The sequence below is a fragment of the Alphaproteobacteria bacterium genome, from assembly GCA_033344895.1.
Lineage (GTDB): Bacteria > Pseudomonadota > Alphaproteobacteria > UBA8366 > Aestuariispiraceae > Pacificispira.
The window spans coordinates 3,044,156-3,157,557 of the sequence record JAWPMN010000001.1 but is presented as its reverse complement, the minus strand read 5'-3'; the positions used below and the strand labels follow the sequence as shown (position 1 = coordinate 3,157,557).

At 61.6% G+C, this 113,402-nt stretch carries 112 protein-coding genes, 1 pseudogene and 1 riboswitch (2 of these 114 running past the window's edge); of the genes and pseudogenes, 51 read left to right on the top strand and 62 right to left on the bottom strand.

What is annotated here, in order from left to right; all coding sequences use genetic code 11:
• Positions 1 to 889, bottom strand: the 5' portion of a protein-coding gene (hmgA, locus tag R8L07_15170) for a homogentisate 1,2-dioxygenase (GenBank protein MDW3206876.1). Its footprint begins 413 nt before the window's first position; the window shows 889 of its 1,302 coding nt (coding positions 1-889); the start codon lies at positions 887 to 889; its stop codon lies beyond the left edge, outside the window.
• A gap of 75 nt (positions 890 to 964) precedes the next feature.
• Between hmgA and R8L07_15165 the strand changes: the two genes are divergently transcribed.
• The 3 genes from R8L07_15165 to R8L07_15155 all read left to right on the top strand — a co-directional run bounded on the left by R8L07_15165 (position 965) and on the right by R8L07_15155 (position 3,898).
• Positions 965 to 1,411, top strand: a complete 447-nt coding sequence (locus tag R8L07_15165; protein ID MDW3206875.1) for a MarR family transcriptional regulator — start codon at positions 965 to 967, stop codon at positions 1,409 to 1,411.
• A gap of 166 nt (positions 1,412 to 1,577) precedes the next feature.
• Entirely contained in the window at positions 1,578 to 2,540 is a 963-nt protein-coding gene (locus R8L07_15160) for a calcium/sodium antiporter (protein ID MDW3206874.1), read from the top strand.
• A 101-nt stretch (positions 2,541 to 2,641) separates the two neighbouring features.
• Positions 2,642 to 3,898 (top strand): MFS transporter, encoded by a 1,257-nt coding sequence (locus R8L07_15155; protein MDW3206873.1) that lies wholly within the window; start codon positions 2,642 to 2,644, stop codon positions 3,896 to 3,898.
• A 12-nt stretch (positions 3,899 to 3,910) separates the two neighbouring features.
• On the opposite strand, the gene R8L07_15150 is transcribed toward R8L07_15155, so the two are convergent.
• The 16 genes and pseudogenes from R8L07_15150 to epsC form a co-directional block, all read right to left on the bottom strand.
• Positions 3,911 to 4,258, bottom strand: a complete 348-nt coding sequence (locus R8L07_15150; GenBank protein ID MDW3206872.1) for an iron-sulfur cluster assembly accessory protein — start codon at positions 4,256 to 4,258, stop codon at positions 3,911 to 3,913.
• Between the two features lie 49 nt (positions 4,259 to 4,307).
• A complete protein-coding gene (locus R8L07_15145; GenBank protein MDW3206871.1) occupies positions 4,308 to 4,652 on the bottom strand; it encodes a DUF59 domain-containing protein in 345 nt (114 codons plus the stop codon).
• 133 nt (positions 4,653 to 4,785) lie between these two features.
• Positions 4,786 to 6,036, bottom strand: coding sequence for a cysteine desulfurase (locus R8L07_15140; protein MDW3206870.1), 1,251 nt, complete (start codon positions 6,034 to 6,036; stop codon positions 4,786 to 4,788).
• The gene (gene sufD / locus R8L07_15135) at positions 6,033 to 7,253 is read right to left on the bottom strand and encodes a Fe-S cluster assembly protein SufD (protein MDW3206869.1); all 1,221 of its coding nucleotides are present in this window, start codon (positions 7,251 to 7,253) and stop codon (positions 6,033 to 6,035) included. Before sufD ends, R8L07_15140 begins: the two co-directional genes overlap by 4 nt.
• Positions 7,250 to 7,999, bottom strand: a complete 750-nt coding sequence (gene sufC, locus R8L07_15130; GenBank protein MDW3206868.1) for a Fe-S cluster assembly ATPase SufC — start codon at positions 7,997 to 7,999, stop codon at positions 7,250 to 7,252. The genes sufD and sufC overlap by 4 nt, the downstream gene beginning before the upstream one ends.
• 20 nt (positions 8,000 to 8,019) lie before the next feature.
• Positions 8,020 to 9,489: a Fe-S cluster assembly protein SufB gene (gene sufB, locus R8L07_15125; protein MDW3206867.1), complete on the bottom strand. Its 1,470-nt coding sequence runs from the start codon at positions 9,487 to 9,489 to the stop codon at positions 8,020 to 8,022.
• 3 nt (positions 9,490 to 9,492) lie between these two features.
• Positions 9,493 to 9,957: an SUF system Fe-S cluster assembly regulator gene (locus R8L07_15120; GenBank protein MDW3206866.1), complete on the bottom strand. Its 465-nt coding sequence runs from the start codon at positions 9,955 to 9,957 to the stop codon at positions 9,493 to 9,495.
• Positions 9,958 to 10,061: 104 nt separating this feature from the next.
• Complete coding sequence (locus tag R8L07_15115) at positions 10,062 to 10,907, bottom strand: phosphodiesterase (protein ID MDW3206865.1); 846 nt, start codon at positions 10,905 to 10,907, stop codon at positions 10,062 to 10,064.
• A gap of 179 nt (positions 10,908 to 11,086) precedes the next feature.
• Entirely contained in the window at positions 11,087 to 11,293 is a 207-nt protein-coding gene (locus tag R8L07_15110; protein ID MDW3206864.1) for a cold-shock protein, read from the bottom strand.
• Between the two features lie 281 nt (positions 11,294 to 11,574).
• A complete protein-coding gene (locus R8L07_15105) occupies positions 11,575 to 11,775 on the bottom strand; it encodes a hypothetical protein (GenBank protein ID MDW3206863.1) in 201 nt (66 codons plus the stop codon).
• A gap of 11 nt (positions 11,776 to 11,786) precedes the next feature.
• Entirely contained in the window at positions 11,787 to 13,142 is a 1,356-nt protein-coding gene (gdhA, locus tag R8L07_15100; protein ID MDW3206862.1) for an NADP-specific glutamate dehydrogenase, read from the bottom strand.
• A gap of 121 nt (positions 13,143 to 13,263) precedes the next feature.
• Positions 13,264 to 13,581, bottom strand: coding sequence for a ferredoxin family 2Fe-2S iron-sulfur cluster binding protein (locus R8L07_15095; GenBank protein ID MDW3206861.1), 318 nt, complete (start codon positions 13,579 to 13,581; stop codon positions 13,264 to 13,266).
• 76 nt (positions 13,582 to 13,657) lie between these two features.
• The gene (locus tag R8L07_15090) at positions 13,658 to 14,821 is read right to left on the bottom strand and encodes an aminotransferase class V-fold PLP-dependent enzyme (GenBank protein MDW3206860.1); all 1,164 of its coding nucleotides are present in this window, start codon (positions 14,819 to 14,821) and stop codon (positions 13,658 to 13,660) included.
• A gap of 14 nt (positions 14,822 to 14,835) precedes the next feature.
• A complete protein-coding gene (locus R8L07_15085; GenBank protein ID MDW3206859.1) occupies positions 14,836 to 15,948 on the bottom strand; it encodes a cysteine desulfurase family protein in 1,113 nt (370 codons plus the stop codon).
• A 46-nt stretch (positions 15,949 to 15,994) separates the two neighbouring features.
• Positions 15,995 to 16,453, bottom strand: coding sequence for an Rrf2 family transcriptional regulator (locus tag R8L07_15080; GenBank protein ID MDW3206858.1), 459 nt, complete (start codon positions 16,451 to 16,453; stop codon positions 15,995 to 15,997).
• A 224-nt stretch (positions 16,454 to 16,677) separates the two neighbouring features.
• Positions 16,678 to 17,436, bottom strand: a pseudogene (gene epsC, locus R8L07_15075) (serine O-acetyltransferase EpsC).
• A gap of 327 nt (positions 17,437 to 17,763) precedes the next feature.
• On the opposite strand from epsC, the gene R8L07_15070 reads away from it, so the two are divergent.
• Positions 17,764 to 18,405, top strand: a complete 642-nt coding sequence (locus R8L07_15070; protein ID MDW3206857.1) for an alpha/beta hydrolase — start codon at positions 17,764 to 17,766, stop codon at positions 18,403 to 18,405.
• 18 nt (positions 18,406 to 18,423) lie between these two features.
• Here R8L07_15070 and R8L07_15065 read toward each other — a convergent pair whose 3' ends face one another.
• Positions 18,424 to 19,509: an anhydro-N-acetylmuramic acid kinase gene (locus R8L07_15065; GenBank protein ID MDW3206856.1), complete on the bottom strand. Its 1,086-nt coding sequence runs from the start codon at positions 19,507 to 19,509 to the stop codon at positions 18,424 to 18,426.
• A gap of 125 nt (positions 19,510 to 19,634) precedes the next feature.
• Here R8L07_15065 and tyrS point away from each other — a divergent pair, with 125 nt between their 5' ends.
• The gene (tyrS, locus tag R8L07_15060) at positions 19,635 to 20,885 is read left to right on the top strand and encodes a tyrosine--tRNA ligase (GenBank protein MDW3206855.1); all 1,251 of its coding nucleotides are present in this window, start codon (positions 19,635 to 19,637) and stop codon (positions 20,883 to 20,885) included.
• Between the two features lie 112 nt (positions 20,886 to 20,997).
• Here tyrS and R8L07_15055 read toward each other — a convergent pair whose 3' ends face one another.
• Positions 20,998 to 21,549 (bottom strand): isochorismatase family protein, encoded by a 552-nt coding sequence (locus R8L07_15055; GenBank protein MDW3206854.1) that lies wholly within the window; start codon positions 21,547 to 21,549, stop codon positions 20,998 to 21,000.
• Positions 21,550 to 21,847: 298 nt separating this feature from the next.
• Here R8L07_15055 and R8L07_15050 point away from each other — a divergent pair, with 298 nt between their 5' ends.
• Both R8L07_15050 and R8L07_15045 read left to right on the top strand, forming a co-directional pair.
• Positions 21,848 to 21,991 (top strand): hypothetical protein, encoded by a 144-nt coding sequence (locus R8L07_15050; GenBank protein MDW3206853.1) that lies wholly within the window; start codon positions 21,848 to 21,850, stop codon positions 21,989 to 21,991.
• A 571-nt stretch (positions 21,992 to 22,562) separates the two neighbouring features.
• A complete protein-coding gene (locus tag R8L07_15045; protein ID MDW3206852.1) occupies positions 22,563 to 23,336 on the top strand; it encodes a hypothetical protein in 774 nt (257 codons plus the stop codon).
• A gap of 125 nt (positions 23,337 to 23,461) precedes the next feature.
• On the opposite strand, the gene R8L07_15040 is transcribed toward R8L07_15045, so the two are convergent.
• A complete protein-coding gene (locus R8L07_15040; protein ID MDW3206851.1) occupies positions 23,462 to 24,334 on the bottom strand; it encodes an IS1595 family transposase in 873 nt (290 codons plus the stop codon).
• A gap of 42 nt (positions 24,335 to 24,376) precedes the next feature.
• Between R8L07_15040 and R8L07_15035 the strand changes: the two genes are divergently transcribed.
• Genes R8L07_15035 through R8L07_15025 form a run of 3 tightly spaced genes read left to right on the top strand, consistent with a single transcriptional unit; the run spans position 24,377 to position 25,882 of the window.
• The gene (locus tag R8L07_15035) at positions 24,377 to 25,012 is read left to right on the top strand and encodes a DUF262 domain-containing protein (protein MDW3206850.1); all 636 of its coding nucleotides are present in this window, start codon (positions 24,377 to 24,379) and stop codon (positions 25,010 to 25,012) included.
• A gap of 25 nt (positions 25,013 to 25,037) precedes the next feature.
• Positions 25,038 to 25,376, top strand: a complete 339-nt coding sequence (locus R8L07_15030; GenBank protein ID MDW3206849.1) for a hypothetical protein — start codon at positions 25,038 to 25,040, stop codon at positions 25,374 to 25,376.
• A complete protein-coding gene (locus tag R8L07_15025; GenBank protein ID MDW3206848.1) occupies positions 25,373 to 25,882 on the top strand; it encodes a HEPN domain-containing protein in 510 nt (169 codons plus the stop codon). Before R8L07_15030 ends, R8L07_15025 begins: the two co-directional genes overlap by 4 nt.
• Positions 25,883 to 25,907: 25 nt before the next feature.
• Here R8L07_15025 and R8L07_15020 read toward each other — a convergent pair whose 3' ends face one another.
• From R8L07_15020 to R8L07_15005, 4 genes are all read right to left on the bottom strand, one after another.
• Complete coding sequence (locus tag R8L07_15020) at positions 25,908 to 26,789, bottom strand: sulfotransferase domain-containing protein (GenBank protein MDW3206847.1); 882 nt, start codon at positions 26,787 to 26,789, stop codon at positions 25,908 to 25,910.
• A gap of 5 nt (positions 26,790 to 26,794) precedes the next feature.
• Entirely contained in the window at positions 26,795 to 27,304 is a 510-nt protein-coding gene (locus R8L07_15015) for a winged helix DNA-binding protein (GenBank protein MDW3206846.1), read from the bottom strand.
• 40 nt (positions 27,305 to 27,344) lie between these two features.
• Positions 27,345 to 30,983: a hydantoinase B/oxoprolinase family protein gene (locus R8L07_15010; protein ID MDW3206845.1), complete on the bottom strand. Its 3,639-nt coding sequence runs from the start codon at positions 30,981 to 30,983 to the stop codon at positions 27,345 to 27,347.
• Between the two features lie 84 nt (positions 30,984 to 31,067).
• Entirely contained in the window at positions 31,068 to 32,225 is a 1,158-nt protein-coding gene (locus tag R8L07_15005) for a Xaa-Pro peptidase family protein (GenBank protein MDW3206844.1), read from the bottom strand.
• A 132-nt stretch (positions 32,226 to 32,357) separates the two neighbouring features.
• On the opposite strand from R8L07_15005, the gene R8L07_15000 reads away from it, so the two are divergent.
• Both R8L07_15000 and R8L07_14995 read left to right on the top strand, forming a co-directional pair.
• Positions 32,358 to 33,098: an arylmalonate decarboxylase gene (locus tag R8L07_15000; protein MDW3206843.1), complete on the top strand. Its 741-nt coding sequence runs from the start codon at positions 32,358 to 32,360 to the stop codon at positions 33,096 to 33,098.
• Between the two features lies 1 nt (position 33,099).
• Positions 33,100 to 33,759 carry a GntR family transcriptional regulator gene (locus tag R8L07_14995; GenBank protein MDW3206842.1) on the top strand — a complete coding sequence of 220 codons (660 nt, stop codon included), beginning with the start codon at positions 33,100 to 33,102 and terminating at the stop codon, positions 33,757 to 33,759.
• A gap of 26 nt (positions 33,760 to 33,785) precedes the next feature.
• Here R8L07_14995 and R8L07_14990 read toward each other — a convergent pair whose 3' ends face one another.
• From R8L07_14990 to R8L07_14970, 5 genes are all read right to left on the bottom strand, one after another.
• Complete coding sequence (locus tag R8L07_14990; protein MDW3206841.1) at positions 33,786 to 35,510, bottom strand: Na/Pi cotransporter family protein; 1,725 nt, start codon at positions 35,508 to 35,510, stop codon at positions 33,786 to 33,788.
• A gap of 174 nt (positions 35,511 to 35,684) precedes the next feature.
• Complete coding sequence (locus R8L07_14985; protein ID MDW3206840.1) at positions 35,685 to 35,987, bottom strand: AzlD domain-containing protein; 303 nt, start codon at positions 35,985 to 35,987, stop codon at positions 35,685 to 35,687.
• Positions 35,984 to 36,706 carry an AzlC family ABC transporter permease gene (locus R8L07_14980; GenBank protein MDW3206839.1) on the bottom strand — a complete coding sequence of 241 codons (723 nt, stop codon included), beginning with the start codon at positions 36,704 to 36,706 and terminating at the stop codon, positions 35,984 to 35,986. The genes R8L07_14985 and R8L07_14980 overlap by 4 nt, the downstream gene beginning before the upstream one ends.
• 111 nt (positions 36,707 to 36,817) lie before the next feature.
• Entirely contained in the window at positions 36,818 to 36,997 is a 180-nt protein-coding gene (locus tag R8L07_14975; protein MDW3206838.1) for a hypothetical protein, read from the bottom strand.
• Between the two features lie 603 nt (positions 36,998 to 37,600).
• The gene (locus R8L07_14970; protein ID MDW3206837.1) at positions 37,601 to 38,272 is read right to left on the bottom strand and encodes a hypothetical protein; all 672 of its coding nucleotides are present in this window, start codon (positions 38,270 to 38,272) and stop codon (positions 37,601 to 37,603) included.
• A 16-nt stretch (positions 38,273 to 38,288) separates the two neighbouring features.
• On the opposite strand from R8L07_14970, the gene R8L07_14965 reads away from it, so the two are divergent.
• Positions 38,289 to 38,558: a hypothetical protein gene (locus R8L07_14965; protein MDW3206836.1), complete on the top strand. Its 270-nt coding sequence runs from the start codon at positions 38,289 to 38,291 to the stop codon at positions 38,556 to 38,558.
• Here the strand turns inward: R8L07_14965 and R8L07_14960 are convergent.
• The 3 genes from R8L07_14960 to R8L07_14950 all read right to left on the bottom strand — a co-directional run bounded on the left by R8L07_14960 (position 38,555) and on the right by R8L07_14950 (position 41,881).
• Entirely contained in the window at positions 38,555 to 38,797 is a 243-nt protein-coding gene (locus tag R8L07_14960; GenBank protein ID MDW3206835.1) for a DUF3892 domain-containing protein, read from the bottom strand. The genes R8L07_14965 and R8L07_14960 overlap by 4 nt on opposite strands.
• Positions 38,798 to 39,085: 288 nt before the next feature.
• A complete protein-coding gene (locus R8L07_14955; GenBank protein ID MDW3206834.1) occupies positions 39,086 to 40,003 on the bottom strand; it encodes an IS1595 family transposase in 918 nt (305 codons plus the stop codon).
• A gap of 1,011 nt (positions 40,004 to 41,014) precedes the next feature.
• Positions 41,015 to 41,881: an AraC family transcriptional regulator gene (locus R8L07_14950; GenBank protein ID MDW3206833.1), complete on the bottom strand. Its 867-nt coding sequence runs from the start codon at positions 41,879 to 41,881 to the stop codon at positions 41,015 to 41,017.
• Positions 41,882 to 42,167: 286 nt separating this feature from the next.
• Here R8L07_14950 and R8L07_14945 point away from each other — a divergent pair, with 286 nt between their 5' ends.
• The 8 genes from R8L07_14945 to R8L07_14910 all read left to right on the top strand — a co-directional run bounded on the left by R8L07_14945 (position 42,168) and on the right by R8L07_14910 (position 50,576).
• Positions 42,168 to 43,160 carry a TRAP transporter substrate-binding protein gene (locus R8L07_14945; GenBank protein MDW3206832.1) on the top strand — a complete coding sequence of 331 codons (993 nt, stop codon included), beginning with the start codon at positions 42,168 to 42,170 and terminating at the stop codon, positions 43,158 to 43,160.
• Positions 43,161 to 43,213: 53 nt separating this feature from the next.
• Positions 43,214 to 43,726: a TRAP transporter small permease gene (locus R8L07_14940; GenBank protein ID MDW3206831.1), complete on the top strand. Its 513-nt coding sequence runs from the start codon at positions 43,214 to 43,216 to the stop codon at positions 43,724 to 43,726.
• Positions 43,726 to 45,033, top strand: a complete 1,308-nt coding sequence (locus R8L07_14935; GenBank protein ID MDW3206830.1) for a TRAP transporter large permease subunit — start codon at positions 43,726 to 43,728, stop codon at positions 45,031 to 45,033. The genes R8L07_14940 and R8L07_14935 overlap by 1 nt, the downstream gene beginning before the upstream one ends.
• Before the next feature lie 223 nt (positions 45,034 to 45,256).
• A complete protein-coding gene (locus tag R8L07_14930) occupies positions 45,257 to 46,216 on the top strand; it encodes a calcium/sodium antiporter (GenBank protein ID MDW3206829.1) in 960 nt (319 codons plus the stop codon).
• Positions 46,217 to 46,311: 95 nt separating this feature from the next.
• A complete protein-coding gene (locus R8L07_14925) occupies positions 46,312 to 47,880 on the top strand; it encodes an alkaline phosphatase family protein (GenBank protein MDW3206828.1) in 1,569 nt (522 codons plus the stop codon).
• Between the two features lie 3 nt (positions 47,881 to 47,883).
• Positions 47,884 to 48,624, top strand: coding sequence for a glycerophosphodiester phosphodiesterase (gene ugpQ, locus R8L07_14920; GenBank protein MDW3206827.1), 741 nt, complete (start codon positions 47,884 to 47,886; stop codon positions 48,622 to 48,624).
• An 87-nt stretch (positions 48,625 to 48,711) separates the two neighbouring features.
• Positions 48,712 to 49,659: a DMT family transporter gene (locus tag R8L07_14915; GenBank protein MDW3206826.1), complete on the top strand. Its 948-nt coding sequence runs from the start codon at positions 48,712 to 48,714 to the stop codon at positions 49,657 to 49,659.
• A gap of 14 nt (positions 49,660 to 49,673) precedes the next feature.
• Complete coding sequence (locus R8L07_14910) at positions 49,674 to 50,576, top strand: alpha/beta hydrolase (GenBank protein ID MDW3206825.1); 903 nt, start codon at positions 49,674 to 49,676, stop codon at positions 50,574 to 50,576.
• 7 nt (positions 50,577 to 50,583) lie between these two features.
• Here the strand turns inward: R8L07_14910 and R8L07_14905 are convergent, their stop codons facing one another.
• Entirely contained in the window at positions 50,584 to 53,529 is a 2,946-nt protein-coding gene (locus R8L07_14905) for a bifunctional [glutamine synthetase] adenylyltransferase/[glutamine synthetase]-adenylyl-L-tyrosine phosphorylase (protein MDW3206824.1), read from the bottom strand.
• A 119-nt stretch (positions 53,530 to 53,648) separates the two neighbouring features.
• Between R8L07_14905 and R8L07_14900 the strand changes: the two genes are divergently transcribed.
• Positions 53,649 to 57,266: an AsmA-like C-terminal domain-containing protein gene (locus R8L07_14900; GenBank protein MDW3206823.1), complete on the top strand. Its 3,618-nt coding sequence runs from the start codon at positions 53,649 to 53,651 to the stop codon at positions 57,264 to 57,266.
• Positions 57,267 to 57,292: 26 nt separating this feature from the next.
• Here R8L07_14900 and R8L07_14895 read toward each other — a convergent pair whose 3' ends face one another.
• A complete protein-coding gene (locus tag R8L07_14895; GenBank protein MDW3206822.1) occupies positions 57,293 to 57,745 on the bottom strand; it encodes a PAS domain-containing protein in 453 nt (150 codons plus the stop codon).
• A 316-nt stretch (positions 57,746 to 58,061) separates the two neighbouring features.
• Between R8L07_14895 and R8L07_14890 the strand changes: the two genes are divergently transcribed.
• The 3 genes from R8L07_14890 (at position 58,062) to R8L07_14880 (ending at position 61,419) form a co-directional block, all read left to right on the top strand.
• Positions 58,062 to 58,712: a dimethylsulfonioproprionate lyase family protein gene (locus R8L07_14890; GenBank protein MDW3206821.1), complete on the top strand. Its 651-nt coding sequence runs from the start codon at positions 58,062 to 58,064 to the stop codon at positions 58,710 to 58,712.
• Between the two features lie 70 nt (positions 58,713 to 58,782).
• The gene (locus R8L07_14885) at positions 58,783 to 59,202 is read left to right on the top strand and encodes a SufE family protein (protein MDW3206820.1); all 420 of its coding nucleotides are present in this window, start codon (positions 58,783 to 58,785) and stop codon (positions 59,200 to 59,202) included.
• A gap of 138 nt (positions 59,203 to 59,340) precedes the next feature.
• A complete protein-coding gene (locus R8L07_14880; GenBank protein ID MDW3206819.1) occupies positions 59,341 to 61,419 on the top strand; it encodes a HAMP domain-containing methyl-accepting chemotaxis protein in 2,079 nt (692 codons plus the stop codon).
• A gap of 45 nt (positions 61,420 to 61,464) precedes the next feature.
• On the opposite strand, the gene R8L07_14875 is transcribed toward R8L07_14880, so the two are convergent.
• Genes R8L07_14875 through ispH form a run of 4 tightly spaced genes read right to left on the bottom strand, consistent with a single transcriptional unit; the run spans position 61,465 to position 64,497 of the window.
• Positions 61,465 to 62,100: a LysE family translocator gene (locus tag R8L07_14875; GenBank protein MDW3206818.1), complete on the bottom strand. Its 636-nt coding sequence runs from the start codon at positions 62,098 to 62,100 to the stop codon at positions 61,465 to 61,467.
• A gap of 22 nt (positions 62,101 to 62,122) precedes the next feature.
• The gene (rnhA, locus tag R8L07_14870) at positions 62,123 to 62,563 is read right to left on the bottom strand and encodes a ribonuclease HI (protein MDW3206817.1); all 441 of its coding nucleotides are present in this window, start codon (positions 62,561 to 62,563) and stop codon (positions 62,123 to 62,125) included.
• A complete protein-coding gene (locus R8L07_14865) occupies positions 62,560 to 63,528 on the bottom strand; it encodes a homoserine kinase (protein MDW3206816.1) in 969 nt (322 codons plus the stop codon). The genes rnhA and R8L07_14865 overlap by 4 nt, the downstream gene beginning before the upstream one ends.
• 18 nt (positions 63,529 to 63,546) lie before the next feature.
• Positions 63,547 to 64,497, bottom strand: coding sequence for a 4-hydroxy-3-methylbut-2-enyl diphosphate reductase (ispH, locus tag R8L07_14860; protein MDW3206815.1), 951 nt, complete (start codon positions 64,495 to 64,497; stop codon positions 63,547 to 63,549).
• 164 nt (positions 64,498 to 64,661) lie between these two features.
• Here ispH and R8L07_14855 point away from each other — a divergent pair, with 164 nt between their 5' ends.
• Together R8L07_14855 and R8L07_14850 are read left to right on the top strand one after the other, a co-directional pair.
• A complete protein-coding gene (locus R8L07_14855) occupies positions 64,662 to 64,901 on the top strand; it encodes a CDGSH iron-sulfur domain-containing protein (protein MDW3206814.1) in 240 nt (79 codons plus the stop codon).
• 13 nt (positions 64,902 to 64,914) lie between these two features.
• Entirely contained in the window at positions 64,915 to 65,448 is a 534-nt protein-coding gene (locus R8L07_14850) for a hypothetical protein (protein ID MDW3206813.1), read from the top strand.
• Here the strand turns inward: R8L07_14850 and R8L07_14845 are convergent.
• Positions 65,445 to 66,008, bottom strand: a complete 564-nt coding sequence (locus tag R8L07_14845) for a hypothetical protein (GenBank protein ID MDW3206812.1) — start codon at positions 66,006 to 66,008, stop codon at positions 65,445 to 65,447. The two genes, R8L07_14850 and R8L07_14845, sit on opposite strands and share 4 nt — an antisense overlap.
• A gap of 119 nt (positions 66,009 to 66,127) precedes the next feature.
• A riboswitch (glycine riboswitch) is annotated at positions 66,128 to 66,221 on the top strand.
• 156 nt (positions 66,222 to 66,377) lie between these two features.
• On the opposite strand from R8L07_14845, the gene gcvT reads away from it, so the two are divergent.
• From gcvT to R8L07_14820, 5 genes are all read left to right on the top strand, one after another.
• Positions 66,378 to 67,511, top strand: a complete 1,134-nt coding sequence (gene gcvT, locus R8L07_14840; GenBank protein ID MDW3206811.1) for a glycine cleavage system aminomethyltransferase GcvT — start codon at positions 66,378 to 66,380, stop codon at positions 67,509 to 67,511.
• A 41-nt stretch (positions 67,512 to 67,552) separates the two neighbouring features.
• Positions 67,553 to 67,924: a glycine cleavage system protein GcvH gene (gene gcvH / locus R8L07_14835; protein ID MDW3206810.1), complete on the top strand. Its 372-nt coding sequence runs from the start codon at positions 67,553 to 67,555 to the stop codon at positions 67,922 to 67,924.
• A 114-nt stretch (positions 67,925 to 68,038) separates the two neighbouring features.
• Positions 68,039 to 70,975 (top strand): aminomethyl-transferring glycine dehydrogenase, encoded by a 2,937-nt coding sequence (gene gcvP / locus R8L07_14830; GenBank protein ID MDW3206809.1) that lies wholly within the window; start codon positions 68,039 to 68,041, stop codon positions 70,973 to 70,975.
• Positions 70,976 to 71,108: 133 nt separating this feature from the next.
• A complete protein-coding gene (locus R8L07_14825; protein MDW3206808.1) occupies positions 71,109 to 71,978 on the top strand; it encodes a homocysteine S-methyltransferase family protein in 870 nt (289 codons plus the stop codon).
• A 66-nt stretch (positions 71,979 to 72,044) separates the two neighbouring features.
• Positions 72,045 to 72,383: a hypothetical protein gene (locus R8L07_14820; protein ID MDW3206807.1), complete on the top strand. Its 339-nt coding sequence runs from the start codon at positions 72,045 to 72,047 to the stop codon at positions 72,381 to 72,383.
• Positions 72,384 to 72,389: 6 nt separating this feature from the next.
• Here the strand turns inward: R8L07_14820 and R8L07_14815 are convergent, their stop codons facing one another.
• Positions 72,390 to 72,845 carry a hypothetical protein gene (locus R8L07_14815; GenBank protein ID MDW3206806.1) on the bottom strand — a complete coding sequence of 152 codons (456 nt, stop codon included), beginning with the start codon at positions 72,843 to 72,845 and terminating at the stop codon, positions 72,390 to 72,392.
• A 70-nt stretch (positions 72,846 to 72,915) separates the two neighbouring features.
• Positions 72,916 to 73,542 carry a LysE family transporter gene (locus tag R8L07_14810; protein ID MDW3206805.1) on the bottom strand — a complete coding sequence of 209 codons (627 nt, stop codon included), beginning with the start codon at positions 73,540 to 73,542 and terminating at the stop codon, positions 72,916 to 72,918.
• Positions 73,543 to 73,812: 270 nt separating this feature from the next.
• Between R8L07_14810 and R8L07_14805 the strand changes: the two genes are divergently transcribed.
• On the top strand, positions 73,813 to 74,115 hold the full coding sequence (locus R8L07_14805) for a hypothetical protein (GenBank protein MDW3206804.1): 303 nt from the start codon (positions 73,813 to 73,815) through the stop codon (positions 74,113 to 74,115).
• A gap of 7 nt (positions 74,116 to 74,122) precedes the next feature.
• Here the strand turns inward: R8L07_14805 and R8L07_14800 are convergent, their stop codons facing one another.
• Positions 74,123 to 74,605 carry a GNAT family N-acetyltransferase gene (locus R8L07_14800; GenBank protein ID MDW3206803.1) on the bottom strand — a complete coding sequence of 161 codons (483 nt, stop codon included), beginning with the start codon at positions 74,603 to 74,605 and terminating at the stop codon, positions 74,123 to 74,125.
• A gap of 3 nt (positions 74,606 to 74,608) precedes the next feature.
• Positions 74,609 to 75,019: a GFA family protein gene (locus tag R8L07_14795; GenBank protein ID MDW3206802.1), complete on the bottom strand. Its 411-nt coding sequence runs from the start codon at positions 75,017 to 75,019 to the stop codon at positions 74,609 to 74,611.
• A 175-nt stretch (positions 75,020 to 75,194) separates the two neighbouring features.
• On the opposite strand from R8L07_14795, the gene leuB reads away from it, so the two are divergent.
• Together leuB and R8L07_14785 are read left to right on the top strand one after the other, a co-directional pair.
• Positions 75,195 to 76,307: a 3-isopropylmalate dehydrogenase gene (gene leuB, locus R8L07_14790; GenBank protein MDW3206801.1), complete on the top strand. Its 1,113-nt coding sequence runs from the start codon at positions 75,195 to 75,197 to the stop codon at positions 76,305 to 76,307.
• On the top strand, positions 76,307 to 76,936 hold the full coding sequence (locus R8L07_14785; protein ID MDW3206800.1) for a DUF2238 domain-containing protein: 630 nt from the start codon (positions 76,307 to 76,309) through the stop codon (positions 76,934 to 76,936). The genes leuB and R8L07_14785 overlap by 1 nt, the downstream gene beginning before the upstream one ends.
• A gap of 3 nt (positions 76,937 to 76,939) precedes the next feature.
• Here the strand turns inward: R8L07_14785 and R8L07_14780 are convergent, their stop codons facing one another.
• Complete coding sequence (locus tag R8L07_14780; GenBank protein MDW3206799.1) at positions 76,940 to 77,569, bottom strand: CatB-related O-acetyltransferase; 630 nt, start codon at positions 77,567 to 77,569, stop codon at positions 76,940 to 76,942.
• Positions 77,570 to 77,598: 29 nt separating this feature from the next.
• A complete protein-coding gene (locus R8L07_14775; protein MDW3206798.1) occupies positions 77,599 to 78,138 on the bottom strand; it encodes a TetR/AcrR family transcriptional regulator in 540 nt (179 codons plus the stop codon).
• Positions 78,139 to 78,303: 165 nt separating this feature from the next.
• On the opposite strand from R8L07_14775, the gene R8L07_14770 reads away from it, so the two are divergent.
• Positions 78,304 to 78,987: a cupin domain-containing protein gene (locus R8L07_14770; GenBank protein MDW3206797.1), complete on the top strand. Its 684-nt coding sequence runs from the start codon at positions 78,304 to 78,306 to the stop codon at positions 78,985 to 78,987.
• On the opposite strand, the gene R8L07_14765 is transcribed toward R8L07_14770, so the two are convergent.
• Positions 78,961 to 79,821 carry an MBL fold metallo-hydrolase gene (locus R8L07_14765; protein ID MDW3206796.1) on the bottom strand — a complete coding sequence of 287 codons (861 nt, stop codon included), beginning with the start codon at positions 79,819 to 79,821 and terminating at the stop codon, positions 78,961 to 78,963. The two genes, R8L07_14770 and R8L07_14765, sit on opposite strands and share 27 nt — an antisense overlap.
• A gap of 329 nt (positions 79,822 to 80,150) precedes the next feature.
• On the opposite strand from R8L07_14765, the gene R8L07_14760 reads away from it, so the two are divergent.
• Complete coding sequence (locus tag R8L07_14760; GenBank protein ID MDW3206795.1) at positions 80,151 to 81,167, top strand: aspartate-semialdehyde dehydrogenase; 1,017 nt, start codon at positions 80,151 to 80,153, stop codon at positions 81,165 to 81,167.
• A 90-nt stretch (positions 81,168 to 81,257) separates the two neighbouring features.
• On the opposite strand, the gene R8L07_14755 is transcribed toward R8L07_14760, so the two are convergent.
• From R8L07_14755 to R8L07_14730, 6 genes are all read right to left on the bottom strand, one after another.
• Positions 81,258 to 81,623: a hypothetical protein gene (locus R8L07_14755; protein ID MDW3206794.1), complete on the bottom strand. Its 366-nt coding sequence runs from the start codon at positions 81,621 to 81,623 to the stop codon at positions 81,258 to 81,260.
• A 50-nt stretch (positions 81,624 to 81,673) separates the two neighbouring features.
• Positions 81,674 to 82,528 carry a hypothetical protein gene (locus R8L07_14750; protein ID MDW3206793.1) on the bottom strand — a complete coding sequence of 285 codons (855 nt, stop codon included), beginning with the start codon at positions 82,526 to 82,528 and terminating at the stop codon, positions 81,674 to 81,676.
• Between the two features lie 285 nt (positions 82,529 to 82,813).
• The gene (gene ilvN / locus R8L07_14745) at positions 82,814 to 83,380 is read right to left on the bottom strand and encodes an acetolactate synthase small subunit (protein MDW3206792.1); all 567 of its coding nucleotides are present in this window, start codon (positions 83,378 to 83,380) and stop codon (positions 82,814 to 82,816) included.
• Between the two features lie 42 nt (positions 83,381 to 83,422).
• A complete protein-coding gene (locus R8L07_14740) occupies positions 83,423 to 85,189 on the bottom strand; it encodes an acetolactate synthase 3 large subunit (protein MDW3206791.1) in 1,767 nt (588 codons plus the stop codon).
• 239 nt (positions 85,190 to 85,428) lie between these two features.
• Complete coding sequence (miaA, locus tag R8L07_14735; protein ID MDW3206790.1) at positions 85,429 to 86,367, bottom strand: tRNA (adenosine(37)-N6)-dimethylallyltransferase MiaA; 939 nt, start codon at positions 86,365 to 86,367, stop codon at positions 85,429 to 85,431.
• Positions 86,364 to 87,020 (bottom strand): SUMF1/EgtB/PvdO family nonheme iron enzyme, encoded by a 657-nt coding sequence (locus R8L07_14730; GenBank protein ID MDW3206789.1) that lies wholly within the window; start codon positions 87,018 to 87,020, stop codon positions 86,364 to 86,366. The genes miaA and R8L07_14730 overlap by 4 nt, the downstream gene beginning before the upstream one ends.
• 251 nt (positions 87,021 to 87,271) lie before the next feature.
• Here R8L07_14730 and R8L07_14725 point away from each other — a divergent pair, with 251 nt between their 5' ends.
• Entirely contained in the window at positions 87,272 to 90,175 is a 2,904-nt protein-coding gene (locus R8L07_14725; GenBank protein ID MDW3206788.1) for a FecR family protein, read from the top strand.
• A gap of 82 nt (positions 90,176 to 90,257) precedes the next feature.
• Positions 90,258 to 91,163, top strand: a complete 906-nt coding sequence (gene serB / locus R8L07_14720; GenBank protein MDW3206787.1) for a phosphoserine phosphatase SerB — start codon at positions 90,258 to 90,260, stop codon at positions 91,161 to 91,163.
• On the opposite strand, the gene R8L07_14715 is transcribed toward serB, so the two are convergent.
• Both R8L07_14715 and R8L07_14710 read right to left on the bottom strand, forming a co-directional pair.
• Positions 91,136 to 91,771, bottom strand: a complete 636-nt coding sequence (locus R8L07_14715; GenBank protein ID MDW3206786.1) for a sortase — start codon at positions 91,769 to 91,771, stop codon at positions 91,136 to 91,138. The genes serB and R8L07_14715 overlap by 28 nt on opposite strands.
• Complete coding sequence (locus R8L07_14710; GenBank protein MDW3206785.1) at positions 91,771 to 93,891, bottom strand: marine proteobacterial sortase target protein; 2,121 nt, start codon at positions 93,889 to 93,891, stop codon at positions 91,771 to 91,773. Before R8L07_14710 ends, R8L07_14715 begins: the two co-directional genes overlap by 1 nt.
• Before the next feature lie 242 nt (positions 93,892 to 94,133).
• Between R8L07_14710 and R8L07_14705 the strand changes: the two genes are divergently transcribed.
• Genes R8L07_14705 through R8L07_14695 form a run of 3 tightly spaced genes read left to right on the top strand, consistent with a single transcriptional unit; the run spans position 94,134 to position 96,878 of the window.
• Positions 94,134 to 95,342, top strand: coding sequence for a pyridoxal phosphate-dependent aminotransferase (locus R8L07_14705; protein ID MDW3206784.1), 1,209 nt, complete (start codon positions 94,134 to 94,136; stop codon positions 95,340 to 95,342).
• Positions 95,343 to 95,352: 10 nt separating this feature from the next.
• Positions 95,353 to 96,099, top strand: coding sequence for a dimethylsulfonioproprionate lyase family protein (locus tag R8L07_14700; GenBank protein ID MDW3206783.1), 747 nt, complete (start codon positions 95,353 to 95,355; stop codon positions 96,097 to 96,099).
• On the top strand, positions 96,096 to 96,878 hold the full coding sequence (locus R8L07_14695) for a hydratase (GenBank protein ID MDW3206782.1): 783 nt from the start codon (positions 96,096 to 96,098) through the stop codon (positions 96,876 to 96,878). Before R8L07_14700 ends, R8L07_14695 begins: the two co-directional genes overlap by 4 nt.
• A 52-nt stretch (positions 96,879 to 96,930) precedes the next feature.
• Here R8L07_14695 and R8L07_14690 read toward each other — a convergent pair whose 3' ends face one another.
• Positions 96,931 to 97,404: a hypothetical protein gene (locus R8L07_14690; protein ID MDW3206781.1), complete on the bottom strand. Its 474-nt coding sequence runs from the start codon at positions 97,402 to 97,404 to the stop codon at positions 96,931 to 96,933.
• A 187-nt stretch (positions 97,405 to 97,591) separates the two neighbouring features.
• Here R8L07_14690 and R8L07_14685 point away from each other — a divergent pair, with 187 nt between their 5' ends.
• The 7 genes from R8L07_14685 to sucD all read left to right on the top strand — a co-directional run bounded on the left by R8L07_14685 (position 97,592) and on the right by sucD (position 103,391).
• On the top strand, positions 97,592 to 97,753 hold the full coding sequence (locus tag R8L07_14685) for a YqaE/Pmp3 family membrane protein (GenBank protein ID MDW3206780.1): 162 nt from the start codon (positions 97,592 to 97,594) through the stop codon (positions 97,751 to 97,753).
• The gene (locus R8L07_14680; protein ID MDW3206779.1) at positions 97,750 to 98,865 is read left to right on the top strand and encodes an alanine racemase; all 1,116 of its coding nucleotides are present in this window, start codon (positions 97,750 to 97,752) and stop codon (positions 98,863 to 98,865) included. Before R8L07_14685 ends, R8L07_14680 begins: the two co-directional genes overlap by 4 nt.
• A 143-nt stretch (positions 98,866 to 99,008) precedes the next feature.
• Positions 99,009 to 99,629, top strand: a complete 621-nt coding sequence (locus R8L07_14675; GenBank protein MDW3206778.1) for a response regulator transcription factor — start codon at positions 99,009 to 99,011, stop codon at positions 99,627 to 99,629.
• Positions 99,630 to 99,884: 255 nt separating this feature from the next.
• Positions 99,885 to 100,052: a hypothetical protein gene (locus tag R8L07_14670; GenBank protein ID MDW3206777.1), complete on the top strand. Its 168-nt coding sequence runs from the start codon at positions 99,885 to 99,887 to the stop codon at positions 100,050 to 100,052.
• Positions 100,053 to 100,087: 35 nt separating this feature from the next.
• A complete protein-coding gene (locus R8L07_14665; protein MDW3206776.1) occupies positions 100,088 to 101,281 on the top strand; it encodes an aminotransferase class V-fold PLP-dependent enzyme in 1,194 nt (397 codons plus the stop codon).
• A gap of 23 nt (positions 101,282 to 101,304) precedes the next feature.
• Positions 101,305 to 102,480 carry a malate--CoA ligase subunit beta gene (locus tag R8L07_14660; GenBank protein MDW3206775.1) on the top strand — a complete coding sequence of 392 codons (1,176 nt, stop codon included), beginning with the start codon at positions 101,305 to 101,307 and terminating at the stop codon, positions 102,478 to 102,480.
• A gap of 11 nt (positions 102,481 to 102,491) precedes the next feature.
• Positions 102,492 to 103,391: a succinate--CoA ligase subunit alpha gene (sucD, locus tag R8L07_14655; GenBank protein ID MDW3206774.1), complete on the top strand. Its 900-nt coding sequence runs from the start codon at positions 102,492 to 102,494 to the stop codon at positions 103,389 to 103,391.
• Between the two features lie 101 nt (positions 103,392 to 103,492).
• Here the strand turns inward: sucD and R8L07_14650 are convergent, their stop codons facing one another.
• Complete coding sequence (locus R8L07_14650) at positions 103,493 to 104,389, bottom strand: DMT family transporter (GenBank protein MDW3206773.1); 897 nt, start codon at positions 104,387 to 104,389, stop codon at positions 103,493 to 103,495.
• A 157-nt stretch (positions 104,390 to 104,546) separates the two neighbouring features.
• Between R8L07_14650 and R8L07_14645 the strand changes: the two genes are divergently transcribed.
• Positions 104,547 to 105,335, top strand: a complete 789-nt coding sequence (locus R8L07_14645; protein ID MDW3206772.1) for a pyridoxine 5'-phosphate synthase — start codon at positions 104,547 to 104,549, stop codon at positions 105,333 to 105,335.
• 51 nt (positions 105,336 to 105,386) lie between these two features.
• Here the strand turns inward: R8L07_14645 and R8L07_14640 are convergent, their stop codons facing one another.
• From R8L07_14640 to R8L07_14615, 6 genes are all read right to left on the bottom strand, one after another.
• Positions 105,387 to 105,938, bottom strand: a complete 552-nt coding sequence (locus R8L07_14640; GenBank protein ID MDW3206771.1) for a TadE/TadG family type IV pilus assembly protein — start codon at positions 105,936 to 105,938, stop codon at positions 105,387 to 105,389.
• Positions 105,938 to 106,483, bottom strand: a complete 546-nt coding sequence (locus tag R8L07_14635) for a pilus assembly protein (GenBank protein MDW3206770.1) — start codon at positions 106,481 to 106,483, stop codon at positions 105,938 to 105,940. The genes R8L07_14640 and R8L07_14635 overlap by 1 nt, the downstream gene beginning before the upstream one ends.
• A complete protein-coding gene (locus tag R8L07_14630) occupies positions 106,480 to 107,913 on the bottom strand; it encodes a pilus assembly protein TadG-related protein (protein MDW3206769.1) in 1,434 nt (477 codons plus the stop codon). Before R8L07_14630 ends, R8L07_14635 begins: the two co-directional genes overlap by 4 nt.
• Before the next feature lie 124 nt (positions 107,914 to 108,037).
• Positions 108,038 to 109,219 carry an MFS transporter gene (locus tag R8L07_14625; protein ID MDW3206768.1) on the bottom strand — a complete coding sequence of 394 codons (1,182 nt, stop codon included), beginning with the start codon at positions 109,217 to 109,219 and terminating at the stop codon, positions 108,038 to 108,040.
• A 106-nt stretch (positions 109,220 to 109,325) separates the two neighbouring features.
• Entirely contained in the window at positions 109,326 to 111,194 is a 1,869-nt protein-coding gene (mutL, locus tag R8L07_14620) for a DNA mismatch repair endonuclease MutL (protein MDW3206767.1), read from the bottom strand.
• Positions 111,191 to 112,546: a glucose-6-phosphate isomerase gene (locus R8L07_14615; GenBank protein MDW3206766.1), complete on the bottom strand. Its 1,356-nt coding sequence runs from the start codon at positions 112,544 to 112,546 to the stop codon at positions 111,191 to 111,193. The genes mutL and R8L07_14615 overlap by 4 nt, the downstream gene beginning before the upstream one ends.
• Before the next feature lie 91 nt (positions 112,547 to 112,637).
• Here R8L07_14615 and R8L07_14610 point away from each other — a divergent pair, with 91 nt between their 5' ends.
• Positions 112,638 to 113,402, top strand: the 5' end (the start) of a protein-coding gene (locus R8L07_14610) for a mechanosensitive ion channel (protein ID MDW3206765.1). It continues 1,761 nt past the right edge of the window; the window shows 765 of its 2,526 coding nt (coding positions 1-765); the start codon lies at positions 112,638 to 112,640; its stop codon lies off the right edge, out of view.

The window sequence follows — 113,402 nt, the reverse complement described above, 5'->3', positions numbered from 1 at the left end:
TGAAGATCGACGGGTCGGGATGGTCGAAGGAAATCGATCCCATCGTGTTGAACCGCCTCAGGTCATATGCCACCGGCACGTAATTGCCGTGCCAGGCGACGACATCGAACGGGCTTTGCGGGATTTCCGCGACGTGCAGCGATCCCCCCCATTTCATGATCAACTCCATCGGCGCTTCCCGATCTTCGAACCAGGCGGTCGGCGACCTGAAGTCACGCGGATTGGCAAGGCCGTTCGCCCCGATCGGACCGCGGTCGGGCAGACGCAAAAGGGCACCATAGTTTTCCAGCACATACCCGCTGGCGGCACCATCGGGCAGACGCACCTGGAACGCCATGCCCCGGGGCAGAATTGCGATTTCCAACGGTGCGATCTCGAACCGCCCCGTCTCGGCCACGATCTCCATACGGCCGTGCCACGGGGCAATCAGCATTTCGGCATCGGCGTTGATCAGACAGCGGTCTTCCATCGACCGGTCCGCCGCAAAGACATGGGCGGCCATGCCGGTGAGAGCCGCAGCATCCCCCGCCGTCGTCATGGTCCGCATTGCATCCACGAAGTCCTGGGGTTCCGAATTTCGCCCGACGGGATTCCAGCGATAAGGGCCCAGCGGCAGGTCATGTTCGGGTCGATGCGGTGCGGATTTCCAGTAAGGCGCATCGTATCGCGAGAAGCGGCCGGAATGCCGGACGCTTGGCCGCAACCGGTACAGCCAGGTTCGCCGGTTCTCTGCATTCGGCGCCGTGAACGCCGTACCGGACAGTTGTTCCGCATAGAGATCGAACGGGCAGCGCTGCGGATTGTTGCGCCCCTGCGGCAAAGCGCCTGCCACCGCCTCGGATTCGAACTCGTTCCCGAAACCGCTCAACATGTCCGTCTTGCCGGCCATTCGAAAACCCCTTCCTTCATGCGGGTTGACCTACCCGACAGGTTCACGGCATAGATTTCATTGCAAATGCAACGAATGTCAATAGATGCGATGCCCCTCGATCTCGACAGGTTTCTGCCCTACCGGCTGTCGGTTCTCGCCGACCGGGTCGGGCGCGACCTGTCGCGGGTTTACGGTCCGAAGGGCATCGGTCAGGCCGAATGGCGGGTCCTCGCGCATCTGGGTGGCAACCGCGACGGCTTGTCGGTCCGCGACATCCATGACCGCGTCAGTCTCGAGAAGTATCGGGTGACCCGTGCGCTGCAGCGCCTGGAGGCGGCCGGCCTGGTCCGAAAATCCTCGTCCGACCGGGACCGCCGCCTGATCGCCGTGGCCCTGACCCAGGAAGGCCGCGCCTTGTATGAGCGGATTGTGCCGGACGCACTGGCCTTCGAGAGCGCATTGCTGGCCGATCTGTCAGCCGAGGACCGCAAGGCCCTGGACAGAATCCTATCGCAGCTATCCTCAAAATCTTCCACGTAAGGAAAGACCCGGCAACAGTTTCCGCGGTCAGGCGCAATCGCAAAATTCCCTGGGGCGGATATATTTGATCCGGGTTAAGGTGACAGGCTTGTAACCGGACGAGGACGACCGATATCCGCGTCGGTCATGCGCGGCACCGGGCCGCGCCGGATGTGAAGGCCCTCCCATGGATTATCTTCTGATCGTTGCCGGTCTGGTCTGCCTCTTCGTAGGCGGAGAGGCTTTGGTGCGCGGTTCCGCCTCCACAGCGCGCCGATTGGGCGTTTCCCCCCTGCTGATCGGACTGACCCTTGTCGGGTTCGGCACCTCCGCACCGGAGTTGGTGACCAGCGTGGCGGCGGCCTTCGCCGGTTCGCCCGGGATCGCGGTCGGGAACGTGGTCGGAAGCAATATCGCCAACATTCTCCTGATCCTGGGACTGACGGCCGTGATCGTCCCCATCGTCACATCGCGCGACGCAATCCTGCGGGATGGCCTCGCCCTATGCATTGCGACCGCGGCCTGTCTCGGCATCGTTCTGGTCGGCTTTGCGGATCGGCCCTACGGGATCGGCCTGATCCTGTTGCTGGGCCTCTATCTGACCTACACGATCTCCCGCGAGCGGCGCGTCCAGGATGCGGCCTATGACCTGCACAGGGCAGAATCCGAAATTGCGGAGCCCGGCCCTGAGCGCCTGTCCGTCGCAATCGGGCTCGCCTTCTTCGGGCTGGTCCTGACGCTTGTCGGCGCCAAGATGCTGGTATCGGGCGCCATCGACCTGGCGGAATCCGCCGGGCTTTCGCAGACGCTGATCGGGTTGACGATCGTCGCGGTCGGCACGTCCCTTCCCGAGTTGTCAGCTTCCATCGTCGCGGCCGTCCGACGTCAGACGGACCTCGCGCTTGGCAACATTCTGGGCAGCAACCTCTTTAACACGCTGGGCATTCTGGGTGTCACCGCCATCGTCCACCCATTGGAAATCCCGGTGGAGATTGCACGGATCGACATCTGGGTCATGATCGCGGCCACCCTTGCGATGCTTGGCTTCGCGCTGACCGGCGGGCGGCTCTGTCGTCTGGAAGGGGGCGCCCTTCTGGTCGGCTATGCGGCCTATCTCGGATGGACCTGCCGCTCGATCTTCACTGCCTAGCGCGATCTTTGCCGAATGATCCGCATAATTGTGACGGGCCGTGCGGCCTCAAGCAGTTGGCGAGACTTTCAACCGGCCCGGCGATGTCGTAACAGCGGTGCATGACCACGGCATCCTCCCCTTCCCTGCGCGCCTGGGCCGCCTTCCTACTGGGATGCGCCTGCTTCGGCTATGCCTTCCTGCAGCGGGTTGCCCCCAGCGTCATGACGGACGACCTGATGCGGGCGTTTCAGGTTCAGGCCGGGGCCCTCGGCGCGATGAGCGCCTTCTACTTCTATGCCTATGCCGGGATGCAGATGCCGATCGGCGTGCTGATGGATCGGTTCGGCCCGCGCCGACTCCTGAGCGGCGCAATGGCCCTGTGTCTCGTCGGCAGCCTTGTCTTCGCGCTCGCCGAGTCAATCACACCTGCCGCCGTCGGCCGGACGATGATCGGCGCGGCGGTCGCCTTCGGCTATGTCGGCACGATGTCGATCGCGGCAACCTGGTTCCCGCCCCAGCGCTTCAGCCTCCTGATCGGGATTCTTCAAAGTGTCGGGATGAGCGGCGCCATCGCCGGACAGGCACCGCTGAGTCTCGTGGTCGAAGCGACCGGCTGGCGCGAGACCGTGATCGGCATCGGGATTGTCGGGGCCGTTCTCGCCGTGCTGATCTTCCTGGTCGTGGAGGAGATCCCGTCCGAACGCAAGGCGGCCGCGAACGGCGCATCCAAAGGGGCTTTCCGGGACGTACTCGCCCGGCGTGACAGTTGGTGCTGCGCGATCATCGGGTTCACCCTGACCGCCCCGATGCTGGCCTTCGCCGGCCTGTGGGCCGTGCCCTGGCTCATTCAGGTGCACGGTTTCTCCCCCGCCGATGCCGCGGGATCCGCCTCGCTGATCTTCGTCGGATGGGCGGTGGTCGGACCGATGATCGGGTTGGCAACGGAAAAGATCGGGCGCCGCAAGCCACTGATCTATGGCGGCTTCGCCCTCAGTGGCACGGCCATGGCGGCGATGATCTTCACGCCGGACCTGTCGCCCTGGGCGATACGGACCCTGTTCGTCCTGAACGGGATCGGCGGCTGCACGATGATCCTGACCTTCACCTGCGTGCGGGAGACCAATCGACCCAGCCGTGCCGGCGCGGGCCTCGGTTTCGTCAACATGTTCGTCGTGGGATCCGGCGCCCTGTTCCAGCCGCTGCTGGGTGTCATTCTGGATCAGAACTGGGACGGCACGATGGTGAACGGCGCGCCGGTCTATGACGCCGCAGGATACCAAGCGGCGTTCAGCGCGCTGCTGGTCGCCTATGGAATAGGTTTGCTGGCAACCATCATCCTGCGCGAGACGCATTGCCGGCAGGCGGTCACCGAATAGGGATTTGCCGGATCAGGAAACCGAGAAGCTTTCGCCGCAGCCGCAACGGGCCGTCTCGTTCGGGTTCTTGAAGGTGAAGCCGGATTGCAGGCGGCTCTCCTCATAATCGATCTCGGCACCGATCAGGAACATGGTTGCGGCCGGATCGATCAGGATACGGGCGCCCTCGACGTCCACTTCCTCTTCGAACTGCTTCTTGTCCTTGGCATATTCAACGACATAGGACAGGCCGGAGCAGCCTTTGGAAGAGACACCGATACGCAGGCCGATCACGCCGTCGCCCGCCTTGCTCATCAGCGAGCGGACGCGATCCGCGGCGGCGTCTGTCAGGCTAACGATGGGTTTGCTCGGATCGAACATCAGGGACCTCTTTCGGCGTTTCCGTCGGCTACTCTATATCGGAATGGTTCTAGAATAAATCCAGAGCCAGCTTGGCATCTTCGGACATCATGTCCGGACGCCAGGGCGGGGACCAGGTCAGCGTCACCGTAACCACGCCGATGCCTTCGACCGCCGCCACCGCATCCGCGACCTGCTGCGGCATCTCGCCCGCGACCGGACAGGCCGGGGCTGTCAGGGTCATCAGGATGTCGCAATCGCCCTTGGCATCGACCTCACAGGAGTAGATCAGACCCAGGTCATAGATATTCACCGGGATTTCCGGATCGTGAACCGTGCGCAAGGCCGCTTCCACCGTCTCCGGCGAGGCCGTTCCAGCACCTTCCGCCAGCGGCTGACCGGCGAGAGCCTGCATGCCTTCCTCAGCGGCGGGGCCGTCGCCGAACATGCCCATATAGGGATGCACCAGATCCGCGCCGCTTTGCGGCTCGTTCTCGGCGGTCAGGTAGTCTCTGTCGTCGCGTCCGTCGTCCATCTCGGTCTCGTCCTTACCCGAAAATCGCATTCACCTTGTCCAGCGCCTCGCCCAGTCGGTCGATTTCGGCGCGGGTGTTGTACAGGCCCATGGAGGCACGGGCGGTGCCGACCACCCCCATGCGGTGCATCAGCGGTTCGGCGCAATGGTGCCCGGCGCGCACGGCGACGCCCTGCTGATCGATAATCGTGGCGATGTCATGGGGATGGGCCTCCCCCATCGCGAAGGAGATCACGGCCGTCTTGTGCGGTGCCGTACCGATGACCCGAAGGTTGTCGACCGCCGCAAGGCGCTGCATGGCATAAGACAGCAGGTCCCGTTCATGCGCGGCGATCCGCTCCAGCCCGATACCGGTGAGATAGTCGATGGCCGCCCCAAGGCCGATCGCCTCGACGATCGGCGGCGTCCCCGCTTCGAACTTCGCCGGCAATTCCGCCCAGGTCGACTTCTCCAGTGTAACGGAGGAAATCATGTCGCCACCGCCAAGGAAGGGCGGCATGGCGTCCAACAGGGCTTCCTTGCCGTACAGAACACCGATCCCGGTCGGGCCATAGATCTTGTGACCGGTGAAGACGTAGAAGTCGCAGTCCATCGCCTGAACGTCGATCGGCATATGCATGACCGACTGGCTGCCGTCGAACAGCACCTTGGCGCCGACCGCATGGGCCATGTCGACGATCTTCTCCGCCGGCGTGATCGTGCCGAGTACGTTGGAGACATGCGTGATCGCAACCAGCTTCACCTTCTCGTCCAAGAGTTCCGCGAAGCGGTCCATCAGGAGTTCGCCCTCGTCGGAAATCGGCGCGAAACGCAGTTCGATCCCCTTCTCATCGCGCAGCATCTGCCAGGGCACGATGTTGGAGTGATGCTCCATCTCCGAAATCACGACGGCGTCACCGGCCTTCAGCAGCCCGCGGCCGAAGGAATGGGCCACCAGATTGATCGCCTCCGTCGTGTTCTTGGCAAAGACAATTTCCCGCTCGCTTTTGGCATTCAGGAAAGCCCGAACCGTTTCACGCGCCCCTTCATAGGCAGCTGTCGTGCGTTCGGAGAAATCGTAGGCGCCGCGATGAACATTGGCGTAGCAATGTTCAAATGCACCGCGCATGGCGTCGATCACCGCCTTCGGCTTCTGCGCCGACGCACCGTTGTCCAGATAGACCAGCGGCTTGCCATGCACCGTTTCCGACAGGATCGGGAAGTCGGCGCGGTAGGCCTCCACATCATAGGGAATATCAGTCGGTTTCAGCACCGTATCGTTCATGCCGTCTCTCCATTCAGGCGCGCGGACAGCAGATCCCGGAAGGTGTCGCGGATCGCCGGACGGGCGATCTTCTCCACCGCTTCGATCAGGAAGGATTCGGTCAGCATGGCACGGGCGCGATCCTCCGGGATGCCCCGGGCACGCATGTAGAACAGCTGATCCGCATCAATGGCGCCGACGGTTGCGCCATGGGCGCATTGCACATCGTCGGCGTAGATTTCCAGCTCGGGCTTGGCATCGACCTCGGCATGGGGCGACAGCAGCAATGCCTTGTGCTGCTGTTGGCCATCCGTACCCTGCGCGCCTTCACGAACCAGGACCTTGCCCTGGAAGACGCCACGCGCATGTCCGTCCAGCACGCCACGGAAGAACTGGCGGCTGGTCGCGTTTTCCGCGCCATGGGTGACATGGGTCGTATTGTCGATCAGCGCGTCCCCGGTTCCGAAATAGGACCCGGACAACGCCGCTTCGCCATACTGGCCAGCCATGGTCAGACGCGTTTCACGGCGCGACAATCCATCGCCGATCGCCAGAACGAAGGAATCCAGCACCGCGCTCTCCGCAACGCCGATGTCACTCAGCGCCAGTTGAGCCGACTGCGCCTTCTCCGACAGCAGCGTGTAGAGCCCCAGCCGCGAATCTCGATCCAGGCTGACGCCCAGGCTGGGGGCGGAGAAACCGCGCCCTTCGGCCGTAACGTGACTTTCAACGATACATGCTTCCGCGTCTGCCCCGACGGTGATCGTCACCCGCGCCGCATGGGCGATGGCCGCATCCTTGTCGGCACCCCAGGTCACATGGCGAATGTGAACCGGGGCCTCTATGGTCCGGCCCGGATCGACGCGGATGGTCAGTTCCTCCTGCGCCAGCGCATCGCTCAGCCGTTCCGTGAACCCTTCCCCCCAGGCGTCGGCGGTCGGGCCAGCCTCGACCGACAGGCCGGCAGGCAGGTCGTCCAGCATCGACAGATCCCGGTCCAGAAAACCGTTCACCAGAACCAGTTCGATCGCGCCGTCGAGCTCCAGTCCGGTTTCCGGCGGACGGACAACGCCATGTTCATCCTCGGCCAGCCAGACCGTCCAGCCGATCTTCTCCAGCCGCTTCAGGTCGGTGTATTTCCACTGCTCCGCCTTGCGGGTCGGCAGCGCATCGCCGGCATCGAACCGGCCCGGCGCGCCCCGCTGACGCAGCAGATCCTGCAGGACGTTGTCGGTCATGCGGCCTCCCCGGTGAATTCGGCATAGCCGGATTTTTCGAGTTCCTGGGCCAGTTCCTTGCCGCCGGTCTTGACGATCTTGCCGCCGGACAGAACGTGCACCTTGTCGGGCACGATATAGTCCAGCAGGCGCTGATAATGGGTAATGACCAGGAAGGCGCGGTCCGGGCTGCGCAGGGCGTTGACCCCTTCCGACACCAGCTTCAGGGCGTCGATGTCCAGACCGCTGTCGGTCTCGTCAAGGATCGCCAGCGTGGGTTCCAGCACGGCCATCTGCAGCGTTTCGTTCCGCTTCTTCTCACCGCCGGAGAAGCCGACATTGACCGGACGCTTCAGCATGTCGTCCGGCATGTTCAGTTCCTTCGCCTTGCCGCGAACGGCTTTGACGAATTCCAGCGCGTCCAGTTCCGCCTCACCGCGATACTTCCTGCGCGCGTTCAAGGCATGCTTCAGGAAGGTCGTGTTGGCGACGCCAGGCAGTTCGACCGGGTACTGGAAGGCCAGAAAGACGCCTTCACAGGCACGTTCCTCCGGCGCCATGGCCAGCAGATCCTTGCCGTCATAGGTGACAGAACCACCGGTGACTTCGTATCCGTCACGCCCGGCCAGCACATAGGACAGGGTCGATTTCCCCGATCCATTCGGCCCCATGATGGCGTGCACTTCGCCGGCGTTCAGCTCCAGGCTGAGGCCCTTCAGGATTTCCTTGCCGTCGACTTCCGCGGTCAGGTTTTCGATCTTCAACAGTGACATGGTTCCGTAAATCCTTATCCGACGCTGCCTTCCAGGGAGATGCCGATCAGCTTCTGAGCCTCGACGGCGAACTCCATGGGCAGGGTCTGCATGACTTCCTTGCAGAAGCCGTTGACGATCAGCGCCACGGCCTCTTCCTCTCCGATCCCGCGTGACAGGCAATAGAACAGCTGATCCTCGCTGATCCGGCTGGTCGTCGCCTCATGTTCGAGCTGTGCGGTCGGGTTGCGGCTTTCGATATAGGGGATGGTATGCGCGCCGCACTGATCGCCGATCAGCAGGCTGTCGCACTGAGTGAAGTTCCGCGCGCCTTCCGCGTTCGGCATGACCCGCACCAGTCCGCGATAGGTCTGATCGGCTCGGCCCGCCGAAATCCCCTTGGAGATGATGCGCGAGCGCGTGTTCTTGCCGATATGGATCATCTTGGTGCCCGTATCGGCTTCCTGGCGGTTGTTGGTGATCGCAACCGAATAGAACTCGCCCTGGGAATTGTCGCCCTGCAGGATGCAGCTCGGATACTTCCAGGTGATTGCGGATCCGGTCTCGACCTGGGTCCAGGAAACCTTGGAGTTCCGCCCGCGGCAGGCCGCGCGCTTGGTCACGAAATTGTAGATGCCGCCCTTGCCGTTCTCGTCGCCCGGATACCAGTTCTGCACCGTCGAATATTTGATCTCCGCATCGTCCAGCGCGACCAGTTCGACCACGGCGGCGTGAAGCTGGTTCTCATCGCGCATCGGCGCGGTGCAACCCTCCAGATAGGACACGTAGGACCCTTCATCGGCGACGATCAGGGTTCGTTCGAACTGGCCTGTGTCCTGCGCGTTGATCCGGAAATAGGTCGACAATTCCATCGGACATTTCACGCCCTTCGGAATGTAGACGAAGCTGCCATCCGTGAAGACCGCGGAGTTCAGGCAGGCATGCTTGTTGTCCGAATAGGGCACGACGGAACCGAGATACTTCTTCACCAGATCCGGGTGCGTCTTCACCGCCTCGGAAATGGAGCAGAAAACGATCCCGTGGGATTCCAGTTCCTTCTTGTAGGTCGTGGCGACGGACACACTGTCGAAAACGGCATCGACCGCGACCTTCGGCGCGCCTTCGACCCCGGCCAGCACTTCCTGCTCCTTCAGCGGGATGCCCAGCTTCTCGTAGGTTTCCAGCAGCTTGGGGTCGACCTCGTCCAGGCTCTTCGGGCCGTCCTTCTTCTTCGGCGCGGCATAATAGTACAGATCCTGATAGTCGATCGGTGGCACGTCCGGCTTCTGCCAGGCGGGTTCCGGCATGTCCTGCCAGATGCGAAACGCCTTCAGACGCCACTCCAGCAGCCACTCCGGCTCTTCCTTCTTCTCGGAAATCAGGCGCACGATGTCTTCGTTCAGACCCTTCGGCGCGAAATCCATTTCGATTTCCGTGGTGAAGCCATAGCGGTACTTTTCCGCCTCAAGCGCACTCACCTTCTGGACTGTTTCCGTCGTCGCCATCTCTTACCGTCCCGCCGGCGCGGTTGCGCGCACCGGTCTTTCCTCGAAACTCGGAACCATCGCGCTGTCCGCGATCAGATCCGCCAGGGTTACGCTGTCCAAGGCCGTCTGGACCGCCGTGTTGATGCGGTTCCAGCCACCGGCCAGGGGGCAAAGATTTTCCACCTTGCAATCGTCCGTCGACCCGTCGACGCAGGCCGTCAGGGCAACCGGTCCGTCCAGGGCGGACACGATCTCCGACACGGTGACTTGCGCCGCCGGCCGTTGCAGGGCATACCCCCCCTGCGCGCCGCGTTGCGCCTTGATGACCTGGGCCTTGGCCAGGGCCTTCAGGATCTTCGCCACGGTCGGTGCCGGCAGGGCCGTTCGTTCCGCCAGTTCCGGCGCGGTCGACAGGGCATCCGGCCGCCGAGCCATGTAGCTCAACAGCACGACGCCGTAATCCGTCATCCTCGAAATCCGAAACACGATCCTGCACCCCGCGGATTGCGCAAAGAGTACCAAATTAGTCCTCTTTGTATTTAGCGTTTATGCCCGGGATGGCAAGTCCTGAATCTGGAAGGGTTCTAAGTCTATTCGGCCGCCGCGTCGGCCCCGGCACCCAGGGCGTCCTGATCGGATCGGGCATTCGCCACGGCGATCTGGTAATCCTCGGTGTGCACGATCATGCCATAGGACGTGGTCAGCAGGATTCCGTAGGCGCCTGGCTCATCCACCGACAGCGAAAGATCATGCGAATCCAGGTTCATCGGCTGCTGATGGCAGGGACTTTTGAACACGGAGAACGCAACGCCTCGATGCGACCCGGAGATGGTCCGGTGCACATGCCCGGCGACGACGTGCCGCACATTTCCGAAACGGCCGATCAGATCGTAGAAGGCGTCCCCATTCTTCAGCTTGATCTCGTCCATGCCGGGGAAGCCCACATCATGCGGCGGATGGTGCATGAAGATCGCCACCTTCCTGTCCGCAGCGGCCGCCAGCTGCGCCTCCAGCCAGGCCATTCGGCTGTTGCACAGATAGCCGCTATAGGCCTCCGGGAACACATAGGGCGGTGCGTTCAGGGTATCGAGATAGATCATCCGCCAGTCGCCCAGATCCTCCGCGCTCTGCACAAAACCTTTCGGGTCGCGGGCGATATCGGGGAAGCACTGCTGAAAGGTCTTGCGCTCATCGTGATTGCCGATCAGCAGGCGCACCGGCACGTGGGATCGGTCCAGGATTTCCTTCAATCGGCCGTAGGATTCCGTATCACCCCGGTTGGTCAGATCGCCGGTCAGGACAATCCGATCGGCATTCGGATGCACGCGCAACGCATGTTCGACACCGGCCAGCAGTCGCTCATACGGGTCCAGACCGATGATGGTCTTCCCCTCGGGGACGATGTGCAGGTCCGTGAAGACGATGATCTTTGCCATGGCACCCTCCGCATATTATCGCGCAACCTGCCCGAGAACGCCGACGAAGGCGAGTGACATATTTTTGTCGGGTGATCGACGATTTTCATCGTCGGATCGACAAGGAAGCGTAGCCACAAAGAGAAAGGGCGGTGCCCGATGGCACCGCCCTTTCCCGAATTCGCCTTGTCGCGGGGCTGTTAGGCCGCGCGCAGGTTCACCGCCTTCGGTCCGCGGCGATCCGGCTCGATGTCGAATTCGACGTTCTGGCCGTCGCTCAGCGTATCCAGCCCAGAGGCCTGAACGGCGGTAATGTGGACGAAAACGTCCTTTTCGCCGCCTTCCGGCGTAATGAAGCCGAAGCCTTTGGTGGTGTTGAAGAATTTAACGGTGCCTTTGGCCATGATCTCGTAGTCCTACTCGTTCTTAGCGTCGTGCCGGGGCCAGTCATTGGTCCTCCGGCACGCATTGGTGCCCGACCTGCACATGCATGGCCGGGGCGCACGTCCCACAAAGCTTAGAGGAAGTCCGTCTCCGGTACGGGTTCCAGGGCCCTTCGGCCGGGATCGCACCATAGTCATTCGTCACTCTTAACGGCTGCGGGGCCGCCACGCGCGGAACATGCGCCGTAAAGTACCGCAATGCAAGGTGAATCTGGTGACGGCTTCCATTGAATCGTTCAGCCAATTTACGATTCGTTGATCCAGCGCCTAAGAACCCGCGCCAGGGCGCCAGGGTCGCGTTCCAGTTCGCGGGTGACTGTCGACAGGGCCTTGTTCAGCCGGCGATTCTGCATCGCGCCTCGGGCCAGGGCGCGGTCGATCTCGCGCGGATCGATCGGTTCCGACGGTCGCGTCGGCGTGTGCTCCCTATCCCGGCCAGCGTTCATTCGGTTCCCTTTTACATGACGCCGAAGGCCAGCATCGCGTCCGCCACCTTGACGAATCCACCGATATTGGCTCCGCGGACATAGTCGATACCGCCATCCTTTCCGTGTCCTTCGCCGAACTGGTGGCAGGTCTGGTGGATATTGGCCATGGTCGACTTCAAAAGGTTGCGCAATTCCTTGTCGGTCCAGCTGATACGGGCCGAGTTCTGCGACATTTCCATGCCCGAAACCGCAACACCGCCGGCATTGGCCGCTTTCGCCGGCCCGAACAGGATGCCCGCCTGCTGAAACGCCTTCTGAGCGGCGTCCATCGTCGGCATGTTGGCCCCTTCCGACACCGCCTTCACGCCATTCTTGATCAGCGCATTTGCATCCTCCTCGCTGATCTCGTTCTGGGTCGCGCAGGGCAGCGCATAATCGCATGGCACATGCCAGGGGCGCTTCCCCTCGTGGAAGGTCGCCCCGGAGAAATTGTCGGCATATTCCGATATCCGACCGCCATTCTTCTTGAGCTCCTTCACCCAGTCGATCTTCTCCTGGGTCATGCCGTCAGGGTCGTGCACGAAACCGCCTGAATCGGACAGCGTGACCACCCGGCCGCCCAGTTGATGCGCCTTCTCCGCCGCGTGGGTGGCGACATTGCCTGCCCCGGAAACGACGACGGTCTTGCCGTCCATGCCCAAACCGGCGACGTCCAGCATGTTCTGCATGAAATACACAGCGCCGTAGCCCGTCGCCTCCGTTCGGATCAGCGATCCGCCATATTCCAGCCCCTTGCCGGTCAACACGCCTTCGAACTTGTTCGTCAGACGTTTGTACTGGCCGAACATATAGCCGATTTCCTTGGCACCGACGCCGATATCGCCGGCCGGCACATCGACATCCGGTCCGATATGCCGGAACAGTTCCGACATGAATGCCTGGCAAAACCGCATGATCTCAGCATGGGAACGGCCCTTCGGATCGAAATCCGAACCGCCCTTTGCCCCGCCCATCGGCAGGCCTGTCAGCGAATTCTTGAATTGCTGTTCGAAGCCCAGGAACTTTAGCACGGACAGATTGACCGACGGGTGAAACCGGCAACCGCCCTTGTACGGGCCGATCGCATTGTTGACCTGGACACGGAAGCCGCGGTTGACATGCACCGTTCCGTCATCCGCCTGCCAACAGACGCGGAACATCACGGTCCTGTCCGGCTCGCACATCCGCTCGAAGATTTTCAGATCCTTGTAGATCGGCTTGGTATCGAGAAACGGAATGATGGTCTGCGCGACCTCGTGCACCGCCTGATGGAACTCGGTTTCCCCCGGGTTCTTGGCCTTCAGGGCCTCCATGAAGGTCTCGATTTCCGCCGCGTGATCGCCCATTTCCGCTCCCCCGGATGCGATATGCCTGTCCCAAAGGATGAAGCCTAGCAACCGGGCCGAGGGGCACAAAGCAAAAAAGCCCCGCAATGCGGGGCTTCGGTAGGCGGCAAAAGGCGGCCGATCAGGTTTCGTCCGGAACCCGGAAGCGGATGCCGTCCAACTCGTCCGTCACGCGAATCTGGCAGGACAGCCGCGACGTCTTGGTCAGACCAAAGGCAAGGTCGAGCATATCTTCCTCGTCTTCGCTGGGCGGATCCAGCTTGTCGAACCAATCCTGGTCCTCCACCACCAGATGGCAGGTCGCGCAGGCCAGCGACCCTTCACAGGCCGCTTCAATTTCGACGTCATTGTCGACAGCCGTTTCCATCACCGACAGACCATTCTTGGCATCGACGACGGTTTCGCTTCCATCGCGGTGAACGAAGGTGATTTTCGGCATGAAACGTCCTCTCGTGGCAGTTCGGCGGCGCGACGACCCGGGCTATTTGGGCCAAGCGCCCAACTAAGTCAATCGATCAGCGACCGGAGATCGCATCACGCAGCATCTCGGCGGCGGCATCGATATCGGAGCGGGTGGTGAATCGCCCCAAACCGATGCGCAGACCCGCAGCGATCTTTGCCGGATCGTGGCCGAGGGCCTGCAGGACATGGCTGGCGGCCTGTGCGCCGGACGAACAGGCCGACCCGGCCGAGACCGACAATCCATCGAGCGCTGCGAGCAATTCGGTGCTCTCCAGCCCCGCGACGGTCAGATTCAGATTGCCCGGTATGCGGTGTTCCAGATCGCCATTGACGGTCAGACCCGGCAGGTCCTGCTGCAACCTCTCCCAAAGGCTGTCCCGCAGCGCCCGCAGACGGTCGCCTTCTTCCGCCATTTCACGCGATGCGATTTCCGCCGCCGCACCAAGGCCGACGCATAGAGGCGTCGGCAGCGTTCCGGACCGCAGTCCCCGCTCCTGGCCGCCGCCGTCCATCAACGCCTCCAGCACAACTTTCGGCTTGCGCGAACGGACATACAGCGCGCCAACCCCCTTGGGCCCGTAGATCTTGTGGCCGGAGACACTCATCATGTCGATCGACAGGGCATCCACATCCAGTGGGATCTTGCCGAAGGCCTGGGCGCAGTCACTGTGGAACCAGGCACCGACCGCCCGCGCCATCTGGCCGATCTCCTCAAGCGGCTGGATCACACCGATCTCGTTGTTCACCGCCATGACGGACACAACGGCGACACGCTCATCCAGGGCCTCTTGCAGAACTGCGAGATCCAGCAACCCGTTCGGCCTCACCGGCAGATAGGTGACATCGAACCCTTCGCGTTCCAACCGCGCCACGCTCTCCAGAACGCATTTGTGCTCGCTGGCGACCGTCACGACACGGGTCCGTCCTTCGGTCGCGCGGCGGTGACGCGCCGCCCCTTTGATCGCCAGATTGTTCGATTCCGTCGCGCCGGACGTAAAGACGATCTCCCGCGGTTTCGCGCCGATCAACTCCGCCACCTGACCGCGTGCCGCCTCTATGGCCGATTCCGCATCCCAGCCATGGCGGTGGTCCGCCGAATGGGGGTTACCGAAAACCTCACTGAAATAGGGCATCATTCGATCCACAACGCGCGGATCGCATGGGGTCGTCGCCTGATAGTCGAGATAGATCGGTCTTTCGGGCCGGTTGCTGGACATGACAGCGCTCCTGTTCAGCCTGCGACGGATGCGGACTGGCCTAGACGCCGCGCCATTGCCCCATAGGCGGCGACGAATGCCTCAATCTCCTCCGCCGTCGTGCGCCAGCCCATACTGACGCGGATGGATGCCCCTGAAATCCGCTCGGGCAGACCCATGGCGTTGAGTACATGGCTGGTCTTGACCTTTCCGGACGAGCAGGCGGATCCGGCACTGACGGCAAATCCGGCGAGATCCAGCGCGATCACCTGCTTCTCGGAAGGAACCCCCGGAAGGGCAGCGCAGACCGTATTTGCCACCCTTTCCGATGATGGAGCGATGAGTATTGCACCGGCTTCCGAAAGCCCGATCTCCAGGCGGTTTCGCAGGTCAGCCAATCGACCTTGCTCCGTTTCGCGCTGAGCCAGAACGCGGTCCGCCGCGGCGCCGAAACCTGCGATACCCGGGGTGTTCTCCGTGCCGCCCCGGCGTCCGCGTTCCTGCCCGCCGCCCGGCATGATGGCTTTCAGGGCGACGCCACGGCCGAGCACAAGGGCACCGACGCCGGGCGGGCCGCCGATCTTGTGGGCGCTGAGGCTGACCGACGTCGCGCCCAAAGCCACCATGTCCAGCGGCAGACGTCCTGCCGCCTGCACCGCGTCGACATGCAGCCGGCCGCCGGCCTGCGCCACGATTTCGGCAATGCGGGTCAGGGGCTGAACAACGCCGGTCTCGTTGTTGACCGCCATAACGGAAACAAGATCCCCTTCAGCGATCACAGCCTGCAGATCGGCGAGGTCGAGCCGTCCATCCGCACAGACCGACAGTCGCTTCGCCTCCGGGATGGCGTTCAACACGCTGTCATGTTCAATATCGGAAACGAGGGCGCGCCCGCCGGCCAACCCGCGCAGCGCCAGCATGTTCGCCTCGCTGGCCCCGGATGTGAAAACCACCTGCGCAGGATCGCCGCTGACCAAGGCAGCCACCTTGCGACGCGCCTCCTCGACGGTTCCGCGCGCGGTCCGCCCGAAGGAATGGACAGAGGACGGGTTGCCCCCGGCGGCCAACGCCGCCAGAACGGCCCGTTCCGCCTCTGGCAGGATCGGGCAGGTCGCATTGTAATCCAGATAGACAGGTGCCTGGCGCATGCCGCTTTGTCTCACGACCGGGACGGCGGGAAAAGGCTCTATACGTTCACGTATCGCCGACGGCCTGGGCTGCAGTCACCAGAGAGTCGACCTCCAGCCTTCCGTCACAGATATCGGCAACGGAAACCCCGTCCAGCACCGCCTCCATGCGCGCCGACAGCATGGCCCAGAGCGAATGGGTGGCGCAGCGCGTGTCGCCCGGACGGCACCGGGACGGCGACGCCGGCACACATCGGCTCAGCCGTGTCTCATCGTCCACGGATCGCAAGATGTCCGAAACGCTGATCGCGTCCCGCGACCGGGCCAGCGAATAGCCGCCGCCGGGCCCGCGCACGCTGCGAACGATTCCGCCCCGCTTCATTTTCGAGAATAATTGTTCCAGATAGGACAGGGAGATGTCCTGCCGTTCCGCGATATCGGCCAGAGGCACCGGTCGATCCGCATTCATGGACGCCAGATCGACGATGGCCATCACCGCATAGCGTCCCTTAGTGCTCAGTCTCACGCATATCCTCCGCCGTTCGCGGCCCGGCCAGCCTGTCGGCATAGCCAGTCCTGCGCCCGACCCGATCGCGTCCCCTCCCATCCCTGAGCGATATCGGTCGGTTATTACCAACAATCAGCAAACGCTGACATTTCCAAATTTAGTGCCTGCAACCACTATGTAAAGACGGCCGAAGTGTTTCCACCTCGGCCGCGCCGTTACGTCGCATTTTTCGAATGTCAGGCTTACTTTTTCGCAGGCTGGCGAGATGTGCCCTCGTCATTGTCGACCGAGAATCCGAAGCTTGGCCGCTTCTCGGCTTCGGCCAGACGTCCTTCCAGGTCGCCGATCTGCGCCTTCAGCGTCTCGACCTGCTGCATCAGGCCCTCGATGGCTCTCGCGGCCGGATCCGGCAGGTCGCCGAGCGGCGTCCCGTAGGGTGAAAACGCCCCCGTGGCACGGGCCGCCTTGCCGGTGACCGGTTTCGCCGGAATACCGACCATTGTTGCATTCTCGGCCACATTCTTGATGACCACGGCGTTGGCACCGACACGCGCGCCCTTGCCGACCGTGATCGGGCCCAGGATCTGCGCGCCGGACCCGACGATCACATCATCGCACAGCGTCGGGTGGCGCTTGGTGCAGCGCTGTCCGTCGGAATCCTCCGCAGGGGAAACACCACCCAGCGTGACGTCGTGATACAGCGTGACGTTATCGCCGATCTCGGCGGTCTCGCCGATCACGACGCCCATGCCGTGATCAATGAAGAAGCCGCGGCCGATCGTGGCGCCGGGATGAATTTCGATGCCCGTCGTCCAACGGGCGAACTGCGATACCATGCGGGCCGACAGGCGCCATCCGCGCCGCCACATCCAGCTGGAGGCGCGGTACAGCATGATGGCATGGAAGGCCGGGTAACAGAGTGCGACTTCAATCCGGGAGCGGGCCGCGGGATCGCGCGAGATCATCGCGTCGATATCGGAACGTATGGTCTGGAACATTCTGGTCCGTGCCTTTCCGGCCGACCGGTCCTAGTGCCGGTGCAGCGTGGTCGCGAAGCTCCGTTTCTCCATGGGTCGGGCACCATCCGGAAAGAATTCGCGATCCCTCCCGAAGGTCGGTTTCCGACCCGACCGGTTCCACCCCCTTACCTGCGGAACCGGCTTTTCCCGCACCGAAGCGCCCCCTACATATACGGTAGGCAAAAACGGCGTCAAGGAGCCCGCCGAACACTTTGCCGCGATAACACTTGTGTCCCAAGGCCTTGACGTCTAAAGCGATGGGCCGGAATTGCAGGGGCAAACCGTCTTTATTCCTACCGGGGTGAACTGATGCCGGAAGTCATTATCAACGGTCCAGAGGGACGTCTCGAAGGCCGCTATACACACGGACAGGACGACAACGCGCCGATCGCGCTGTTCCTGCATCCGCATCCTCAGCATGGCGGCACGATGAACAATCGTGTGGTCTATGAGATGTATCATACCTTCGCGAAGCGGGGCTTCTCCTGCCTTCGGTTCAATTTCCGCGGCGTCGGCCGGTCTCAAGGGGTGTTTTCCCGTGGCGAAGGGGAATTGTCGGATGCGGCAACCGCGCTGGACTGGCTGCAGACCTACAACGAGAATGCCCGCGACTGCTGGATCGCAGGGTTCTCCTTCGGCGCCTGGATCGGCATGCAGCTTTTGATGCGCCGGCCGGAAATCAACGGCTTCATCTCCATCGCGCCGCCGGCGAACCTGTACGATTTCACCTTCCTGGCGCCCTGTCCGTCATCGGGTCTGATCGTGCACGGGGATTCCGACGACATCGTCCCGCCGGAGCAGGTGAACAAGCTGGTCGACAAGCTGCGCGCGCAGAAGGGTATCACCATCGACTACGACCTGATGGCCGACACCAACCATTTCTTCACCAACAAGGTCGACGACCTGAAGGAAACGGTCAGCGGCTATCTGGATCAGCGGCTCCGCGGCTGATTGCGCAGGCCCAGGCCGTCAGCGCCCGGGTGCGAAGCGGCCGCCCGTCATCGGACGGGGCACCCCCGTGGTGCCGGGGAAGCTGATCGGCAGCCCCAGACGGCTGCGCACAGCCATGAAGGCAAAGGCCTGGGCTTCCAGTACGTCGCCGTCCCAGCCCGCCTCCTCCACGGGGGCGGTCGGAACGCCGAGGCGGCGCGCCAGTCCGTTCATGAAACTTGGGTTGTGACGACCGCCCCCCGTCACCAGCAGACGCATCGGCGCGGTCGGCAGCATCTCCACCCCCCGCGCCACGCTTTCCACCGTAAAGGCCGCCAGCGTCGCGGCACCGTCTTCCAATGCAAGTCCCGCGACCGGCGCCGGATCAAAATCGTCCCGGTCCAACGACTTAGGATAGGGGCGGGCGAAATAGGGATTGTCCATCAGGGCCGCCAATGCCGCCCGATCGACCCGCCCCGCCAGCGATATGCGGCCGTCCTCGTCGAATGCGCCGGCGCCGTGGCGGGAAATCCAGTCATCAAGCAAGGCGCTGGCCGGCCCGGTGTCAAAGGCAACGGGGTCCGCGTCGGCACCTTCCAGAAAGGTGATGTTCGCGACACCGCCCAGATTGAGCACGACCAGCGGCATGGTCTGCCGCCCGGCCAGCGCACGATGATAGACGGGCGCAAGCGGTGCGCCCTGCCCCCCGGCCGCCACATCCGCGCTACGCAGGTCGTAGACCACATCGATCCCGACACGCTTGGCGAGGCGCCCGCCCAGCCCCAGTTGCCAGGTCCAGCCGAGGTCGGGCCGATGGTTGATGGTCTGACCGTGGAAACCGACAATGTCGATATCGGCGGCCGACAGGCCCTCTGCAGACAAAAGCGACTGTACGACATCCGCATGCCGATCCGTCAGATCGCGTTCCAGCGTGTCGATGGCGGCGGTCCTGGTTTCCGCCCTCAGCACGGCACGAAGACGCGCCCGGAATGCCTCGTCATAGGGATGCGTCAGACTGGCCCCGGTGGACAGAACCGACTCGCCGTCGGTTTCGATCAGGGCTGCATCGATGCCATCGAAGCTCGTGCCGCTCATCAAGCCCAGCGCCATCATCGTCCTGGCCATAACCATCTCCCCAATCTTCTCTTCCCCACCGCATTCAACGGTCAGTCGGCGTCCCTCGTTGCCGGGTCCGCAGGTTCATGCTATCCCGCGCCGCGTTCAACCGACAAATCAGAGTTTTTACGACCATGGAACAGCTACGTTCGGATTTCCTGAAGGCCGTCCGCGACCGCGGATTCCTGCATCAGTGCACGGATATGCAAGCGCTTGACGCGCGCGCATTGGAAGGTCCGATCCCCGCCTATATCGGCTTCGACGCCACGGCGGATTCGCTGCATGCGGGTTCCCTGGTCCCGATCATGTTGCTGCGCCTGCTGCAGCGGAACGGCCACAAGCCGGTCGTCCTGATGGGCGGCGGGACGACCAAGGTCGGCGATCCCAGCGGCAAGGACGAACAGCGCAAGCTGCTGACCGACGACGACATCCAACGCAATATCGACGGCATCAAGAAGGTGTTCGAGAAGTTCCTGACCTTCGGGGATGGGCCGACCGACGCCATCATGGTCAACAACGACGACTGGCTGTCTAAGCTCGCCTACATCCCCTTCCTGCGCGATTACGGCCGTCATTTCTCGGTCAATCGGATGCTGAAATTCGACAGCGTCGCCCTGCGCCTGGAGCGGGAGCAGCCGCTCAGCTTCCTGGAGTTCAACTACATGATCCTCCAGGCCTACGACTTCGTGGAGTTAAACAAGCGCTACGGTGTCTGCCTGCAGATGGGCGGCTCCGACCAATGGGGCAACATCGTCAACGGAGTCGAACTGGGACGCCGGACCGACGATGCGTCGCTCTATGGTCTGACCGTGCCGCTGCTGACCACCGCGTCGGGCGCGAAGATGGGTAAGACCGCCAGTGGCGCCGTCTGGCTGAATGCCGAACGGCTGAGCCCCTACGATTACTGGCAATACTGGCGCAATACCGAGGACGCCGACGTCGGCCGATTCCTGCGCCTGTTCACCGACCTGCCCCTGGACGAGATCGCGGAACTGGAAAAGGCCGAAGGCGCCGCCATCAATGACGTGAAGATCCGCCTGGCCAATGAAGCGACGAAACTGTGCCACGGCGCGGAAGCGGCCGCAGCCGCCGCCGAGACCGCACGCAAGACCTTCGAACAGGGGGGCCTGGGCGACGATCTGCCGACGGTCGAGGTCTCCGCGGCTGAACTGGCGGACGGAATCGGCATTCTGAATGCCCTGACCCGCGCCGGCCTGACCCAGTCGAACGGCGATGCCCGCCGCCAGATCAAGGGCGGCGCCATCCGCGTGAATGACGAAAAGGTCGAAGACGACAGCCTGACCCTCGGTTCGGACTCGGCTATCGACGGCGTCGTGAAACTGTCCATGGGCAAGAAGAAGCACGCGCTTCTGAAGGTCGTCTGAGTTTGTAAAGCTGTGCTCCTGCGAAAGCAGGAGCCTTCCTTCCCCAGGCACCGTACCGGAACGATGCACGTTCCTGCTTTCGCAGGAACACGGCTTTGGGTTGACTGTCGGGTTATGCGAACCGTGTGAGGACGGCGCCGGATGTCAGAACTTCCGCATATTCACCGTCCAGGATCGCCAGGGTCAGGTCCGAGACGGTTTGCGCGTCCCAGACTGTGCCGTCGGCGCCCCTGACCGGAACAGCCGTGGTCGCATCCGAGGGCAAAAGGATGCGATAGCCCAAGGCCTTCCCCACCCTCACCGTGGCGTCCATGCTGTTGTGGATCACGACCCCGGTCAGCACGAAGCCGTCCGCGCCAAGCCCTTTCAACACCCCGTCCAGATCCGTGCCGATAAAGGCGCAGTTCTGGGTCTTCGCCACCACTGACTCTCCGGATAACGGCGCGACCTCGCGCTTGATCGCATTCCAGGGGCCATGGGTGTGATAGGTCGAAGTCGGGGTCGCCTCGTCATGTTTCACATGGACCACCGGCCAGCCCTTCCCCCGCCAATGCGCCAGCAGGCGCTGAATCACGGCCAGGTAGTCCGGATTGCTCTTGCCGTTCCAAACCGTTTGGTCGATGGCATCCTGGACATCAAGGATAACGAGAGGCGGCACGTGCATAGAAAACCTTTATGAAAATGATGGCAACGAGAACGGTTCTCTTCCGTTAGCAACCTGTTGTTCTAGCTTTGCAAACCTGCATAAACTGACCATCAAGCGCCTAGCCAAACCAAGCTTATGATTTTTATACTTAGTTAGGGCACTCGTCCGGGCTCTTATTAACTCCTAGGTTGCCCCCAACATCCATAGTTTCGTTTCACAAATGACGAAACAAACGATAACCTATGGTCGATTCAGCAAGGCGTCTACACGCCGCATCTAGATGCTACCGTTTCAAATCCCAGTTGGAGAGTAAAAAATGTCAGATGTTCAAGATGACGAAATTGTAATTGATGAAGATGCTGAACGCGAGTCTGATTCTACAGGAAAGCATGTCACATTTGACATAGCAACATATCCATCTGATTTAACTCTAGGGGTTTATCCCCTGAGAGCAAGTTAAGTTGGGAGTCGCATTTCTAGTGCATGTTGTGGTTTTATCCATGCATGTCAGGAGAGACGCCAACAGTTTTCGAAGTTGAGAAAAGCGTGGCGATCCCCCAGCGCTGGAGCGCGACAGGGGATGGCTGCCTTCAGATTGTTTTGTCGCTGGAGACCGGCGAAGGGATGCCGCGCGAAGGGCTCGCGTTTCGTGGAAAGGCCCGGGCGGACTTACCGAACGCCAACGTCTTGTTGCAGCTGGAGTATCCGCAAGACGGACGCACAGACCGTGCTATAGACCGGATAGAGTGGCGCCCGATCCAAGGATACCACAAGAATGTTCCAAAGGGTCCGTGCGGACATCTGCACAAGACGTTCGTGTATGGTAGCCACAGGCACCTGTTTAGTTGTAACTGGCTGACCGACCAGCGGAGACTTCTAACCAACAATTTGCCGATTGCTGAGGCACTTAGCCCTGATCCGGCCACCTTTTCCGACTTGCTTGCGCTAACATCAAAATGCTTTAGAATCAACGGCCTGGCTGAATACGTCCCCAATCCTTGGGCGGAGGGCCCAGAAGGCGACCTATTCTTATGACGGAAGCAAAGACATCGATCTGTGGGGCGGTGGCAGACGAGATTGCGCGACATGTCTCGGTGATTGAGACCGATAGTGGCGCTTGCTTCATTCGTCTGCCTGTCTTTTACCCCAATGGCTCTTGTGTCGCCGTCCGAATCCAGAAGATTCCGCCCCTTACGGAGACAGATAGCTATCTGGTGTCCGACTATGCCCTGGCGTATGACGAGGCGGAGGCAATGGGCGTGGCAACCTCCTTCGTCCGGCAAGCGGGTGAAGTGGCTCAACGGCTAGGCTTGGCGTTTATCAAACATGCATTTTCTGTGACAAATGTGCCGCGAGCCAATCTTGCATGGGCCGCGCTGTCTGTTGCAAATGCGTCGTGCGAGGCCGTTGTTCTGGCAGCGCAGAAGGTCGATGAGGCTAGGAAAGAAAACGACAGCGACCTGCTCTATGCGAAGCTGGTTCGTGTATTTTCGGCCAAGAACGTATCGCGGGACGTTGATATCGTTGGGGCGTCAAATACCCACTGGCCGTTCGACGCGATGGTAAACTCTAGCTACGTTAGGACTGTGTTCGAGGCGGTGGCCAATCATCGAAATTCCATCTACGCGGCGTCGACCAAGTTTCGAGATGTTAAGGCATCAGAGGGGGCGCCGGAGCGAGTGGCAATGGTCCGAGACAAGGCGTCACTTGGTACGATGCATAACATTCTCAGCATGGACTGCAGGGTGATAGACTGGGATGCAGATACTGAGCTTCTGCAGCGTGTTGTGATCCATGAGGGTTGAGAAGATGTTGAGCTTAAGAGCCGCGAGGCGGGCCGGACGATTAAAGGATTTCATCGCTCAGGAAGAGGCGCGCGGCGTCGGTCCTGTCGATGAGTCTGAATTGATGGACGCCTTAGCGTCCACCATCAGACCCGCGAAATCAGAAGATCGAACATCGCGTTCTCCATCTTCCGATGGTTCGACCGGAAAGTGAACTCGTCCAGATACCGGCGCATGTACTTCGAAGACACGTGAATGTGCGTCCCGGCAATGGACTTCTTGAACAGCCGCCAGAAGCTTTCAACGTGGTTCGTGTGGTGTACCGCGTCGTGACGGTAGTCGTAGTGCGCGTATTCCTTCGCACCATGCTTCACCGCGCCGTGCTGGTACCCGTCGTCGTCCAGTAAGCCGTAAGACATCAGTTCGTCGGTAGAGACGGTCGTTCCCGGCTCGACGTTGCGCAGCGTTACATCCCGCAGTGTGGTTTTCTTCACGTTCGGGATGACTTCGGTAACGATCCGGCCATCGCGCTGTTTCAGGCCCATGACGATGGTCTTACCTTCGGCACCGCGACCGCGCTTGCCGGGGCGACGGCCACCGACATACGCCTCGTCCAGTTCGACGTGACCGCGCAGCATTTCGAAGTTGTCGGCATCGCCCATCAGCTTGCGGATCTGCTGGCCCATGCGCCACGCGGTTTTGTACGTGACGCCAAGCGACCGTTGCAGTTCCTTGCCGGAAACGCCGTGGCGCGTCGTCACGAACAGGTAGATGGCATAGAACCAGAGTTGCAGCGACGTGCGGCTGTCTTCGAAGATCGTACCGGCGCACGGATAGATATGATGGCCGCAGGCCGCGCAGGCATAGGCTTTGCGCTTGGCGATACGATGGAAGGTGCTTTCCTTGCCGCAGGCTTCGCACTCATGCCGCGCACCGTAGCGAACTTCCATCACATGATGAAGGCACGCATCGTCGTCCGGGAAGCGGGCGAAGAAATCTCGAACGGTCAGTTTGGTCATCGTGTCCTCCATCGATGACCAATATATAGGAAGTCAACATACTTGCGTCAAGGGGATAAACCCCTAACTCTAAGCGTCATATACGAGATGTGGAATGAAAAAGATGTAACGATACCTAAATTCCAAAGGAATTTCGTATGGACAATCAAGCAATCCTCCCTTTTAGTAGAGTCGTTTCTTCTAGGATTACCAGTTCCTCAGGTCTTTTTCTACATAGATTCTACGAATAAAAACTTGGTAATTGATGGGCAGCAGAGATTGCTATCAATAATATTTTTCTTTGATGGTTATTTTGGCTACGAAAACCTTGGGAAACGGCGCGTTTTTCGTCTTACAGGGCTTCCTGAAGATAGCCCTTACGCAAATTTGAGATTTGAAGATTTAACTCAATCGGACCAACGGCGCCTAAAAAACGCCGTGCTTCGCGCGGTCAATATTCGGCAACTATCTCCAGCCAACAGTTCGGACAGTATGTTTTACATTTTCGAACGGCTTAACACCGGAGGCACCCCTTTACGCCCTCAAGAAATACGGAATTGTGTTTTTCATGGACCGATTGTTGATTCACTTCAAGAGTTAAATCAGAACGCCATCTGGAGGAAAATAATAGGGAAAAAGACAATAGATAAACACAAAACGAGATGTGGAAATGATATTAAGAGTATTCTCTCTATTTGATCGAGGAGATAAATATGAAAAACCAATGAAAGAATTTCTGAATATTTCCATGGAAAACAACAAAAGCGGAAATTCTTCAAAATACTCTCAGTTCTTATCTAGGTTTCCATATGTTTTGGAAATCATAAGTGATAAATTTCCTGAAAAACCCTTCAATGTTAGGGGCCCCATTAATTTGGCAGCCATGGATTCTGTTCTAACAACACTTCTCAATATGGGTGACAATATCCCTGAAGACATTAATGTTCGTTTCAACAACCTTATCAATGATGAAGTTTATAGAGAGTGTATTTTCTTTAACACTAGTGACGCCTCTGTTGTTCGTTCTAGACTTGAAATCGCAAGACGGTATCTCGAAAAATGACACTTTATACTGAAAGATTTAGACTAGTAGAAGAATATTTGGACCACTTAGACTCTGTAATGGTTGGAATTGGCGATCCGTTTATACAAAGCAGATATCTTGGCTTTGTAACCACTGCGGCTGTAACAGTTTATGAACTTGCAATTAAAGATATATTTTTTTCCTTCTCAGACAAAAAACATAAGATATTAGGGAGCTTTTCACGAGGTCACTTTGATCGGATAAACGGAAGAATTAAAATAAAAGATTTGAAGAATGAACACGTCAATATGTTTGGTCGAAAGTATGTTGATAAATTTGAAAAGATGCTAGAAAAGAAAGAGAAACAGTTCCTAAAGGATGGTTTTGGCAGCATAAAGTCAAGCTATGGAAACATAATAACTTGGAGACATACATTTGTTCACGAAGGGGTCGCCCCTGGCACTACAAATTACCCAGAAATAAAAAATAGCTATAAACTCGGAAAAGAAATTATATTTTGTCTGGATCATGCCATGAGGCGATAAATCATTGATTAGATAAAGAAAAAACTCAATTTAACATTGCCCGAATGGCCGCATAATCCTTCAGACCGAACGGTTCGCCCATCCTTCGCCGCCATTCCGCATCAAACGCGGCGCGGGTTTCGTCGGACATGATCGGCTTGGCGGCCCCGGCGACGCCCTTGCTGACCTTCGATGCGGAACCGCCGGGCGGCAGACCGCAGGCGGCGTCCCGGCGTGCGCGGACAAGGTGATCATCGAACTGCCCGCCATGGGCTTTCATGAAATCGAAACCTGCCTGTTTGACGGCGATGTCGAAGGTCGGGCCACTTTCCGGCAGGTTCAGGAATCGCGCCACCGTCCGGACGGCGCCCGGCAGATCGTCCTTCAAATCCTCGAAACAGAGCAACAACACATCATCGCGGTCCCGCTGCGCCCACCAGGAAGCGGCATGGGCCCAATATCCGTGATCATCGCCGCGCCCCAGATAGAAGTCCCGTGCGAAGGCCTCGAATCGAATGCTGCCGGTCTCGAAGAACCAGCCTTCAAAGAACTTGTAGAGCGACAGGCAGGCGTCCGCAGGGTCGCGAAAGACCACAATATAGCGCCCGCCCTTCGGGATATCGAACCAGGAAAGATGGCTCTTGTAGGCGCGCGGCTTGAAACGCTGTACCTCCGGGTCCAAGCCAAGGTCGTGGGCCATTTCAATCCAGGGCACGGCTTCCGTGATTTCAGAAAAGGACATGTCCCCACCGCTGCGCAGACCATGGACGATCTGCTGCATCCAGGTCGTGCCGCATTTCGAATAGGGCGATATGAAAACATCCGTGGGCCTGGGCTTGAACGCCAGGCCCTTGCGGAAACCCTCTGCAGTCTCAAACCCGGCCAGAGCCGCCCGCATACCGGCCAGGGTTGTCGGGCGTACCCCCATCACGGTCACAGGCTCGTCGCGCTGCGCGCTGCCTGATCGTACAGGCCGGACAGGGCACGCAAGGTCCGGGCGGTGTCGGCGATTTCCTCGGCATCCAGACCGCCCAGCGCCTCGAAAGCATCGACCAGGCAGGATTCCCGCACCTCGCGATAGACACGACAGGCCTCCTGCCCCGCCTCGGTTACGGAATAGAAGGCCTCCTTGCCGCGCTTTTCGGATTCAACAAGCCCGGCCTTCAGCAGCTTCTTGAGCGCATAGTTGACGGTGTGCGTATCCTCGACATTCAGGGTGAAGCAGATATCTGCCAGGCGCTTCTGACGGTCGCGGTGATTGACCGAATGCAGGACCAGGACATCCAGGGAGCCCAGGTCGCCATAGCCTGCCGCCGCCATGCAGCGCGATACCCAGCGCTGAAAGGCATGCCAGGCGACGATCAGCCCGTATTCGTACTCACTCAGTTCCGCCGCCTTGTCGGAGACGAGATGCGCCGAGGATACGATGCGGTTTCTGGCCATGGCTGATCACTCCCGGTCTGATAGATGTCCTGCCGTCGGCCTACTCCGCCGCCTCGGCCCGGGCCTTGCCGAAGCCGCCGCCACCGGGCGTCTCAAGGACGAAGACATCGCCCGCCTGTACCGCGCGCATGTCCGTTGCCGTCATCTCGTCGCGACGGCCGTCGGTGCGCTCGATCCAGTTGCGGCCAACCGCACCATCGTCGCCCCCGGCCATGCCGTAGGGCGGAACAATGCGGTGATTCGCCAGGATGACGACGTCCATATCCTCCAGGAAGCGCACGATCCGGCGGACGCCGTCGCCGCCGCGATGCTTGCCCTTGCCACCGGAACCGCGCCGGATCTCGAACTTCTCCAGCATGACCGGCAAACGCCATTCCAGAATTTCCGGATCGGTCAGGCGGCTGTTGGTCATATGGGTATGGACCGCATCCGTCCCGTCGAAATCCGGACCGGCACCCGAGCCGCCGCAGACGGTTTCGTAATACTGATAGCGGTCATTGCCCCAGACGAAGTTGTTCATCGTCCCCTGGGCCGCCGCCATGACCCCCAGTGCGCCATAAAGCGTATCCGTGACGATCTGCGAGGTCTCGACATTGCCCGCGATCACCGCCCCGGGATAGCGCGCGTTCAGCATGCAATCTTCCGGCAGGATGATCTCGATCGGCTTCAGACAGCCCTCATTCATCGGGATGTCGTCCTCGACCAGGGTCCGGAAGACATACAACACCGCCGCCCGGCAGACGGCCGCCGGAGCATTGAAGTTGTTCGGGCCCTGCGGGCTGGTTCCGGTAAAGTCGACGGTCGCGCCACGCTTCGCCTTGTCGATGGTGATCGCGACCTTGACCTTCTGGCCGTTGTCCATCGGATATTCGAAGGTTCCGTCCTTCAGGACATCGATCACCCGGCGCACGGATTCCTCGGCATTGTCCTGGACGTGCCCCATATAGGCCTCAACCGTGTCCAGACCGAAATGGCCGACCATCTTGCGCAATTCCTGGACACCCTTCTCGTTCGCCGCCAGCTGCGCGCGCAGGTCAGCGACGTTCTGGTCCGGATTGCGTGCCGGGTACTTGGCCGATGCCAGAACCTCGCGCAGCGCGTCCTCCCGATAGGTGCCCTGATCGACCAGTTTGAAATTGTCGATCAGCACGCCTTCCTCGTCGATATGCGCGGAATCCGGCGGGGCGGACCCCGGCGTGCGACCGCCGATATCGGAATGGTGCCCGCGGCTGGCGACGAAGAACAGGATGCGGCTGCCATCCTCATGGAAGACCGGGGTCACCACGGTAACGTCGGGAAGGTGCGTGCCGCCATTATAGGGGTTGTTCAGGACATAGGCGTCGCCCGGCTTGATCGTGCCCTCATTGTTGCGCACGACGGCCCGGACGCTTTCGCCCATGGACCCCAGATGCACCGGCATATGCGGCGCATTGGCAATCAGATTCCCCTCAGCATCGAAGACCGCGCAGGAGAAATCCAGTCGCTCCTTGATGTTCACCGAATAGGCGGTGTTCTGGAGCGTGTAGCCCATCTGCTCGGCGATGGACATGAACAGGTTGTTGAACACTTCCAGCATCACCGGATCGGCCTGGGTGCCGATCGCGACCTGACGCGGCAACGCCTCGACGCGGGTCAGGACCAGATTGCCGATGGCGGTCATCTCGGCTTCCCAGCCCGGCTCGACGACATTGGTGCCGGTGCGTTCGATCAGGATCGCCGGGCCCTTCACCTTCTGCCCCGCCGACATGCGGTCGCGGTCGAAGACCGGTGTTTCGACGAAATCGCCGGCCATATACGTCGTCACCGTCTCAACCGGATCCGGCGAGGCGGCGCGCGCCGCCAGATCGTCCGACGCCAGATCGAAGGTCCGGCCGATGCCTTCCACGGACAGGGCGGAGGCGACCAGCCCCTTCCCGCCCATCAGGAATCCGAAGCGGGAGCGGTAGGAAGCCTCGAAGGCTTCGGCCATTTCCTCGAGCGGACCGAACGGCACTTCCAGAGCCGTGTCCGACCCGTCATAGCGGATATGTACCTTGCGCAGCAGTTCGATCCGCTCCGACGGCACATCCTGTTTCAGCAGTTCCGCCTCGGCTTCCTCGGCCATGGCACCCAATTCGTCTTCCAGACGCGTCAGCAGGCCGTCATTCAACGGCTGTTCGACCGACCGTTCGCGCATAGCGCGGATATCGGCCAGGCCCATGCCATAGGCGGACAGGACACCCGCGAAAGGATGAATCAGTACCTTCGTCATGCCCAGCGTGTCCGCGATCAGGCACGCATGCTGCCCGCCTGCGCCGCCGAAGCACTGCAGGGCGTATTCGGTGACATCATAGCCGCGCTGAACGGAAATCTTCTTGATCGCGTTCGCCATGTTTTCGACGGCGATCTTCAGGAACCCGTCGGCAATTTCCTCGGGTGAGCGCTTCTGACCGGTCGCAGCCTCGACCTCCTTCGCCAGCGCCTCGAACTTCTCGCGCACCGGCGCGGCGTCCAGCGCCTCATCCTGGTTCGGACCGAAGACGGCAGGGAAGAATTGCGGCTGCAATTTGCCCAGCATGACATTGCAGTCGGTAACGGCAAGCGGCCCGCCACGGCGATAAGCGGCCGGGCCGGGGTTGGCGCCGGCACTTTCCGGGCCGACACGGAACCGGGCGCCGTCGAACTGGCAGATCGACCCCCCGCCGGCAGCCACGGTGTGAATCAGCATCATCGGCGCGCGCATACGAACACCGGCGACCAGGGTTTCGAAAGCACGCTCATACTCACCGTCGTAATGGGCGACGTCGGTGGAAGTCCCGCCCATATCGAAGGTGATGACCTTGTCGAAGCCGGCCTGTTCCGCCGTCTTCACTGATCCGACGATACCGCCGGCCGGACCGGACAGGATCGCGTCCTTGCCCTGGAACAGCTTGGCGTCGGTCAGGCCGCCATTGGACTGCATGAACTGCAACCGGACATCGCCGAGTTCCCCGGCGACCTGCTGCACGTAGCGGCCCAGGATCGGCGAAAGATAGGCATCAACCACGGTCGTGTCGCCGCGCCCCACGAATTTGATCAGCGGGCTGGTTTCATGGCTCGTGGATACCTGGGTGAAGCCGATCTCCCGCGCCAGCGCGGCGACCTTCTTCTCATGGTCCGGCACGCGATAGCCATGCATCAGGACGATGGCCACGGCGCGGATGCCGTCGTCATAGGCCTTCTGCAGTTTCGGACGCAAATCGTCGAGGTCCAGCGGCGTAAGGATCTGGTCCTTGGCGTCGACGCGCTCGACCACTTCCTCGACGCGCTCGTACAGCATTTCCGGCAGCAGGATGTTACGGTCAAACAGGCGCGGGCGAGCCTGATAGGCAATGCGCAACTGATCTCGGAAACCCTCGGTGACAACCAGCAATGTGCGATCGCCCTTACGCTCCAGCAGCGCATTGGTTGCGACGGTCGTCCCCATCTTCACGGCGTCGATCTTGTCCGAGGGAATCGGATCGCCCGGCTTCAGGCCCAGCAGATCGCGGATGCCCTGAACGGCGGCGTCCTTGTAGGCTTCCGGGTTCTCCGACAGCAGCTTGTGGGTATTCAGCGTGCCGTCCGGCGCGCGCGCGACAACATCGGTGAAGGTACCGCCCCGGTCGATCCAGAACTGCCAGCCTTCTTTGCGCGGTTCCGCTTCGCGTGACGCCGTCATACCCATATCCTCCGTTACATTGGCACACCATCAAAGACAATTTATCGATAAATTGTCAACGATGATTGATAGAAAATGTCGGCGTCAGACCTGTAACAGGTCCAATGAATGCCGGGACAAGCGTTCCACCCCGTCCTCCTTCACCAGAACCGAATGACCGTAAGACATCGCAAATCCGGCTTCGGAATCATTCAGGATCATGTGCAGGAAGAACACATTCCCCGCCTCCATCAGCAGCGGATTGCCGTGATAGAACATCGGAAAGTCGACCCAGATCGGGTTGTAGATCGCCCCCATGCCGTAGCCGCAGGCCTGGAATCTGGCATGCTTCAACCCGCGGCGGTCAAAGACTTCCGCATGGGCATCGAAGACATCGCCCATCGGCCGTCCGGGGCGGATCGCCGCTTCGCAGGCCTCCAACGCCTCGACGGCGGCACTGTGCATGTGGATCTGGTGTGGCGTCGGCTTGCCCACGACGATGGTACGCATCATGGCGGCATGGTAGCGGCGATAGGCACCCGACCACTCGAGGGTCAGTTGGTCCTTGGGGTCGAGATGTCTGCGGCCGGCATGGTAACGGACCAGCAACGCGGTCGGGCCCGAACCGATGATGAATTCATTGCCGGCATAATCGCCGCCCCCCCGGAAGACAGCGCCCTGCATCGCGGCCAGGATATCGCCCTCGAAGGCACCCGGCGCGGCGAGTTCCAGGCAGGCATCCAGCGCGTCGTCGGACAGTTCGGCCGCCCGGCGGTGATAGGCGATTTCCTGGTCGCTCTTGTCACGCCGCAGCCAGGTAATCAGGTCGGACGCCTCAACCAGTTCCGCCACCCCTTCGAACAGTGCGGCCACGCGCGCACCGTTGTAGTGGTTCAGGCCCGGCGTCTTGGTCTCGACCCCCAGTTTTTTGCCCGACAGCCCCAGTCTGCGGGCCAGTTCGACAAGGTCGGCCATAGGATCGGCGCCTTCGACCTCCGTCCAGATATGGATCTGCGCGTCCGTCAGGATTGATGTCTGTTGCGCCTGACGCAGGTCCGGCATGCGTGTCAGCAGCTGTATATCGCCGGACGCGGTCAGAACCATGCACTGGAACATGGCAAAGCCGAACGTGTCGTACCCCGTGAGCCAGTAATGACTTTCCGGCGCGAACAGCAGAATGCCGTCCAAGCCCCGTATCCGCAGCGATGCAACGGCCCGCGCCTGGCGGGCGGTGAACTCTTCCTCGGTAAAATGGATCGGCATTCCCGTCCCCCCTCAAAAAATCTGTCCATGGAGCGTTAGCATATTGCTGTATGCAGCTATAGTGTTTTTTGTATCAAACGCGGAAAATTCACCCTAGTATCGACAGTGCTGCATACAGATGGAGAGACGGCGATGGTAGCGCACATTCCTTTCGACCGTGGCCGACACCACCGGGCCAAGATCGGTTTCATCCTGCTGGCGACGGAGCAGACGATTGAAGACGACATGTTCCAACTGCGGCCGGAGGGCGTTGGCGTGCATTTCTGTCGGGCGGCAATCCCGGACAGCATCACGTCGGAAACCCTGGCGGCACAGGCGGAACTGCTGGCCGACGCGGCGGCAACACTGCTGCCTGACGGCAGCCTGGACGTCTGCTGCTACGCCTGCACCTCCGGCAGTCTTGTAATTGGCGAGGAGCGGGTTTTCGCCGAAATCCGAAAGGGCGCCCCCGGTGCCATACCGACCTCCCTGATCAGCGGGGTGATCGCCGCGTTGCGCGCCCTGTCCGTCACACGCGTCGCCGTTGCGACGCCCTATCTCGCCGACATTGATTCGCGCGAAGCCGATTACCTCAACGCGGCCGGGTTCGACGTACTGACCATCAAGGGTCTGCGCATCGAGAAGGACAGCGACATGGTCCGAGTGCCGCCCGACTACATCGTCGACTTCGCCCTGTCCGTCGACCGGCCGGAAGCTGAGGCGATCTTTGTCAGTTGCGGTGCACTGCGCACGCTGGACGTCGTCGAGGAGATCGAGCAGAGGGCGGGAAAGCCGGTGATCTGTTCGAATCAGGCGATGATGTGGCATTGCCTGCGTTCCGCCGGGATCGATGATCGGATTCAGGGATACGGACGTCTTTTCAGGGATCATTGACATGCCGGACGAGGCCAAGCGGACCAGCCCTGCCGATATCTATGCGGAGATCCGTGACCGGATCTGCTTGCTGGACCTTGCCCCCGGGACAGCCCTGCGGGAGGCCGATCTGGCGGCGGAGTTCGGTGTCAGCCGGACCCCGGTCCGCGAGGCGCTGCAGCGCCTCGGCGCGCTCGGGCTCGTTGAAAGCCGCAATGGTGTCGGCACCTTCGTGACGGACCTGGATGCCGACCGGACGCGACAGGCCTACGAGATGCGCCTGAAGATCGCCGAACTGTTCGGGCATATGTCGCCCCATCCGATCGAAGACGCCCATGTCGAAGCCATGGATCAGTTCGGAATCAGGGCCCGGGTCCTGCGGGCGGATTTCGATGTCAGGCGATATTTTTCCCTGAACCACGAGGTGCATTTTCTGCTGGCCGAACTCATCGGCAACTATGCGCTGCGGGATAACTGGCACCGCCTCTACTTCCAGACGGCCCGCGCCTGGTACAGCGTTTCCGCGACCCTGGGGGCCGAGGTCGCCGCCGATCTGGTAGAAGAAATCGACGCCGTCCGAGGGGCCATGGCACGCCGTGACCCGATCGCCGTCGGCTATATCCAGCGCAACTATATCGCCTATGCCTACGCACAGGTCTTCCCGGACGGCGCGACGCCGTAAGCGCCGCGTCCCGTCACCAGCCGATGTCAAGAGAAGGTCGGTTCCGCACCGGCAACCGTTTCGGACGGGCGCATTTTCCTGAGAGCGGAATTCTTGAGGCGCGTCCGGCGCAATTCCCCCGCTTCCGCTAGGATCGGATAGGCCGCCGAACTGAGATGGGAGTTGATGCGCCGCAGGTCCCTCAGCACGTCCAGATGCAGGGCGGAGGTCTCGATGGACGCGCTGCGCCCCTCTTCCAAGCGACCGTAATGCCGTTCAACCGCTTCCCGCTCCAACTGGCTGAACGCCTCCTTCTCGCACAGCAGGGCACGGGCGAGATCGACATCGCCGGATTGGAACACATTCATTGCCAGACGCAGATTGGCCTGAACCCGCGCGATCAGGGCGTCGAGTTCCTCCTGCCCTTCCTGGGAAAACTGCAGGCCGCGCTTGGCCTTCTTCCGAACAGTCCCGGCAAGCGTCGATTCGACGATATCCCCCGCATGCTCCAGGTTGGTGACGAAGGACAGGACATCGCTGGCCCGTCGGCTTTCCGCCGGATCCAGCGGTACGGTCCTGAGCCGCGTCACATAGGCCTTCACACTTTCATAGGCGGCGTCCACCCGGTCATCCGCCGCCCCGGCCTCATCCATCAGCAGACGGTCGTTCGTACGCAGGGCGGTCCCCGCCCCGGTCACCATGGATTCGACGTAACCGCCCAGCGTCAGGGTTTCCCGCACCGCGTTGTTCAGGGCACGGGATGGCGATTCCAGATCCGTTTCGTCCAGATGACTGACGACCGGCAACGCCACGCCCTCGTCAGATTGCGGCTCCTTCACCGTCCGCTCCAGAAGGGCGGCCGCACTGCGCACCCAGGGCAGGAACAACAGCGCAATGCCCAGATTGAAGGCCAGATGGGTCAGCACGACAGCCTGGGCCGGACCGATCTGCAATGCGGCGATCCCGGCAGATGCCGGCGACAGGGCCGACAGCGCCAGCACGCAAGCGGTCAACTTGAAGGTGAAGTTGCCGACAACGACCCTGCGGGCCGATACCGGGCCGCCCAGGCTGGCGATCAAGGGGGCAACGGCGCCCCCCAGATTGGCCCCCAGGACAAGCGCCACCATTGCCTCAACCGGCATGGATCCGCCGGCCGCCAAAGTGGCAATCAGCAGAACCGCGGCCAGGCTGGAATGCATCGTCCAGGCACAGACCGCCGCAGCGAGAACCGCGAGAAGCGGCTCCTGCGACAGGGCGACGATGACAAGCGCCGCGATGTCGCTCTCCCCGATGAAGGCGGACTGTCCGGTGATGATATTGAGCGCCAGCATCAGGAAACCCAGCCCGACCACGGCCCGGGCAATGTTTCGGTGAATTCTGGATTCAAGGGCCAGGAAGCCGACGATCCCGAGGAACAGTAGAACCGGAATCCCGGCGGAGATGTCGAGCACGAAGACCTGGGCCACCAGCGTCGTTCCGACATCCGCCCCCAGCATGACCGCCAGCGCCATGGCGGTCGGGACCGCCAATCGGTTGGCCAGGGAGGACATCAGAAGCGCGGTCGCCGTGCTGCTTTGCAACAGGACGGTCACCGCCAGGCCGACCCCCCACGCCTGAAAGCGGTTTCCGATCACACGGCCGCCGATGGTCCGAAGGCGGTCACCGAAGGCCCGCTGCACGCCGGTGCGCACCATCCGCATCCCCCAGAGCAGCAGCGCAACGCCGCCCAGAAGCCAAAGCAGAAATTCCGTACCCGTTGTCGCCGCGACCATAACCACCTCTGAGAACCGTGACCGTTTTGTTACGGTTTTATGAAATTGCGCACACTGTGCGCTTACACGGGTTCTCAGAACGGAGCAAGGATTATCCGAAATGCCCGCCGGCAGGGCCGCGGCCCATGGTACGACAGAACACCGGGGAAACCGTCTATCGCTTAGGTCCCGACGTCACGACAATCCAAGGCGCAAAACCACCACAGCCGCGGTTCCGATGATCACCGCGACAATGATCGGCAGGCGCCATGCGGCGAACAGCGTCACGGCGGCGGCAATCGTCTCGGCCGGTCCGGTTGCCAGCGCCGTGGGGACAACCAGCGCCGTCAGCACCGCGACCGGCATCGCCTCCATCGCCGCCGCCGCGCGCCCGGTCACAGTGACGTAGCGCACCAGCAGATATCCGCCGAACCGCATCGCCAGGGTTACCGCGGCCATGCCCAGGATGGCGGTCAGGTGAATCGGATCGAAACTCATGTCCGCGCCTCCAGTTTGGCGTCGCAGGTCTCGTCGCGCCCTCCCCCCGGGGACCAGACGGCGGCGGCGGCCAACATGCCCGAGACTGCGCCGATGAAGATGTACCAATGGCCCGGCAGCAATTGCTGCGCCGCCAGCCCGGCCACCGCCGAGGCGCCGACGGCGACCAGCGAGATCCGGCCCTGCCACATGCCCCGGATCAGGCACAGGAACATGGCCACGAACATGAAATCCGCCCCATAGCGCGCCGGATCGTCGATCAGCCCGCCGACCAGCGCCCCGACCAGGCACCAGAACGGCCAGTTCAGATAGAACAGCCCGGTCAGGCCCAGCACATAGCCCGGCGTCAGCGGCGCCTTCCGGGTCCGCTTCAGCGCAAGCGCCCAGGTTTCGTCGGAATGAATGCCGACGAACCACAGCCGCGCCGGCCAGGACAGGCCCGTCACATGCGGCCGCAACGCCGCGCCCATCAGGAAGTATCGCGCGTTGGCCAGCCCCGTCGCCAGCACAACCGCCAGAACCGGGACCGGCGTCGACCAGACATCGATCGACACGAACTGCGCCCCGCCGGCATAGACGGTCGAGGACATCAGCACGATCTCCGCCGGGCTCAACCCTTTCTGGGACGCCAGGGTCCCGAACAGCAGTGCAAAGGGCATCACCCCCGCCATCAACGGCAGGATATCCAGAAACCCGCGCCGAAACTCAGCCCAGAACATCGATCACTCCCTGTCGCGAACACCTCGTCACGATGAGAGGTATGCGACAGCGGCGGCGGAAAAGATTGTAGGAAATTGCGGGGTGGTCGACAGCTTGGCCGGAGAGGACATTTAGATCGCACAGAACGGCGGGACGGCCCGCGGATTGGCCGGGGTTTGGGAGAGAGCGCCAAGGATCAGACCGCAGGCGCGCCCGCCGACTACGAAACGATTGGTCCGCTCGCATCCCAGCAGCAGACCGTAAGCGCCACCAACCGAGACCTCCGTTCGTGACCCGGAACGGACGCTCATATAATCGATATTCTTGCCAAGTCATACAGCATCGAATTACGCTACGCATAATGGAATCTTCCGATTACATAAGCCTGAAAATTCTATCATTTGGGGAATGTCAAAATGTACAGATGGACGCGAGCGTAACCGCGAAGTTCCTCTGACTCTGAGAGGGTGGTAGTGACACTGCACGGCGCTTTAACAATAGCGAAAAAATGCGCGGACCTTTGCCGTGTTCTGACAGTAGAATATGAATTCCGCTTTCTTCTTTTGATATGGTCTGTTTCATTTTTGACATCACTTATATACTTAGCTTACACTCTATTCTTTAACAATGGGTACGTTATATCGGAATTCTTACTTGACAATATTCTCTTTTTCATTCCGACCAAGGTGACTGAATGCGCTGATATAGCGAAAAACTGCACCATCTCTTACCGTTTTTCAGGGAATTATATACTTGACTGAACGGATCGATGAACACACCTACAGAACGACAGGCCGGTACTGACGAAATCGAGGTTACGCCCGAGATGAAGGCAGCGGGCGGACGCATTTTGGCGGACTGCTTTGACACCAGCCAGAATACCGGTGAGGCGTTTGCTGTTGAAGTGTTCCGCGCTATGATTTCTGCGTATCCAGTACGTGACGGAATAGTTTGAAGCGAATCTCGCGCACGTCATCGGTGGCTGCTCTAAAGTGCGCCGCGAAAGCTAGGACTTCCTTGGATGAGTAGGCGTACTTCGGGGCCTCATGGGCGGTTTCAAGGAGCATGCGTGGTTCGTTCAGTTCACGCTTGTTCGTTGCATGGTCGGTAGGGCAAAGAACGTAGCCAGACGGAGTTTTTCGCGCGGTGCGGTAGCCGAACGGTCCGTACGCCATGGAGAAGTAGGGAATCACCCTGCCGTGTGCGATCTCATTCCGTCTGGGCGAAAATTTCCTGGCGGTGACAATTTGAGAGGATAGCGCGCTCGAAAGTTGTTCATCCTGTCGGAGGAAAAACTGGGCGCTGGCCGCAGCTTCAATGAGTTCCGCCCTTCCGCGGAAGGACATGACCGAGCCGTAGGCGCGTTTTGCCGCTAGTGGATGATCCGGATTCATGAGGGTGGCAAATATGCCTGCAAATTGTTCCTCAAGCCCCTCCCAAGCGGACAGCGCCTCGCCAACGGCCTGAAAGACGGTTTCCTTATCGGGGTCGCCATCTCTTGGCGGCGGCGGGGCGTCCCAAGCATGTACAGTTTTCGGAGTCGGTGGTTTTTTGGGCTTACTGCCCATATCTTTTTTCTTAGCCATTTGGAGTTCCAGTGCAGTGAATGATCAAAAAAGGAACGACGACAAAGAGTTCAAGCAGGTTGTCCAGCACTTCCTGAAAACCCCGCCGCGCCCGCACAAGAAGGCGGTCGTGGGGGCGGGTTTGGCGAAAGGTGATTTCTTCGCAGTCCTGAACGGAAAGCTGATGATCGCCAAGCCCGTAAGCGCGGCAGATGAAAACGGCTCCATCACGATGGACCTTTACCGGAATCTAGACGATTACCGACGCGGCGTCGTGATGGAGCGCGAGTTCAGAGGGCGGCTCTAGTCGTCGCCAGCCATGTCATCGAGGTTGTTTTTCCGCTTTCCATCGGCGTTGGTGCGCAGGTGGTCCTTGCGGCCATCGTTCGGGTGAACGACGTGCGTGTTCTTGATCTCCCCGCGTTCTGCCATCGGGATAGCAACCCCGACAGGCGTAAAGCGCTGGTTGTCCTTGAACCGCACATGGGTGATGTCTCCGTCCGCGTCTGCGCGGGCGTCGACAATGGTGCGCTTATTCTTGCTCATGGTATCATCTCCTATACCGGTTGATAGGAGCCGGTTGACCAGATAGAAAGAATCGCGTTGGGATGCTCTTGCATTTCTAATAAACCCCTAGGCTCCTATGTCGATGGGGTTTCCGAGATAAGGACCGGGTTGCAGCCCGGTCCTTATTCGTTTGGCGAATCGAGTCTCCGTCGATTCTGACGCGAAATGCAAGACATTCGACTCAACTTTTACGATTCATTGTTTCGTGAGTTAAGCCAACGGGTTAGGGCGAGAAACCCACGCCACTGGCGACGGGTTTGGAGCCTCTTAGGCGGTTCCCCATTCACCAGTCCGCCGATAGGTCATGCGCTTGCCTTCGATGCCTTTGAGCGCCGCGATGGTGCGCTCGGTGTCGGTCAGGTCGCGCTCGTTGTAGCGGAAGTCGAACTCGCCAAGGTAACGCTTCAAGTGCTTCTGACTGACGTGCTGGTAAACGCCCGTGATGCCGCGCTTGAGGATCGCGAAATAGCCTTCGATGGTGTTTGTATGCCAGAAGGTGCCGCGAACGTACTCATCGATGGAATGGTTCACGGTGCCGTGCCCGGCAAACTCACGACCGGGGGAGCGGTACACACCGGCCTCGTCGGTCATGAGGTATGACTTGCGGTCGATCTGGGAAACGAGGATCGGGCGCAAGGTGTTGCGGGAAACCGAAGGTACGTGGAACGAGCGGACCTTGCCGTCACGTTCGACAAGGGAGAACACCGCTTCCTTCTTGGGAACGGGCTTGCCCTTCTTCGCGTTCTTGGCCTTGCCGCCAACATAGGTTTCGTCGGCTTCGACCACCTTGTTCTGTCCGCCCATGGGGCCGGGGTTGAAGTCGCGCATTCCTTCGCGGATGCGGTGTGCCATGAACCAAGCGGTTTTGTAGGTGACGCCCAGCATGCGGTGAAGCTGATGTGCGCTCATGCCCTTCTTGGAGGACGTGAGAAGGAAGGTCGCCAGAAGCCACTTGTTCAGCGGCACATGGGAGCGCTCGTACAGCGTCCCGACGCGCACGGTGAACTTCTTGCGGCACGACTTGCAGTGATACCAGCCCTTGCCCATGGAGCCTTCGGCGGGGAGCGACTTAACCGGCTCGCACTCACCGCAGAACGGGCAGGTCGCGCCGTTAGGCCAACGCTGCGCTTCGAGAAACGCGCGGGCCTTGTCTTCGTCGGTGAAAATAGGATCGGTGATGTTCATGACTTATGTTCCAGATGCGAGAGAGGCGTTGTCCGAATTTCGTGAACTAGTCACCTACGGGCGGGAGTCGCCTGACGTGGGTGAGGCTCTCAGCAAGTTCCTCTATGGCGGATCGCCACCCCTCAGAGCTGATGTCGATCTCACTCCGGCAGTAGGAGCACCGAACGGAATTGTTGTGTATCAACTCGTCGACGAGCTTCGGGCGCTTCTTGCCACATGCCGTGCAAGGGATGTCCATGCTGACAATGTTCCAGAGCGGTGAAGTCATTGAGTTTCTCCCTTCCCCTGATATCTGGGGATTAGAGCATGTTCAGTCAAGTATATAATTCCCGTTTTTCAGAGGAACTTCAATTTAGTTTTAGCACCGAAAGAGAGTTCTATTTTTTTGGGTTTCTATTTCCAGTAAATGGAGAAGGAAGGTTCTTTCTAAATTTCTCATCTTATTACATTTTCTACATTACGACTAATATTGTTTACGTGTTTATCGGGATACTTGGTATGTGCCGTTGCTTGTTCTACATGAATCCTATGGCATCAGGATTCTATCATAGACACTTCTTTGCCATGTTCGTATTTTTATTTATTGTTTTGCATGTTCCGTTAGCTTCTTACCTTTTCTTCATGTTTTATTCAATAAATTTTTACAACATTATCAATGAGCAGAATTCTCATTCAATAAATGTAGAAACTCTATTCATGGACTTCCTATTGTTTTCGATTGGAAATTTATTTGTTATGAAAATTCTTATTAGGTATTTTTTCGGACATTTGCTTTTTGGGCACTCCCTATTCAATGAAAAACTGTGGGTTGATTCAAAGCGCTAATACGGCTCTCGTGGTTCCACTATTTGGCATCAGTCCACGAACAGCACACGCCATGGGCAGCTTACAAATTTGATCAATGGCGCGTCGCGAGTGAGGTTTAATCATTTCCCTTTCTGGCTAAAACTTGACTAAGCAGACTTGCTGCCAATTTTGTTGGCATATCCCTGAATGGCAGCGGTGTGCTGGTCACCGCAGGAAGGCTGTCCGATACTTCGCCGGGGTTACCCCCGTCACCGCCTTGAAATTGCGGGTCAGGTGGGCCTGGTCGTAGAAGCCGCAGGCGGCGGCGGTCTGGGCCGGGGGGGTGCCGGCGGCCATCAGCTGTTTGGCCCGGGCGACGCGGCGGTTCATGATCCAGGCATGGGGCGTGATGCCCAGTTCCCGCCGAAAGACGCGGATCAGTTGGAAGCGGCTGAAACCGACCAGACCGGCCAGTTCGTCCAGATCCAACTCCTCCTCCAGCCGGTCCTCGGCATAGTCGCAAACCGTGGCGATGGCGCGGACTTCCCTGCCGACCTGGATCGGCGGCAGACTGGTGTCGGCATGCCGTTCGATCAGCAGGGCGGCGGCCTCCAGAAAGTCGGAATCGCGCTTCAGATTGGTTTCGGCATATTCCATCGACAGATGCGCGCGGGTCAGCAGGGCGTAGACATCCGGGTCCTTCACAAGACCCTGGCGGAAATAGACCCGGTCGACGGGCCTGCCCGTCACCTCGGTCGCGATCCGCGCCATCAGCGCCTCAGTGGGATAGAACATGCGGTATTGATAGCCATCCTCCCCAGGGCAGCCGTCATGCAGTTCTCCCGGATTGACCAGCCCCATGTCGCCTGCCCCGGCGGCATAATGCACGCCTTTCAGCGTATAGCGCTCGATGCCGTCCAGAATGACGCCCATGGCAAAGGTTTCATGGATATGCGGGCAATAGACATGGTTCAGGAACCGGGCATGCAGGCATTCCAGGTCGTCCCAGCGCGGGTCGCGCCAGAAGCAAACATGGTCCCGCCGGCTCAAGGAGCTCCGGTCGACCGCCTGTTCCTGTGAAATCGCGCTCATGATTCCCCTAATCTAGGCGAGCCGCCCCCGCCGCGCTTGTACAAAATTGCGCCCGAGACGCACGGAATTAAAATAACGTTGACAATTTATCGATATATTGTTAACGTTATGTCGCCTTCACCCGGAAACGAGCGTCAGACTCGATCCGATTGACGGCAGTGGCGGAATTTGCGCGGCTCGCCTAGACTGGCGTTCGAAGCCCGCAACCAAAAGGGACGATCGGGCTCCGTCCCGGCCGAATGAGCGGTCGGCGGCGGTGTGCGACAAGAACAGGGAATACGATATCATGAGCAAGATCTCCAAGATCCTGGCCGCGGCGACGCTGGCCATTACCCCGGTTGCGTTCGGGGGCGCCTCCCAGGCCGAAAGCATCAACTGGGACATGGCGAACGAATACAACGACACATCGATTCACGCCGAGGGCGACAAGGTGTTTTCCGAAACCCTGTCGAAGCTGACCGACGGCGGCATCACGATCACGCACCATTTCGGCGGTTCCATCGGCTTCAAGTCCAAGGATCAGCTGGACGCCGTGGGCGACGGCGCCCTGCCGATCGCCGACACCTATGTCGGTCCGCTGGGCGGCATCGACCCGATGTTCCTGCTGCCGTCCCTGCCCTTCCTGGCCAAGACGCCGACGGAGGCACGCAAGCTGTTCGACGCGGCGCGCGCCGAATACGACGCGATCTTCGCGAACAACAATCAGAAGCTGCTGTGGGCATCGCCCTGGCCGCCGTCGGGCATCTGGGCCAACAAGGCCGTCGACAGCACCGAAGCTCTGGCCGGTCTGAAGATCCGTACCTATGACGCAAACGGCACGATTACCCTGCAGGAAGCCGGTGCTGCGCCGATTCAGCTGAGCTGGGCCGATGTCGTTCCGCAATTGTCGACCGGCGGTATCGAAGCCGTTCTGACCTCCGCCGAGGGCGGCACCAACGCCAAGTTCTGGGAACAGCTGAGCCACTTCACCGAGGTGAACTACGCCATGCCCCTGAACATGGTCCACATCAATCTGGATGTCTGGAACGACCTGTCCGACGAGCACAAGGCCGCCGTCACCGAAGCCGCCAAGGCCGCGGAAGACTATGTCTGGGCCGCCGTCGAGAAACGCGTTGCGGAAAACTACGCGACGATGAAGGAAAACGGCCTGACCGTCGTCACCGGTGTGGACAGCGGCTATCTCAGTGCCCTGAACGAAGCCGGCGCCAAGGCGCGCGCGGAATGGCTGGAAAAGACCGGCGAAAAGGGTCAGGCGATCCTGGACGCGTTCATGAAGTAAGAAGCCGGTTCACCGGTTAAGCTTCAAATCCGAACGAGACTGGGGGCGGTCCCGTGATCAAGACAATCGACCGGGCGGTAACGGCCGTCAGCCGCGCCGCCGGCGCCGTGGCCGCCCTCCTTCTCGTCTATATCGTCGCTCATATCGCCTACGAGATCGTGTTGCGTTCGATCTTCGCCAGTTCGACCTTCGTGCTGGATGAATTCGTGGGCTACGCCGTGGCGGCGATGACCTTCCTGTCGCTGGCGCACGCGCTGGATCATGGATCTCTGATCCGCGTCGATCTGGCCATCACCCGGATCAAGGGACGTGCCCGGCGCTGGGTCGAACTGTTCTGCATCGCGGTCAGCTTCGTCATGGCCGGGTTCTGTGCCTGGTATGTCGGCAAGAACGCCCTGCGCGAGTGGACGCGGGGATCGGTGTCCGAGAGCATCGCCGAAGTGCCGCTCTGGATTCCTGTCGGGGCGGTCTGGCTCGGCCTCGTGCTGCTGATGCTGCAACTCTTCGTCTATTTCCTGCGGATCGCGGCCGGCGGCACGCCGATCGACAGCGTGGAGACCGAATAATGGAAGCGCTGATCTCCGGCCTTGTCGTCCTGGTTCTGATTCTTTTCTTCCTGGGCAGCGGCGTCTGGGTCTTCATCGGCCTGCTGCTGGTTTCGACAACCGGCCTGATGCTGATCCTGGATTTCCCGCCGCACCGCATCGGTGTCATCCTGGGCAAGATCCTGTTTCGAAGCGCCAGTTCATGGGAACTCGCCGCCATCCCCCTGTTCATCTGGATGGGGGAGATGATCCTGCGAACCGACATCTCCAACCGGCTGTTTCGCGGCCTCACGCCGCTGGTCGCAAAGGTGCCGGGCGGGCTGATACATACCAATGTCGCAGGGTCGACGCTGTTCGCGGCGGTTTCCGGATCTTCGGCAGCAACGACGGCGACAGTCGGGAAGATTACCTCCGTCGAACTGAAGCGGCGCGGATACGATCAGGGCCTGTCGATCGGATCCCTGGCCGGTGCGGGCAGTCTCGGCCTGCTGATCCCGCCGTCGATCGTGATGATCATCTACGGCGTTCTGGCGGAAGTCTCGATCTCACGCCTGTTCGCGGCGGGTGTCCTGCCCGGCGTATTGGTGGCCTTTCTCTATTCGGCCTATATCGCGTTCCGGTGCAGCCTGAACCCGGCATTGTCCCCGAAGGACGGCGAAGGCGAAAAGGTCCCGATGAGCGCCGCCCTGACCGATCTGTGCCCGATTCTGGGCCTGATCGTGGTGGTGCTGGGCGCGATCTATTCCGGCCTTGCCACCCCGTCGGAAGCCGCCGCCGTCGGGGTCGTCGGCACGCTTATCCTCGCCGGCGCGATGCGGCAACTGTCCTGGACCATGCTGAAGGACAGCCTGATGGGAGCCGTTCGCTCCTCTGCAATGGTCTGCTCCATTCTCGTCGCCGCGGCCTTCCTGTCGACCGCGATGGGTTACATGCATGTGCCGCAGGATGTCGCGACGGCGATTGCGGCAATGGATATCGGTCCCTACGGCCTGATCATCATTCTGGCGGTGTTTTACGTTGTGCTGGGCCTGTTTCTCGACGGCATCTCCATTGTGGTGATGAGCCTGCCGATCACCCTGGCCCCGGTCATGGCGATGGGGTTCGATCCGATCTGGTTCGGGGTGTTTCTGGTCCTGATGGTCGAACTGGGCCAGATGACGCCGCCGGTCGGCTTCAACCTGTTCGTCCTGCAGGGTTTGACCGGCATCCCGGTGAACAGGATCGCCGTTGCGGCCGCACCCTTCTTCGTTCTGATGATCATTGGGGTCGCGCTGATCACGATTTTCCCGGACATCGCGCTCTGGCTTCCCAACGCGCTGTTCGGGTAGCGTGAGGAGGGTCCTGCGTCGGCATCGGGAATTCGGATTCTGACTTCCCGCCCTCCGTGCCCTCCAGCCAACTACACTGGTCGGTTTTCAGGCTTGTATTTCCCGGATCAAACCGCATATCCATGAGCCGGGGGGCGGCGTCGGCCCACGGGTCCGTGGCGTCGCAAGTACTCAGCCGGACGGAACAACCGTCCTATGCAGGTCACAGTCGCGGGGTTTCAACTTGCTGGACATCGTTTACCTGGTCGCCGGGCTCGCAATCCTGTTTGTCGGGGGCGAGCTTACGCTTCGCGGTGCGGTCGGGCTTGCACGGTTCCTTGGGGTCTCTGCGGCCATCATCGGATTGACCGTGGTCGGTTTCGGGACATCCGCGCCCGAACTGGTGGTGACGGTCCAGGCCGCCCTGGCTGACAAGAGCGGGCTGGCCATCGGCAATGTCGTCGGCTCCAACATCTCCAACCTGCTGCTGATCCTCGGGGTCGGTGCCGTCATCGCGCCGCTCGTCTGTACCATCGGTGCCGCCAAACGCGATGCCGGGATGATGGTCGCTGCGACCCTGGTGCTGGTCGGTCTGTCGATCTATGGCGCCATCGTCTGGTGGCACGGCATCCTGATGATCGGTGCCCTGATCACCTACCTGACCGTGACCTATATCCGCGACAAGCGTGATCAGGCGTCGCGTGACCTGCACGAGCAGGAAGCGGACGAGCTTGAAAACGCCCCGACCAAACTGCCGGTTATCGCGGTCTTTACGATCCTCGGGCTGGTCGGGCTCGTCCTCGGCGCCGACCTGATGGTCACAGGCGCCATCGGAATTGCCGAGGATTTCGGCGTGCCGGAGACGGTGATCGGCCTGACCGTCGTCGCGCTCGGCACGTCATTGCCGGAGCTGGCGGCCACGGCGGTCGCAGCGATGCGCAACCACACCGATGTCGCGATCGCCAATGTCATGGGGTCCTGCGTCTTCAACATCCTGTCGATCCTTGGGATCACCTCCCTGGTCTCCAGCCTGACCTTCGAGCCGGACATCCAGTCGATCGATATCTGGGTCATGTTGGCCGCGACGCTGACGATTGCCGCGCTGATGCTCGCGCGGGGCGGCATAAACCGGATCAGCGGGTCCGTCATCTTGGTCGGCTATATCGCCTACATCGTCAGCCTGGCACCGCGCGCCGGGATTTGACCCGGCCCGCCAATTCGGGGTCATAATTCCGAAACCGTTTCATGGTGTGGTTCGGCCTTTCACGCCGCCCGCCCCCATCCTTTCCGGAACCGACCATGGCCGCGATCAAAAACGTACTACTTGTCACCTTCGATCAATGGCGATGGGATTGCCTGTCGGCGATGGGACACCCGTTGCTGCAGACACCGAAACTGGATGCCTTTGCACGGGATTCCGTGCTGTTCCGCAATCACTGGACGGTAACCTGTCCCTGCGGTCCGGCGCGAACGGCGTTGCTGACCGGAACCTATCTGCACAAGAACCGTTCGCTGCGAAACGGAACGCCCCTGGACCGGCGCTTCACCAATGTCGCACTGGAACTGCGCAAGCTGAACTACGACCCGGTCCTGTTCGGCTATACCGACATATCCCCGGACCCACGCGGCGCTGATCATCGCGATCCGATCTTCAACAGCTATGAGGGCGTGCTGCCGGGCATGACCCGGATTTGCCGCCTGGACGACGATTTCGGGACATGGTTCGCCGATCTGGCTGCCAAGGGCTACGACCTGCCTGCCGATCCCTGGGATGTCTTCAATCCGGCCCGGCCGGTCCCGGGCAAGCGTTACAGTTTCGCCCCCGCCCCCTTCAAGGCGGAGGATAGCAACGCCGCGTTTCTGACCGATCGCGTGATCGACTATCTGGACTCCCGCCGGGGTCAATCCTGGGTCGCCCATGTCACTTATATCAGCCCGCATCCCCCTTTCGTGTCGCCGGAACCTTACAACGCGCGATACGACGCCAAGGATGCGCCGCCCCCTGTCCGTGCGGAAACACCGGAGGCGGAAGGCGCCCTGCATCCCTGGCTGAGACATCGCATCCACAGCCACGGCAAGGGCGCAAACCAGGGCAGCGGGCTGGTGATCGGCCGGGACATCAACCCGGCGGAAATGGACGATGCGGAAATCGCCCAGATCCGCGCGACCTATTACGGCATGATCAACGAGGTCGAAGACAATTTCCAACGCATCTTGGACCATTTGAAGGCACAGGGAACCTATGACGAGACGCTGATCATCCTGACCTCCGACCATGGCGAGCAACTGGGCGACCACTGGATGTTCTCGAAGACCGGCTTCTTCGATGAGAGCTATCGCATCCCGCTGATCATCCGCGACCCGCGACCGGAGGCAGATGCCGGCCGGGGCCGAACAATCGATGCCTTCACCGAGTCCGTCGACGTAATGCCGACCATTCTGAACCTGTTCGATGCCGAAATTCCGCGCCAGGTCGACGGCTATCCGCTGACGCAGTGGCTGACCGGCGGCACGCCCGCAGCATGGCGTGATGAAGTTCATTTCGAGTACGATTTCGGGGACCCGACCGCTCAATCGGCGGAAACGGCCCTGGGGTTGAGGACCGATGAATGCGGCATCGCCGTTATCCGGACCGACCGCTACAAATATGTCCACTTCGCTGCGCTGCCGCCGCTGTTCTTCGACTTGCAGGATGACCCCGCACAGTTGGTCAACCGCGCAGACGACCCGGCCTATCGCGAACCGATGCTGGAGATGACGCAGCGCCTGATCACCTGGCGCATGCGAAGCGAGGACCGTGACCTGACCTATTGTCATATCGGCAACGGCGTGTACGAGTTGCCCGATGATCGTTACCGGGACCTCTGACCTATGACACCGTCGCCCAAACGCACCGACATTCCCCGAATCATCGGTCATCGTGGCGCCGTCGGTCATGCGCCGGAAAACACTGTCGCCGGCTTCCGGAAGGCCAAGGAACTCGGCTGCGACTGGGTCGAGTTCGACTGCATGCTGACCCGGGACCAGGTGGTGATCCTGCACCATGACGATGAGTTGGACCGCACCACCAATGGAACGGGACTGGTCTCAGAGACCAATCTTGCCGCCATTCGCAGACTGGATGCGGGCTCATGGTTCTCGCCGGAATTCGCGAAGGTCCCGATTCCGACGCTGGACGAAACCGTGGCGGCCCTGGCCAGCCTGGGGCTCGGGGGCAATGTGGAAATCAAACCGGTAAAAGGATATGAGCGGATCACGGGCCGGATCGTCGCGGAACGCACCGCCGAACTGTGGCCGGGGACGCTGCCGCCGCCGGTCATGTCATCCTTCTCGCTCGATGCCCTGGAAGAGGCGCAGAAGGCCGCCCCGCAGCTCGATCGCGCGATCCTGTGGTGGGAAATTCCGGACGACTGGCAGGTTCATCAAGACCACCTCGGCGCATCGGCGGTTCATGTCAGCATCAAGAAGCTGACGGAAGCCCGGGCAGCGCAGTTCCGAGAGTCCGGCATCCCGTTCCGGGTCTACACGGTGAACGACCCGGCCGACGCGGACCGCCTGTTCAGCTGGGGTTGCGAGGCGATTTTTACGGATCACCCGGATCGGTTCGCCTGATCACCGGCCCACTTCGTGACGTAGCGTCACAAGTACTCGGAAACCTTTCCCGTACACCGCAGCGCAGCAAGACGTTACAAACGGCCTATGTCACAGCCCGTCCAGTTTACCGACTCCCCCTCCCGCACTGCAGGTTTCGGCGAAGACCAGTTCGCCCGAATTCTGCTGTTTGTCGCACCTGCCCTGTTTTGCACCAACCTGCTGGTCGCGAAGGCAACGGCCGACCTGATACCGCCGGTCCATCTATCCTTTCTGCGCTGGGGCGCGACCTTCCTGTTGCTGTTGCCGCTCGTCGGCCCGCGGCTCTGGGTCCGGCGCGGCGCGATCCTGCGGGAATGGAAGGATCTCGCGGTGCTCGGCGCGCTCGGAATGGGGGTCTGCGGAGCCTTCGTCTATATCGGCGCCGACACAACATCGGCAACCAATATCGGTCTGATCTATTCTGCCTCGCCCGTCCTCATCATCCTGTTGGCGGCGATGATCTACGGCGAAGCGGTGAACAGACTCCAGATCGGCGGCATTGTGCTGAGCCTGCTGGGCGTCATCGTGATCGTGTGCCGGGCCGACCTGGACGTGCTGCTCAATCTCGCCTTCACCGTTGGTGACCTCTGGATACTGGCGGCGATGATCGGATGGGCGGTCTACAGCGTACTTCTGCGACACCGCCCCAGCGAGATGGGTCTGTCGACCCGGTTCGGAGCAACAACACTCGCCGGGGTCATCATTCTGGCGCCATTCACGCTGTGGGAAGCATCTACGGGCCAGGTACCGGTCTGGAACTGGGAAACGGCCGGATGGATTGCGCTCCTGGCCGTCGTGGCATCCTTCGGCGCCTATCAGGTCTATGCCTATGTACAACGGGTTCTGGGCGCCGGCCGGTCCAGCCTTCTGATGTATCTGGTGCCGATCTACAATGCCGGGCTTGCCTGGGCATTGCTCGGCGAGACTCCGCAGCCATATCATTGGATCGGCGCGGCGCTGGTCCTGCCCGGCATGATGTTGGCGACCGCGAAAGGGGCCCGCAAAGCCCGCTGAGAGAGGATGCCCGCATGACCGACGACCTGTTTCCCGGATTCCGGCAGGAGCGCATTGCCGTCCATCACGACCTGGCCCGGGATCTGGAACTGAATGTCCGCATCGGCGGCACGGGGCGACCGCTTCTGCTGATCCACGGATACCCCCAGACGGGCGCCATGTGGCACAAGCTCGCCCCGGATCTGGCAAAGCGGCATACCGTTGTCATACCCGACCTCCGGGGATACGGCGCGTCCGACAAGCCGCCGACCGACAATCACCACCTGCCCTATTCCAAGCGGGCCATGGCGGCGGATCTCGTCGCCCTGATGGCCTCGCTGGGTCATGATACCTTCCAGGTCGCCGGTCACGATCGCGGGGGGCGTGTCACGCACAGGATGTGCCTGGACCATGCGGCAGCGGTGGAGCGTGCCGCCGTGCTGGACATTGTTCCAACCCATACACTGTTCAAGACGGCATCCCACGCGGTGGCGCACGCCTATTACCACTGGTACTTCCTGGCGCAGGCGGCGCCGCTGCCGGAGAAGATGATCGGCGCCGATCCGGATTTCTATCTGCAGCGCAAATTCGGCGGCTGGAGCGCCGGCGAGACGGGATTCTTCGATCCGCGCGCAATGGCGGAATACAGGGCCGCCTTTTCCCGTCCGGAGACGATCCATGCATCCTGCGAGGATTACCGGGCGGCCGCCACGATCGATCTGGAGCATGACGAAGCGGATCTGGACCGCCGGGTTCAATGCCCGCTGCTGGTCCTGTGGGGGGCCAAGGCACCGATGCATGCCAATTATGACGTGCTGGAGACCTGGCGCAGCAAAGTGACAACCCTGTCAGGACAGCCTGTCGAGGCCGGCCATTTTCTGGCCGAAGAAAATCCGGCTCAGACGATGGCAGCCTTCAACGACCATTTTGAGGCGTGACTGCGGCTCAGGCCGGGTTTTCCTGACGTTCCTCTCGATACGCTGACGCCGGATCAGCGATGAGCGCGGCATAGTGCCTGGACACCCGATCCGCGGCGCGTTCCATCAGCGGCGCCAGATCGTCGAACTGATCGACCCCTGCGGCCCTGGCCAGCACGCGCTTCTGCCCTTCCGGCGCGTTTTCCGCATCGAAGCGTCCCGACGCTGCCGTCAGCCGTATCGCGGCCTGCATGCCACGCCAAAGGGCCAGCGCGGAGCGCAGGTCCTCAAAAGCGTCCTTTGGCAGGCAGCCGGCGTCATGCAGCCGCTCGAGCGCCAAGGCCGTGTTCGGTGACAGCACTTCCGGTTTTTCCGCAGCATGGGCAAGCTGCAGGGCCTGGGCGATGAACTCAACATCGACCAATCCGCCACGACGATACTTGACGTCCCAGGCCGTTTTAGGGGCGAACTCCCGGGCAATCCGTTCCCGCATGTCATCGACGTCGATGAACAACTTCGCGGGATCGCGCTTCTGTATCAGGGCGTTGTGGATCGATTTCTCCAACTTCGCGCGCAGATCCGCCGTACCGTAAACCGTTCGGGCGCGGGTCAGCGCCATATGCTCCCAGGTCCAGGCCTCGCCGTCGGGGACGCGGTAATACTTGTCAAAACCTTCGAACTGGGTCGCCAGCGGCCCGGCATTTCCGGACGGTCGCAATCTGCCATCCACTTCGTACAGCCGGCCCTCCCCCGTCTCGGTGGTAATCGCGGTAACGAGCCGCTGACAGAGGCGCAGGAAATAGACCTGCGGCCCAATCGGCTTCGGCCCGTCGGATTCCTCAATGTCCGGGTCCGCATCATAGACGAAGACCAGGTCCATGTCGGACATCGGCAGCAATTCTCCGCCGCCCAGTTTTCCAAAGGCTACGATTGCCAGCCCGGCCCCGGTTACCCGGCCATGCGCATCTGCGAATTCATCCTCCGCCGGCGGCAGAATGGCGGACAGGGCCGCTTCCGCGACGGCACTCAGCGCGGCCCCGACACGATCGCCATCCGCCAGTCCGCGCAGAAAATGCACGCCGACACGAAACTTCCTGTCATTCGTCCAGCGTCGCACGGCATCCAGCACGTCCTGGAAATCCTGGGCCAGTTCCAATGCGGCGGCCAATTCCTCATCCGGCTCCCGTTCCAGCGGCAGGGGTTCGTAAAAATCCTCACTGATGACGGAATCCAGCAGGATCGGCTTGCGGGCAAGAACTTCTGCCAATCTGGGCGCACTGCCCAGAATTTCCGACAATAGATCCAGCAATGTCGGATGCATCTGGAACAATGAGAATAGCTGAACGCCGGACGGCAGGCCGGACAGGAAACTGTCGAAACGCAGGAACGCATCATCCGGATTGGCCGTGTCTGCAAACGCCTGCAACAGACGCGGCATCAGTTCCGTCAGGATCTGGCGACTGCGCACGCTGCGGGTCGCGCGATATCGCCCGTGATGCCAGACCCGGATGCGTCCGGCGATGTGGGACGGTTGCTCAAACCCCATCTCGGCCAGGGTCTGCAGCGTGTCCGGGTCGTCTTCCGTTCCGGTGAAGACCAGCGACCCGCCGCCGCCGAGATCGGGGGCCTCTTCGAAGAGCCGTGCATAATGCCCGGCGACCGTCTCCAGATGGCTGCGCAGCGCCCGCCGAAACTCGTCGGTCTCCCCATAGCCCATGAAACGGGCAATCGCCGCGACTTCGTCCTCCGTGTCCGGCACGGTCTGCGTCTGCTGATCCGCAACCATCTGCAGGCGATGCTCGAGACGCCGCAGAAATTCATAGGCATTTTTCAGTTCCCGGACTGTCTCCGGTTCGGCATGACCATGTACCGCCAATTGATCCAGCGCCGCACAGGTCGCCTTGACTCGCAAATCCGGCTGTCGGCCGCCCCAGATCAACTGCTGCGTCTGGGCATAGAATTCGATTTCCCGGATGCCGCCGCGCCCGATCTTGATGTTGTGGCCATCGACTGCAATGGACGCCCCGCCTCGATGGGCATTGATCTGCCGCTTGATCGAATGAATGTCCTGGATCGCGGCGAAATCGAGGTACTTCCGCCAGACGAAGGGTCGGATATGGGTCAGAAACTCCTTACCGAGCGCCCTGTCGCCGGCGACGGGCCGCGCCTTGATCATGGCTGCGCGTTCCCAGTTCTGACCGACGCTTTCATAATAGCTTTCCGCAGCGCGAACGCTGAGGGCCAGCGGCGTGGCGCTGGGATCCGGGCGCAGCCTCAGGTCCGTGCGGAAGACATATCCGTCGCCCGTTCGCTCATCCATGAAACGCATGACCTGGCGCGTGACCCGAACCAGATCCTGCCGCAAACGGTCCGGATCCGCGGGCGCCAGGCGTTCGGCGTCGTAGAGAACAATCAGGTCGATATCCGAAGAATAGTTCAACTCGCGAGAGCCCAGTTTCCCCATGCCCAGGATCGTGTAGCCATCAGTCCCCGGCACACCCCGCCATTGCCGCAAGGCTCTGCGAACGGATCGTTCCAGGGCGCTTTCCGCCAGATCCGCCAGGGTCTCCGTCACCCGCGAAAGTGGCCAGACCTCAAGGATATCCGCGAACGCCACCGTCAGGGCGACCTGGCGCTTTGCGCGACGCAGGCCGCTCAGAAAGTCCTTCTCGCTCAGGTCCTCGGCATCAAGGTCCGGCAGCGCCGACAGACAGCGGTCTATGGCGACATCGGGCCCCTCCGTCAGGATGGCAGCGACCGTCTCCGGCTCGCGCCGGACCAGGGTGGCCAGATACCCGCTATGGCAACAGATAAAACGCAGAAAATGAACGACGGACTCATTTTCCAGGAACGTCATCGGGGTCCCGGGCGTTACATCACCACCACCGGGATTTGGAAACTCGAGGTCCGGCGCGTCGACCGGAAGGGGAAAGCGGGTCGGATCGAAACTGTCGAAAAGCGGTACGCTGTGCATCACTGAAATCTTCCCTAGCCGAAGATTTCAAACCTGCGCGAAGCGTCTATGATGGTCAATCCGATCAGGCCCGAGAAGATGAGCATTCAACCCATATGATCAGGATGAATAGGCGCACAGTGCGGATCGTCTTGGAAGCCGTTGCCGCCCTGTTCCTGGGTCTGGTGCTGCTGGCGGGGGCGGGAATCTACGCGCTGTCCACCGGCCCCGTTTCGGTTTCAGCTCTGACCCCGATCCTTGAAGACGCATTGAACGACGGTAGCGGCCCCTATGACATCACGGTCGAGGATACCAGGGTCGTATGGGGCGGGTGGGATCGCGCAGTCGACGTCGTCGCTGGCAACGTCCGAATCCAGGAACCGGACAACCCGCCCCTGGCAGTACTTCAGGAAGTATCAGTCGGCTTGTCATTCAAGGCCCTCCTGGGGGGTGAGGTACGCCTAACAACCCTGGAACTTCTGCGCCCGACCTTGACGCTGTTGCGCGATCCGGACGGTGGCATCGCTCTGGCCGTTGGGGATCTTCCCGGTATCACCGGCGACGAAGGTGACCCGGAGGCTGCGCCGGCGGTACGCCCCGATGCGAACTGGATGCCGGTCCCCTCCCCGTCGGATGATGCACTGTTGCCGCAATCCGTGCTGGAAACCCTGACGTCGGGCATCGACGAAAATTCTCTGCTGGGCGGCCTTCAGAGATTCAGTATGGTTCAGACTGAAATCCGGATCATTGACCGGGCGCTTGGCGAAACGCTGTGGCTGCACAGTGCCGGTCTGGACGTCGTCCGTTCCGAAGACGGCCTGAATGCCCGCCTGATCGGATCGCTTGAAACTCCGACTGAAAATGCCCTGATCGGTGCCACGCTGCGGGTGCTGCCTGTCATCGATCGCATCGATTTCACGGTCAATTTCGATACGCTGGATACCGATCTTCCCATACGCTATGTGCCCGACCTCGTGTTCTACCTGCCCGATCTGACGATCAGCGGTTCGGCGGGTGCGTCCTTTGATCTGGACGGCAATCTGAAACGCGTCAGCGCCGACCTCCAGAGCGCGGCCGGCAATGTCGACGTAACCGCCGAGATCGGCACCGCTCTGCCGCAGGCGGATCTGCAGGCCGAGTTTGACGCCTTCGATACAGCGGTCTGGCTCGGTGGGCTTTACGATGCGGAAACGGCCGTATCCTATCTTCCGCGCGTTCCGATCACGGGCACTGTTCAGGCATCAATCGCACCTAACGGAACGCCACGTTTCCTGATTGCGGAACTGACGTCCGAAATCGGATCCTTCGCCCTGAATGCCGAAACGCCGCTGGACGATGATTCGAACGAGGACCTTGCAGGAACGCTCGAGTTCTCCGGAGTGAATCCAAAGGTCGCGGCCCAGACGGCGCCGGCCCTCGGCATGCTTACCGGCACCGATGTCACGCTGGATGGAGCAATAAGATTCGCCATCGGTCCTGATGGTGAACTGCGATCGAGCAGCCTGAATGCGACATTTGGCGAGGGCAGCATCACGGTGCCGGAGACCTTCGCCCTGCCACCGCTGAAACGTGGCCGGATCGCCGTACGCTCCGGTGGGCCGGACGAACCGATTGTTCTGGAGGAACTGTTTCTCGATTTCGACAATCCGTCGCTTACCGCCAGCGCAATCGTGACACCGACGGAAGCCGGGGCGGATATCTCGGTGAATGGCCTCGCGCTCGATCTGGAAATGGGACAACTTTCGGAGTTCTGGCCGGCCGACCTCGCGCCCAATCCGCGCGAATGGGTGCTGGAGAACATTCCCAAAGGCAATGTACCCCAGGCCGGTATCGCACTGAAGGCGCATCTGCCGGACTTCGATCCGAACAGGCTGGAACTCGCATCACTATCCGGCAGCATCCGTCTGCTGGACGGCGAGGTCCATTATCTGCGTCCCCTGGAGCCGGTGATCGGGGTCGACGGATTGGCCACTTTCGGTCCAACGCGTTTCGATATCGATGTGGAAAGCGGCACCGTGAACGATGCTACGCTGTCAGGAGGGCGGATCGAGATTACTGATCTCGATACCGATCAGGAGAAGATCGACATTGCCCTCAACATCGACACGCCGCTGTCCACCGCTCTGAACCTGTTGGATACCGAGCCGTTTAACTTCATCTCGCAGATCGGACTGGACGCCGGCGGCATTCAGGGCGACGCGAAAACCCAGGTCCGCTTCAGGTTCCCGTTGCTTGCCGATCTGAAAGCGGACGAAGTCGAGTATGAGGCTGATGCGCTGCTGAGCGATCTGTCCATGCGTCGGGACGATCTGGACGCGACCATAACCGCCGAAGAGGCGCGCCTGGCCCTGGTGCCCGGACGCCTTGACGTCACAGGGAATGTCCAAGTCGACGGCGTCCCTGCCTCAGCCGTCTGGCGTGAGAACTTCAGCGGCGTCGGCGACCGGCTGAGGTATCTTTCGGTAACGAGCATTACCGACCTCAAAGAGCTAGAACGCTTCGGCCTGCCGCTCGGTGACTATGCTGCCGGTCGTGTCGGTATCGGCGTGAATTATGCCGAGTACCGATCCGGTGACGGCAGCCTGGCCCTGACGGCAAACCTCTCCGAAGCGGAGCTGACCATTGCGGATCTCGGCTGGACGAAGGAAAGCGGCCGGCCGAGCGACCTCTTCCTGCAGGCCCTGTTCCGGCAGGACGGAACCGCGCGGATCGAAACACTGGTTCTGGACGGCAAGGATCATCATCGGATCGACGCCAGTGTCGAATTGGCGGAGGGGCTGAACGACGTGTCCGCGGCCCGGTTCAACCGGGTAAAGCTGGGCGCCACCGATGTTTCGGGAACTCTGGGAAAAGTCGGCGACATCTATCGGGTCACCCTGTCCGGCCCGCAACTGGATATCGGTCCGTTCCTGGAGGAAGACGAAGACCCGGAAGCAAAAGAAGAGGTTCTGACTCCGAAGGTAGAGTTCTCCGGCCGGTTCCAGCGCATGACAGCCGGCCATGAACGCGACATTCGCGATGCGGATTTAAGCCTTAGTGTCAGCGGCGATCAGATCGACCTGCTGACCCTGACCGGCTTCGTCGGAGAAGGACGCCGGATCGATGTCGACTACGTGCCGAACGAAAAGGGCGGAAAGAACCTGACCGTCCTGGCGGAGGATACAGGTTTGGCACTGGCCATCGCGGATGTCACCGGGCGTCTGGAAGGCGGCACCCTGCAGATCACGGGTTTCAGCGACGGGCCCGATGCGCCGCTGAAGGGAAAGATCGACATTCGCGACTTCAAGGTCCGTGAGGCCCCCCGACTGGCCAAGCTGCTGGAGGTGATTTCGGTAACTGGAATCCTGTCTGCCCTGAGCCAGGACGGGATCAGTTTCAATTCATTATCCGCTGGGTTCAGCATATCCGACGAAGTGATTGAGATATCCGACGGCGCAGCCCGCGGCAGTTCGATCGGCATTACCTTTCAAGGGTCGGTCGACAGGCTTCAGGACACGATCAACCTGAACGGCGATGTGGCCGTTTCCGGAATCTTCTCCCAGACACTGGGACAGATACCGATTATCGACATGCTGGTCGGCGATGGTCTGATCGGCGCGGCCTATTCGATGTCCGGACCGGCGGAAGATCCCAGCGTGTCGGTAAACCCGCTATCGGTCATCGCGCCGGGCTTCCTTCGTAAGGTCTTCGAGGGAGGAGGCGCGCCGCAGGAAACCGACGCCAATCGGGATTCCACCAACGAACAACACGGCAATTGAGGTCGCGAGAAACCTCTTTCGCGCTGTCAGCTTACCGGCGTCGCATTGTCATCGGGGACGGGCGACAGAGCCGAACCGAATACCAGCACGCCCAGTAGCTTCCGGCAGGCGCCAGATTCATCCGCAAATGGCAGCAATATCCGCTGACAACGCAGGAAGGTCTTGTCGAATATATAGGCGGGCCCGTCATAATAGGCGGGCATTACCTGCTCGGCCGCGTCTAGGAATTGAAGCACGGAGGGGTTCTTGCCCGTCTGTTTCGTGACTGTGGAAATCCGCAATCCCCGCAGGGACGCGCCGCGCACCGACGTCACGGATTCGCCGGCGATCCGAAACTCAACGTCTCCGTCGTCCAGAACGTCGCAAACCACAAGATTGCTGCTGAAGCGCAGAAAGTGGACAGGATCCAGCGCCGAGACATGCGGAATGCGGCGGCCGTCGCGCAGACCGCACCAGATTTCGAAGACCTCCCGAAGCAGTGGCTACTCCATATCGGACAGTCCGTAATCGGAACGAAGGTCCCCCATCACCTCACACAACCTGAGCGGCAGATTCATGGCTTTTTCTCTTCTCAGACAATTTATAAGATAGATTTACCCCCTCTAGATCGCAAGAAATATTATGATACCGCATATCATTCTCCGTTAACGGGAAGTTTTCTCCGTCTTGTGGCTGCGGAGAAAGGCGGCATAATTCTCCTCCGTATGATCACACAGCATGGTTTTCGGGCCGCCCGCCTCCAGATGCGCCCGGCGCCCTGTCCATGGCATAAACACGATAGGAAAGACCCGGAACGTGCCCGGTTCTCTGCATTTGGACCCTCGAACCGGACGCCCTTCGCAGCCGGAAGATGCCTTTCTGGAAACAGTATCCGAAGCGGCAAGACGCAATGGGGGCCGGCTCTGTCGCACCCTGATTGATGAGATTGCGCGGCTCTCACCGGCCCGGGCACGATGGCGCCCCTCCCGCCAACCCATGGTGGCGCAGTTGGACGGCTGCCTTTCCCGTGGCCCTGCCGAAACGGCCTATCTGCGCGGCGCCGTCGCGGCCATGAAGGCCGATCTGAACTGGCACCGGGCCCCCTCCGACCCGGCATTGGGCCGTTACAACCGGCACCACGCCTTCAGCACCATCGTGGGCCCTGGACATCGCGTTCCATCAGACAGTCTTATGCTGGGTCTGATGATCGTCGACCGCGCGACCCACTATCCCGGCCATTCGCATGATGCGGACGAAGTCTATCTGCCGTTGTCCGGCGACGCCGTCTATCATGTGGCGCCGAGCAGACCCTGCCGTCCAGATAACGGACGGTTCCTGTCAATTCCGGCCGGGGCACGCCATGCCATGTGGACCGGTGAGACGCCGGTTCTGATCCTGTGGGCATGGATGGGCGACATTCGGGGCGGTTATCGCTTTGCTGATGTTGCACCGTCCCGGCGCGACTAGGCCCGCCCTTTACCGTTCGGGCCCAAACGCCTATATCGCCCGCTGAGGCAATCGAAAAACCGGGGTGGCCATGGCGCGCACGATCGACGATCTGGTGGAAGATTTCGAACTCTTCGAGGACTGGGAAGAGCGCTATCGCTACATCGTCGATCTGGGCAAGAAGCTGCCTGAAATGCCTGCAGCCGAGAAGACCGAGGAAAACAAGGTCCGTGGTTGCATGTCCCAGGTCTGGATGACCTGTCAGGAAGACAAGTCCACCGCCCCACCGGTCCTGCATTTCCGGGCGGACAGCGATGCCTTCATTGTAAAAGGGCTGATCGCCGTCCTGCTTGAACTCTATTCCGGCCGGCCGCCGAAGGAGATCGAAGATCTGGACGCGACGGAGGCGCTTCGTCGTCTCGGTCTGGAGAGCCATCTGTCGCCGAACCGGCGTAACGGCTTCGTGGCCATGGTCGACCGCATCAAGGTTGAGGCCCGGTCCCGCCTCTGACCGCCATTCGGTAAATGAATTCCTACACTTTTACCGTGGTCTTTACCGAACATTAATAGAACCGCATTATGCCGGTAGACGAGGGTCGTGGATGGTGGCCCTTGATCGGACCCGAATACCTGAACAGGGAAAATACAAATGTCCGTAAGCAGCGTAACGGCCGACACGGATTTCGTGACGGACCCAGAAAAAAGCTCCGCGGGACTGAGAAGTTACTTAACAATTCGGACGGTTCTGATCGCCGTCGGCATTCTGGTCAGCATCGCCAGCGCCGCCGCAACCCTATGGAGCACCAATGCTTCCAGCAGGCAGGCGATCGAAATGCTGCGCAACACGTCCGGCGAAACCCTCGGCATTCTCATCTTTGATCGTATCAATGGCGCCTATTCCAAGGAAATGTCTTCCATAACCAGCGCCTGGGCGCGCACACCGACCTTGAACCAGGCGTTCAAGGAGGATGACGTTCCCCGCATGGTAATCGAATCCGACGCGTTTCACAGCGACGCGCTGGTGGCTCAGGGCCAAGTCAATCTCGTCAGCGTCACGATATTGTCGACCGACATGCAGCCCATCGCCTATTCGGAGAAGGGGACACAGGATTCCGTAATCACCAACCAGCAGATCCGGGACGTCCTGGCGGCCCGCGACAAGGGCGAGATGCGCAAGGTTTCGACCTATCTGTGGAGCAATGAGACGGGACGTCCCCTGCACAGCACCATCGCCCCGATCGGCGGTTTCAAGGCCAGTGCCTTCCTGGAAATCGTCACCGACCCGACACTGGCGCTGGAAGGGATTGCCGGTGCCGTCGGCGGCCATGTACGTCTGTTCGACGGCAGCGGTGCCGTCATTCTGGATGATGCATTGGCACTGCCCGGCCCCGTCGATGACGCCGAGGCGGAAACAGCTTCCTCGGAAGCGGCGGCTGGCGAAGAAGCCGACAGCGATCCCTCGGCGGATGCAGAGGCTGGGAATGCCGATACGGCTGCAACCACCGATGCGACGTCCGTCCTCGTCGAAATTCCCGATTCCACCGGCGGCGTCTGGGCACGGGCGGAACTGACACGGGACCTGACCGAATTCTTCAACGCCGTCGACAAGACGCGGATCAATTCGATCATCGTGATCGTCGGCGTCCTTCTGGTGCTCTGGGTCGTGGCCTTCGCGTTACTCAAGATGGTTGTCTTTCGGCCGCTGAAGCGAATGGCCGACACGATGGTCCGGATCGGCAACGGCGAAACCGATGTCGACATTCCGACAGCCGGCCGGGATGAAATGGGCGACATGGCCGCCGCGCTGGTCGAACTTCGCGCCAGCCGGATGGAACTGGAAACCCTGCGCGCCGAAGAAGACGCCAAGGCAGAGCAGCGGCGAAGGGAAATTCAGGAACGCCTGCGCAAGATGGCGGATCGCCTGAATTCGGAATCCGACAGCACCGTCGCGGATGTCCAGGCCAGCATGCAGACCCTGCTGGAGGTCGCGGACGACATGGCCCGTTCCGCCGAGGACGCGACCAGCCGCGCCAATCAGGTCGCGGATGCGTCACGCGCCGCGGCGGAAAGCACGGAAGCCGTCGTCGGCCTTACCGAAGAAGTCGTGCATTCCTTTGAAGAAGTGCGCGAGATGGCGGGCCGTTCCGGTCAGGCGACCGACCGGGTGTCCAACGCGGCAAAGGACGCCGCCACGTCGATCCAGTCCCTGGCGGAGGACGCCAAGAAGATCGGCGAGGTCGTGGTACTGATCCGCGAAATCGCTGAGCAGACCAACATGCTGGCGCTCAATGCCACCATCGAGGCGGCGCGAGCCGGGGAATCCGGAAAAGGGTTCGCGGTCGTCGCCAGCGAGGTGAAGTCGCTTGCGACCCGAACCGGTCAGGCTACCGGCGAAATCGCAGACCGCATCGGCCAGGTTCAGTCCCGGACCGAAAAGGCGGTGTCCGAAATCAACGCGGTGACCGAACAGATTCTGGAAATGGCGGAGATTGCGGACAGCATTTCCCTGACGGTCCAGCAACGGGCCGAGGCGGCAAGCGACATCATTTCGCATGTCCGCACCGCGGCGGACGGAAACAAGCAGGTCACCGGGGAAATCTCCGAAGTGTCCAGCGTGTCGACACATGTCGGCAGCCTGTCCGCCCGCGTCAAGGAAGGGGCCACCCGCGCCGCATCCGGTGTCGAGGAACTGAACAAGGCCCTACGCCGCATCGTAGCAGACGCCTAAGAAGACGCCCGCCCCCTGCCATCGGCAGGGGGCGGGTTTCTGTCTCTAACGCCGCTCCGGCAAGGCCAGGTTGACAGCCAGTCCAAGCAGGACGGAGCCGGACAATATCTGCTGCCAGCGCCAGATCGCAGGGCGGGATCTGATCCACGGGCCGATACGGCTGAAAATCACCACAAGTCCGATCACGAACAGAAAGCCGCCCGCATTGAACAGCGCACCGAAGAACAGAATCTGAAGCGTCGGATCACCGCGCGACGGATCGGCGAACTGCGGCAGGAAGGCCAGGAAGAAAACGGCGATCTTCGGGTTGAGCAGGTTCACCAGCAGTCCCTGGCGGATCATCGCAACGGCCCGGGACGGACGTTGTGCCTCGACGGCGATACGCTTCCGTGCGGTCAGGATCGCCCGGAAACCTAAATAGGCCAGATAGGCGGCCCCGATCCAGGTCAGCATCCTGAAAATCTCCGGTTCCGCCGTCAGCAGGGCCGCGAGTCCGAAAGCCGCGGCGAGCATATGGATGGTGATCCCCAGATTGACACCAACGGCCGCACACAAGCCGGCACGAAATCCACCGCCCATCGAGCGGGAGGCAATCAGGATCATATCCGGTCCTGGCGCGACGTAGAGTGCAAGCGATGCCGCCGCGAAAATCATGAAGGTCTGGATATCCGGCAGCAGCATGGCTTGTCTCGTCTATCGTCGTCTAACGCCCCGGCACGGCCTGGCGCGCCAATTCGTCGGCCCGCTCGTTCTCGGGATGGCCGGCATGCCCCTTGACCCAGTCCCATTCGACCTGATGCCGCGCGGCGGCGGCCTCCAGTCGCTGCCACAGATCCGCATTCTTCACCGGCTTCTTCGCCGCTGTCTTCCAGCCATTGCGCTTCCAGCCGTGGATCCATTTGGTGATCCCGTCGCGAACATAGGTGCTGTCCGTGGTGATCCGGACCCGAACAGGGCGCTTGAGGGCTTCCAGGGACGCAATCGCCGCCATCAACTCCATGCGGTTGTTGGTCGTTTCGGCTTCGCCGCCGCTCAGTTCCCGCTCGGTATCGCCCCAGCGCAGAACTGCACCCCAGCCTCCGGGGCCGGGATTGCCGCTGCAGGCACCGTCCGTGAAGATTTCCACCGTCTTTGCGTCGCTCATGACCGGTCCAACCCATAGGCGGCCGGATCCCGGACGGTCCGGTGAAAGCGCAGCTTGTCAAAATACTCCATCGGGTCGTGCGGTCTGACCAGAGCGCCCGGCGGGCAGTTCAGCCAATCATAAAGGCGGGTCAGCAGAAAGCGCAGGGCGGACCCGCGCGCCAGGACCGGTAGCGCCGCGAACTCGCCATCCGTCAGCGCCCGGTCGGCGGCATAGTTCGACAGAAATGCCCGCGCCTTGGTCACGTTGAAGCTTCGATCCCGCTCGAAGCACCAGGCATTCATGCAGATGGCCAGGTCATAAGCCAGGAAATCGGTGCAGGCGAAGTAGAAATCGATCACTCCGGACAGACGGTCGCCGATGAAGAAGACATTGTCCGGAAACAGATCCGCGTGACACACACCGACCGGCAGATCCTTTGGCCAGTTCGCCTCGAGGAAATCCAGCTCGTCCCGGATCAGCGGTGCCATATCCTCGTGCACTTCCGACGCCCGCGCCTCGGACAGTTCGAACAAGGGCCGCCAGTCGCCGACAGTCAGCGCGTTGCGCCGCGTCATGTCGAAATCGGCACCGGCCTTGTGAAAGCCCGCGAGTGCCGTACCGAGTTGGGCACAATGTTCGCGCCGGATGCGCCGCGTCCACATCCCCTCCAGGAAACTGGTGACGGCGGCGGGACGGCCGTTCAGTTCCCGCAAGGCGGTGCCATCCGGCATCTCGATCGGCCGCGGACAGGGAATCCCCTTTTCCGCCAAATGATTCATCAGGCCGATGAAAAAGGGCAGATCCTCGCGCTTCACCCGCTTCTCGTAGAGGGTCAGGATGTAGGTGTCCTGGGTCGTCCGGATCAGGTAGTTGGAGTTTTCCACCCCTTCGGCAATTCCCTTCGCCGATACCAGATCGCCGATCTTGTAATCGGCGACGAAGGCCGACATCTCCTCGTCGGATACATCCGTATAAACAGCCATGCTACAAACCGTCTCCGCTCAACTCGCCAGCAGGCGGGGCAGTTTGAATTCGACATCCTCCTCGGCGACAATCACCTCGCCCAGGGTCACGTCAAAATGCTCCCTGCACGCCGCGATCACCTCGTCGACAAGCACCTCCGGTGCAGACGCACCCGCGGATATGCCCAGATTCCGCACGCCCTGCATCCATGACCAATCGATATCCGTCGCCCGCTGCACCAGGGTTGCCTTCGGACATCCGGCGACGCGGGCCACTTCCACCAGGCGTCGGGAATTCGACGAATTCGGGGCCCCAATCACCAGAACGGCATCCGATTCCGCGGCCAAAGCCCGAACCGCAGCCTGGCGGTTCGTCGTGGCGTAACAGATATCCTCGCGCTTGGGGCCGGATATCTGCGGAAAGCGGGCCCGCAGCGCATCCACGATGGCCGCCGTATCGTCGACCGACAGCGTCGTCTGCGTGGCGTAGGCCAGGGGCGTGTCCTCCGGAAAATCCAATCCGGCGACGTCATCGACCGTTTCAACCAGTACGATGCGGCCCTCGGGCACCTGCCCCATCGTGCCGATGACTTCCGGATGCCCGGCATGGCCGATCAGCACCACGGTATGGTCGGCCCGGTGATGGCGTTCCACCTCACGATGAACCTTGCTGACCAGGGGGCAGGTCGCATCGACATAAATCATCTGGCGCGCCTCGGCATCCGCCGGCACGGATTTCGGAACACCGTGCGCCGAAAAAACGATGGGTCTGTCCGTCGGCGCCTCGTCCAGTTCCTCCACGAAAACCGCGCCTTTTGCCTGCAGGGATTCGACCACGAACTTGTTATGGACAATCTCGTGGCGCACGTAGACCGGCGCCCCGAACTTCTCCAGGGCTTTCTCGACGATCAGAATCGCACGGTCCACACCGGCACAGAAACCGCGGGGCCCCGCCAGTCGAATCGTGAGTTTCCGTCTCGTCGCCGTCATCTTCGCCCATCCGGAATTGCGCGTTCCCTTACGTCGCCCTTTCGGCCTCATCCGTCAACCGGGAAGGCTGGCACAGCCTTGTTCCTGCCGGGCGCCTCCATTAGCGTGCCGACCGGCGAATCGCGTATGACGCTGGCAGGGACCCGATGCCGGAGGATGTTGTCATGCCGGAGCGAAAACACCCGGCAATTGGGCCGTTTCCGGTGATGGTGCAGGCAGGTCAAACGTATATGTGGTGTGCATGCGGCCGATCCTCTAAACAACCGTTCTGCGACGGCAGTCATGCCGGGGCCGGAACGTCACCGATCCCTTACAGGGCGGAGAGGACAAGGCTGGTCTATTTTTGCGGTTGCAGAATGTCGGCGCACGGACCGTTATGCGACGGTAGCCATTCGAAAATCTAGGAGAGTTCGTTTCATGCGGATGGGAAGAAATGCGGCACGTGCCGTCTTGATCGGCACTCTTGCACTCGCGACCGCGGCTTGCAGCAGTCCGCCCGACGAGATCATCGCCTGCCCGACCATCCGCATTCCGCTGGATACCGAACGGGTGACACGATTCGCGGACGGGCCCGGTCGGGATATCACCGATGTGGTGATGCAGGCGGAGATCAAGTTCCTGTCCGGGGAATGTACCGTGGACGAGGATGAAATCGAGATGACCTTCCCGATTGCCATTCGCGGTGTACGCGGGCCGGCGGATCGCGACGGAGTAGAGCAGATCGAAGTCTTCCTGGCCGTTACGAACAGGGACCGCGACGTACTCCAGCGCCGCGAATTGCCTATGACGCTGAAATTTGTCGGCAACAGGACGTCGATCGTCAGCTCTGATTTTGTCACCATCCAGATTCCGAAGGAACTGGATCAGACCTCGAAGGAGTTTCTGGTATTCCTCGGCCTCAAGCTGTCGAAGGAAGAACTGGAGTACAATCGCTCCGAAAGCGGTCGCTAGGCGTTGCCGCGGCAAAGAGTCTCCAGCGGAATCTCCTCGAAATTGCCAACCGGACCGTTTTGAAACGCACCCTGCGCCGGAAGGAACCAGGCGCCCACCAGGATCGATTCGGCGGGCCCGCCTTCGCGCAGATCCAGCGGCAGGCATAAGCAAAGCAGATGCGTGCGGACCTTGCTCTCCGACAGGTACTGTCCGGTGAAGAAGACCGGCATCTGTCTGGTCAGGCATTCGGAATAGAAGCGGAAGAACACGATCCGGTCGTTGTCCGGACCGGCGCCATGCAGCGCCATCGCGCCCGGCCTCAGCCGCGGCACGGCGTCATCGACCACACCGCCCACCAGATCGTAGCGAACATCTTCAACGGCATGCCCCTGCCCTACCCGCCGCAACAGATTGAGATGCGGCAGGACCCGACCGCCAAATGCCAGAGGGTCCAGGTTCCGGCGCGGTTTCGGCATGGGCATGGCCTGCCAGAGCGCCATAACCGCCCTGGCCTGGGTCAGTCCAATGGTCCTGGCCCAAGGGTAATCATTCCCGGCGTCTTCGATGTGGCTCAACATGGCATCGACTTTCCATATCGACCTCGAAATGAAAAGGGCGAAGTTTTTTCTGGCACCGCAACCATCGCGTAACCTTGACAGAAAAGCGGCGTCGTCTAGCATGCAGGCGACATAGTCCGATGACGCCTGTGGGAGAGTGTTGTGCCCCATAGCACGGCCGCCGAAGGAGCAACCGCCCCGGAAACTCTCAGGCACCAGGACCGCGGCGCGGAGGACGATCTGGAAAGTGGAACGGGTGACCGTTCCCACCGACGGGGTAAGCCCCGCGCCGTAGCGCGTTGGCGACTCTCTCAGGTTCCGAGACAGAGGGGCGCGTTGTCGAAGCGATTCGGCCGCGTCTTTTTTTGTTTGTGAAATCGGGAGACGGCAATGACCGAAGAGTCGCTCAAGACAACGCCGCTGAACGCCCTGCACCGTGAACTGGGCGGCAAGATGGTGCCTTTCGCGGGATATGACATGCCGGTGCAATACCCGGCGGGCATTCTGAAGGAACATACCCACACGCGGGAGGCCGCGGGCCTGTTTGATGTATCGCATATGGGTCAGGCATGGCTGATTGCCGAGGACGGCACGGATCCGGCCATCGCGCTGGAGACGCTGGTTCCGGCCGATGTTCAGGGCCTGGAGCCCGGCCGCCAGCGATACTCCCAGTTGTTGAACGACAAGGGCGGCATTCTGGACGACCTGATGGTGACGCGCCCGGTCGACTCCTTCGGAACAGACCGTCTGTATCTGGTGGTCAACGCCGCCTGTAAGGATCAGGACCTCACCCTGATTGGCGATGCGCTGAAAGGCCGCGTCCGCGTTGAACGCCTGGAAGATCGCGCGCTGATCGCCCTGCAGGGTCCGAAAGCGGCGGACGTCGCGGCCGCACTGTTCGGCGCGGAACTGGCAACCATGCCCTTCATGAGCCAGACCCGCATCGACTGGAAAGGTGCGGATCTGTGGATCAGTCGATCCGGCTATACCGGGGAGGACGGTTACGAGATTTCCGTGCCCGATTCCGATGCCGAGACGCTGGCCCGTGCGCTGCTGGCCGAGGAGGCCGTCGCCCCCATCGGCCTCGGGGCGCGCGATTCCCTGCGCCTGGAGGCAGGGCTCTGCCTTTATGGTCATGACATCGATGACACGACGACGCCCGTTGAAGGCGGGCTGACATGGTCCATCGGAAAGCGGCGCCGCACAGAGGGCGGTTTCCCCGGTGCCGCCATCGTCCTGGCCCAGATTGCCGACGGCGTGTCGCGCAAACGCGTGGGCATCCAGCCGGAAGGCCGGGCGCCGGCGCGCGAGGGCACCGAAATTCAGAATGCCGACGGCGAAGCCATCGGTGTGATTACCAGCGGCGGCTTCGGTCCGACCGTCGGCGGTCCGGTCGCGATGGGCTATGTCCCGGCCGATCTGGCCAAACCCGGCACGGAGATCTTCCTGTCGGTTCGCGGTAAGGCCATGCCGGCCAAGGTCGCGAAACTGCCTTTCGTTCCCCCCGGTTTCTATCGGGGTTAGAGTTCATCACCATCGACCAAAGATCAGGGAGAAGAGGGATCATGGCCGAACGTAAGTATTCCGAAGAGCATGAATGGGTGGAAATCGACGGCGATACCGCGACCGTCGGCATTACCAACCACGCGCAGGAGCAACTGGGCGATATCGTTTTCGTCGAACTGCCCGAAGTCGGCGCAACCTTGAACAAGGACGACGAAGCAGGCGTTGTCGAATCCGTGAAGGCCGCCAGTGAGGTCTACGCCCCGATTGGCGGCGAGATCACCGAGGTCAACGAAGCCCTGAGCGACAATCCGGGTACGGTGAACGAGGACGCTGAAGGGGATGGCTGGTTCTTCAAGATGACCATCGCCGACAAGAGCGAGTTGGACGATCTGATGAGCGAGTCCGACTACAAGGAATTTATCGAGGACTGATCGCCCCGGCGCGTTTCCCCGTAGTTCAGGGGGTAACGCCGGAAAACGCACGATGCGGGACCGCGAGGGCATGCGCCCTCGCGGACAGGACAGCGTAGCAGAGGAAACAGCACCATGGCCCATGACAATGACGATCGTCTGACCCTCGACGATCTGGAAGTGCATCACGACTTCATCCGCCGCCACATCGGGCCCGGGAAGCCGCAGATCAAGGAGATGCTGGGCGAACTCGGCTACAAGTCCCTGAATGAACTGATCGAAACGGCCGTGCCGCCGTCAATTCGCATCGACGATCCGCTGGACATTCCGCCGTCCATCAGCGAGCGCAAGACGCTCTCCGCCCTGCGCGCCATCGCCGACAAGAACAAGGTCTGCACGACCATGATCGGCATGGGATATTACGGCACGATCACGCCTCCGGTCATTCTACGAAACGTGCTGGAAAATCCGGGCTGGTACACCGCCTATACGCCGTATCAGCCGGAAGTCAGCCAGGGTCGCCTGGAAGCGCTGCTGAACTATCAGCAGATGGTGATCGATCTGACCGGCATGGAACTGGCCAATGCCTCGCTGCTGGACGAGGGGACGGCGGCGGCGGAGGCCATGGCCATGGCACATCGCGTTTCCAAATCCAAATCCGACGCCTTCTTCGTCGATAACGATGTCCATCCGCAGACACTGGCGGTGATCCGCACCCGCGCCTGGTCCCTGGGCATCGAGGTGATCGAGGGTGATTCCGATACCGACCTGGACGAGGCCGACGTGTTCGGCGCGCTGATCCAGTATCCCGGATCGTCAGGCCGGATTCGTGACATCTCCGAACCGATCCGCAAGGTCCAGGAAAAGGGTGGACTGGCCATTGTCGCCAGCGATCTCATGGCCCTGGTCATGCTGAAGCCGCCGGGGGAATACGGCGCCGATGTCGTCGTAGGCTCGGCCCAGCGCTTCGGCGTTCCAATGGGCTATGGCGGGCCGCACGCTGCCTTCTTCGCAACCCGCGAGGCCCACAAGCGCAACACCCCGGGCCGTATTATCGGCGTGTCCGTCGATGCCGAGGGCCGCAAGGCGCTGCGCATGGCGCTGCAAACCCGCGAACAGCATATCCGCCGCGAGAAGGCGACCAGCAACATCTGCACGGCGCAGGTCCTTCTGGCGGTAATCGCCGGATTCTATGCGGTCTATCACGGTCCGCACGGGCTGTACCGCATTGCGCGCCGCATCCATCGCAAGGCCCAGATCGTTGCCGAGGCGCTGCGCCGCCGGGGCTACGAAATCGTCCATTCGAAGTTCTTCGACACGATTCAGGTCCGCCAGCCCGGTCAGGCGCCGCGTCTTCTGGCTAAAGCCAAGGCTGCGGGTATCAACCTGCGCCTGGTCGACAGCGATACGCTGGGGATCTCCCTGGACGAGGCGACCAAACGGCAGGACCTGGACAGGCTCCTGGCGGTCTTTTCCAGCAACAAGGACGAGCCGCTGTCCATCGGCGCCCTGGATCGGGAGGTTGCGGACGACGTGATCCCGCATATCCTGCGCCGGACGCCGGACGAGTACCTCACTCACCCGATCTTCAATCTGTATCACGGCGAGACCGAGATGCTGCGCTACATCCGCTGGCTCTGTGCCAAGGATATCGCGCTGGACCGGTCGATGATCCCGCTCGGGTCCTGCACCATGAAGCTGAACGCCACGACGGAAATGATTCCCGTCACCTGGCGCAACTTCGCCCATCTGCATCCCTTCGCACCGCTGGATCAGGCCCAGGGCTACCAGCAGATGTTCGAGGATCTGGAAACCTGGCTGTGCGAGATCACGGGCTACGACGCGATTTCGCTGATGCCGAATGCCGGCAGTCAGGGCGAGTATGCCGGACTGCTGACGATCCGCCGCTACCACGAAAGCCGTGGCGACACGCAGCGCGACATCTGCCTGATCCCGTCCTCCGCCCATGGCACCAACCCGGCCAGCGCGATCATGGCCGGCATGAAGGTCGTGGTCGTGAAATGCGACGAGGCCGGCAACATCGACATGGCCGACCTGAAGGAAAAGGCGGAGAAGCATACCGACAACCTCGCCGCGATCATGATCACCTACCCGTCGACACACGGCGTGTTCGAGGAAACGGTAGAGGATATCTGTGCCCTGGTGCATGAGCACGGTGGGCAGGTCTATGTCGATGGCGCGAACCTGAACGCCATGGTCGGCATCTGCAAACCGGGCAAGTTCGGCGCCGATGTCAGCCACCTGAACCTGCACAAGACCTTCTGCATCCCGCATGGCGGCGGCGGTCCGGGCATGGGCCCGATCGGCGTCCGCCGTCACCTGGCGCCCTTCCTGTCGGAACACCCGATGGTCGATGGGCTGAACCCCTACGCCCATGAGGACAAGGGCCATGTCGGGCCGGTCGGGCCGGTTTCGGCCGCACCATGGGGGTCGGCGAGCATCCTGCCGATCGTCTGGGCCTATATCCGGATGATGGGACCGCAGGGCCTGCGTCAGGCCACCGAGGTCGCGATCCTGAACGCGAACTACATCGCCCACCGTCTGAAGGATCACTACCCGATCCTCTATACGGGGCGGAACGGCACGGTCGCCCATGAATGCATCGTCGACTGCCGCGCCTTCAAGGAAACCTGCGGCGTGTCGGTCGAGGACATTGCCAAGCGTCTGGTCGATTTCGGGTTCCATGCCCCGACGATGTCCTGGCCGGTGCCGGAAACGATGATGATCGAACCAACGGAGAGCGAGGCAAAACGGGAACTGGACCGGTTCTGCGATGCAATGATCCGCATCCGCGAGGAAATCCGGGAAGTCGAGGAAGGCAAGGCCGACAGAGAAAACAACGTCCTGGTCAATGCACCGCATACCCATCATCTGCTGATGGAAACGCCCTGGCCGAAGCCCTACACCAAGGAAGCCGCGTTCTTCCCGCTGCCTTCCACCCGCGACGACAAGTACTGGCCGCCCGTCGCCCGCGTCGACAATGTCGCCGGCGACCGCAATCTGGTCTGCACCTGTCCGCCGATGGACGCCTATGCGGAGGCGGCGGAATAAGGCGCCTTGATGGCAACGTCGTGCTCTTGCGGAAGCAGGAGCACGACGTTGTTTCTGGAAGTCTCCGGCCCCGTGAAGGTCCTTGCTCTCGCAGGAAATCGGCAACAGGGTCCGGATGATTTGGAATACGGGAATGATCGTTCTTGACGGCGGTATCAGCCGCGAACTCATCGACATGGGCGCCCCGTTCCGCCAGCCGGAATGGTCCGCATTGTCGCTGATCGAGGCGCCGGACTTTGTGCGTCGGGTCCATGACCGGTTTGCCGCAGCCGGCGCGGACGTCATCACCACCAATGCCTATGCCGTCGTGCCGTTCCATCTGGGCGATGCCCGCTTCCGCAAGGACGGGCGCGGCCTGGCGGAGCTCGCCGGAAAACTGGCCCGGGATGCAGCGGATGCCGCAGGCCGCCCGGTCCGGGTCGCGGCATCCGTTCCGCCGCTTTTCGGGTCCTACGAGCCCGAAAAGTTCGACCCGGCCGGCGCGCGACAGCTATGGCCCGAAATCATCGACCCGCAGGCCCCTTTCGCCGACCTGTTCCTGGCGGAAACGATCTCCAGCATCTCTGAAAGCCTTGTCGCCCTGGAACTCTGCGCGCCCCATGACAAGCCGGTTTGGATTTCCTGCACACTCGACGACAGGGAGCCGGTCCTGCGGTCCGGCGAAAGTATCGGCGACTGGTTGGGGCACATACTGCCCCACCCGAAGGCGGCATCTGTCGAAGCCGTGCTGTTCAACTGTTCCCAGCCGGAAGTGATGGAACAGGCGGTCGCGCAGGCGGCCCACAAGGCCGCCGGTAGATTGATCGGCGTCTACGCCAACGCCTTCGCGACGAAGACGGACGATACTGCCGCGAATGAAGGCGTCAGCGAAGTCCGGCGCGACCTTACCCCCGAGCTCTATGCCGATTTCGCCCGTTCCTGGAAAGCGGCAGGCGCCGGAATCATCGGCGGCTGCTGCGGCATCGGCGCGGATCACATCGCACGGCTGAAAAACACACTGTAATCCGCTCAGAAACCTGAACTGTGCTTCCTGTGCTATTCTTCGATCGGCACGCAGATAGAGGCAAGGATGAACCGGCTCGACGATGAAGCGGCAATGCGGGATATCAACCACCCGGAACATTCCAGCGGTTGGCGTGAGGCCGGTATGGCCTTTCTCGCGATTTGCATCGGCGGCTGGATATTCTTCTCTGTCTTCGATGTGACCTGGTTGCCGTTCTTCGTAAAGTTCCTGCTGACGATCATCGTGGCTGCGGCATCAGGCTATTTCTTCATCTGGTGGATAGGCGGCCATGCTGGCCGGGAGCGGATTGCGAACTCAATGGACCGCCGGGACCGGGATGACGCCGAGACACTGCGAAAGATAGAAGAGGCGAAAGCGAAGGGCGACTTCGACCGGTTCGGCTGAGCGAATTCATCGAATCCTCTCCGGCAGGCCACGGCCGTCATTCCACCAGCGATGGGGGTTGTCGCGATTCGGATCATAGGCAGCCCGGCTCGCCCAGGCCTCCCGGACGAAAATCACCGGCTGCTCGTAATGATGAACTTCCAGGATTGCCGCCATCACCTTCTCCAGGGCCGACTGGTCACGCTCTATCGAAATCTTCAGTTCGACCATCGGATAGGCCTCCGTATCCCCCGGCGTGAAACCACCGACATGGGTATCCGTCGTGGACCCGGCCATCGGCTGCGATGTCTCATAGCCCACCGCACTGACACTGGCATTGCGGCGATAGCGTCCGTAAGCGAGCGGATGCACCTTGATCACGGCGTCAAGGATCCGGTCGACATCCTCGGCAAGGGTCTGGATTTCCAGTGTCCAAACCGGCTCCAGCGTGCCGGAGGGGGATGAGTAGTCGGACAGGGACATGGCGCACCTCTTCTTCGCGTTCGGTAGGGCCAGACTATCATCCGGCTGCTGACACGGATTGTCAGCAGGTTCAGGCAGGAAACACCCCGGCCAGCAGCTTCAACGCATAGAGGGTGAAACCCGCGCCGACCAATCCGTTGACCGGCCGCGCCGCCTTCGCATAGAGCCGCGCGGCATGGCTGGTGGAGAACACAGTGGCGTAGACGGCATGCCCGCCACCGGCGACCGCGGCGCAGCCCAGCCCGAAAGCCACCATATTGACCCAGGAGACCGAAATCGCGGGAAAGATCGACAGCAGCGCGATCCAGGTTGTCAGGGCCTTCGGATTGGTTGCCAGGACCAGAAAGGCCTGGGTGAAGGCAACCCGGGGGCTCACCCCGCTGATCCGCTGCACCGCATCGGCACGGCCGAACGCGCGCCGCAGATAGCGATAGGCGAAGTAAAACAGCACCAGCGCTCCGAAAGCGGTCAGTCCGTCCCGCAGTTCCGGAACAGCGGCAAAGAGGGCGCCCGCCCCCAGCAGTGCCGCCGCAGCCCAGCCCAACACCCCGACGGCACAGGCCGCCGCGCAGCCATAGGCCGCCGCCCTGCCCGATCCCAGGGCGGTCCCGATCGTATTCAGCACATTCGGCCCTGGGGTCAGCACATTGAATGCGAAAAAGACCAGCGGACCGACAAGCAACAGGAAATCTGACATGGGGTTTCCGACGAGAGGAAGTTGATCATGGTGCTATAGGCAAGTTGTTCCGAAATGAACAGCTTCACTTTCTTACGGTTTTTACGCTGAATTTTTAACAACACTAAAGGGAATTTCGTTCGATATCTGAACATATTTCGTTTGGTACTATCGAAGTACCGCCCGAAACACTTAATAATTTTGGCATTCGAAGGTTGCCAGCAAGATAATCACAGCAAGCACATTGTTTCAGTGATGCTGCAAAATGACAGAAAGCCTTGGCCGCACCTGATGAAGACACTGACCGATGCGATCGAACGCATGCGTGAGACGCAGGAAGAGTTCAACGGCACGATTTCTGACCTGGATCACGAGATGCGGGCCTTGCGGGCACGCATGGTCGCATTTGACCGAAAGATGGGCCGCCTAGGGCGTCTGGTCGGACAGGTCGGCGATCAGTCCAGGTCGCTCGCCGACACCATGACTGTCGCAGCAGGTCGCGACGGCGACCTTGAAAATGCCCCTCCTACGCAGCGTGAGATCTACCGATACGGCCTCGATGAGGAGCGTCTGTCCTCACGCCGGCGCGCCTGACATTGCACTACGGGCTGCGACGCCAGCGGTAGAGGCAATCCGGTTCCCCTTCCTCATTGAAACGACCATCCCTTTCGAGCACCAGCTCGAACGCCATGGCCACATAGAAACGGAGGGCGGAACTGTTCCGGCTGAAGCAATACAGCGACAGGCCCTCCGGGCGACACCGTTTCGCATGTTCGATGAGGCCGCGGCCAATGCCTTGCCGAAAACGGTCAGGGTGCACGTAGAGTTGGTCGATGAAATCACCATCCAACGCCAGAATTCCGAGAATCGAACGGCTCTCCGCTTCGCGCGCCAACCAGACCTCAAGATCCGGTATCATGCAGCACGCAATCCAGCGTCGGGTCGCGGTATCGTCATGGACCGGGCGCAAGTCAGGCATCATGGCCGCACGTGACGTCAGGTAAAGGTCCGAAACGGCCTCTGCGTCTTCCGGCATTGCTCGTATCAGGTCGAAAGCCGCCAATCCGCCCCGGTCCCCGGCCACGTGTCAGCCTTCCTCCGCCGAGCGACGGAACTGCGGCAGCCCGTCAGCGATCTCATAGTAATCGCCCTTGTCCGCGACAAAGATGTGACAATCGGTGCGCAGGCCGGTCGGCGAATCCAGACTGCCGGCGTTGATGCTGATCGCGGCACCGCCATCGTCCCAGAACAGATTCGACCCGCAGCGCCCGCAGAACCCCCGCTTCGCAAAGTCCGAGGAGTCGAACCAGACCAGCGCGCCGGAGGGGTCGTTGAGAGTGAAGTCGCGTCGCGCCGCACCGGTGGCGGCGGTGAAGTGGCCGCTTTGACGACGGCATTGCCCACAGTGACACATATGCACATCGTCCATGGGGCCGCGAACCTCATACTGGATTGCCCCGCACAGGCAGCGCCCCGAATAGCTTGCTTTGTCGCTCATGATTTCCAGTCCGATTGCTTGGTTCGCCTAGTGTGCCCGGGTGCGGGTGCCGCGGACAATGCTCATTTCGCAAGTCTTGCGACCCGGCGTCGCCGACAAGTCACTTTTCTCTGGCTTTCCAGGACGGTAAAACCGCGCCGGAACAATTTCCGAATATTTCAGGGAGAGTGCCGACATGGCTTCCAACAAAACGCTTCTCATGCTGCCGGGTGACGGAATCGGTCCCGAGGTCTGCTCCGAGATTCGCAAGGTCGTCGACTGGATGGACAAGCGCCGCGCCGTGACCTTCGACATCACGGAAGACCTGGTCGGCGGCGCGGCCTACGACGCGCACGGCACCCCGCTGACTGACGAAGCCATGGACAAGGCCCAAAACGCCGATGCCGTCCTGTTCGGCGCTGTCGGCGGCCCGCAATACGACAATCTAGGCTGGGACGCGCGGCCGGAAGCCGGGCTTCTGCGCCTGCGCAAGGAGATGGACCTGTTCGCCAATCTGCGTCCGGCCGTCACCTTCGATGCGCTGCTGGATGCCTCGACCCTGAAGCCCGAAGTCGTACGCGGCCTGGACATCATGATCGTGCGTGAACTGACTGCCGGGGTTTACTTCGGCGAACCGCGCGGCATGCAGACCTGGGAAGGTCAGGAGCGCTGCATCGATACGCAGTCCTATACCCGTGACGAGATCGTGCGGGTGGCCGAGGTCGCTTTCGACCTGGCCCGCAAGCGCAACAAGAAGGTGGCGTCGTCGGAAAAGGCCAATGTCATGAAGACGGGTGTCTTCTGGCGCCAGACCGTCGCCGAGGTTCACAAATCAGGCGGTTACGACGATATCGAACTGAGCAACGTGCTGGCCGACAACTGCGCCATGCAGCTTGTTCGCAATCCGAAGCAGTTCGACGTTATCGTGACGGATAACCTGTTCGGCGACCTCTTGTCGGATGTCGCGGCAATGCTGACCGGCTCGCTGGGCATGCTGCCGTCCGCATCCCTGGGTGCGGTGGACGCGACCGGCCGTCGCAAGGCACTGTATGAGCCGGTGCACGGTTCGGCCCCCGACATTGCCGGCCAGGGCAAGGCCAACCCGATGGCCATGCTGCTGAGCTTTGCCATGGCATTGCGCTACAGCTTCGATCTGGGTGAGGATGCCGATCTGGTCGAAAAGGCGGCTCAAGAAGTCCTGAACACCGGCAAGCGCACGCTGGACATCATGACACCGGGTTGCGAAGCCGTGTCGACCGGCCAGATGGGCGATGCCGTCGTCGCGGAACTGGACAAGCTGGCAGCCTGATGTCGGCCCCCAGCAGATCGGCACCGCTCCTGCCCGCAGCCCTGTGTGCGGCGCTTGTACCGGTGCTGATCTGGTCCTGGGTTGGCCCGTATGATCGGGCAACCTGGTGGATGGAAGCCGCCCCGGTCCTTCTGGCGGTACCGATCCTTGCTGCCACCTGGCGACGCTTTCCGCTGACGCCTGTCCTCTATGTCCTGATCTGGCTGCATGCCGTCATCCTGCTGGTCGGCGCCCACTACACCTACGCGCTGGTCCCGGTCGGCGAGTGGGCGCGCGATGCCTTCGACCTCAGCCGGAACCACTATGACCGGCTGGGCCATTTTGCCCAGGGGTTCGTGCCCGCCATTGCCGCCCGTGAACTGCTGCTGCGCCTGACCCCGCTGAAGCGCGGCGGCTGGCTGTTCGCAATCCTTACCCTGTCCGTCCTCGGCATAAGCGCGGCCTATGAACTGATCGAATGGATTGCCGCCGAGATCGCGGCCGATGGTGCGGCGGACTTTCTGGGCAGTCAGGGCGATATCTGGGATGCGCAGAAGGACATGGCATTGGCCCTGATCGGCGCGGTGGCGGCGCAGCTTCTGCTGCCGCGGCTCCACGACCGGCATCTCACCCGACTGTCTCGGCGCTGAACTCTAAGGACCGTTGCCCGCCAGGCCGGCCCGTGACGCGAAGGCTTCCAGCGCCGCGACATCCCCGGCACAGATCAAGGGGATCGCCTCTGTGATCCGGTCGACCGGCCAGTCCCACCATGCCAGCCGCAACAGCGTTTCCACATCACCATCGGAAAAGCGCTGTCGGACGGGTTTCGCCGGATTGCCGGCGACGATGGTGTAGGGCGGGACATCGGTGGCCACGACCGCACGGGCCGCCACGATGGCGCCGTGCCCCACCGTCACACCGGGCAGGAAGGTCGCGCCGTACCCAATCCAGACGTCGTTACCGATGACCAGATCGCCCCGGCTCGGAAAATCGGTTTCGCCGTCGAAGCGGCCGGTCCAATCCGCGCCGAAGATCACGAAGGGAAAGGCCGAAATGCCATTGGTGCGATGGTTGGCGCCGTTCATCAGAAATGTCGGTTCAGCCGCGATCTGGCAGAACTTGCCGATGATCAGCCGGTCTTCTTCGAAATCGAAATGATAGAGCACCCGATCTTCAAACCGTCCCGGGCCGGCCGGATCGTCGTAATAGGTATAGTCCCCGACAAGAATTCGGGGATTGTCGATAAAGTTCTTCAGAAACCCGAGGCGCGGCACGCCCGGCATCGGATACCGGCGATCCGGATCCGGCGCGCTCACCCCTTCCTCCGGTAACGGTCGACAAGGTCCCGGGCCGTGCTTTCCAGGTGCTGCGGCGATTTCTCCACCCGGGCCATCAGCATGGCCCCTTCCAGAGACGTCAACACGAACCGCGCCTCTGACGCGTCGCCCAAGACCCCTTTCAACAGCCCTATATTGGCATCGAAGAAGGTCGCGATTTCCTTTCGAACCGGGTCCGCCAAGTCCGCCGCCTCGGCCGCCAGGATGCCGCACAGACACATGCGGCCGTCCTGGGCAAAGGCGGTCAGGAAGAGGTTCGAATATCCGCGCACCTTGTCCGGAACCGACGCCCCGGTCGACAAGGCTTCCTCGGCAGCGCTCAGAAATCTGCGGCAATACCGCTGGGACAGGACCAGCAGAAAGTCATCCTTGGTCGGAAAATGATAGTGAACACTCGCACTCTTCACACCGACCTGATCGGCGAGGTCCCTGAAACTGACACCGTTAAGTCCGTGCTGCCGAACCAGAGACTCGCCAGCATCCAGAATGCGTTCCCGTGCTTCGCCGCGCTTCATCGGACCGTCATTTCCTATCTATCAATCGGTAAATTAGCGCTGCAGTCTGCCTTGTTCAAGCGACGCAAAAACCTATCTATGGATAGGTTTGTAATATCCGTGAAAGACTATGGAATCGGGTCTGACTTCACCCGTCACAGCCGACCAACAGATGGGAGATCGCCGATGAAAGTGAATGCCGATTTCAATCGAACGGTTGTGCTGCGCCCGACGGATCGGGAGTGGATCCACTCTCCGCAAGCCGGTGTCGATCGCCAGATGCTGGACCGGATCGGCGACGAGGTGGCCAGGGCGACCTCGATAGTGCGGTATCGTCCGGGCAGCGATTTCAAACCTCATCGTCATGATCTGGGCGAAGAGTTTCTCGTGCTGGACGGCGTCTTTGCCGATGAGCATGGGTGCTACCCGACAGGGACTTATGTTCGAAATCCGCCGGGCAGTGCACACCGTCCCGACGTGCCGAACGGCTGCACGATCTTCGTGAAATTGCGGCAATTCCACCCTGAGGACCTGACACCGGTCACCATCGACGTCGACGACAGCATGGCCGGTGCGCCCGTTCGCGCGATGGGGCGTCATAGCCTGCCCCTGCACGACTTCAGAACGGAAACGGTGACGGTCGAACAACTCGGCCCTGCCGAAGAGTTGCAACAAGACCTGCCCGGCGGTGCCGAGCTTTTGATCCTGCAAGGGACGCTTCTCCACGACGGCGAAACCCTGCCCGTGCACAGCTGGATCCGCCTTCCAGCCGGCGGAAAGCTCTCTGTCAACGGTGGACGTGACGGTGCCCGGTTCTGGATGAAGACCGGACATCTGCCGCCATCAGAAGCGGTTCAGGGGAATCTTTAGGTAAGAAGTGCCGTTGTCATCGGGTTCCGGCATCCGCCCGGCGCGGATGTTGACCTGGACGGAAGGCAGGATCAGGACCGGCATGGTCAGGGTGCGGTCCCGCGCCTCCCGGAAGGCAACGAACTGGTCTTCCGTCGTCCCGTCCCGCATGTGGATGTTCTTTTCGCGCTGCTCGCCGACCGTCGTTTCCCAGACATAGTCGCGGCCGCCCGGTGCATAATCGTGGCACAGAAACAGGCGCGTTTCAGGCGGCAGCGACAGAATGCGCGAGACGGAACGATAGAGTTCGCGGGCATCGCCACCTGGAAAATCGCATCGCGCCGACCCGAAATCGGGCATGAACAATGTATCCCCGGTCAGCAGCGCATCTTCGATGCGATAGGCGACGCAGGCCGGCGTGTGCCCCGGGACATGCATCACCTCGAATTCCAGTGTTCCCAGCGCCAGGCGTTCACCGTCGGCCAGCAGCCGGTCGAACTGGGATCCGTCGCAGGGAAAGCCCCGGCCCAGATTATAGACATCGCGGAAGGTTTCCTGAACGACGCCCACACGGTCGCCGACACAGATCGGCGCTCCCAGCCGCTCCTTCAGATAGAGCGCCGCGGACAGATGGTCCGCATGGATATGGGTCTCCAGGATGTAGTCGACCGTCAGCCCCGCGGCTTCGACCTTGGCGATCAGGGCGTCGGCCCCTTCCGTCCCGGTTCTTCCCGAAGCCGGGTCGTAGTCCAGCACACTGTCGACGATGGCGGCCCGACCGGAAGAGGGGTCGGAAACGATGTAACTGACTGTCTTGGTCGCGTCGTCGAAAGCTGCGTCGATGTGTACCGTCATGCCCCCACACCATACTGGAATTATCTCTTGCGGTGCAATATATGCAGGACTAAGGTTGCGCCGCTTCCAATCGGTGGAGCAAGTCTTAAGGACGTAGTCGGAATGCGTAAGTTCGCCACGGTCGACATGATGACGACCAAAACCACCACGAAAACCACGACCGGTGTCTAGGCGGACCCCGCGCAACCGACTATAGCGAGATCGCTTCATCGGGCCGGGGTCACCCCGGCCCGAAGCGTATGCGGGCCAGGACGACTCTGAACCAGAGCCACTTTGAGAATGAGGACCGCCGCCCGCGGGACGCATAGAAAAAGAAAGGAATAACACAGATGGGTTACAAGATTGCGGTCGTCGGTGCCACCGGCAATGTCGGCCAGGAGATGATGAAGATTCTGGCTGAACGGGACTTCCCGGCGGACGAGATCGTGCCGCTGGCATCCGAAGCATCGATCGGCAAGGAAGTGTCCTATGGCGAAGACCGGGTGCTGAAGGCCCAGGCGCTGAAACATTTCGACTTCAAGGGCACGGATATCGTGTTCTCCTCCCCCGGCGCATCGGTCAGCGCGGAATACTCACCGAAAGCCGCTGCGGCCGGCGCCGTCGTCATCGACAACACCTCGCACTTCCGTATGGATCCCGACGTGCCGCTGGTCGTGCCGGAAGTGAACCCGCATGCGCTGAAGGATTTCGGCAAGAAGAACATCATTGCCAACCCGAACTGCTCGACCATCCAGATGGTCGTGGCGATGAAGCCGGTGCATGAGGCTTTCGGGATCAAGCGCTGCGTCGTGTCGACCTACCAGTCGGTTTCCGGTTCCGGAAAGGCCGGCATGGACGAATTGTTCAACCAGACCCGCGCGGTCTACGTGAACGATCCGATGGAACGTCACAAGTTCACCAAGCAGATCGCCTTCAACGTCATTCCGCATATCGACGTCTTCATGGATGACGGCGCCACCAAGGAAGAGTGGAAGATGGTCGTGGAAACCAAGAAGATCCTCGACCCCAAGATCAAGGTTCACGCCACCTGCGTGCGTGTTCCGGTCTTCATCGGCCATGCCGAAGCCGTGAACCTGGAACTGGAAAAGGAAGCCAGCGCCGACGAAGTGCGCGAACTTCTGCGCAATGCCGAGGGCTGCGTCGTGGTCGATCACCGCGCGGATGAAGGTTACGTCACGCCGGAAGAATGCGCCGGTGAAGACGCCGTCTACATCTCGCGCATCCGCGAGGATTCGACCATCGACAACGGCATCTCGATGTGGGTTGTTTCCGACAATCTGCGCAAGGGCGCCGCGCTCAACACGGTCCAGATCGCCGAACGCATGATCGCCGACGGCCTGATCTGATCGACCCAAAGGCACTGAAAAGATAAAGACGCGGAAGCAACCTGCTTCCGCGTCTTTTTTCGGAATGCCCGGGCATCTTTGGTGCCCCGTTCAGAACAGCTTGGTTACAAGTCCAACAATTTTGGTCAGAGCCTCCAGAAATCGGGCGGCCTGCTGAATGTCACCGATTGTCTCCTGTACCTCCTTGGTCGCATCCTCGATACGGTCCAGGTCATCCTTACTTTCGCCGATCAGCTCTTCGATCTGGCGGTTCTTGAGCTCCAGAATAGCGTTACCAATCTGCATACGCAGAACCAGTGCCTTCGGTTGTTCGTCCGCCGGCAAACTGCTGATGTTTTGATCCTGCTTCAGCCATGCCCTGGCCTTGATCAGAATTGTCAGCGCCGCGTCGAGCCGGCCGTTCTGTGCAGCGGCCTCGGCTTCGGAAATAATGTTTGCGTTCACTCCATTTGGCATGTCTGCTCCCCCTCAATACGGTTGGGCGGGTCTCGACCCGCCTTTTCCCGTCAGATGTCCAGTACCTCGAAAATCGCCGACGTCAGCGCGACCGCGTTCTCCAGTTGATCAAGAGAAGTAGCGTCGTTGCGCGCCAGCGCCCGGACCGCATCTTCAAGGGCGATTGCCGACGCCAAGGCGGAGGAAACCGGATTTGCCGGCGCCTCGTAGAGAAGCGACTTGATGCGGTTCTCACCCCAGTTCGCGGGTAGAGCGCTCGACGCGTCGCCAAATTCGGCGACAGAGGTCGCTAACGCATCCTCCTGGGCGGTCTCGACATTGGTCTTGTTGATTTCCTTCAGGGCTTCGCGCTGAACCGCGATGAGAGCGAGAACGTTGTTCCCGTACTTCTCGAGATTCTCGCGTAGCTTGGCGTTGCGCAATTGATCGATCCCCAGAGAGGAAACCCCGGATATGATCTGGGATATGTCGATGCCGTTGATCTGGATTTCCTTTCCGCCGACTTCCAGCCCCTTAGCTCGATTGACGAGACCTTGAACCCCCTGTGCCGCATCGGCAGCTGCCTTGGCGGCGGCGTCGCCTTCGGCACCGAGGGCAAGAGCATTCAGCGCGACAAAGTACTTTCTGAGCGCCTTTGACTGGGCTGAGAGTTCTGCCAGAACCAGTCGCCGCTTCAAGAAAATCGCATTCTGCTTTTCCAGCGAGTCTCGCATGGCGCTCAGCGCCGACGGCGAACCGACCACACCGGCACGCGACTGTTCAAATAGTGCCGACTCCTCATTGATCTCACGTTCGATCTGATACCGGTACACCGACGGAATCTGGGTCGTAAACGTGATCCCGGACTGTGCAACCGCTGCAAATTGCTCGTTTGTGGGTCCGGCACATGCGGCGGCGAGCAGCATTAACGCACCCGCCGCAATCGGCCGAATTGTCGCGCGCAGAATGTGTGCCGACCTGAAGAATCCTTGCTGTCTCATCTTGCCCCCCTGTTTCGTCTTTCAGGTGCCTCCCCCGCACCTTGCTTCTCAGGGTATCATATTCTAAAATTTAATACCTTAAGATTTATTCCAGAACGTGTATTTATTCGCCCTTTCGTTGTACAGCACGCAAACAAAGAAAAACGACGAGACCCATGAGTCTCGCCGCTTCAGCACTGAAAACTTGTTTTCTAGGATTCGTCGCCCGGATCAGACCTCGACAATCCCCGCGCCGCGGGCGATGGCGATGACGCCGGAGCGGGCGATTTCAGTGTCGCCCAGGGCGCGCATCAGTTCGATGAAGCTGTCGACCTTGTCGGTCGTGCCCTCGATCTGGAAGACGAAGCTTTCCAGCGTCGTATCCGCGACCTTGGCCTGAAAGACGTCCGCGATGCGCAGGCTTTCCCTGCGGTTATGGTCCTTGGCGCGGACCTTGACCAGGGCCAGTTCGACCTCGACATGGGCGCCTTCCAGCGTCAGGTCGTGCACATTGTGAACCGGGACCAGGCGTTCAAGCTGCGCCTTGATCTGTTCGATGATCATCTCCGTCCCGGTCGTGACGATGTTGATCCGGCTGACGCTTTCGTCCTCCGTCACCGTCGACACGGTCAGGCTTTCGATGTTGTAGCCGCGGCCCGAGAACAGCCCGATCACTCGGGCCAGAACGCCCGGTTCGTTATCGACGATGACCGCGAATGTGTGCCGCCGCACCGTCTCGTCCGACTTCACGAAGGTATAGGCCGCCCCCGGCTGACCCACGGTTCCAGACTTCGCCATACCAAATGTTCCTTCCGGCATAATCCACCCGCCTTCTTCTACTTACACCAGGACCTTGCCGGCCGCACCGATTGCATCCTTGCCCTCTTCGACCGGGCCCAGAAGCATGTCGTTATGGGCCGCGCCCGACGGGATCATCGGGAAGCAGTTTTCCGCCTTGTCGACGCAGATATCGGCGATGACGGGGCCGTCATGGGCCAGCATCTGGTCGATGACGTCTTCCAGTTGGTCCGGCTTTTCCGCCCGCAGTCCCTTCAGCCCGTATGCCTCGGCCAGTTTCACGAAATCCGGCAGGGCCTCGGAATAGCTTTCGGAATAGCGGCCGCCATGCAGCAGTTCCTGCCACTGACGCACCATGCCCATATACTGGTTGTTCAGAATGAAGACCTTGACCGGCAGACGGTACTGAACCGCCGTCGAAAGTTCCTGAATATTCATCAGGATCGACGCCTCGCCGGCAATGTCGATGACCAGCCCGTCGGGATTGCCCATCTGCGCACCGACGGCGGCAGGCAGACCATAGCCCATCGTGCCCAGGCCGCCGGAGGTCATCCACCGGTTCGGCTTCTGGAAATGGAAGTGCTGGGCCGCCCACATCTGATGTTGGCCGACCTCGGTCGTGATGAAGGTGTCACGGCCGTCTGCCTGTGTCTTTTCATAAAGGCGCTTGATCGCTTCCTGCGGCTTGATGACGTCGTCATTGGTCTTGAAGTTCAGGCAGTCGATGGCGCGCCACTCGTCGATCTTGCCCCACCAGCGATCCATCGCGGCGGCGTCGTTCTTCTTCTGACGCGCCTTGAAGACCTTGATCAGGTCTTCCAGCGCATAGCCGGCATCCGCGACGATCGGCAGATCGACACGCACGTTCTTGTTGATCGAGGACGGGTCGATGTCGATGTGGATCTTGGTCGAATTCGGCGCGAACGCGTCCAGTCGCCCGGTAATCCGGTCGTCGAAGCGCGATCCGACGGCCAGCATGACATCGCAGTCGTGCATCGCCCAGTTGGCCTCGTAGGTGCCGTGCATGCCCAGCATGCCCAGGAACTGGGGCTCGTTGGCCGGAAATGCGCCCAGCCCCATCAGCGTCAGCGTGCAGGGATAGTTGGTCATGCGCACGAATTCGGTCAGCAGCTGCGACGCGTTCGGACCGGCATTGATGACACCGCCGCCGGCATAGACGATCGGCCGCTTGGCATTCAGCAGCAGATCCACCGCCGCCTCGATCCGGTCGCGCGCCGGCTTCACCGTCGGCTTGTAGGTCTTGTGCGCGGCCGATTTCGGCATCTCATACGTGCCGGTCGCGAACTGCACATCCTTCGGAAGGTCGATGACCACCGGGCCGGGACGGCCGCTAGTCGCGACATAGAAGGCCTCATGCATCGTGCGCGACAGCTTGTTGACGTCCTTCACAAGGTAGTTGTGCTTGGTGCACGGCCGGGTGATGCCCGTCGTGTCGCATTCCTGGAAGGCGTCGTTGCCAATCAGATGGGTCGGCACCTGTCCGGTCAGACATACGATCGGAATGGAATCCATCAAGGCGTCGGTCAGGCCGGTCACCGCATTGGTCGCGCCGGGACCTGACGTCACCAGCACCACACCGGGCTTTCCGGTGGATCGGGCATATCCTTCCGCGGCATGCACGGCACCCTGCTCGTGACGCACCAGGACATGGCGAATGTGGTTCTGTTTGAACAGCGCGTCGTAGATCGGTAGTACCGCGCCGCCCGGATAGCCGAATACGACATCGACGCCCTGATCCGCCAAAGATTTGATCACCATCTCTGCGCCGGTCATTTGCTTTGTCGACATCGTTTCACGCGTCCTTCAATCGCATTCGTCTGTTTCACAACGCCGACCGGGATTTCCGGCCGACAGTTTTCCGTCGTCCGCCGCGAGGCGGGCGTCGGTAGGATGCTACCCAAAGTGCCCTGTTGAGAAAGCCCCCAAAATGCGGGGCCCAACCAGACATCGCCAGGATATTCAGACGCCAACGGGCCCAGTCGATCTACGGCCGGGCCCGTCCGCGTGCAGCGCACAATAGGGAGGTGTCAGACCCGAATCAACCCGTTTTCTTCAATAAATGAAAAAATTGCACCCTCTAAACTTCCCGAAAATGTCTCCTTGAATACAAATTCAGCAACAAACTGTCTCTTCATCCATGTCACCTGGCGCTTCGCATAGCGCCGGGTCGCCGCCTTTGCCGCCTCCACCGCATCCTCCAGGTCCAGTTCGCCGCGAAGATGGGAGGCCAGTTCCGGCACCCCGACGGCCCGCATGATCGGTCTTTCCGTCGACAGACCGCGCGCCAGCAGGGCCTCGACTTCCGCCAGCGCCCCTTGCGCGATCATCATGTCGAACCGAAGGTCACAGCGCGCGACCAGTTCCGGGCGCGGCGGCCACAGCGCGATCTTGAGGAATACGACCCCTGGCGGAGGCCCGTCGGGCGGCAGTGCCTGCCAGGCACTCAAGGGCCTGCCGGTGGCTTCGAAGACCTCCAGGGCGCGGGAGATCCGCTGCCGGTCCATCGGTTCGATCCGGGACGCAGCGGTCGGGTCGATGGATTCCAGCCGGTCCCAGGCGGATGTGCCTTGTGCCGCCCCTACTTCCTGGCGCACACGGGTCCGAATGGCCTCGGGCACGACCGGCATCGGCGACAGGCCTTCGGTCAGCGCCCTGATATAGAAGCCGGTCCCGCCACACAGTATCGGCACCTTCCCCGAGGCCGACGCGGCCTCGATCTCCCGCACCGCCATGTCGCGCCAATCCGCTGCCGAGCAGGTTTCGTCGCCGTCGAGAACGCCATACAGCCGATGCGGCACAACGCGTTCTTCGGTTTCCGACGGCCGCGCCGTCAGCACGCGCAGGTCGCGATAGACCTGCATGGAATCGGCATTGATCACGACGCCGTCAAAGGCCTGCGCAATCGCCGCCGCCGCGGCCGACTTGCCGGAAGCGGTGGGGCCGAAAACGACGGGGCAGACGATCATTCCAGTTCCACCACCACGCGGAATCCGATGTCGTAGCCCTTGTGCTGGACCTTCGCACCGTATCGATAGGTCGGCGTCGCGACGGACGGCTTGAAATACCACGATCCGCCTTTCCGGGTTCGCTCCTCACACTCCGCCGATTGCGGTATCGGCGGCGCGTCGTGCCGCGGGCGCCAGCAGTCCAGCGTCCATTCCATGACATTGCCCAGCATGTCGTAGAGGCCGAACCCGTTGGGCGGAAACTGCGCCACCGGTTCCGACTTGTGGGACCATCCGTCCCAGCATTCGTAGCAGTTTACCTGCCCCTCGACATTGCGGGGCGCAGGACGGCCGCCACGGGCGGCAAACTCCCACTCGGCCTCGGTCGGCAGCCGATAGGCTTTCCCGGTCCTTCGCGCCAGCCAGGCGGCGTAGTCCATCGCATCCTGCCAGGTCACATAGATGACCGGCCGATCCCCCATGCCCCAGCGCCGGTCGAACGGCATTTCCGCGCAGCCGCCCTCCTCGACGCATAACGCAAATTCATCGAAGGTCACTTCCGTGCGGCCAATCGCAAAGGGACGAATGATTTCGACCTGAATCGGCGGGCCCTCCTCCTCCCGGTCGGGGGCATTTCGGCCCATGATGAACCGGCCGACCGGCATCACCACCATCTCCGGACAACCGTCACAGTCGTGGAAAGACTCCAGCGACTCCGCATCAGTGGTATTTGAGCCAAAAAACAGCGAAACCCCCAGAATTCCGGCAAAAATTAACGCTACGTTTACGGAATGGTTCATATAACTGGTCCAGATGTGACAGGCATCACTGATGTTTGGAAATGTGCATGTAACTGTACCGCCATAGAGGTCGGGGATCGACAGTAAAAGCGGAGACTGTTCAAGCACAAGTTGGGAAAGAGCCGATGAGCGACGACGTCCTATACGATGGTTCGGGCAATCAGATTGTCCAGGCCAGCGGAGAGTCAGGCGGCGATCCAATCGGCTTCGTCATGACCTCCACCGGCACGGTGACGGTCGAACGCGCGGATGGAACGGTCGAGCAACTCAGCGCCGGCGATCCCGTCTTCGAGGACGACATCCTGACCACCGGCGATGATTCCACCGTCGGCATCCGCTTCCAGGACGAAAGCCGTTTCTCGCTGGGCGAGGATGGGCGAATGGAGCTGGACACCTTCGTCTACGACGCAGTTGCCGGTACCGGGACATCGCTGATCGATGTCGCCGAGGGCAGCTTCGCCTTTGTCAGCGGCATGATCGCCAAGACCGGCGACGACGCAATGTCGGTCCAGACTCCGGTCGCCACGATCGGCGTGCGCGGCACCACGGTGGCGGGCGATGTCGGGCCCGACGGCCAGACGGAAGTCACCCTGCTGCCCGATACCGACGGCACGCTGGGGGAAATCGCCGTTTTCAACCAGTCCGGCCTGCAGATCATGTTCGATGCGTTTCAGCGCGTCGACATCGGCGGCAGCGATATCGCGCCGACCGCCCCGCGCACGATCGACCCGACGGAATTGCGCGCCGATATTGCCGACACGGTTCGTGCCATCGGCGCCGATCCCTCGGGCGGACGGTCCCGTTCCGACAATGAAGAGGATGGCGGCGGATCGGACGCGGTCGAGGAGGCGGCAGCCGACCCGACAGGGGCAGCCGACGACATCGACATTTCCGAGGAAATCGACGTCGCTGAATCGGAAACGGTTGGCGGTGTCGACATCCTTGAGGAAGTCGACATGGCTGATCTGGAGCTGGAGCTTTCCGAAGAGGACCTTGCGGCGCTGAACGAGGCCGAAATGGATCGCGCCGCCGAGGAGGTCGCCGAGATCGACGTCGCCGCCGGCGGGGACCGGGCGGTCGTGCGCATGGCGGACGGCACCGAAGTGGAGATCAGCGCGTCCGACCTGGCCGCCGGCAAGTTCGTCGGCCCCAGCGGCACCGTGATCGACCTGGACATCTCCCTGGCTGACGCCACGCGGATTTACGAACAGGCCCGGAGCCGGCAGGAGGAGAAAGAGGAGGAAGAGGACGGCGTCCGCGATGCCCCCAACACCTTCCAGAACGATATCATCGCCGCGGATCTGAACCCGGGCGTGATCGACGCGCTGGGCAATATCGAGCAGACCGGTCCGATCCCTGGCCCGGAACTGCCGACTCCGCCATCGAACGCGGCCGAAGACAATCCGGATATCGGGCTTGGTGTCCTGCCGCCCGATCTGCCGCCGGGCCTGACCAATCCGGATGGCGACATCACCCTAGGCATCGACCCGATCCCCGAGCCGGGACCGGATCCGATCCTCGCCGAACCGCCGCCCCCGCCGCAGCCCGTTCTCGACCCGGACCTGTTCGACGGGGCAACCGGACCCGGCGCATCGGATGACAATGACGAAGATGAGGGTGATGACGATATCAGCCTTGGGGTCGAGCCATCAGAAGACGATGACGATGAGTCGTACGACGAAGATGACGATGACAGCCTCGACGCCGCACCGACAGCAGACGACGACGATGAGTCGGATGATGACGACGACGAGGATGACAGCATCGTTGGACCGCCCGTCCAGACACTCGACGATCTGAATGATTCCCTCGACAACGTCATCGGCGGGGCCGGACAGCTTGTCGCCGGGGAATTGTCCGAAGACGATGATGACGTCGACGATGCGGATGACGACAGCATTAGCCTAGGCGCCGCGACGTCAGCAGATGATGACGATGACAGCGTCGAAGGACCGCCTGTCCAGACGCTCGACGATCTGAATGATTCCATGGACAACGTCGTTGGCGGCGCCGGGCAGCTTGTCGCCGGCGGGTCTGACCAAGACGATGGCGACGACGAGGATGATGACGGCGTTATCCTTGGCGCGATCTCGCCAGCAGGCGATGACGACGGGTCGGTGGATGACGAGTCAGATGCCGTTGCCAACGAACCGCTGGTTCAGACACTCGACGAGTTGGACGACACCTCGGATGACGGAGACGCTCTCGCCGGCTCATCATCCGACAACGATGATGATGACAGTGTAGGCGCCATTGCCGCGCCGCTTGACGATGATGGCGACGCGCCGGACGGCGAAGAAGTCGATCAGGGCGTCGATGACAGTCCGCTGGTCCAAACGCTGGACGACCCCGTCGAAGATGTCGAAACGGTGCTTGCCGGCGACGCCCCGGAGGGCGGCGGCTCCGATGATGATGCAGACGACGATACCGGCCCAGTTTCCGCCCAGGCTGGCGCGGAGACATCGGGCGACGATGATTCCGGCGAAGGTGATGGAGAAGTGTTCAATCTCGCCGCGCCACAACTACCGCAGGGAGGAATTGGCGACGACGACCCGCTGGATGACGACGACAACGGCCCCATGTTCGGCGGGGACGATCTGCCGGAGGACAGTGCGGTCAACAGCCCGCTGACGGTCGAAAATGGCCTGAGCTTTGGCGACGATACCAACGACGAAGTCGTTGAAGATGTCGCCGATGACGATGGCGAAGACGATATCGCGCTGGGTGAAGATGACGATGAAGGCGTCGGAGATGACGATGAAGGCGTCGGAGATGACGACGAACCGTCGATGATGGAGCAGTTGAACCTGGGCGAAACCGTGGACGACACCCAGAACCTGCTCGACAACTTCCTGCATCCGGAGGAATCCGACGACGAAGGCGCGTCGGACAACGACGATGATGCCGAAGACAGCGACGATGACGACGATGCGCCGGCCGATGACAATGCCGCCCTTCTCGGCGGTGTCTTCAGCGGTATCTATAGCGGCAATGACGACCCGCCGGATGACGGAAACGGCGTCTACTAGGGCGATCGGGATCATGTTGCGGCAACGCGTCCTGTAAATGGCGCTTGCCGCGCATCGATCTGTCCGGTAACCGCATGGCATCATGCAAATCACCGTTACGCTCGTCGCCGACCGCGACACGACTTCGCTGACATCGGACCACATCGACGCCGCCCGCGACGCGGCGGCGCAGGCCGGTGGCGTCCCTTCAACCGAAATCCGCACCCTGTCGGCCAATTGGGCGGCAGAGTTCGTCGTGGACGGTGCGAAGACCGATGCGGTCGCCGCGGCACTGGACAATCTGGACATCCTGTCCGGGATCGACCGCGCGGTTCAGCATTCCGGCGGCCGTCGCAAGAAGGTTCTGGTCGCCGACATGGATTCCACCATGATCCGGATCGAGACGCTGGACACCCTGGCGGCCGAACTGGGCATCGGGGACAAGGTCGCCGAGATCACTGCGCGGTCGATGGACGGCGAACTGGATTTCGTCGAAAGTCTTCGCGCCCGTGTCGCCTTGCTGAAGGGCTATCCTGCGCGCGAGGCCATGACGGTCGTGATGGAAAAGGTTGTTCACACCGCCGGGGCCGAACGTGCCGTCAAGACGATGGCTGCGCATGGCGCGCATTGCGCCCTGGTTTCAGGCGGTTTCACCTTCACGACGTCGGTCGTGCATGCCGAGTTGGGATTTCAGGAGCACGCCGCCAACACGCTGGAGATCGCCCCCGACGGCACATTCACCGGTGCATTGACCGGCCGCATCGTCGGTCGCCCGACGAAACTGGAAATCCTGACGGCGCTTTGCGAGAAGCAGGGCGTCGGCCTGGACGGCGGCGCGGCCATCGGCGACGGTGCCAACGATCTGGACATGCTGCTGGCCGCCGGGTTGGGGATCGGCTTTCACCCGAAGCCCATCGTCCGGGCCCAGGCGCGGTTCCGGATCGAACATGCCGACATGACCGCCCTTGCCTTCTATCAGGGTTACGGCGAAGAGGATTTCGCGGTCTGATCGACTTGTGAGGCCGGCAGGGCTGCCAGCTGGCCCACGCCCGGGTTTTCTGAAAGCCGGGCCAGCACGACATAGCGCATCGCGCCCCCCGTATCGACCGCATCAAACGGCCAGCAGGTCACCAGGGCAATCATTCCGCCGTCTTCCGACGCCGGGACCCGGATCTGGTCCTTGTGCAATACCGCCGTTTCCAGGATTCGATACGATCGCGCGGGTTCCCCGATGGCCTGCCATTCGATCTCGTCCCCGACATCAAGATCGCGCAGGACCGTGAAATGCGTGTCGCGATGCCCGAAAAAGGCCGGCAGCGGCGCCTGCGGGATCTGGGTCGGCCCAAAGGCCATGGCGCTGCCGCTGCCGCCGGACAAGGCGATCCGCTCTTCCGCAAGGTCGGGGAAGCGAAGCTTGGCCACCGGGACCATATCCGCCCAGGGCCAGGGGTGCAGCGCATCCCCCGTCGCCCCGGCTTCCGCCTTCGCCCAGGAATGTTCGATCAGGACCGGCGCGAGCCATGCCTTGGCGAGCACCACCGCAGACTGCCCGATCTGCCATACCCCCATGGCCGCCAGGATGCCGGCCAGGAAAATTGCACAGCGTATCCGCATCATCACACGATCCTCCGGTTACGCGCGCCGGACAGCCGGCGCGACAGAAGCAGCAGCAACAGCGATCCCGCAATCAGCATCAGGCCGATACGGACATCCGCTTCCCAGCCCGTCGCCCCGGCCGGGCCGGTCAGGCTGCCCATCGTCATGCCGTCAGGCATGTTGTTCGGCACGACGCCTTCGCGCAGCACTTCGCCTTCCGGCCGGCGCGGCGTCGCATCCACGGCGACGAAGCTTGTGAAACGGGTCGCGAGGCGATGCGGGATCGCGACATCCAGAACCGCCAGGCGGCCGGTCTCCGCATCCATTTCGCCGCCCTGCAGGTCCGCCTGGATCGCCTCCACCTTGCCCTCGGCCCACAGCTTGGCGACACCGGCCGCGGGGCGCAGGTCGCTCCGGTCCAGGCGGACCTGCCATGGCCCGTTCGACGTCGTGCCGGAAACGGTCAGACTGCCGTCCCAATTGTCCACGGCAATCGGGATCATCAGGGATTTGGCGGCATACAGATCCGGCACGCGGTCCGGATAGATCTCGGCCGACCCGGCACCGGGGGAGATCGCCACATCGACCACGACCGGTTGTTCGATCTCGCGATAGAACCGGGCCATCCGCTCCGCCGCATTGTCCCCGTTCGGGATGGACACGGTCTGGCCGCGGCCGAGTTCGGCGGCCTTGCGCATGAACCAATCATTGGGTGCGCTGCCCAGTCCGACGGTGAACAGGCGCGCGTCGCCCAGATTGGCCTCGATCATGCGGAACAGGGCGTCTTCGTTTCCGACTTGTCCGTCGGTAAGGAACACGACCTGGCGCAGGTAACCCGGATCGGCACGGTCGCTCATCGCGTCACGTAGCGGCCCAGCCATTTCCGTCCCGCCACCGGCGACCAGGCCGGAGACAAAGCGCAGAGCGTCCTCCACGGCGGTGCGGTCCGCGGCCCGGGATCTGCCGAACAGGCGGCTGAACCGGCTATCGAACTCGATGATGTCGAACCGATCTGCCGGTCCCAGCCCCATCACCGCCTCCGCCAGGGCAGACTTGGCGGCACGCATCGATTCCCCGCCCATGGAACCGGAGGTATCGATCAGGAAGGTGATGTCACGCGGGCGGTCCATTTCTTCGGCGATCCTGGCGTCCGGCGGACTGATCATGGCCAGCAGGTAGTCCATACCGTTGCTGGATTCGTGAAACAGGGCGGCGCCGGGCATGTCGCCCCGTTCCGTCGACCAACGCAGGACGATGTCACGATCCGCCGGCACGTCGCCGAGACGCAATCCGATGCGGTATTTCTGCACCTCGCGCGAGACGACGAGGTCATGGGTCGGGCTTTCCAGCGACGCGATTTCAGCCCCCGCATCCAGCGCGACTTCCAGCGCCGTCCGATTGGATTGCCGCGACAGGTCGATCGGGAAACCCAGACGCGCGGCCTCTTCAAGCTGCTTGGCAATGGTCGCACGCAGGGCCGGGTGGTCGATGGACGACAGTTCCATTTCCGGCAGGTAGCGCGGGGCGGCGACCAGCGGCATCCGGAACTCAAACGCATCCCCTTCACGCTCGACCTTGGCCTGGAATTCAAGATCCACCGCAATCACCTCTCCCGGACCGATATTGGCCAGAGAAATCGTGAACAGGTTGGGCCGTTCCTCGGACAGCAGCGCCGCCGTCTGACCGGCCGCCCGTGCCTGGTCGTAGGTTCGTTGCGCCGCCTCACGTTCCTTGATCACCCCTTCGACGACGCGGTCGTCCACCCGGATGCGCAGCCGGTCGACCGCCGCGTCGCTGGGCAGCGGAAACTTGTAGCGGCCCTCGACCCAGCTCGAACTGTCGTTTCGGAAGAGCTGCGACACTGATCCCCGCGCCACGACGCCGGCAATATCCAGACGGATGGTCTGGGCCAGGCGCGGGGCCGCCCGGTAGGTCTGATCCTCCGCCGCCTGCGTCATCGGCCGCAGAAAAAGACCGTCATCGGAAGAGACACTTTCCGCCCGGGCCTGTGCGGTAAGCGCCAGCCATACCGCCGCCAGGACGATCGCGAAACACAGGACCGAAACCGCGCGGACCAGGATGCGGTCGCGCGTCGCTGTCCGGTGCGCCTGTGTTGGATAGCTGAAAGTTTGAACCTGCATCTGACCGATCCTCCATTGATTGGGGTCACGATCGATGCTGTCCGCCGATCGCGGCGCGGTCGGGGGCGGCCAAGGGCGCTGGTGCGGTTCTTTTGGGGCGGCATTAAGGCAACATGTACGGACCTCGCCTCGAACGGCCGCACGAAAATTCAATCTCTATGGCGTTGCAGCATGGCAAAGACGGGCGTAGGTTTGCGCCGTTCGCGCATCGAAATCCCTAGAAAACAGGAGCCCAGAAAGTCATGGCCTTTCTTGCGGACCGTCTGAAACGGATCAAGCCCTCCCCGACCGTCGCCGTCACCGCGAAGGCGAACGAGCTGAAAGCCGCCGGCCGAGACGTCATCGGCCTGGGCGCGGGGGAACCCGATTTCGACACACCGGAGCATATCAAGAAGGCGGCTTACGACGCGATCGCGGCGGGCAAGACCAAATACGGGCCGCCCCCGGGCATCCCGCAACTGCGTGAGGCCATCGCCCGCAAGCTGAAACGCGACAACGGACTGGACTATGATATCAGCCAGATCACCGTTGGCGCAGGCGGCAAGCAGACCATCTTCAATGCCATGATGGCAACGGTGAACCCGGGCGACGAAGTCCTGATTCCCGCGCCGTTCTGGGTCAGCTACACCGATATCGCCGCCCTGATGGAAGGCAACCCGGTGCTGATCGACTGCCCGGCTGAAACCGGGTTCAAGCTAACGCCGGACATGCTGCGCAAGGCGATCACGCCGAAGACGAAATGGCTGATGCTGAACAGCCCGTCCAACCCGACCGGCGCCGCCTATACCGCCGCTGAGTTGAAGGCGCTGGCCGCCGTGCTGCTGGAGCCGGGCTGCGACCATGTCCATGTCATGACCGACGACATGTACGAATTCATCACCTATGACGATTTCAAGTTCGCGACGATCGCGCAGGTCGAACCGAAACTGTACGACCGCACGCTGACCCTGAACGGCCTCTCCAAGGCCTATTGCATGACGGGCTGGCGCCTTGGTTATGCGGCCGGCAACAAGGACCTGATCAAGGCGATCAATATGCTGAACTCGCAGTCGACGACGTCGCCCGCGACCTTCGTGCAGTGGGCCTCGGTCGCGGCACTGGATGGCGATCACTCCTTCATCGAAAAGCACAATGCCGTGTTCAAGGAACGTCGTGATCTGGTTGTCGGCATGCTGAATCAGGCCGACGGCCTTTCCTGCGCGACGCCGGAAGGGGCGTTCTACGTCTATCCGTCCTGCGCGGGCGTGATCGGCCGCAAGACACCGTCCGGCAAGGTGCTGGAGACCGATGAGGACTTCATCGCCTACTTGCTGGAAGATCAGGGCGTCGCCGCCGTGCACGGCGCGGCGTTTGGCCTGTCGCCCTATTTCCGGATTTCCTACGCCACGTCGACGGAAGCCCTGGAGGAAGCGTGCAAGCGCATCCAGACAGCCTGCGGAAACCTGAGCTGATCCGAAGCCGATGACCCTCGAAGACCCGCGCATCCGTTTCACCGCCGCGCTGGTCGAAGAACTGCGCGGCCGGGCGCGGGAGGATATAACCCTCCTCCCGTTCCTGGCCCCGCTGATTCAGGGGATGCGGGACGGCTTTGAAGAACAGCCCGTCGACTCTCCACCGGAACCACCGCCCTCTTTCGACGCGGCCCTGCCGAAAGTGGCGGTCTCACAGCCCCTGGCCGAAAGTTTGCCGGACATCGCTCGACTGGCCGCGTGGAAGACCGTTCTGAGCGAGCATCCGGATGTCGATCCGGCGCTTCAAAGCGGAATGCACGCGGCCCATCTGTACGGGGCGCTGGGCATTCTGGGATGCGAGCGCATGCGGGGCGGCCTGTTTTCGCTGGCCCCCAACATTCACTACCCCCTGCACACCCATGTCGCGGCCGAGCTGTACTTCTGCCTCGGCGGCACACTGACACTGCGCCACGGCGTGGACGGCGCGCCATTTCAGCTTGCCGCGGGCGACTACTCGATCACGCCTCGGGAACGCGCCCATTCGCTGACGACCGGTGACGAACCCGTGTTGCTCTACTTCGCCTGGGTCGGGGACTTCACCGCACCGATCTTTTGGTGGGAACAGGACGATTCCGGAACATGGCATCGCGCCAGATGGCTGCGCGGCGCCTCCGGCATCTGGGAACGTGGCGCGCGCGAGCCGGTTTCCGAGGACGAAATTGCCGCGCAAACCTTGAACCGGGACAGCGATACATGACCACAACCGTCGAAAACGTCTCAATCGGCGCCGCCCTGGCGGACGCCCGCCTGAATGGAACCAAGCTGGCGGCGTCGACGGGCCCTGTTCCTAACGATCCCGACAAGGCTTATGCCGTGCAGAACGACATGATCGCCGCGTTGGGGCTGCCGGTCGCCGGCTGGAAGGTCGGGGCAACCAATGCCGACGTTCAGAAAATGCTGAAAGTCGATGAGCCATTCTATGGCCCGTTGTTCGACCGCTGGATCTACCCGGCGCCGAACCGCATACCGACACCCGACGGATCGATGAATGTCGTCGAGGTGGAGTTCGCCTTCCGCATGAGCGCCGACCTGCCGCCGCGGGACAAGTCCTATAGCGAGGCTGAGGTAGCGGACGCCGTTGCCGCCGTTTTTCCCGCCATCGAGATCATCGACCGCCGCCTTCCGGGCGGTTTCGGCGTCGACGCCAACTGGCTGATCGCCGACGGCGCAGCCAATCATGCCTTTACCCATGGTCGCGGCCGGGCTGACTGGCGGGAGATCGATCTGGCCGCCACACAGGTCCGGGTCTCGATGGACGGTCAGGAGATCGGAACCGGCAGCGGCGCGGCCGCTCTGGGCGGACCGCTGGTAGTTCTGCACTGGCTGGCCAACGCGCTGAACAGCAGGGGCAAGGGATTGCGTGTCGGCGACTGGGTATCGACCGGTGTCGTCACGAAGGTCTTCGAGGGGCGCTTGGGCGCCCAGATCGTCGGCGAGTTCGATGGATTGGGCCGGATCGAAACCGTTTTGGGCTGATCCGTAAGGGCAATTAAGCCTCCGGGATCGGCCAGCCTGACCGGGTTCCCGACTAGGGCGCAGCGAACAACATGAACAGCAGCAGCCTGTCGATTCCTGTCTTTGTGCGGACCGGATAGAGAAATCGCAGATAACGCACCCAGACCATGTCCGAGACATCGACATTGCCGGTGCTGGCCCGCGGTACCCGTCCGGCGAGCGTGGCACCGTATTCCGTCAAGATCGCATCGCGGCTCTTTCCCACCAGCACCTGCCGCAGGCTGACATGGCGCAGGCTGCGCTTGGCGATCGTCTCCAAGTTCCGACCGACATAGCGGTAGACGTAGTCGTCCTCCCCCAGGTCGGTCTTGAAATGGTCCAGCGTGGCGATGGATGGCATCAAAGGTCCGAAAGGTCCGATGTCGAATTGGTCCCAATCAACAACACCTTCCGTCGACATGCCCGACACCAATTCGTGGACCGATTGGAACTCAGCCAGCTCCAGGGCGTTATTGAACGCAAGGGAACGGGGCGGATTGGCGCTCATCGCATCCGATGGCACAGCCTCCTGCCCGGAAGCGAGTTCTACAAGTGCGGTGAAATCGACGGAGTACATGCAAATAAGTATAAGTCAAAACACGATGCCGCCAAACGGAATTCAACCCTTGCGGCACTGGCGTTGACACGCGAAGCCGCATAACCTCAACCGGAAATCAGAAGACAGAGGAATCGACATGAGCATTCTGCGCGTTCTACTCGCAATCTTCTTGCCGCCGATCTCGGCCCTGATGACGGACGGCCTTGGCCTGCAGTTCATCCTGAACATCGTTCTCTGCCTGTTCGGCTGGCTGCCGGGCAGCATCCACGCTGTCTGGCTTCTGGTCCGGGAGCGATGAGCGGTCTTTCGGATCTGGAAACACCCCGGCTGATTCTGGACCGGTCGCGGCTGGAGGCCAATATCGCCCGGATGACGGCCGCAGTGGATGCCCTCGGGGTGGCTCTGCGGCCGCATCTCAAGACGGCGAAATCCGCCGCCGTAGGCGAACTGGCCACCGCGGGCCGCAGGCGCGGGATCACGGTATCGACCCTGCAGGAAGCGGAATACTTCGCTGACCACGGTTTCACCGATATCACCTATGCGGTCGGCATCGCGCCAGGGAAACTGGACCGGGCCGCAGCGCTGATCGGCCGGGGCGTGGATCTGAAGATCATCGCCGACACCGTCGACGCGGCACGGGCCGTCGCGGAGCACGGTGCGGCCTTCAAGCTTCTGATCGAAGTCGATTGCGGCGACAGTCGCGGCGGCACGGCGCCCGGCGGCGACACGCTGATGGCCATGGCGGACGTCCTGGCCGCATCGGGCAGTGCCCGTCTGGAAGGCGTGCTGACCCATGCCGGACATTCCTATGGCGTCGACGATATCGAAGATATCCGGCGCATCGCCGAGGAGGAGCGTCAGGCCGTCGTCCGGGCCGCCGACCGATTGCGCGCGGCCGGCCACACAGTTTCGACGGTCAGTGCCGGGTCGACCCCGACGGCGCTGTTCAGTCGCGACGCCACGGGCCTGACCGAGTACCGCGCCGGTGTCTTCGTCTTTTTCGATCTGGATCAACAATCCCGCGGCATCTGTCGGCGGGAAGAGCTTGCACTCAGCGTTCTGTCGACGGTCATCGGACATAACCGCGAGGCGCGAAAGATCCTGATCGACGCAGGCGGCCTCGCCCTGTCGAAGGACAGGGGCGCAAACGCCTTTCGTCCCGAAGTCGGTTACGGCGAAGTCTGCGACGAGACCGGCGACCCCATCCCCGGCGTCTTCGTGACCTCCGTCAGTCAGGAACATGGCCATCTGGTCTTGCCCGACGAGGCCCTGTTCGATCGTTTGCCGGTCGGCAGCCTCGTTCGTGTCCTGCCCAACCACGCCTGCATGACAGCCGCCGCCTATCCTGACTACACCGTGCTGGAAAACGGCGCCCCCACATCCGTCTGGTCTCGTTGCAACGGCTGGTGACTTCCGGGTTCACCCCGGAACTTGGGCCGTTTGTGTGAGAACGCGTCGCTATTCCGTCACTCGTTCGGGCAATTCCGTGGAAAATGCCGGGTTCACCGGGCGTGTTCCGGGAGAGTCGGGGTCACCGAGCGGAGTTCATGGGGATGGAACGGCGCATCGACATCATGATCGCGGACAAGAACCCGCTGGTCAGGCGTGGGCTGAGCGGCCTTTGCGACGACGACGGTCGTTTCGTATGCCGCGGTTGTTTCGATTCGGGGCAGGCCTTCCTGGACGCGCTGCTGAACGGACCGACCGAGCTGGGCGTCATCGGCTGGCTGTTGCCCGACATGCGGGCCGACGAGGTGCTGAAAGTCGTGCGCGGCTCCGGCACGCGCAAGAAGATCGTTGTCTATACCGGGTCTCCCCACCCCGCGATTCCCAAGCGGGTCATGGCACTCGGCGGGTTCGGCTTCTGCTCCAAGAGCGAGCCACCGGAATTCCTTCTGGACACGCTGATCGATGTCTCGCACGGACGGATCAGCTTCCCGTATATCGACGTCCGCGCCCTCTACAGCGACCCCTTCGCCGACCTGACCCAGAGAGAGCGCGAACTGCTGAAGGCGCTGTCCCAAGGCTGGACCAATCTGCAGATCGCCCGGCGTTTCGGCATCTCCGGCAATACCGTGAAGTTTCACCTGAAGAACCTCTACGAGAAGCTGGACGTCAGCAACCGGGCCATGGCCGTCGCCTTGTTCGTCGAACGCCGTCGGGATTTTGAATAGCAGAACTTCCGGCAACCCGGCGAAGCACCGCGTATCCACGCGCGGGTAGGCAAATACCTACCCGTTCTGGCCTTTCCGGCCCCGCCCAAAAGAATTCAATCGGCTATCCATCGGAATGTTCCGGGAAAACCGGAATTCCCCGACCTTACCCCTCAGAAGCGGATGGGAAGATCCGACGCGGCTGTGCAGGACGCCTAGCCGCCGAGGGTCGCCGGGGCCCCATCCGCTTCATTCCTTTCCGAAAGGACGAAGCCGATGCCCGATACCGTAGTCGAGTTCGATGGGGACCACCCCAATCCGCTACGCCTTTATCTGGCCAGACGTCGAGCCGGTCGACCGGAGCCGGCCGACCCCTTCGCCTTCCATGATGCCATGCGAACGGTCGAGACGGAATTCTACGATCGAAAGCCCGGCACGTCCTGAATCCGCCTGCGACCCGTTCTTCGAGGAGCCGACTGATGACCGAACCGAAACATCTCTTCATTCCCGGTCCGACCAATATTCCCGACCGCGTGCGGCGCGCCATGAACCTGGCGATGGAGGATATTCGGGCGCCGGACTTTCCGGACCTTACGAAGCCGCTGTTTCGGGATCTGAAGGCACTGTTCAAATCGGAGACGGGGGAGATCTTTCTGTTTCCGTCATCCGGCACCGGCGCTTGGGAAGCAGCGCTGACCAACACGCTGTCGCCGGGCGACCGTGTTATTGTCGCCAGTTTCGGCCAGTTCTCCATGCTTTGGGCCAAGATGTGCCGTGACCTCGGCTTCGAGACCGAGGAATGGGAAATGCCCTGGGGCGAAGCCTTCCCGTTGGACCGTTTGGAGGAACGCCTGACCCAGCCGGACGCCGAAACAATCAAGGCCGTCCTTGTGTGCCAGAACGAGACGGCGACGGGCGTAACGTCCGATGTCGCGGGCGTCCGACGGATCCTGGACGCTGCCGATCACCCGGCCCTGCTGATGGTCGACGGAATCAGTTCCATCGCCTGTATCGAATTCCGCATGGACGAATGGGGCGTCGACCTGGCCATCGCGGGCTCTCAGAAGGGCCTGATGCTGCCGACCGGCCTGTCGGTCGTCTGCGCCAGCCGCAAGGCCATGGCGGCATCGGAGACGGCACAGTGCCGGCGCAGCTATTTCGACTTCGCCTGGCATGGCGGCGCCAACAAGGACGGCTATTTCCCCTATACGCCTGCCACACAGCTTTTGCGCGGTCTGCGGGTCTCGCTGGACATCCTGGCGGAAGAAGGCATTGAAAACGTCTGGGCCCGGCACGGCCGACTGGCCGAGGGGGTCCGCCGCGCGGTGACCGCCTGGGGCCTCGATATCTGTGCCGCCCGACCGGGGATCGCATCCGACACCGTTACCGCCGTCATCGTGCCGGAAGGCTTCGACAGCGCCGATGTCGTCCGTACGGCCTATCACAAGTACAACACATCCTTCGGCGTCGGCCTTTCGAAGGTGGCAGGGCGGGTCTTCCGCATAGGCCATCTTGGGGCGCTGGACGAGGTGAAGATCCTGTCCGGCATCGCGGCGGCGGAGATCGCCCTGCGCGATTGCGGTGTCGAACTGCAAGCCGGGTCCGGCGTCGGTGCCGCCATAGACCATTACCGCGAAACTGCGCCCGCCGTCCTGGCCGCCGCCGCCGAGTAGGCCACCCAACCGGGAGACACGTCATGGACATCCACGAGTATCAGGCCAAGGAGTTGCTATCCAAATTCGGCGTGCCCGTGCCACGCGGCGGTCTGGCCTACAGCCCCGAGCAGGCGACCTATCGGGCGCGGGAAGTCGGCGGGGAGAAATGGGTCGTGAAGGCGCAGATCCATTCAGGCGCGCGCGGCAAGGCGGGCGGCATCCGAGTCTGTGCCACGGATCGGGAAATATGGGATGCGGCGGATGATCTTCTGGGGCGCAAGCTGGTGACCCACCAGACCGGGCCGCGGGGAAAGACCGTCTATCGCCTGTATGTCGAGGAGGCGACGGCTTTCGAACAGGAAATCTATCTGGGCCTCGTTCTGGATCGAAAGTCTGAACGCGTCATGGTCGTGGCCTCGGCAGCCGGGGGCATGGAAATCGAGGAGATCAGTGCCAGCGAGCCGGATTCCATCCTGCGGGTCAGCGTCGACCCGGCCGTGGGCCTGTGCGAGTTCCAGGCCCGGGAGATCGCCTTCGGTCTTGGACTGGAACCGTCCCAGATCGGACAGATGACACAGATCCTGATCGGCTGTTTCCGGGCCTTCAGCGAATTGGACGCGACCATGGTGGAGATCAACCCGCTGGTCGTCGGTCTGGACGGGCATCTGGTCGCGCTGGACGCCAAGATGACTTTCGACGACAACGCGCTGTTTCGTCTGCCCCGCATTTCGGAGCTGCGCGACAAGTCGCAGGAAGACGCCCGCGAAACCTACGCCGCGGACCGCGGCCTCAGTTATGTCGGACTGGACGGCCGGATCGGCTGCATCATCAATGGTGCGGGGCTGGCCATGGCAACCATGGACATGATCCAGATCGAAGGCGGCGAGCCCGCCAACTTCCTCGATATCGGCGGCGGCGCCTCACCGGAACGCGTAGTGAAGGCCTTCAGAGCGGTATTGGCCGACGACAATGTCGAGGCATTGCTGGTGAACATCTTCGCCGGGATCAACCGGTGCGACTGGGTCGCGGAGGGTGTCGTCCAGGCGGTGCGGGAGTTGGAGTTGTCCATCCCGCTGGTGGTCCGCCTGTCGGGCACACATGTCGAAGAGGGACGTCAAATCCTGGCCGAAAGCGGGCTGCAGATCCTGGTAGCCGACACGTTGGCCGATGCCGCGCGCATGGCGGTCAATGCCTGGCGCGGCCTCAGCGCCGCCTGAGGAGACGAGAAATGGCCATCCTGCTGAACGAAACCACCAAGGTCCTCGTCCAAGGCTTCACCGGGCGCATCGGCACCTTCCACGCCCGGGAAATGATCGACTATGGCACCCAGGTCGTCGGCGGCGTAACGCCCGGCAAGGGCGGCGAGACGCATCTGGATCGGCCGGTGTTCAACACCGTTCGCGGCGCGGTCGAGGAAACCGGCGCCGAGGCCTCCATCGTCTTCGTGCCACCGCCTTTCGCCGCGGATTCAATCATGGAAGCGGCCGATGCCGGCATCCGTTACTGTGTCTGTATCACCGACGGCATTCCGGCGCAGGACATGATACGGGTGAAACGCTATATGCGCCGATACCGCGCCGAGAACCGGATGATCCTGGCCGGGCCGAACTGCGCCGGGACGATCTCTCCCGGCAGGGCAATGATGGGTATCATGCCCGGCCACATCTATCAGCCGGGCCGCGTCGGCATCGTCGGCCGCTCCGGCACATTGGGCTACGAAGCCGCCAGCCAGATGAAGGAGCTGGGCATCGGTGTCTCGACCTCCGTCGGGATCGGCGGTGACCCGATCAACGGCTCTTCCTTCCGCGATATCCTGGAACTCTTCGAACAGGATCCGGATACCGACGCCGTGATGATGATCGGAGAGATCGGCGGGCCGCAGGAAGCCGAGGCCGCGGAATTCGTTCGCGATCACATGACCAAGCCAGTGATCGCCTATGTCGCCGGCCTGTCGGCCCCCAAAGGCCGCCGCATGGGGCATGCCGGTGCGATCATTTCGGCCTTCGGGGAAAGCGCCCAGGAAAAGGTCGAGATTCTCAAGGATGCGGGGGTCACCGTCGCCCCCAACCCTGCAGCCCTGGGCAGAACCGTCGCAGAAGTCCTCAACACCTGCCGAACAGCCGCGTAGTTCAGACGTCCCACCCTCTACCGGCCAAGCAGGTGATCCCTGCCCCCTTCCATCCGGGAGGGGGCATCTTTTTTCGGGTGATGTTACGTCGGGTCGCCGCGCTACGGGCGACGGTTCCGATGCGGGATCGACCGACCGCGGATGCGTTCGCGATAGAAGGAATACATACCGGTTCCGACGATGATCGCACTGCCGACCAGCATCCACTCGTCCGGATACTCACCGAACAGGAAAATGCCCAGCAGGATCGCCCAGATCAGGATGGTATAGCGGAAGGGGGCGACAAAACTGATCTCGCCCACGCGCATGGTCATGACGCTGAACAGATAGCCGAAGACCAGAAATCCCGCAGCACCGGCCAGAGGCCAGACGGTTTCAACCTCGATCGGCCGCCACTCCGACGTCAGGCACATCAGCCCGCCGATGGTGGTGATCGCAATCGAGGTCATCATGGCGACGAAAATCGACGGCACATGGGCGTTCAACCGACGCGTGGACAGATCGCGCAGCACGACGAAAGCGACCGAAAGCACCGCCAGCATGGAATAGCTATTGAACCCTTCCGACCCCGGCCGAATGATCACCAGAACGCCGATGAATCCGACGGCAATCGCCGTCCAGCGCCGCCAGCCGACCGGTTCATGCAGGAAGACCGCGGCCCCCAATGTCACCGCCAGCGGCAGGGCCTGCAGGATGGCCGTGACGTTTGCCAGCTTCATGTTGAACAGCGCGGTCAGGAAGCACAGGGTCGCCCCGATCTCGCCGATCAGTCGTAGCGATAGGATCTTCCAGTCACGGCGTTCGAAGCGCGCGAAAATCTGGCCCCGCCAGGCGGCAATGCAGGCAATCGCCACCGTGGCGATCAGACCGCGGATGAACAGGGCCTGAAACAGCGATACATCCGATGAGGCCAATTTCATGAGCGCGTCATTCGAGACGAAGGCCGCCATGCTTGCCGCCATCAGGGCGGCCCCTCGAATATTGTCGGAAAGTACCATGCCCTCTTATCGGGTATTCGACGCGGTTTGGACAGCAGGAAGTGCGGTTCCAGCGGCCTACGCGGAAACTTCATAAATGGACCTGTCGATATTCGGCAAGAAGACACTACATTAGTGCCATTCCGCGCGTAAAAGTCAGAAACTGGAATTCGGTGCCATGAAAAGACAGGCTGCAAAACTGTCCGTAAACCTGAACAAGGTCGCCCTGCTGCGCAATCAGCGCCATGTCGGCTATCCCGATCCTGTCGAGGCCGGCCGCACGGTCCTGAAGGCAGGCGCTCACGGATTGACGGTGCATCCGCGCCCCGACGAGCGCCACATCCGGCGCAGCGACGTTTTCAACCTGGCGGAGATGATTCGCGAGGAAGGCTGGGACTCGCGTGGCGCAGAATTCAATATCGAAGGCAATCCCTTCGACGACTATCTGGCGATCGTCGACCGGGTTCGGCCGGATCAGGCAACGCTGGTGCCCGACTCGCCCGAAGCCGCGACATCGGACAATGGCTGGGACGTCTTCGCGGAGGAAGCCCGCCTGCGCCAGGTAATCGCGACCCTGAAGGGGATCGGCTGTCGGGTGTCGTTGTTCATGAACGCCACCGACGATCCCGAACCGGCGATGCACAAGGCCGCGAGCCTCGGCGCCGACCGGGTGGAACTCTATACCGGCCCCTATGCCGATGCCTATGACACCGACGAACGGGACACTGTACTGCGGCGCTATGTGCGATCCGCAGAGGCGGCGGTGAAGGCCGGATTGCTGATCAATGCCGGGCACGACCTGACGACGCAAAATCTGCCTGCGCTAGTGCATGCCCTGCCCCGCCTGGACGAAGTCTCCATCGGTCACGCCTTTACGGCGGATGCGTTATGGATGGGCTTCGATGCGACGGTGAAGGCCTATCTCGACGCCTTGCGCTTCGAACCGGCGAAGAGTGCGGCGGCCTGAACCACCCCACCCCGCGTTGCAGCAGACACCGCACAGCGATCCGGCTTCCCCTCAGTTGTTTCCGATCGACTGCAAGGCGCCGATGCGAGGGCGGTAGAAGGCGGTACGGCGCAGGCGAACCGGGTCGATGACCGAAAAGAAGACAGGCTGATACTCGTAATAGACCTCGGTGACGACCAGGGTTTCGTTGTCCCGTAGCGGAATGTCCGGCGGCAGGGTCGGTGTGCCCCCCTCGACCCCGATACCGGAGGTCTGCATCAGGCTTCCGGCCCCTGTGCGCTGCCAGAAGATCGTTGCGTTGCCATCGCTGTTGTTTCCGGCGGCCGTCACATAAATCCGCGCATTCGACGTCATGTCGAATGGCTCCATGATCAGCGGCGCAGCGTTGAAGATGTCGTCCATGGTTGTCTGATCGATGTCCTCGTCCCGCGTCGTCAGATCGGAAATCGACACCGCCGTGTGCTGCAGTTTCTGATTCAGCATCAGAAAGAAGCCGATCTCCACGATCCCGGTCAGCAGAACCATCAGGATCGGAATCGAAAACGCGACCTCGATCAGGGCCGATCCCCGCCGATCACGCAGGAAGGCAGCAACCTGTTCCATCAGTAAGGCTCGTTGCGCACGGCGACGGCGGCCGTCAGTTGCACTGCCTGCGTCGCCCAATCCATGAAACCGGTCAGGCTGGGTGCGGTATATCGGACGCGATACAGGACAATGTCACCGGCTCCACCCAGCCCCGCGGTTCCCATATCCGCATCCCAGCTTCCGTTTCCGTTGACGTCCGAATAGCTTTCTCCCGCGTCGTAGCTGCCGTTCCCGTTGGCGTCTGCAAAGGGTTCCGGCTTTCCGATATCGGCAAACTGATCGAAGACCAGCGTGTCGATGACCAGATCGTCCGGTGGAATGCGCCCGAAGGTCTGATCCTCGATGATCGAGCGAACCTGCTCCAGGCGGGTGACGCCGGTCGTCGTCGAACCGGTAATGCCGAACCGCGAGGCATGCAGCACCGCATTCTCCAGCGAAACACTGAGAAAGATCAGGTTCGCAATCTCGATCACACCGATCACGAAGGACAGCAGGACCGGAAACCCCAGGGCCAGTTCAACCGAGGTTGTGCCGTCGGAGGATTTCACGAATGCCCGGATCATTGTGACAGCCTCAGATTGCTGAGCTGACGGCCGATCGTGTCAAAGACCGACTGCAATTCATCGTTGGACGGCGCGTGAAAGTAGAAGGCGCTGTTGGACGCGCAGTTCCGGTACAACGCCTGTGTAGACGCATTCGGCGTCGAGCCGAAGGTAATCGCGAAGATCTTGATCCCGGACTGCTTGATTGTCGTGCACACTTCCGCGAACCGGTCGTCGATCTCCGCCCGGGCCTGATCCAGCGTCTCATAGCCGAAGATATTCAGCCGGTCGTAGGCGGTGTAGTCCGACCCTTCCGGCCCGCCGCCATTGTGGTCATAGAACTGGTTCTGCCCGTCGGTCAGGACGACGATGACCTTGTCCATGAACGGCTCGTCATAGGGCAGCGGCAGTTCCGCAGGCGTTGCGCCGCCCCACAAACCCTGCCAGCGCGGAGACAGCGTGCGCCACCCCCATACGAGCCCCAGATTGGATGTCGTGCCGCCACGGTGCCATGGCAGCATTTCGTCGATTGCGGCGATCACCGGTCCCTTCGCGGCGGTCAGGGGGGTGATGGCCGGACCGCAGCCCAGATTGGGACCTGTCCCGTTGTTCTGGGCCCCGTTCGATTCATCGATATCGTAGCTGCCGCCGGACAGGATCCAGTCATTGTCGCTGGCATCGGCATAGAAGAAGATCGGGAATGGGTTGTCCGCAGGAGGGTCGTCCGTGCGGTCGCCCATTCCGCTCCGCGCCTCGACGCAGCCCTTCCAGCCCGTCGGGCCGAAATCACCATTGTCGATGGCATCCTGGCCGTCACTGTCCAACCAGACGTCACGGCCCGCCCCGACATTGACCGCCGCCGTATAGGGGATGAGCGATATCCAGAGATTCGGATTCACCTCCTCCTCGCCGTAGATATTGTTGACGAGCGATCGGGCCGCATCCTTCATCGCGGTAATCTTCCCGCCGGAACGCATCGATCCGGTATTGTCCATCACCAGCGCCAGTTCCATGCCGCGGGTCTCACGCGTCACCTCGGTCGACGCGGACACGGTGATGGCCCCGAAGCCGAAGACCGACATGAAAGTCGGTTCCACCTGAGCCGAGGCGTTCAGCGTCAGCACCCGGTTGTCGTCGGACGTTGCGATTGTCATCGCGGTGTTGCGCAAGATGCCCCCGCCCGCGGCAACATTGGCATTGAAGAAGTCATGACCGTCGGCGTTCATGTCGTCGACGTCCAGCGCGTGACCCGCCGCCAGTCCTCCGGCATCCACCGCCCGCTGCAATACGTCCTTGGCATAGATCAGACGCGCCCCGTCCAGCGCCAGCCCGGCAAATCCGACCAGTGTGAGCATCATGCCGGCTGCCAGCGGCAATGTGCCGCCGGATGTCGATTGCCAGAACGCGCGAACCCGTTTGGGTATCTTTGCCAGTAGTCGGGAAACGATCATCCCTCCGCTCCTCCAGGAACGGGAAATGTAATCATGCGCAATCCGGAATGGGAACTAAAACCGTTTTAAAATCAATAATATAGGTGAATTTTTCAGTATTTCTTCAGGCAAATTTCCGGCGCATTTATACCTCATTCGAGGCAAGGGCCTCCTTCGGGAAGCGACGCGCCAGGAAAATCGCAAAGACGAAAGCACCAGCCAGGATCACGAAGCCCAGCAGGAACGGCGATTCCGAACCGAAAGCCGTAAAGGCGGCGGCCCCCCAGGCCGGACCGGCGACGCGGGCAAGGGATTGCGCGCTCTGCGCATTGCCCATCGTGCCGCCCTTCATGTGATCCGGCGAAACCTGGCTCAGCAGGCTCTGCATTGCCGGGTTGTGCAGCCCGATACCAATTGCCAGCAGCGCCATCGGGATCAGGATCATCCAGACGTCGGTGACCGCGATCACCGTCACCATCGTCAGCATCAACGATCCCACCGCGATCAGGATCACACGCCCCTCGCCCAGGATCGGGACCACCCGGCGGACGACACCCCCTTGAACGATAACGGTCACAAGTCCGGCGAAGGCCAGGTAATACCCAACCTCCCGCGCACCAAGACCGAAATTGGCCGCAGCCCAGATCGCAAAAACCCCTTCCATCGCCGTGAAGACCAGGTGGACGGTGAAGTGCAGGACCAGAAGCCTGGAAACATCACCGTTGCGCAGCACATTCGTTGCGAAACGCACCGTCTGTTCGGCGGCATGACGGGCCGGTTCCCGAACGAAGACCAGCGTGATCAGCGCACAGACCACCGTACAGCCGGCAGCGGCATAGGCAGGCAGCGCATAGACCGGATCGGCGCCCCCCACGGCCCAGGCGCCCAGCGCCGGGCCGATGGTAAAGCCGATCCCGAAGGAAGCGCCCAGCATGCCCATGCCCTTCGCACGGTCGGCCGGGGCGGTGACATCGGCGATATAAGCGGCCGACGCCGCGAACCAACCGGCCATCAGACCGGCGAAAATCCGGCTGGCATACAGTTCGGTCAGGCTGTCGACATTGGCCAGCCACAGGTAGGACAACGCCGTCGTCAGAGCGGAAGCGAGCAGCACCGGCTTGCGTCCCATCCGGTCGGACAGCCACCCCCAGACCGGCGCCCCCAACACCGCAGCCGCGGAGAAGGCAGAGAAAATCAGCGGGGCAACACCCGTCTCACCGCCGTGAGAGGTGACTTGGAACGGCAGGCCCGGCACGACCATGCCCATGCCAACGATGTTGAAGATCGTGGCCAGAACGACCGGCAGGATTGGGCGGATTGCGGACATGGTCAGGCGTCAGCCTTGGGCTATTTGATGTGTCACCGTCATAACGGAGCGCACAGGCCCGGAAAAGGAAATACCCACTGGTGCGACCGAAGCCCTCAGCCCTGCCCTAGCGTCGGCCGAACAGCTTTTCGATATCGGCCAGTTTCAGTTCGACATAGGTGGGGCGGCCGTGGTTGCACTGGCCGGAATGCGGTGTCGCTTCCATCTGGCGCAGCAGGGCGTTCATCTCCTCGGTATTCAACCGCCGCCCGGCGCGGACCGAGCCATGGCAGGCCATGGTGCCGCAGACTTCCTCCAACTTTTCCTTGAGTGAAAAGGTGTTACCCAGGGATTCCAGTTCATCCGCCAGATCACGGATCATCGAGCGCGCGTCGACCTCACCCAGCAAAGCGGGGGTCTCGCGCACCGCGACCGCCCCCGGACCGAAGGCCTCCACCACCAGGCCCAGCTTTTCCAGATCCTCCGCCCGTTCGACCAGACGTTCCGCCGCCCGTTCGTCCAGTTCGACGATCTCCGGAATCAGCAGCCCCTGACGCGGCACACCGCCCTCATCCATCGCCTTTTTCATTGTCTCGTAAACCAGACGCTCATGCGCTGCATGCTGATCGACGATGACGATGCCGTCCTCGGTCTGGGCGACGACATAGGTCGCGTGCAACTGCGCCCTTGCCGCCCCCAGCGGATACTCCGTCAGCGGGCGCTCGGGCGCCGTAACTTCCCCGGTTTCGGGGTCGATGCGCTCCGCGGAAGATGGTCCCGGGTCGTAGGACGGCCGCGCGGCCGGGGCGAACCCGTCCGGGCGCTGGAAGTCGTAGGACCGTTCCGCCAGACCCGGCGCGGGCGGGGGTGGCGGCCGATAGGCATAGCCACCGCCGAAGCTTCCCTGCCTGTTGTCGGGCAGTTGTGATGGTCTGAACGCCCCCAGCGCGGCGGCCGACACCGTGGTCGAGGCCCGATGCCCGGCTTCCGCCAAGGCATGTTTCAACGCGCTGACGATCAGGCCGCGCACCACGCCCGGCTCCCGGAACCTTACCTCGCTCTTCGCCGGGTGGACGTTCACATCCACTGCCCGCGCCTCGCATTCCAGGAACAGTGCCAGCAGAGGATGCCGGTCCCGGGCCAGGAAATCCTGATACGCGCCCCGAACCGCACCGATCAGTTGCTTGTCGCGGACAGGGCGGCCGTTGACGAACAGAAACTGCATCGTCGCATTGCCGCGGTTCAGGGTCGGCACTCCCGCATAGCCTGTCAGTCGGAAGCCTTCGCGTTCCGCATCGATGGCCAGTGCATTCTCCTGAAACTCGCGGCCCATAATCGCCCCCAGACGCTTGAGGCGCAGGTCCAGCAACTCTCCCTGGGCAGCGCTGAGGCGAAGCTTCTCACGGCCATCATCGGTCAGGGAGAACCCGACCGAAGGATGCGCCATGGCCAGGCGGTTCATGACATCGGCAACGGCACCGCTCTCCGCCCGGGCGCTGCGCAGGAACTTGAGACGCGCCGGAGTGCTGTAGAAAAGGTCCCGCACCTCGACCGTGGTGCCGATCCCCCCTGGCGACGGTTTCGGTTCGAGGACCTTGCCGCCCTCGATCTCGATCCGCCAGGCCTCCTCCGCGCCGTGCGGTCGGCTGGTGATCGCCATACGGCTGACCGAGCCGATGGAGGGCAGCGCTTCACCCCGGAAACCCAATGTGGTGATGTGGAACAGGTCCTCGTCCGGCAGTTTCGACGTGGCATGCCTCTCCACCGCGATCTTCAGTTCTTCCGGCGTCATGCCGCGGCCGTCATCGGCGATCGAGATCAGGGCCCTGCCGCCGTCGCGAATGGTCACGTCGATGCGGGTTGCGCCCGCATCCAGCGCATTTTCCACCAGTTCCTTGACCGCAGACGCAGGACGCTCGACCACCTCACCGGCTGCGATCCGGTTGACCAGAGTTTCCGGAAGGCGGCGTATGACGGCTTGCGGGATGGCGTTCACGACGCGTCTCCGCGCTCCGCCAGATAGCGACGAATCAGCACCTTGCCATCCTCGACCGCGGGCTGATCAAAGGGATCGACCCCCATGAGATCCGCCGCCAGAACGGTTTCCAGCATGAAATGCATCATCAGGGCACCCATCGACCCTTCGTCAATGCGGGCCATTTCGATGCGCCGCACCGGTCGACCGCGTCGCGCCAGGGTCTCCGCAGTGGCGCGCCGGGACGCCTCCATCAGATCGCCCATGGAACGTCCGACCATGTATTCCAGGCGCGGGTCGTCTGCCAGCGCGGGATCTATTCCCGCGCCGCCAAGGTCATTGGGTCCCCCCATGACGGTGAACATCTTGTCGGCCGGACCGTCGAGCCACAGTTGAAGCTGACTGTGCTGATCGACCGGACCGGTGGCGTAAACCGGCGTCGTGCCCTGGCCCTTCTTGCCGAGGCTTTCGGCCCAGAGCTGGCGATACCAGCGCGCCAAGGATCCCAGCCGATCAGAATAGGCCAGCATGACCGTCGCCGCGATGGACCGGTCCATCTGAAGTCCGACGCTGACCGCCGCGCCGACCGCCGCGGGGCAGGCCGCGGGGTTGTCCTTCGATGCAAGGGCCTGCTCCAGCACTTTCTGGGCGCCTTCGCGTGTCTCGATCGCATCAAGGCCGGCAATCATCGTCGGCAGCATCCCGACGACACTGAGCACCGAATACCGACCACCGACGCGCGGGTCGTGATCCAGAACCGGAATCTTGTAACGCGCGCCGAGCCGCCGCAACGGGTTGTCGCCGGGCTCGGTAATCAGGGTGACGTGCCGGTGCAGCTCGTCGGCTTCCAACTGCTCCAGCACAACCGGCAGAAGCGACAGGAACTGCATCATGGTTTCCGTGGTGCCGCCCGATTTGGAGATCACGACGATCCCCGTCTTACGGTAGTCCAGGCGACGGATCAGTCGGTCCCAGACAAACGGGTCCACATTGGTGATGATGTGAAGTTGCGGCGCCCGACGCAGCCGGTCCGCCTCCCGGTCCGCCATCTCATACAGAGCCCGCGACCCCAGTGAACTGCCCCCGGTACCCAGAATCAGGACATCGTCGAACCGACGCTGATAATGGGCGGCATAGGGTTCCAGCGCCTGCAGATCGGCGCGGGCGGCCGGCAATCGAAGGAAAGGCACCTGCCCGGATTCATGTGCCGCCTGAAGTCGCTCAATAGCCGGGGTCAGCCGCCCCAGGAGCGTCTCCAGAGTCGACGCGCTCAGACCGCCCGTACCGATCCGATCGGCAAGGCAATCTTCGACGCTTTGACGATACCCCAGAAGGGCGCTCAGTTCTGGATCGGTATCCATATCGGGGAGCATGGCTGATTCCGGCATAGCCCTGTTCATAACGAAGCGCTGTGTTACAGTCCATCCCGACGCTGCGTTGCAATCCAACCCTTTGAGAAGCTTGATGGCTTGTCGCCTCCTTGCCCTTCTGATTCTGGCCCTGGCCGTCCTGGTTTCGCCGGTCGAGTCGGTGCGCGCCCAGAACCCCGAAACACCGTTCAGCGAACGCGCCTCCGACTGGAATGGCGATATGGACGTGATCGAGGAGCTTCTGAAGAACACCGAACTGTCCGCCGAGGCCGGCGAGCCGGTCAAGAAAACCCTCAACAAGGTCATCAACGAGGCAACCCAGGCACGGGATCGGGCGGCCGCGACCCTCAGCGAACTGAATGCCCGACTGGAGGCCTTGGGACCACCTCCGGAGGGTGAAAATGCCGTTCCGGAGCCGGACCCTGTTGCCAAGGAACGGTCGCGCCTGAACGAGTCCATTTCGGAAGCGAAGTCGCAGGTCTCCCTTGCGGATCTGGCCATCACACGGGCGACAAATCTTGTAGCCCGCATCGGTCAGGAACAGCGCACGCGCCTCGCCGCGCAGTTGATGGAACAGGGGCCTCTGCCCTATCTGCCCGACACGATTGCGACCGTCCCGGATACGGTTGCGCAATATGTCGCCAACATCGCCCTGACCGCCGTCGGTTGGTGGCAGGCCCTGCCGGATGACGAACGCAGCGGCGGGTTCCTGACCGCCGCGGCGTTCTTTCTGGTCGGCGTCGCCGCTGCCTGGTGGCTTCGCGCCTTCGTTCTGCGGCGGTTCGGTCCCTATCCGGTCGAAGAACCGCCGCCCTACAGTCGCCGACTGCTGGCGGCCATCGCCGACGGCGTCGCCCGG

Excerpts from the sequence above, each read along its gene's own strand:
- R8L07_14630 (MDW3206769.1), bottom strand. The coding sequence starts at position 107,913 with ATGATCGTTTCCCGACTACTGGCAAAGATACCCAAACGGGTTCGCGCG.
- R8L07_15140 (MDW3206870.1), bottom strand. The coding sequence starts at position 6,036 with ATGAACGATACGGTGCTGAAACCGACTGATATTCCCTATGATGTGGAG.
- R8L07_14980 (MDW3206839.1), bottom strand. The coding sequence starts at position 36,706 with ATGTTCTGGGCTGAGTTTCGGCGCGGGTTTCTGGATATCCTGCCGTTG.
- R8L07_15010 (MDW3206845.1), bottom strand. The coding sequence starts at position 30,983 with ATGACGGCGTCACGCGAAGCGGAACCGCGCAAAGAAGGCTGGCAGTTC.
- ispH (MDW3206815.1), bottom strand. The coding sequence starts at position 64,497 with ATGACGGCGACGAGACGGAAACTCACGATTCGACTGGCGGGGCCCCGC.
- R8L07_14695 (MDW3206782.1), top strand. The coding sequence starts at position 96,096 with ATGACCACAACCGTCGAAAACGTCTCAATCGGCGCCGCCCTGGCGGAC.
- R8L07_14865 (MDW3206816.1), bottom strand. The coding sequence starts at position 63,528 with ATGGCTGTTTATACGGATGTATCCGACGAGGAGATGTCGGCCTTCGTC.
- R8L07_14705 (MDW3206784.1), top strand. The coding sequence starts at position 94,134 with ATGGCCTTTCTTGCGGACCGTCTGAAACGGATCAAGCCCTCCCCGACC.
- R8L07_14915 (MDW3206826.1), top strand. The coding sequence starts at position 48,712 with ATGTCACAGCCCGTCCAGTTTACCGACTCCCCCTCCCGCACTGCAGGT.
- R8L07_14700 (MDW3206783.1), top strand. The coding sequence starts at position 95,353 with ATGACCCTCGAAGACCCGCGCATCCGTTTCACCGCCGCGCTGGTCGAA.
- R8L07_15040 (MDW3206851.1), bottom strand. The coding sequence starts at position 24,334 with ATGACCAAACTGACCGTTCGAGATTTCTTCGCCCGCTTCCCGGACGAC.
- R8L07_14680 (MDW3206779.1), top strand. The coding sequence starts at position 97,750 with ATGAGCGGTCTTTCGGATCTGGAAACACCCCGGCTGATTCTGGACCGG.
- R8L07_15000 (MDW3206843.1), top strand. The coding sequence starts at position 32,358 with ATGGTAGCGCACATTCCTTTCGACCGTGGCCGACACCACCGGGCCAAG.
- tyrS (MDW3206855.1), top strand. The coding sequence starts at position 19,635 with ATGGAACAGCTACGTTCGGATTTCCTGAAGGCCGTCCGCGACCGCGGA.
- R8L07_15050 (MDW3206853.1), top strand. The coding sequence starts at position 21,848 with ATGTCAGATGTTCAAGATGACGAAATTGTAATTGATGAAGATGCTGAA.
- R8L07_14825 (MDW3206808.1), top strand. The coding sequence starts at position 71,109 with ATGATCGTTCTTGACGGCGGTATCAGCCGCGAACTCATCGACATGGGC.
- R8L07_14640 (MDW3206771.1), bottom strand. The coding sequence starts at position 105,938 with ATGGAACAGGTTGCTGCCTTCCTGCGTGATCGGCGGGGATCGGCCCTG.
- R8L07_14715 (MDW3206786.1), bottom strand. The coding sequence starts at position 91,771 with ATGATGCGGATACGCTGTGCAATTTTCCTGGCCGGCATCCTGGCGGCC.
- R8L07_14970 (MDW3206837.1), bottom strand. The coding sequence starts at position 38,272 with ATGGCTAAGAAAAAAGATATGGGCAGTAAGCCCAAAAAACCACCGACT.
- R8L07_15025 (MDW3206848.1), top strand. The coding sequence starts at position 25,373 with ATGACACTTTATACTGAAAGATTTAGACTAGTAGAAGAATATTTGGAC.
- R8L07_14775 (MDW3206798.1), bottom strand. The coding sequence starts at position 78,138 with ATGAAGCGCGGCGAAGCACGGGAACGCATTCTGGATGCTGGCGAGTCT.
- R8L07_14960 (MDW3206835.1), bottom strand. The coding sequence starts at position 38,797 with ATGAGCAAGAATAAGCGCACCATTGTCGACGCCCGCGCAGACGCGGAC.
- R8L07_14670 (MDW3206777.1), top strand. The coding sequence starts at position 99,885 with ATGCCCGATACCGTAGTCGAGTTCGATGGGGACCACCCCAATCCGCTA.
- R8L07_14850 (MDW3206813.1), top strand. The coding sequence starts at position 64,915 with ATGCGGATGGGAAGAAATGCGGCACGTGCCGTCTTGATCGGCACTCTT.
- R8L07_14660 (MDW3206775.1), top strand. The coding sequence starts at position 101,305 with ATGGACATCCACGAGTATCAGGCCAAGGAGTTGCTATCCAAATTCGGC.
- serB (MDW3206787.1), top strand. The coding sequence starts at position 90,258 with ATGCAAATCACCGTTACGCTCGTCGCCGACCGCGACACGACTTCGCTG.
- R8L07_14945 (MDW3206832.1), top strand. The coding sequence starts at position 42,168 with ATGAGCAAGATCTCCAAGATCCTGGCCGCGGCGACGCTGGCCATTACC.
- R8L07_15145 (MDW3206871.1), bottom strand. The coding sequence starts at position 4,652 with ATGCAGGCTCTCGCCGGTCAGCCGCTGGCGGAAGGTGCTGGAACGGCC.
- R8L07_14995 (MDW3206842.1), top strand. The coding sequence starts at position 33,100 with ATGCCGGACGAGGCCAAGCGGACCAGCCCTGCCGATATCTATGCGGAG.
- R8L07_14905 (MDW3206824.1), bottom strand. The coding sequence starts at position 53,529 with ATGCACAGCGTACCGCTTTTCGACAGTTTCGATCCGACCCGCTTTCCC.
- sufB (MDW3206867.1), bottom strand. The coding sequence starts at position 9,489 with ATGGCGACGACGGAAACAGTCCAGAAGGTGAGTGCGCTTGAGGCGGAA.
- R8L07_14805 (MDW3206804.1), top strand. The coding sequence starts at position 73,813 with ATGAAGACACTGACCGATGCGATCGAACGCATGCGTGAGACGCAGGAA.
- ilvN (MDW3206792.1), bottom strand. The coding sequence starts at position 83,380 with ATGGCGAAGTCTGGAACCGTGGGTCAGCCGGGGGCGGCCTATACCTTC.
- R8L07_15150 (MDW3206872.1), bottom strand. The coding sequence starts at position 4,258 with ATGTTCGATCCGAGCAAACCCATCGTTAGCCTGACAGACGCCGCCGCG.
- R8L07_14645 (MDW3206772.1), top strand. The coding sequence starts at position 104,547 with ATGAAAAGACAGGCTGCAAAACTGTCCGTAAACCTGAACAAGGTCGCC.
- R8L07_14755 (MDW3206794.1), bottom strand. The coding sequence starts at position 81,623 with ATGCCAAATGGAGTGAACGCAAACATTATTTCCGAAGCCGAGGCCGCT.
- R8L07_14950 (MDW3206833.1), bottom strand. The coding sequence starts at position 41,881 with ATGAGCGCGATTTCACAGGAACAGGCGGTCGACCGGAGCTCCTTGAGC.
- R8L07_14685 (MDW3206780.1), top strand. The coding sequence starts at position 97,592 with ATGAGCATTCTGCGCGTTCTACTCGCAATCTTCTTGCCGCCGATCTCG.
- R8L07_14615 (MDW3206766.1), bottom strand. The coding sequence starts at position 112,546 with ATGCTCCCCGATATGGATACCGATCCAGAACTGAGCGCCCTTCTGGGG.
- R8L07_14810 (MDW3206805.1), bottom strand. The coding sequence starts at position 73,542 with ATGTCAGATTTCCTGTTGCTTGTCGGTCCGCTGGTCTTTTTCGCATTC.
- miaA (MDW3206790.1), bottom strand. The coding sequence starts at position 86,367 with ATGATCGTCTGCCCCGTCGTTTTCGGCCCCACCGCTTCCGGCAAGTCG.
- R8L07_15005 (MDW3206844.1), bottom strand. The coding sequence starts at position 32,225 with ATGCCGATCCATTTTACCGAGGAAGAGTTCACCGCCCGCCAGGCGCGG.
- R8L07_14710 (MDW3206785.1), bottom strand. The coding sequence starts at position 93,891 with ATGCAGGTTCAAACTTTCAGCTATCCAACACAGGCGCACCGGACAGCG.
- R8L07_15070 (MDW3206857.1), top strand. The coding sequence starts at position 17,764 with ATGCCGGAAGTCATTATCAACGGTCCAGAGGGACGTCTCGAAGGCCGC.
- R8L07_14740 (MDW3206791.1), bottom strand. The coding sequence starts at position 85,189 with ATGTCGACAAAGCAAATGACCGGCGCAGAGATGGTGATCAAATCTTTG.
- R8L07_14975 (MDW3206838.1), bottom strand. The coding sequence starts at position 36,997 with ATGAGCGTCCGTTCCGGGTCACGAACGGAGGTCTCGGTTGGTGGCGCT.
- R8L07_15090 (MDW3206860.1), bottom strand. The coding sequence starts at position 14,821 with ATGTCCAGCAACCGGCCCGAAAGACCGATCTATCTCGACTATCAGGCG.
- R8L07_14780 (MDW3206799.1), bottom strand. The coding sequence starts at position 77,569 with ATGCCGGGCGTGCCGCGCCTCGGGTTTCTGAAGAACTTTATCGACAAT.
- R8L07_15155 (MDW3206873.1), top strand. The coding sequence starts at position 2,642 with ATGACCACGGCATCCTCCCCTTCCCTGCGCGCCTGGGCCGCCTTCCTA.
- R8L07_14635 (MDW3206770.1), bottom strand. The coding sequence starts at position 106,483 with ATGATCCGGGCATTCGTGAAATCCTCCGACGGCACAACCTCGGTTGAA.
- R8L07_14665 (MDW3206776.1), top strand. The coding sequence starts at position 100,088 with ATGACCGAACCGAAACATCTCTTCATTCCCGGTCCGACCAATATTCCC.
- R8L07_14815 (MDW3206806.1), bottom strand. The coding sequence starts at position 72,845 with ATGTCCCTGTCCGACTACTCATCCCCCTCCGGCACGCTGGAGCCGGTT.
- R8L07_15030 (MDW3206849.1), top strand. The coding sequence starts at position 25,038 with ATGAAAGAATTTCTGAATATTTCCATGGAAAACAACAAAAGCGGAAAT.
- sufD (MDW3206869.1), bottom strand. The coding sequence starts at position 7,253 with ATGACCGACAACGTCCTGCAGGATCTGCTGCGTCAGCGGGGCGCGCCG.
- R8L07_14880 (MDW3206819.1), top strand. The coding sequence starts at position 59,341 with ATGTCCGTAAGCAGCGTAACGGCCGACACGGATTTCGTGACGGACCCA.
- leuB (MDW3206801.1), top strand. The coding sequence starts at position 75,195 with ATGGCTTCCAACAAAACGCTTCTCATGCTGCCGGGTGACGGAATCGGT.
- R8L07_14910 (MDW3206825.1), top strand. The coding sequence starts at position 49,674 with ATGACCGACGACCTGTTTCCCGGATTCCGGCAGGAGCGCATTGCCGTC.
- sucD (MDW3206774.1), top strand. The coding sequence starts at position 102,492 with ATGGCCATCCTGCTGAACGAAACCACCAAGGTCCTCGTCCAAGGCTTC.
- R8L07_14875 (MDW3206818.1), bottom strand. The coding sequence starts at position 62,100 with ATGCTGCTGCCGGATATCCAGACCTTCATGATTTTCGCGGCGGCATCG.
- R8L07_14795 (MDW3206802.1), bottom strand. The coding sequence starts at position 75,019 with ATGAGCGACAAAGCAAGCTATTCGGGGCGCTGCCTGTGCGGGGCAATC.
- gdhA (MDW3206862.1), bottom strand. The coding sequence starts at position 13,142 with ATGGGCGATCACGCGGCGGAAATCGAGACCTTCATGGAGGCCCTGAAG.
- R8L07_14955 (MDW3206834.1), bottom strand. The coding sequence starts at position 40,003 with ATGAACATCACCGATCCTATTTTCACCGACGAAGACAAGGCCCGCGCG.
- R8L07_15165 (MDW3206875.1), top strand. The coding sequence starts at position 965 with ATGTCAATAGATGCGATGCCCCTCGATCTCGACAGGTTTCTGCCCTAC.
- R8L07_15020 (MDW3206847.1), bottom strand. The coding sequence starts at position 26,789 with ATGGGGGTACGCCCGACAACCCTGGCCGGTATGCGGGCGGCTCTGGCC.
- R8L07_15095 (MDW3206861.1), bottom strand. The coding sequence starts at position 13,581 with ATGCCGAAAATCACCTTCGTTCACCGCGATGGAAGCGAAACCGTCGTC.
- R8L07_14690 (MDW3206781.1), bottom strand. The coding sequence starts at position 97,404 with ATGAGCGCCAATCCGCCCCGTTCCCTTGCGTTCAATAACGCCCTGGAG.
- R8L07_14770 (MDW3206797.1), top strand. The coding sequence starts at position 78,304 with ATGAAAGTGAATGCCGATTTCAATCGAACGGTTGTGCTGCGCCCGACG.
- R8L07_14990 (MDW3206841.1), bottom strand. The coding sequence starts at position 35,510 with ATGGTCGCGGCGACAACGGGTACGGAATTTCTGCTTTGGCTTCTGGGC.
- R8L07_14820 (MDW3206807.1), top strand. The coding sequence starts at position 72,045 with ATGAACCGGCTCGACGATGAAGCGGCAATGCGGGATATCAACCACCCG.
- R8L07_14765 (MDW3206796.1), bottom strand. The coding sequence starts at position 79,821 with ATGACGGTACACATCGACGCAGCTTTCGACGACGCGACCAAGACAGTC.
- R8L07_14885 (MDW3206820.1), top strand. The coding sequence starts at position 58,783 with ATGGCGCGCACGATCGACGATCTGGTGGAAGATTTCGAACTCTTCGAG.
- R8L07_14730 (MDW3206789.1), bottom strand. The coding sequence starts at position 87,020 with ATGGTGGTGATGCCGGTCGGCCGGTTCATCATGGGCCGAAATGCCCCC.
- R8L07_14760 (MDW3206795.1), top strand. The coding sequence starts at position 80,151 with ATGGGTTACAAGATTGCGGTCGTCGGTGCCACCGGCAATGTCGGCCAG.
- R8L07_14925 (MDW3206828.1), top strand. The coding sequence starts at position 46,312 with ATGGCCGCGATCAAAAACGTACTACTTGTCACCTTCGATCAATGGCGA.
- R8L07_14935 (MDW3206830.1), top strand. The coding sequence starts at position 43,726 with ATGGAAGCGCTGATCTCCGGCCTTGTCGTCCTGGTTCTGATTCTTTTC.
- R8L07_14785 (MDW3206800.1), top strand. The coding sequence starts at position 76,307 with ATGTCGGCCCCCAGCAGATCGGCACCGCTCCTGCCCGCAGCCCTGTGT.
- R8L07_14650 (MDW3206773.1), bottom strand. The coding sequence starts at position 104,389 with ATGGTACTTTCCGACAATATTCGAGGGGCCGCCCTGATGGCGGCAAGC.
- R8L07_14675 (MDW3206778.1), top strand. The coding sequence starts at position 99,009 with ATGGAACGGCGCATCGACATCATGATCGCGGACAAGAACCCGCTGGTC.
- R8L07_15160 (MDW3206874.1), top strand. The coding sequence starts at position 1,578 with ATGGATTATCTTCTGATCGTTGCCGGTCTGGTCTGCCTCTTCGTAGGC.
- R8L07_15105 (MDW3206863.1), bottom strand. The coding sequence starts at position 11,775 with ATGAACGCTGGCCGGGATAGGGAGCACACGCCGACGCGACCGTCGGAA.
- ugpQ (MDW3206827.1), top strand. The coding sequence starts at position 47,884 with ATGACACCGTCGCCCAAACGCACCGACATTCCCCGAATCATCGGTCAT.
- gcvT (MDW3206811.1), top strand. The coding sequence starts at position 66,378 with ATGACCGAAGAGTCGCTCAAGACAACGCCGCTGAACGCCCTGCACCGT.
- R8L07_14855 (MDW3206814.1), top strand. The coding sequence starts at position 64,662 with ATGCCGGAGCGAAAACACCCGGCAATTGGGCCGTTTCCGGTGATGGTG.
- rnhA (MDW3206817.1), bottom strand. The coding sequence starts at position 62,563 with ATGAGCGACGCAAAGACGGTGGAAATCTTCACGGACGGTGCCTGCAGC.
- gcvH (MDW3206810.1), top strand. The coding sequence starts at position 67,553 with ATGGCCGAACGTAAGTATTCCGAAGAGCATGAATGGGTGGAAATCGAC.
- R8L07_15055 (MDW3206854.1), bottom strand. The coding sequence starts at position 21,549 with ATGCACGTGCCGCCTCTCGTTATCCTTGATGTCCAGGATGCCATCGAC.
- R8L07_14625 (MDW3206768.1), bottom strand. The coding sequence starts at position 109,219 with ATGTCCGCAATCCGCCCAATCCTGCCGGTCGTTCTGGCCACGATCTTC.
- R8L07_14985 (MDW3206840.1), bottom strand. The coding sequence starts at position 35,987 with ATGAGTTTCGATCCGATTCACCTGACCGCCATCCTGGGCATGGCCGCG.
- gcvP (MDW3206809.1), top strand. The coding sequence starts at position 68,039 with ATGGCCCATGACAATGACGATCGTCTGACCCTCGACGATCTGGAAGTG.
- R8L07_15045 (MDW3206852.1), top strand. The coding sequence starts at position 22,563 with ATGACGGAAGCAAAGACATCGATCTGTGGGGCGGTGGCAGACGAGATT.
- R8L07_14750 (MDW3206793.1), bottom strand. The coding sequence starts at position 82,528 with ATGCTGCTCGCCGCCGCATGTGCCGGACCCACAAACGAGCAATTTGCA.
- R8L07_14845 (MDW3206812.1), bottom strand. The coding sequence starts at position 66,008 with ATGTTGAGCCACATCGAAGACGCCGGGAATGATTACCCTTGGGCCAGG.
- R8L07_15085 (MDW3206859.1), bottom strand. The coding sequence starts at position 15,948 with ATGCGCCAGGCACCTGTCTATCTGGATTACAATGCGACCTGCCCGATC.
- R8L07_15015 (MDW3206846.1), bottom strand. The coding sequence starts at position 27,304 with ATGGCCAGAAACCGCATCGTATCCTCGGCGCATCTCGTCTCCGACAAG.
- R8L07_15115 (MDW3206865.1), bottom strand. The coding sequence starts at position 10,907 with ATGGCAAAGATCATCGTCTTCACGGACCTGCACATCGTCCCCGAGGGG.
- R8L07_15065 (MDW3206856.1), bottom strand. The coding sequence starts at position 19,509 with ATGGCCAGGACGATGATGGCGCTGGGCTTGATGAGCGGCACGAGCTTC.
- R8L07_14725 (MDW3206788.1), top strand. The coding sequence starts at position 87,272 with ATGAGCGACGACGTCCTATACGATGGTTCGGGCAATCAGATTGTCCAG.